The organism is Streptomyces yamdrokensis, from assembly GCF_053890455.1.
The window spans coordinates 1547561-1660914 of record NZ_CM132679.1 but is presented as its reverse complement, the minus strand read 5'-3'; the positions used below and the strand labels follow the sequence as shown (position 1 = coordinate 1660914).

At 71.1% G+C, this 113354-nt stretch carries 104 protein-coding genes, 3 rRNA genes, 4 pseudogenes and 1 riboswitch (2 of these 112 running past the window's edge); of the genes and pseudogenes, 70 read left to right on the top strand and 41 right to left on the bottom strand.

Translation table 11 applies throughout. From position 1 onward, the window contains the following. The 8 genes from ACWZEH_RS06810 to ACWZEH_RS06775 all read right to left on the bottom strand — a co-directional run. Positions 1 to 1397: the 5' portion of a cobyrinic acid a,c-diamide synthase CobB gene (locus tag ACWZEH_RS06810; protein ID WP_456196529.1), read on the bottom strand. The gene continues 91 nt to the left of window position 1, outside the view; only the first 1397 of its 1488 coding nucleotides appear in the window; the start codon lies at positions 1395 to 1397; its stop codon lies beyond the left edge, outside the window. Continuing rightward, on the bottom strand, positions 1397 to 1996 hold the full coding sequence (gene cobO / locus ACWZEH_RS06805; RefSeq protein ID WP_456196528.1) for a cob(I)yrinic acid a,c-diamide adenosyltransferase: 600 nt from the start codon (positions 1994 to 1996) through the stop codon (positions 1397 to 1399). Before cobO ends, ACWZEH_RS06810 begins: the two co-directional genes overlap by 1 nt. Then, the gene (locus ACWZEH_RS06800) at positions 1996 to 4023 is read right to left on the bottom strand and encodes a putative cobaltochelatase (RefSeq protein WP_456196526.1); all 2028 of its coding nucleotides are present in this window, start codon (positions 4021 to 4023) and stop codon (positions 1996 to 1998) included. Before ACWZEH_RS06800 ends, cobO begins: the two co-directional genes overlap by 1 nt. 169 nt (positions 4024 to 4192) lie before the next feature. Continuing rightward, positions 4193 to 7861 carry a cobaltochelatase subunit CobN gene (cobN, locus tag ACWZEH_RS06795; RefSeq protein WP_456196524.1) on the bottom strand — a complete coding sequence of 1223 codons (3669 nt, stop codon included), beginning with the start codon at positions 7859 to 7861 and terminating at the stop codon, positions 4193 to 4195. Then, on the bottom strand, positions 7858 to 9393 hold the full coding sequence (locus ACWZEH_RS06790) for a cobyric acid synthase (protein WP_456196522.1): 1536 nt from the start codon (positions 9391 to 9393) through the stop codon (positions 7858 to 7860). The genes cobN and ACWZEH_RS06790 overlap by 4 nt, the downstream gene beginning before the upstream one ends. Further along, positions 9390 to 10382, bottom strand: a complete 993-nt coding sequence (locus tag ACWZEH_RS06785) for a cobalamin biosynthesis protein (protein ID WP_456196520.1) — start codon at positions 10380 to 10382, stop codon at positions 9390 to 9392. The genes ACWZEH_RS06790 and ACWZEH_RS06785 overlap by 4 nt, the downstream gene beginning before the upstream one ends. Before the next feature lie 122 nt (positions 10383 to 10504). Next, positions 10505 to 10647: riboswitch (cobalamin riboswitch) on the bottom strand. A 143-nt stretch (positions 10648 to 10790) separates the two neighbouring features. Continuing rightward, complete coding sequence (locus ACWZEH_RS06780) at positions 10791 to 11012, bottom strand: hypothetical protein (protein ID WP_456196518.1); 222 nt, start codon at positions 11010 to 11012, stop codon at positions 10791 to 10793. A 32-nt stretch (positions 11013 to 11044) separates the two neighbouring features. After that, entirely contained in the window at positions 11045 to 12286 is a 1242-nt protein-coding gene (locus tag ACWZEH_RS06775; protein ID WP_456196516.1) for an inorganic phosphate transporter, read from the bottom strand. A gap of 219 nt (positions 12287 to 12505) precedes the next feature. Here ACWZEH_RS06775 and ACWZEH_RS06770 point away from each other — a divergent pair, with 219 nt between their 5' ends. The 3 genes from ACWZEH_RS06770 (at position 12506) to ACWZEH_RS06760 (ending at position 16839) form a co-directional block, all read left to right on the top strand. Beyond that, entirely contained in the window at positions 12506 to 13207 is a 702-nt protein-coding gene (locus tag ACWZEH_RS06770; RefSeq protein WP_456196514.1) for a class II aldolase/adducin family protein, read from the top strand. 823 nt (positions 13208 to 14030) lie between these two features. Next, on the top strand, positions 14031 to 15182 hold the full coding sequence (locus ACWZEH_RS06765) for an alpha/beta hydrolase family protein (RefSeq protein ID WP_456196512.1): 1152 nt from the start codon (positions 14031 to 14033) through the stop codon (positions 15180 to 15182). A 283-nt stretch (positions 15183 to 15465) separates the two neighbouring features. After that, positions 15466 to 16839, top strand: coding sequence for a hypothetical protein (locus ACWZEH_RS06760; protein WP_456196510.1), 1374 nt, complete (start codon positions 15466 to 15468; stop codon positions 16837 to 16839). Between the two features lie 320 nt (positions 16840 to 17159). On the opposite strand, the gene ACWZEH_RS06755 is transcribed toward ACWZEH_RS06760, so the two are convergent. Continuing rightward, positions 17160 to 17573 carry a VOC family protein gene (locus tag ACWZEH_RS06755; RefSeq protein WP_456196508.1) on the bottom strand — a complete coding sequence of 138 codons (414 nt, stop codon included), beginning with the start codon at positions 17571 to 17573 and terminating at the stop codon, positions 17160 to 17162. A gap of 251 nt (positions 17574 to 17824) precedes the next feature. Between ACWZEH_RS06755 and ACWZEH_RS06750 the strand changes: the two genes are divergently transcribed. The 3 genes from ACWZEH_RS06750 (at position 17825) to ACWZEH_RS06740 (ending at position 20967) form a co-directional block, all read left to right on the top strand. Further along, positions 17825 to 19423: an ABC-F family ATP-binding cassette domain-containing protein gene (locus tag ACWZEH_RS06750; RefSeq protein ID WP_456196507.1), complete on the top strand. Its 1599-nt coding sequence runs from the start codon at positions 17825 to 17827 to the stop codon at positions 19421 to 19423. A 372-nt stretch (positions 19424 to 19795) separates the two neighbouring features. Next, a complete protein-coding gene (locus ACWZEH_RS06745) occupies positions 19796 to 20017 on the top strand; it encodes a helix-turn-helix domain-containing protein (RefSeq protein WP_018567695.1) in 222 nt (73 codons plus the stop codon). A 146-nt stretch (positions 20018 to 20163) separates the two neighbouring features. Continuing rightward, a complete protein-coding gene (locus tag ACWZEH_RS06740) occupies positions 20164 to 20967 on the top strand; it encodes an enoyl-CoA hydratase/isomerase family protein (protein WP_456196505.1) in 804 nt (267 codons plus the stop codon). Positions 20968 to 20992: 25 nt separating this feature from the next. On the opposite strand, the gene ACWZEH_RS06735 is transcribed toward ACWZEH_RS06740, so the two are convergent. Further along, positions 20993 to 21814 (bottom strand): nucleopolyhedrovirus P10 family protein, encoded by an 822-nt coding sequence (locus tag ACWZEH_RS06735; RefSeq protein WP_456196503.1) that lies wholly within the window; start codon positions 21812 to 21814, stop codon positions 20993 to 20995. Between the two features lie 88 nt (positions 21815 to 21902). Here ACWZEH_RS06735 and ACWZEH_RS06730 point away from each other — a divergent pair, with 88 nt between their 5' ends. From ACWZEH_RS06730 to amaP, 5 genes are all read left to right on the top strand, one after another. Then, a complete protein-coding gene (locus ACWZEH_RS06730; protein ID WP_456199476.1) occupies positions 21903 to 22397 on the top strand; it encodes an Asp23/Gls24 family envelope stress response protein in 495 nt (164 codons plus the stop codon). Positions 22398 to 22476: 79 nt separating this feature from the next. Next, positions 22477 to 22662 (top strand): hypothetical protein, encoded by a 186-nt coding sequence (locus ACWZEH_RS06725; protein WP_456196501.1) that lies wholly within the window; start codon positions 22477 to 22479, stop codon positions 22660 to 22662. Next, complete coding sequence (locus tag ACWZEH_RS06720) at positions 22659 to 23054, top strand: Asp23/Gls24 family envelope stress response protein (RefSeq protein ID WP_456196499.1); 396 nt, start codon at positions 22659 to 22661, stop codon at positions 23052 to 23054. Before ACWZEH_RS06725 ends, ACWZEH_RS06720 begins: the two co-directional genes overlap by 4 nt. Beyond that, positions 23051 to 23680, top strand: coding sequence for a DUF6286 domain-containing protein (locus tag ACWZEH_RS06715; protein ID WP_456196498.1), 630 nt, complete (start codon positions 23051 to 23053; stop codon positions 23678 to 23680). The genes ACWZEH_RS06720 and ACWZEH_RS06715 overlap by 4 nt, the downstream gene beginning before the upstream one ends. Beyond that, the gene (amaP, locus tag ACWZEH_RS06710; protein WP_456196496.1) at positions 23677 to 24264 is read left to right on the top strand and encodes an alkaline shock response membrane anchor protein AmaP; all 588 of its coding nucleotides are present in this window, start codon (positions 23677 to 23679) and stop codon (positions 24262 to 24264) included. Before ACWZEH_RS06715 ends, amaP begins: the two co-directional genes overlap by 4 nt. Before the next feature lie 402 nt (positions 24265 to 24666). On the opposite strand, the gene ACWZEH_RS06705 is transcribed toward amaP, so the two are convergent. The 5 genes from ACWZEH_RS06705 to ACWZEH_RS06685 all read right to left on the bottom strand — a co-directional run bounded on the left by ACWZEH_RS06705 (position 24667) and on the right by ACWZEH_RS06685 (position 28995). Continuing rightward, positions 24667 to 25422, bottom strand: a complete 756-nt coding sequence (locus ACWZEH_RS06705) for an SDR family oxidoreductase (RefSeq protein ID WP_456196495.1) — start codon at positions 25420 to 25422, stop codon at positions 24667 to 24669. A 5-nt stretch (positions 25423 to 25427) separates the two neighbouring features. Next, on the bottom strand, positions 25428 to 27209 hold the full coding sequence (locus tag ACWZEH_RS06700; RefSeq protein WP_456196493.1) for a glycoside hydrolase family 15 protein: 1782 nt from the start codon (positions 27207 to 27209) through the stop codon (positions 25428 to 25430). 61 nt (positions 27210 to 27270) lie between these two features. After that, positions 27271 to 28089, bottom strand: a complete 819-nt coding sequence (locus ACWZEH_RS06695; RefSeq protein WP_456196491.1) for an SURF1 family cytochrome oxidase biogenesis protein — start codon at positions 28087 to 28089, stop codon at positions 27271 to 27273. A gap of 50 nt (positions 28090 to 28139) precedes the next feature. Beyond that, positions 28140 to 28307, bottom strand: coding sequence for a hypothetical protein (locus ACWZEH_RS06690; RefSeq protein WP_456196489.1), 168 nt, complete (start codon positions 28305 to 28307; stop codon positions 28140 to 28142). Positions 28308 to 28431: 124 nt separating this feature from the next. After that, positions 28432 to 28995, bottom strand: coding sequence for a dihydrofolate reductase family protein (locus ACWZEH_RS06685; protein ID WP_456196487.1), 564 nt, complete (start codon positions 28993 to 28995; stop codon positions 28432 to 28434). Between the two features lie 479 nt (positions 28996 to 29474). Here ACWZEH_RS06685 and ACWZEH_RS06680 point away from each other — a divergent pair, with 479 nt between their 5' ends. Further along, positions 29475 to 29723, top strand: coding sequence for a hypothetical protein (locus ACWZEH_RS06680; protein ID WP_456196485.1), 249 nt, complete (start codon positions 29475 to 29477; stop codon positions 29721 to 29723). Between the two features lie 39 nt (positions 29724 to 29762). On the opposite strand, the gene ACWZEH_RS06675 is transcribed toward ACWZEH_RS06680, so the two are convergent. Together ACWZEH_RS06675 and ACWZEH_RS06670 are read right to left on the bottom strand one after the other, a co-directional pair. Next, positions 29763 to 29993 carry a hypothetical protein gene (locus ACWZEH_RS06675; protein WP_456196484.1) on the bottom strand — a complete coding sequence of 77 codons (231 nt, stop codon included), beginning with the start codon at positions 29991 to 29993 and terminating at the stop codon, positions 29763 to 29765. Between the two features lie 82 nt (positions 29994 to 30075). Next, entirely contained in the window at positions 30076 to 31062 is a 987-nt protein-coding gene (locus ACWZEH_RS06670; RefSeq protein WP_456196482.1) for a DEDDh family exonuclease, read from the bottom strand. Positions 31063 to 31300: 238 nt separating this feature from the next. On the opposite strand from ACWZEH_RS06670, the pseudogene ACWZEH_RS06665 reads away from it, so the two are divergent. After that, positions 31301 to 31950 (top strand): annotated as a pseudogene (locus ACWZEH_RS06665) (VIT1/CCC1 transporter family protein). Between the two features lie 221 nt (positions 31951 to 32171). On the opposite strand, the gene ACWZEH_RS06660 reads toward ACWZEH_RS06665, so the two are convergent. The 3 genes from ACWZEH_RS06660 to ACWZEH_RS06650 all read right to left on the bottom strand — a co-directional run bounded on the left by ACWZEH_RS06660 (position 32172) and on the right by ACWZEH_RS06650 (position 36408). Beyond that, complete coding sequence (locus ACWZEH_RS06660; RefSeq protein ID WP_456196480.1) at positions 32172 to 33179, bottom strand: CopD family protein; 1008 nt, start codon at positions 33177 to 33179, stop codon at positions 32172 to 32174. A 102-nt stretch (positions 33180 to 33281) separates the two neighbouring features. Beyond that, on the bottom strand, positions 33282 to 34748 hold the full coding sequence (locus tag ACWZEH_RS06655) for a CoA transferase (protein WP_456196478.1): 1467 nt from the start codon (positions 34746 to 34748) through the stop codon (positions 33282 to 33284). 97 nt (positions 34749 to 34845) lie between these two features. Beyond that, the gene (locus tag ACWZEH_RS06650; protein WP_456196476.1) at positions 34846 to 36408 is read right to left on the bottom strand and encodes a S8 family peptidase; all 1563 of its coding nucleotides are present in this window, start codon (positions 36406 to 36408) and stop codon (positions 34846 to 34848) included. Between the two features lie 266 nt (positions 36409 to 36674). Here ACWZEH_RS06650 and ACWZEH_RS06645 point away from each other — a divergent pair, with 266 nt between their 5' ends. The 3 genes from ACWZEH_RS06645 (at position 36675) to moaA (ending at position 39833) form a co-directional block, all read left to right on the top strand. Next, the gene (locus ACWZEH_RS06645) at positions 36675 to 37031 is read left to right on the top strand and encodes a DUF485 domain-containing protein (RefSeq protein ID WP_456196474.1); all 357 of its coding nucleotides are present in this window, start codon (positions 36675 to 36677) and stop codon (positions 37029 to 37031) included. Continuing rightward, entirely contained in the window at positions 37028 to 38656 is a 1629-nt protein-coding gene (locus ACWZEH_RS06640) for a solute symporter family protein (RefSeq protein ID WP_456196472.1), read from the top strand. Before ACWZEH_RS06645 ends, ACWZEH_RS06640 begins: the two co-directional genes overlap by 4 nt. Positions 38657 to 38843: 187 nt before the next feature. Beyond that, the gene (gene moaA / locus ACWZEH_RS06635) at positions 38844 to 39833 is read left to right on the top strand and encodes a GTP 3',8-cyclase MoaA (protein ID WP_456196470.1); all 990 of its coding nucleotides are present in this window, start codon (positions 38844 to 38846) and stop codon (positions 39831 to 39833) included. A gap of 55 nt (positions 39834 to 39888) precedes the next feature. Here the strand turns inward: moaA and ACWZEH_RS06630 are convergent, their stop codons facing one another. Together ACWZEH_RS06630 and ACWZEH_RS06625 are read right to left on the bottom strand one after the other, a co-directional pair. Further along, entirely contained in the window at positions 39889 to 40113 is a 225-nt protein-coding gene (locus tag ACWZEH_RS06630) for a hypothetical protein (protein WP_257850272.1), read from the bottom strand. 268 nt (positions 40114 to 40381) lie between these two features. Further along, complete coding sequence (locus ACWZEH_RS06625; protein ID WP_456196468.1) at positions 40382 to 40807, bottom strand: DUF3099 domain-containing protein; 426 nt, start codon at positions 40805 to 40807, stop codon at positions 40382 to 40384. Positions 40808 to 41060: 253 nt separating this feature from the next. On the opposite strand from ACWZEH_RS06625, the gene ACWZEH_RS06620 reads away from it, so the two are divergent. Then, positions 41061 to 41339, top strand: a complete 279-nt coding sequence (locus ACWZEH_RS06620; protein WP_456196466.1) for a GlsB/YeaQ/YmgE family stress response membrane protein — start codon at positions 41061 to 41063, stop codon at positions 41337 to 41339. Positions 41340 to 41429: 90 nt separating this feature from the next. Here the strand turns inward: ACWZEH_RS06620 and tyrS are convergent, their stop codons facing one another. The 5 genes from tyrS to ACWZEH_RS06595 form a co-directional block, all read right to left on the bottom strand. Further along, a complete protein-coding gene (tyrS, locus tag ACWZEH_RS06615; protein WP_456196463.1) occupies positions 41430 to 42698 on the bottom strand; it encodes a tyrosine--tRNA ligase in 1269 nt (422 codons plus the stop codon). Between the two features lie 49 nt (positions 42699 to 42747). Further along, positions 42748 to 44151 (bottom strand): metallopeptidase TldD-related protein, encoded by a 1404-nt coding sequence (locus ACWZEH_RS06610; protein WP_456196462.1) that lies wholly within the window; start codon positions 44149 to 44151, stop codon positions 42748 to 42750. Between the two features lie 82 nt (positions 44152 to 44233). Continuing rightward, on the bottom strand, positions 44234 to 45757 hold the full coding sequence (locus tag ACWZEH_RS06605) for a TldD/PmbA family protein (protein ID WP_456196460.1): 1524 nt from the start codon (positions 45755 to 45757) through the stop codon (positions 44234 to 44236). Positions 45758 to 45919: 162 nt separating this feature from the next. Next, positions 45920 to 46120, bottom strand: coding sequence for a DUF397 domain-containing protein (locus tag ACWZEH_RS06600; protein WP_456196458.1), 201 nt, complete (start codon positions 46118 to 46120; stop codon positions 45920 to 45922). After that, the gene (locus ACWZEH_RS06595; protein WP_456196456.1) at positions 46117 to 46971 is read right to left on the bottom strand and encodes a helix-turn-helix domain-containing protein; all 855 of its coding nucleotides are present in this window, start codon (positions 46969 to 46971) and stop codon (positions 46117 to 46119) included. The genes ACWZEH_RS06600 and ACWZEH_RS06595 overlap by 4 nt, the downstream gene beginning before the upstream one ends. Before the next feature lie 166 nt (positions 46972 to 47137). On the opposite strand from ACWZEH_RS06595, the gene ACWZEH_RS06590 reads away from it, so the two are divergent. The 8 genes from ACWZEH_RS06590 (at position 47138) to ACWZEH_RS06555 (ending at position 51766) form a co-directional block, all read left to right on the top strand. Further along, positions 47138 to 47611 carry an ATP-binding protein gene (locus ACWZEH_RS06590; RefSeq protein ID WP_456196454.1) on the top strand — a complete coding sequence of 158 codons (474 nt, stop codon included), beginning with the start codon at positions 47138 to 47140 and terminating at the stop codon, positions 47609 to 47611. A gap of 139 nt (positions 47612 to 47750) precedes the next feature. Then, positions 47751 to 48023, top strand: a complete 273-nt coding sequence (locus ACWZEH_RS06585) for a hypothetical protein (RefSeq protein ID WP_456196453.1) — start codon at positions 47751 to 47753, stop codon at positions 48021 to 48023. 114 nt (positions 48024 to 48137) lie between these two features. Beyond that, positions 48138 to 49052 carry a helix-turn-helix transcriptional regulator gene (locus tag ACWZEH_RS06580; protein WP_456196451.1) on the top strand — a complete coding sequence of 305 codons (915 nt, stop codon included), beginning with the start codon at positions 48138 to 48140 and terminating at the stop codon, positions 49050 to 49052. A 46-nt stretch (positions 49053 to 49098) separates the two neighbouring features. Beyond that, positions 49099 to 49332, top strand: a complete 234-nt coding sequence (locus tag ACWZEH_RS06575; RefSeq protein WP_456196449.1) for a hypothetical protein — start codon at positions 49099 to 49101, stop codon at positions 49330 to 49332. Continuing rightward, on the top strand, positions 49332 to 49589 hold the full coding sequence (locus ACWZEH_RS06570; RefSeq protein ID WP_456196447.1) for a PIN domain-containing protein: 258 nt from the start codon (positions 49332 to 49334) through the stop codon (positions 49587 to 49589). Before ACWZEH_RS06575 ends, ACWZEH_RS06570 begins: the two co-directional genes overlap by 1 nt. Before the next feature lie 115 nt (positions 49590 to 49704). Beyond that, positions 49705 to 50409, top strand: a complete 705-nt coding sequence (gene fabG, locus ACWZEH_RS06565) for a 3-oxoacyl-[acyl-carrier-protein] reductase (protein WP_456196445.1) — start codon at positions 49705 to 49707, stop codon at positions 50407 to 50409. A gap of 5 nt (positions 50410 to 50414) precedes the next feature. After that, positions 50415 to 51182, top strand: a complete 768-nt coding sequence (fabI, locus tag ACWZEH_RS06560; RefSeq protein ID WP_456196443.1) for an enoyl-ACP reductase FabI — start codon at positions 50415 to 50417, stop codon at positions 51180 to 51182. Between the two features lie 203 nt (positions 51183 to 51385). Continuing rightward, positions 51386 to 51766, top strand: coding sequence for a hypothetical protein (locus ACWZEH_RS06555; RefSeq protein WP_456199474.1), 381 nt, complete (start codon positions 51386 to 51388; stop codon positions 51764 to 51766). On the opposite strand, the gene ACWZEH_RS06550 is transcribed toward ACWZEH_RS06555, so the two are convergent. Continuing rightward, positions 51744 to 52436 carry a FadR/GntR family transcriptional regulator gene (locus tag ACWZEH_RS06550; RefSeq protein WP_456196441.1) on the bottom strand — a complete coding sequence of 231 codons (693 nt, stop codon included), beginning with the start codon at positions 52434 to 52436 and terminating at the stop codon, positions 51744 to 51746. The two genes, ACWZEH_RS06555 and ACWZEH_RS06550, sit on opposite strands and share 23 nt — an antisense overlap. Before the next feature lie 69 nt (positions 52437 to 52505). On the opposite strand from ACWZEH_RS06550, the gene ACWZEH_RS06545 reads away from it, so the two are divergent. The 4 genes from ACWZEH_RS06545 to ACWZEH_RS06530 all read left to right on the top strand — a co-directional run bounded on the left by ACWZEH_RS06545 (position 52506) and on the right by ACWZEH_RS06530 (position 55088). Further along, positions 52506 to 53915, top strand: a complete 1410-nt coding sequence (locus ACWZEH_RS06545; protein WP_456196440.1) for a CynX/NimT family MFS transporter — start codon at positions 52506 to 52508, stop codon at positions 53913 to 53915. Between the two features lie 93 nt (positions 53916 to 54008). Further along, positions 54009 to 54125 carry an SGM_5486 family transporter-associated protein gene (locus ACWZEH_RS06540; protein WP_095534108.1) on the top strand — a complete coding sequence of 39 codons (117 nt, stop codon included), beginning with the start codon at positions 54009 to 54011 and terminating at the stop codon, positions 54123 to 54125. A 173-nt stretch (positions 54126 to 54298) separates the two neighbouring features. Beyond that, entirely contained in the window at positions 54299 to 54505 is a 207-nt protein-coding gene (locus ACWZEH_RS06535; RefSeq protein ID WP_456196437.1) for a hypothetical protein, read from the top strand. Positions 54506 to 54569: 64 nt separating this feature from the next. Then, on the top strand, positions 54570 to 55088 hold the full coding sequence (locus ACWZEH_RS06530; protein ID WP_456196436.1) for a SixA phosphatase family protein: 519 nt from the start codon (positions 54570 to 54572) through the stop codon (positions 55086 to 55088). Positions 55089 to 55189: 101 nt separating this feature from the next. Here ACWZEH_RS06530 and serB read toward each other — a convergent pair whose 3' ends face one another. After that, a complete protein-coding gene (gene serB / locus ACWZEH_RS06525; protein WP_456196434.1) occupies positions 55190 to 56398 on the bottom strand; it encodes a phosphoserine phosphatase SerB in 1209 nt (402 codons plus the stop codon). A 140-nt stretch (positions 56399 to 56538) separates the two neighbouring features. Beyond that, the gene (locus ACWZEH_RS06520) at positions 56539 to 58572 is read right to left on the bottom strand and encodes a streptophobe family protein (RefSeq protein WP_456196432.1); all 2034 of its coding nucleotides are present in this window, start codon (positions 58570 to 58572) and stop codon (positions 56539 to 56541) included. A gap of 241 nt (positions 58573 to 58813) precedes the next feature. On the opposite strand from ACWZEH_RS06520, the gene ACWZEH_RS06515 reads away from it, so the two are divergent. Next, complete coding sequence (locus ACWZEH_RS06515) at positions 58814 to 61339, top strand: ABC transporter ATP-binding protein/permease (RefSeq protein ID WP_456196431.1); 2526 nt, start codon at positions 58814 to 58816, stop codon at positions 61337 to 61339. A gap of 108 nt (positions 61340 to 61447) precedes the next feature. Here the strand turns inward: ACWZEH_RS06515 and ACWZEH_RS06510 are convergent, their stop codons facing one another. Next, positions 61448 to 62191, bottom strand: coding sequence for a transglycosylase SLT domain-containing protein (locus tag ACWZEH_RS06510; protein ID WP_456196429.1), 744 nt, complete (start codon positions 62189 to 62191; stop codon positions 61448 to 61450). Between the two features lie 463 nt (positions 62192 to 62654). On the opposite strand from ACWZEH_RS06510, the gene ACWZEH_RS06505 reads away from it, so the two are divergent. The 3 genes from ACWZEH_RS06505 (at position 62655) to ACWZEH_RS06495 (ending at position 64882) form a co-directional block, all read left to right on the top strand. Continuing rightward, a complete protein-coding gene (locus ACWZEH_RS06505) occupies positions 62655 to 63836 on the top strand; it encodes a GAF domain-containing sensor histidine kinase (RefSeq protein ID WP_456196427.1) in 1182 nt (393 codons plus the stop codon). Then, complete coding sequence (locus ACWZEH_RS06500; protein ID WP_456196425.1) at positions 63829 to 64470, top strand: response regulator; 642 nt, start codon at positions 63829 to 63831, stop codon at positions 64468 to 64470. Before ACWZEH_RS06505 ends, ACWZEH_RS06500 begins: the two co-directional genes overlap by 8 nt. Positions 64471 to 64636: 166 nt before the next feature. Continuing rightward, on the top strand, positions 64637 to 64882 hold the full coding sequence (locus ACWZEH_RS06495; RefSeq protein WP_042166525.1) for a chaplin: 246 nt from the start codon (positions 64637 to 64639) through the stop codon (positions 64880 to 64882). A gap of 90 nt (positions 64883 to 64972) precedes the next feature. On the opposite strand, the gene ACWZEH_RS06490 is transcribed toward ACWZEH_RS06495, so the two are convergent. After that, complete coding sequence (locus tag ACWZEH_RS06490; protein WP_456196423.1) at positions 64973 to 65761, bottom strand: hypothetical protein; 789 nt, start codon at positions 65759 to 65761, stop codon at positions 64973 to 64975. Positions 65762 to 65912: 151 nt separating this feature from the next. Between ACWZEH_RS06490 and ACWZEH_RS06485 the strand changes: the two genes are divergently transcribed. The 3 genes from ACWZEH_RS06485 to ACWZEH_RS06475 all read left to right on the top strand — a co-directional run bounded on the left by ACWZEH_RS06485 (position 65913) and on the right by ACWZEH_RS06475 (position 68448). After that, positions 65913 to 66710, top strand: coding sequence for an ABC transporter ATP-binding protein (locus ACWZEH_RS06485; protein ID WP_456196421.1), 798 nt, complete (start codon positions 65913 to 65915; stop codon positions 66708 to 66710). Positions 66711 to 66899: 189 nt separating this feature from the next. Further along, positions 66900 to 67331 (top strand): NfeD family protein, encoded by a 432-nt coding sequence (locus ACWZEH_RS06480; protein ID WP_456196419.1) that lies wholly within the window; start codon positions 66900 to 66902, stop codon positions 67329 to 67331. Between the two features lie 178 nt (positions 67332 to 67509). After that, positions 67510 to 68448 (top strand): SPFH domain-containing protein, encoded by a 939-nt coding sequence (locus ACWZEH_RS06475; protein WP_456196417.1) that lies wholly within the window; start codon positions 67510 to 67512, stop codon positions 68446 to 68448. Positions 68449 to 68563: 115 nt separating this feature from the next. On the opposite strand, the gene ACWZEH_RS06470 is transcribed toward ACWZEH_RS06475, so the two are convergent. The 3 genes from ACWZEH_RS06470 to ACWZEH_RS06460 all read right to left on the bottom strand — a co-directional run bounded on the left by ACWZEH_RS06470 (position 68564) and on the right by ACWZEH_RS06460 (position 70637). Further along, positions 68564 to 69070 (bottom strand): HNH endonuclease, encoded by a 507-nt coding sequence (locus ACWZEH_RS06470; protein WP_456196415.1) that lies wholly within the window; start codon positions 69068 to 69070, stop codon positions 68564 to 68566. A 200-nt stretch (positions 69071 to 69270) separates the two neighbouring features. Continuing rightward, complete coding sequence (locus tag ACWZEH_RS06465) at positions 69271 to 69810, bottom strand: YbhB/YbcL family Raf kinase inhibitor-like protein (RefSeq protein ID WP_456196413.1); 540 nt, start codon at positions 69808 to 69810, stop codon at positions 69271 to 69273. Between the two features lie 44 nt (positions 69811 to 69854). Continuing rightward, a complete protein-coding gene (locus ACWZEH_RS06460) occupies positions 69855 to 70637 on the bottom strand; it encodes a sporulation protein (protein ID WP_456196411.1) in 783 nt (260 codons plus the stop codon). Between the two features lie 162 nt (positions 70638 to 70799). On the opposite strand from ACWZEH_RS06460, the pseudogene ACWZEH_RS06455 reads away from it, so the two are divergent. The 9 genes and pseudogenes from ACWZEH_RS06455 to ACWZEH_RS06415 all read left to right on the top strand — a co-directional run. Continuing rightward, positions 70800 to 71057: pseudogene (locus ACWZEH_RS06455) on the top strand (DNA-3-methyladenine glycosylase); the annotation flags it as partial. Between the two features lie 14 nt (positions 71058 to 71071). Then, positions 71072 to 71683, top strand: a complete 612-nt coding sequence (locus ACWZEH_RS06450; protein WP_456196409.1) for a DNA-3-methyladenine glycosylase — start codon at positions 71072 to 71074, stop codon at positions 71681 to 71683. A 230-nt stretch (positions 71684 to 71913) separates the two neighbouring features. Then, positions 71914 to 72387 (top strand): annotated as a pseudogene (locus ACWZEH_RS06445) (RNA-guided endonuclease InsQ/TnpB family protein); the annotation flags it as partial. Positions 72388 to 72446: 59 nt separating this feature from the next. Next, positions 72447 to 72608, top strand: a pseudogene (locus ACWZEH_RS06440) (DNA-3-methyladenine glycosylase); the annotation flags it as partial. 548 nt (positions 72609 to 73156) lie between these two features. Then, a 16S ribosomal RNA gene (locus ACWZEH_RS06435) occupies positions 73157 to 74686 on the top strand. 308 nt (positions 74687 to 74994) lie between these two features. Continuing rightward, positions 74995 to 78116: ribosomal RNA gene (locus ACWZEH_RS06430) — 23S ribosomal RNA — on the top strand. Positions 78117 to 78219: 103 nt separating this feature from the next. Continuing rightward, a 5S ribosomal RNA gene (gene rrf, locus ACWZEH_RS06425) occupies positions 78220 to 78336 on the top strand. The 16S, 23S and 5S rRNA genes sit together here, the layout of an rRNA operon. Before the next feature lie 183 nt (positions 78337 to 78519). Continuing rightward, positions 78520 to 79959 (top strand): hypothetical protein, encoded by a 1440-nt coding sequence (locus ACWZEH_RS06420; RefSeq protein ID WP_456200043.1) that lies wholly within the window; start codon positions 78520 to 78522, stop codon positions 79957 to 79959. After that, positions 79851 to 80663 (top strand): tetratricopeptide repeat protein, encoded by an 813-nt coding sequence (locus ACWZEH_RS06415; protein ID WP_456199472.1) that lies wholly within the window; start codon positions 79851 to 79853, stop codon positions 80661 to 80663. The genes ACWZEH_RS06420 and ACWZEH_RS06415 overlap by 109 nt, the downstream gene beginning before the upstream one ends. A 102-nt stretch (positions 80664 to 80765) precedes the next feature. Here the strand turns inward: ACWZEH_RS06415 and ACWZEH_RS06410 are convergent, their stop codons facing one another. Beyond that, positions 80766 to 82058, bottom strand: coding sequence for a DUF1015 family protein (locus ACWZEH_RS06410; protein ID WP_456196407.1), 1293 nt, complete (start codon positions 82056 to 82058; stop codon positions 80766 to 80768). A 71-nt stretch (positions 82059 to 82129) separates the two neighbouring features. Here ACWZEH_RS06410 and ACWZEH_RS06405 point away from each other — a divergent pair, with 71 nt between their 5' ends. The 4 genes from ACWZEH_RS06405 (at position 82130) to ACWZEH_RS06390 (ending at position 86267) form a co-directional block, all read left to right on the top strand. Further along, positions 82130 to 83161, top strand: coding sequence for an HAD-IIA family hydrolase (locus ACWZEH_RS06405; RefSeq protein WP_456196405.1), 1032 nt, complete (start codon positions 82130 to 82132; stop codon positions 83159 to 83161). Between the two features lie 84 nt (positions 83162 to 83245). After that, positions 83246 to 84292 (top strand): FecCD family ABC transporter permease, encoded by a 1047-nt coding sequence (locus ACWZEH_RS06400; RefSeq protein ID WP_456196404.1) that lies wholly within the window; start codon positions 83246 to 83248, stop codon positions 84290 to 84292. After that, positions 84289 to 85326, top strand: a complete 1038-nt coding sequence (locus ACWZEH_RS06395; protein ID WP_456196402.1) for a FecCD family ABC transporter permease — start codon at positions 84289 to 84291, stop codon at positions 85324 to 85326. The genes ACWZEH_RS06400 and ACWZEH_RS06395 overlap by 4 nt, the downstream gene beginning before the upstream one ends. Then, on the top strand, positions 85323 to 86267 hold the full coding sequence (locus ACWZEH_RS06390; protein ID WP_456196401.1) for an ABC transporter ATP-binding protein: 945 nt from the start codon (positions 85323 to 85325) through the stop codon (positions 86265 to 86267). The genes ACWZEH_RS06395 and ACWZEH_RS06390 overlap by 4 nt, the downstream gene beginning before the upstream one ends. On the opposite strand, the gene ACWZEH_RS06385 is transcribed toward ACWZEH_RS06390, so the two are convergent. Next, positions 86251 to 86598, bottom strand: coding sequence for a sterol-binding protein (locus ACWZEH_RS06385; protein ID WP_456196399.1), 348 nt, complete (start codon positions 86596 to 86598; stop codon positions 86251 to 86253). The genes ACWZEH_RS06390 and ACWZEH_RS06385 overlap by 17 nt on opposite strands. A 42-nt stretch (positions 86599 to 86640) precedes the next feature. On the opposite strand from ACWZEH_RS06385, the gene ACWZEH_RS06380 reads away from it, so the two are divergent. The 5 genes from ACWZEH_RS06380 to ACWZEH_RS06360 all read left to right on the top strand — a co-directional run bounded on the left by ACWZEH_RS06380 (position 86641) and on the right by ACWZEH_RS06360 (position 91975). Beyond that, complete coding sequence (locus ACWZEH_RS06380; protein ID WP_456196398.1) at positions 86641 to 86976, top strand: hypothetical protein; 336 nt, start codon at positions 86641 to 86643, stop codon at positions 86974 to 86976. Between the two features lie 7 nt (positions 86977 to 86983). Then, on the top strand, positions 86984 to 87799 hold the full coding sequence (locus ACWZEH_RS06375) for a TlyA family RNA methyltransferase (RefSeq protein WP_456196396.1): 816 nt from the start codon (positions 86984 to 86986) through the stop codon (positions 87797 to 87799). After that, positions 87796 to 88701: an NAD kinase gene (locus ACWZEH_RS06370; RefSeq protein WP_456196395.1), complete on the top strand. Its 906-nt coding sequence runs from the start codon at positions 87796 to 87798 to the stop codon at positions 88699 to 88701. Before ACWZEH_RS06375 ends, ACWZEH_RS06370 begins: the two co-directional genes overlap by 4 nt. A 164-nt stretch (positions 88702 to 88865) precedes the next feature. Further along, positions 88866 to 90584: a DNA repair protein RecN gene (gene recN / locus ACWZEH_RS06365; RefSeq protein WP_456196393.1), complete on the top strand. Its 1719-nt coding sequence runs from the start codon at positions 88866 to 88868 to the stop codon at positions 90582 to 90584. 254 nt (positions 90585 to 90838) lie between these two features. Next, positions 90839 to 91975 carry a glycosyltransferase family 4 protein gene (locus ACWZEH_RS06360; RefSeq protein WP_456196391.1) on the top strand — a complete coding sequence of 379 codons (1137 nt, stop codon included), beginning with the start codon at positions 90839 to 90841 and terminating at the stop codon, positions 91973 to 91975. 71 nt (positions 91976 to 92046) lie between these two features. Here ACWZEH_RS06360 and ACWZEH_RS06355 read toward each other — a convergent pair whose 3' ends face one another. Continuing rightward, positions 92047 to 93849 (bottom strand): glycoside hydrolase family 15 protein, encoded by a 1803-nt coding sequence (locus ACWZEH_RS06355; protein ID WP_456199471.1) that lies wholly within the window; start codon positions 93847 to 93849, stop codon positions 92047 to 92049. 537 nt (positions 93850 to 94386) lie between these two features. On the opposite strand from ACWZEH_RS06355, the gene ACWZEH_RS06350 reads away from it, so the two are divergent. From ACWZEH_RS06350 to ACWZEH_RS06300, 11 genes are all read left to right on the top strand, one after another. Further along, the gene (locus ACWZEH_RS06350; RefSeq protein ID WP_456199469.1) at positions 94387 to 96033 is read left to right on the top strand and encodes a CTP synthase; all 1647 of its coding nucleotides are present in this window, start codon (positions 94387 to 94389) and stop codon (positions 96031 to 96033) included. Positions 96034 to 96133: 100 nt separating this feature from the next. Further along, positions 96134 to 96769 (top strand): NUDIX domain-containing protein, encoded by a 636-nt coding sequence (locus tag ACWZEH_RS06345; protein ID WP_456196389.1) that lies wholly within the window; start codon positions 96134 to 96136, stop codon positions 96767 to 96769. A gap of 172 nt (positions 96770 to 96941) precedes the next feature. Beyond that, on the top strand, positions 96942 to 98999 hold the full coding sequence (locus ACWZEH_RS06340; protein WP_456196387.1) for a tetratricopeptide repeat protein: 2058 nt from the start codon (positions 96942 to 96944) through the stop codon (positions 98997 to 98999). Between the two features lie 135 nt (positions 99000 to 99134). Next, positions 99135 to 100259, top strand: coding sequence for an alanine dehydrogenase (gene ald / locus ACWZEH_RS06335; RefSeq protein ID WP_456196385.1), 1125 nt, complete (start codon positions 99135 to 99137; stop codon positions 100257 to 100259). 449 nt (positions 100260 to 100708) lie between these two features. After that, the gene (locus ACWZEH_RS06330) at positions 100709 to 101836 is read left to right on the top strand and encodes a ParA family protein (protein WP_456196383.1); all 1128 of its coding nucleotides are present in this window, start codon (positions 100709 to 100711) and stop codon (positions 101834 to 101836) included. Then, positions 101821 to 102387, top strand: a complete 567-nt coding sequence (locus ACWZEH_RS06325) for a hypothetical protein (protein ID WP_456196381.1) — start codon at positions 101821 to 101823, stop codon at positions 102385 to 102387. Before ACWZEH_RS06330 ends, ACWZEH_RS06325 begins: the two co-directional genes overlap by 16 nt. Positions 102388 to 102405: 18 nt before the next feature. Further along, positions 102406 to 103590 carry a segregation and condensation protein A gene (locus ACWZEH_RS06320; RefSeq protein ID WP_456196379.1) on the top strand — a complete coding sequence of 395 codons (1185 nt, stop codon included), beginning with the start codon at positions 102406 to 102408 and terminating at the stop codon, positions 103588 to 103590. Continuing rightward, complete coding sequence (gene scpB / locus ACWZEH_RS06315; RefSeq protein ID WP_456196377.1) at positions 103587 to 104240, top strand: SMC-Scp complex subunit ScpB; 654 nt, start codon at positions 103587 to 103589, stop codon at positions 104238 to 104240. Before ACWZEH_RS06320 ends, scpB begins: the two co-directional genes overlap by 4 nt. A 21-nt stretch (positions 104241 to 104261) precedes the next feature. Next, entirely contained in the window at positions 104262 to 105338 is a 1077-nt protein-coding gene (locus tag ACWZEH_RS06310) for a pseudouridine synthase (protein WP_456196376.1), read from the top strand. Between the two features lie 83 nt (positions 105339 to 105421). After that, positions 105422 to 106141: an NUDIX hydrolase gene (locus ACWZEH_RS06305; RefSeq protein WP_456196374.1), complete on the top strand. Its 720-nt coding sequence runs from the start codon at positions 105422 to 105424 to the stop codon at positions 106139 to 106141. Beyond that, positions 106138 to 107160 (top strand): ADP-ribosylglycohydrolase family protein, encoded by a 1023-nt coding sequence (locus ACWZEH_RS06300; protein ID WP_456196372.1) that lies wholly within the window; start codon positions 106138 to 106140, stop codon positions 107158 to 107160. Before ACWZEH_RS06305 ends, ACWZEH_RS06300 begins: the two co-directional genes overlap by 4 nt. A gap of 10 nt (positions 107161 to 107170) precedes the next feature. Here ACWZEH_RS06300 and ACWZEH_RS06295 read toward each other — a convergent pair whose 3' ends face one another. Further along, a complete protein-coding gene (locus tag ACWZEH_RS06295) occupies positions 107171 to 107887 on the bottom strand; it encodes a nucleotidyltransferase domain-containing protein (protein ID WP_456196370.1) in 717 nt (238 codons plus the stop codon). Between the two features lie 236 nt (positions 107888 to 108123). Here ACWZEH_RS06295 and aroH point away from each other — a divergent pair, with 236 nt between their 5' ends. The 5 genes from aroH (at position 108124) to der (ending at position 112600) form a co-directional block, all read left to right on the top strand. After that, positions 108124 to 108486, top strand: a complete 363-nt coding sequence (gene aroH / locus ACWZEH_RS06290) for a chorismate mutase (RefSeq protein ID WP_456196368.1) — start codon at positions 108124 to 108126, stop codon at positions 108484 to 108486. After that, complete coding sequence (locus tag ACWZEH_RS06285; protein ID WP_456196367.1) at positions 108483 to 109568, top strand: prephenate dehydrogenase; 1086 nt, start codon at positions 108483 to 108485, stop codon at positions 109566 to 109568. The genes aroH and ACWZEH_RS06285 overlap by 4 nt, the downstream gene beginning before the upstream one ends. A 153-nt stretch (positions 109569 to 109721) precedes the next feature. Beyond that, complete coding sequence (cmk, locus tag ACWZEH_RS06280) at positions 109722 to 110402, top strand: (d)CMP kinase (RefSeq protein ID WP_456196365.1); 681 nt, start codon at positions 109722 to 109724, stop codon at positions 110400 to 110402. Beyond that, on the top strand, positions 110399 to 111046 hold the full coding sequence (locus tag ACWZEH_RS06275; protein WP_456196363.1) for a lysophospholipid acyltransferase family protein: 648 nt from the start codon (positions 110399 to 110401) through the stop codon (positions 111044 to 111046). Before cmk ends, ACWZEH_RS06275 begins: the two co-directional genes overlap by 4 nt. Positions 111047 to 111121: 75 nt before the next feature. Then, positions 111122 to 112600: a ribosome biogenesis GTPase Der gene (der, locus tag ACWZEH_RS06270; RefSeq protein ID WP_456196361.1), complete on the top strand. Its 1479-nt coding sequence runs from the start codon at positions 111122 to 111124 to the stop codon at positions 112598 to 112600. Positions 112601 to 112696: 96 nt separating this feature from the next. On the opposite strand, the gene ACWZEH_RS06265 is transcribed toward der, so the two are convergent. Together ACWZEH_RS06265 and ACWZEH_RS06260 are read right to left on the bottom strand one after the other, a co-directional pair. After that, on the bottom strand, positions 112697 to 113116 hold the full coding sequence (locus tag ACWZEH_RS06265) for a hypothetical protein (protein ID WP_456196359.1): 420 nt from the start codon (positions 113114 to 113116) through the stop codon (positions 112697 to 112699). A gap of 119 nt (positions 113117 to 113235) precedes the next feature. Beyond that, positions 113236 to 113354: the end of a hypothetical protein gene (locus ACWZEH_RS06260; RefSeq protein ID WP_456196357.1), read on the bottom strand. 706 nt of this gene lie beyond the right edge of the window; 119 of the gene's 825 nt are visible here — the last part of the coding sequence; its start codon lies off the right edge, out of view; the stop codon is at positions 113236 to 113238.

Below are 113354 nucleotides of genomic sequence, written 5' to 3'. Positions count from 1 at the left end.
TGTACGAAGCCTTCGACACGCGGTGCCGGTGCCCGCACACCCCACGCGGGATCGCCCCCCGCACCGGGCTCGACGACGGTGCGGTGGAACTCGTGCCCCCGCATCCGCGCCCCGGCCCCGGCCAGCACGCTGTCGGACACCGCCACGGCGTCCCGGTAGCCCAGGGTGAGCCGCTCGGTCATCCGCGCGGAGGCGTCCAGCACCCCGCACATGGGCAGTCCGTCCAACTCCCGGCACAGGTACAGCAGTCCCGCACACTCGGCGGCGACCGGCGCACCACTGCCCGCGAGGGCGCCGACGGCCTTCCTGAGCTGTTCGTTGGCGGACAGCTCGGAGGCGTACACCTCGGGAAACCCGCCGCCGATCACCAGCCCGCGGACTCCGTCGGGCAGTTCCTCGTCCCGCAACGGATCGAAGACGACGACGTCGGCCCCGGCGGCGGCGAGCAGCTCGCCGTGCTCGGGGTACGAGAAGGTGAAGGCCGGCCCCCCGGCAACAGCCACTCCCACTCCCCGGCCTGCGTCCTGCAGCCCGTCCGGGAGCGCCTCCCTGCTCGAAGAGCCTGAGGGAGACTGAGGACGAGACCGTTCGGGCCGAAGCGGGGGTCCGGGGGCGGCAGCCCCCGGGGCAGGGCAGGGGAGGGGCGGCGGGGGCGAGGAAACAAGCGCCGCACCCGCGTCCCACCCCGCACACGACAACGCCCCGGCCCCCCGGGCCAGCGAGACCAACGCCTCCAGGTCACACCCCTCGGACACCTGCGCAGCCATCGCACCGACCGCGTCGACCGCCCCCGCCCGCCGCTCGGCGACCGGGACCAGCCCCAGGTGCCGGGACGGCGTCTCGATCCGGGCGGCCCGCCGCAGAACACCCAGCACGGGCACGCCGACGCAGTCGAGCGCCTCCCGCAGCAACGCCTCGTGCCGGTCCGAGGCGACCTTGTTGAGGATCACGCCCCCGATCCGTACCTCCGGATCCCAGGAGACGAACCCGTGCACCAGCGCCGCCACCGACCGCGACTGCGCCGACGCGTCCACCACCAGCACCACCGGCGCCCGCAGCAGCTTCGCCACCTGGGCCGTGGACGCCAGCTCCCCTTCGCCCGCGGCCCCGTCGTACAGCCCCATCACGCCCTCGACGACCGCGATGTCACACCCGCGCGCCCCGTGCAGGAACAACGGCCCGATCAGCTCGGGCCCGCACAGATACGCGTCCAGGTTGCGCCCCACGCGCCCGGTGGCGAGCGCGTGGTACCCGGGGTCGATGTAGTCCGGCCCGACCTTGTGCGGGGACACGGCGAGCCCCCGCGCGGTGAGCGCGGCCATCAACCCCGTGGCGACGGTGGTCTTGCCACTGCCCGAGGAGGGCGCGGCGACGACCAGCCGAGGCACCGACGACATCACCACTCGATGCCCCTCTGCCCCTTCTGTCCCGCGTCCATCGGGTGCTTGACCTTGGACATGTCGGTGACCAGGTCGGCGAGTTCCACGAGCCGCTCCGGCGCGTTCCGCCCGGTGATCACGACATGCTGGGTCCCGGGCCGCCCGCGCAGCACCTCGACGACCTCGTCGGTGTCGACCCATCCCCAGTGCATCGGGTACGCGAACTCGTCGAGCACGTACAGCTTGTACGTCTCGGCGGCCAGGTCCCGCTTGACCTGCTCCCAGCCCTCCCGGGCCTTCTCCTCGTTGTCCATCTGGGCGTCCCGCTGCACCCAGGACCAGCCCTCGCCCATCTTGTGCCACCCGACGGTGCCACCCTCGCCGGAGGCACCGAGCACCCGCAGCGCGTTCTCCTCGCCGACCTTCCACTTCGCCGACTTGACGAACTGGAACACCCCGATCGGCCAGCCCTGGTTCCAGGCCCGCAGCGCCAGCCCGAAGGCGGCCGTCGACTTGCCCTTCCCGATGCCCGTGTGCACGACGACCAGCGGACGATTGCGCCGCTGCCGGGTCGTCAGCCCGTCGTCCGGTACGACACTCGGCTGTCCCTTCGGCATTACGCTGCCCTCCTCGCGCCGGCGGTCTCCCGCACGTCCCTGACCAGTCCGGCGATCGAGTCCGCCCGCAGCTCGTCCAGTGTCACCGCCGCGCCGCCCAGCTCACCCGCGAGCTGCCCGGCGAGTCCCAGCCGCACCGGCCCCGACTCGCAGTCCACGACCACGCAGGCCGTCCCCCCGGCGGCGAACAGCCGTGCCGCCCGCCCGGCGAGGGCGACCGGCTCGGGGCCGCCGGTGGCCCGCCCGTCCGTCACCACGACCACCAGCGCCCGCCGCGCCGGATCCCGCAGCCGCTCCACCCGCAGCACGTCGTGCGCCTTGAGCAGCCCGGCCGCCAGCGGCGTACGCCCACCGGTCGGCAGCGACTCCAGCCGGACCGCCGCCGCGTCCACGGAGGAGGTCGGTGGCAGCACGACCTCGGCCGCCGACCCGCGGAAGGTCACCAGCCCCACCTTGTCCCGCCGCTGGTAGGCGTCGAGCAGCAGCGACAGCACGGCACCCTTGACGGCACTCATCCGCTGCCGCGCGGCCATCGATCCGGAGGCGTCCACGACGAACAGCACGAGATTGGACTCGTGGCCCTCCCGCACCGCCTGCCTGAGATCGTCCCGCCGGACCACCAGCCCCGGGCCGCTGCGCCCCCGCGCCCGCTGATGCGGCGCGGCGGCCTGCACGGTGGCCGCCAGATGCAGTCTGGTCAGCGCGCCCCGGGGCCGCCGGGCCCCTATGGTCCGCCCGTGCTCGGCCCGCGCCCGCGAGCGCCGCCCGGCGGCGCCCTCGCCGAGCCCGGGCACGCTCAGCACCCTCGTACGGAAGGGCTCGGCGGCACGCGCCGGAGTCCGCTCGCCGGCGCCGCCACCGGAACCCGGCTGCGGCTCGTCGCCCTCCCCGGCCTCGGGCCGTGCGGCGGTGTCACCGTCGCTCCGCGGGCCGTCGTCGGGCTCGGGCTGCCCGCCGGGACCACCGCCGGGCCCGGGATCCGGATCGGGATCGTCGTCGCCCCCGCCCTCACCAGGGCCGCCGAACTCCTCCAGCGTCTCGTCGAGCTTGTCCTCGTCGAGGCCGGGCGCGTCGAAGGGCGAACGGCGCCTGCGGTGCGGCAGTGCCAGCAACGCGGCCTGCCGCACGTCCTCGGCGAGCACGTCGGTCCGCCCGGCCCAGGCCGCCAGCGCGGTCGCCGTGCGCGCCATCACGATGTCGGCCCGCATGCCGTCCACCTCGAACGCGGCACAGGTCGCCGCGATCTGCCGCAGCGCCCCGTCGCCGAGGCGCACCGACGGCAGCAGTTCCCGCGCCGCCACGATCCGTGCCCGTACGGCGGCCTCCTCGTCGGCCCAGCGGGCGGCGAAGCCGGCCGGGTCGTCGTCGTACGCCAGCCGCCGCCGGACGACCTCCACCCGCTGGTCGGGCTCGCGCGATGCGGACACCTCGACGGTGAGCCCGAAACGGTCCAACAACTGGGGGCGCAACTCCCCTTCCTCGGGGTTCATGGTCCCGACGAGCAGGAAACGGGACGCGTGGCGTACGGAGACGCCCTCGCGTTCGACGTACGAGGCGCCCATGGCGGCCGCGTCCAACAGCAGGTCGACCAAGTGGTCGTGCAACAGGTTGACTTCGTCGACGTAGAGGATCCCGCGATGAGCGTCGGCGAGCAGGCCCGGTTCGAAGGCCTTGACGCCCTCGGAGAGCGCCCGCTCGATGTCGAGCGCACCCACCAGCCGGTCCTCGGAGGCGCCGACGGGCAGCTCGACCATCCGCGCCGGCCTCCCGGCCCCCGGCCCCGGCTCGTGCGGCCCGTCCGGGCACGCGGGGTCGGGGGAGTCGGGGGCGCAGGAGAAACGGCATCCGGGGACCACCGTCACCTCGGGCAGTAGCGCCGACAGGGAGCGTACCGAGGTGCTCTTGGCGGTCCCTTTCTCTCCCCGGACAAGTACTCCGCCCACGGCGGGACTCACCGCGTTGAGGAGCAGCGCCAGACGTAGGTCGTCCTGTCCGACGACGGCGCTGAAGGGGTAAGGGGTACTCACGCCTTGATCACTCCTTCGGGTGACTTACGGGAAGTCGGCTCGATTCCGCGCGGTGGGCCCACCCTGATCGAAACCTGCTCCCCGCCGACGCGGGGATGGCCCGTCCTGTTTCTCCGGGTCGAATACGTACTCGGAGTTCTCCCCGCTTGCGCGGGGATGTTCAGGGAGATCACGCGTCTCCCTCCAGATCGCCCTCGAGTTCGAGATAGGTCGCCCGGAGCCGGTCCAGGGTCTCCTGGTCCGGCTCCGCCCACAGCCCCCGGTCGGCTGCCTCCAACAAGCGTTCGGTGATGCCCCTCAAAGCCCAGGGGTTGGACTTCCTCATGAAGTCTTGGTTCTCCGCCGAGAACACGTACTCCACCGCAAGTCGCTCGTACATCCAGTCGTCCACGACCCCGGCCGTGGCGTCGTACCCGAAGAGGTAGTCCACGGTGGCCGCCATCTCGAAGGCGCCCTTGTAGCCATGTCGCCTCATGGCGCTCATCCAGCGGGGGTTGACCACGCGGGCACGGAAAACCCTGTGCGTTTCCTCGCCGAGGGTCCGGGTCTTCACCTGGTCCGGGGTCGCCGAGTCGCCGACGTACGCCTCCGGGCTCGTGCCCGTCAGGTGCCGCACCATGGCGACCATGCCGCCGTGGTACTGGAAGTAGTCGTCCGCGTCGACGAGATCGTGCTCGCGCGTGTCGACGTTCTTCGCCGCCACCGCGATCCGCCGGAACGCCGTCTCCATGTCGCCGCGCGCCGCCCGCCCGTCGAGCCCGCGCCCGTAGGCGTAACCGCCCCAGACCGCGTACACCTCGGCGAGGTCCGCGTCGGAGCGCCAGTTGCGGGCGTCGATCAGCGGCAGCAGGCCGGCACCGTACGCGCCCGGCTTGGAGCCGAAGATGCGGGCGGTGGCCCGCCGCCGGTCGCCGTGCTCGGCGGTGTCCGCGTCGGCGTGGGCGCGGACGTAGTTCTGCTCGGCGGGCTCGTCCAGCTCGGCCACCGCCCGTACCGCGTCGTCGATGAGCCCGACGACGTGCGGGAACGCGTCCCTGAAGAAGCCCGAGATGCGCACCGTGACGTCGATCCGCGGCCGGCCCAGCTCCTCCGGGGGGACCACCTCGAAGCCGGTCACCCGACGCGACGCGTCGTCCCACACCGGACGGCAGCCCAGCAGCGCCAGGATCTCGGCGATGTCGTCGCCCTGGGTGCGCATCGCCGACGTGCCCCACACCGTCAGACCGACCGACTTCGGGTACTCGCCCGTGTCCTGCAGATACCGCTGGACCAGTGAGTCCGCCAGCGACTGCCCGACCTCCCAGCTCAGCCGGGACGGAATCGCCTTGGGGTCGACGGAGTAGAAGTTCCGGCCGGTCGGCAGCACGTTGACCAGCCCGCGCGTCGGTGAACCCGACGGGCCCGCCGGGACGTAACCGCCGTCCAGCGCCCGCAGGATGTGCCCGATCTCGTCCGTCGTCCGGGCCAGCCGGGGCACGACCTCGGTGCAGGCGAACTCCACCACCGCCACCGCGTCCGGGAGTTCGGCACCCAGCACCTCGCGCACCAGCGGCGCGCTCTCACCGGCCGCCCAGCCGCGCTCCTCCATGCCCTCCGCGATCCGCCGGCACAGCTGCTCCAGCAGGTCGACCGCGTCGGCGGCCGAGCGGGCCGGGCCGTCCACCAGTCCCGTCAGCTCCACCGGTACCTTCACCGGGGCGCCGGGCTCGGCCAGCAACTCCTTCTCCACCAGCCCGAAGTGCTCGGCGAGCGAGGCCCGCAGGCCCGGCAGCGCGTTCGCCCGACCGCCCCACACCTGCGAGGCGCGCAGCACCGCGAGCACCAGGTTGACGCGCGGCTCGCCGACCGGACCGCCGCCGAGAACGTGCAGTCCGTCGCGGATCTGCACGTCCTTGATCTCGCACAGGTAGCCGTCGATGTGCATGACGAACGAGTCGAAGTCGTCGTCGTCCGGCTGGTCGTCCACACGCAGGTCGTGGTGGAGCTCGGCGGCCTTGACCAGGGTCCAGATCTGCGCCCGTACCGCCGGAGCCTTCTCCGGGTCCAGGTCGCAGACCAGCGCGTACTCGTCGAGGAGCTGCTCCAGTTTCGCCAGGTCGCCGTAGGTGTCGGCACGCGCCATCGGCGGGACGAGGTGATCGACCACCGTCGCGTGCCCGCGCCGCTTGGCCTGGGTGCCCTCACCGGGGTCGTTGACGATGAACGGGTAGATCAGCGGGAGGTCGCCGAGGACCGCGTCCGGAGCGCAGCCCGCACTCAGCCCGAGGCCCTTGCCGGGCAGCCACTCCATCGTGCCGTGCTTGCCCATGTGCACGATCGCGTCGGCGCCGAACCCCCCCTCCGATGTCGCGGCCTCCAGCCAGCGGTAGGCGGCCAGGTAGTGGTGCGACGGCGGCATGTCGGGGTCGTGGTAGATCGCGATGGGGTTCTCGCCGAAGCCGCGCGGCGGCTGGATCATCACCACGACGTTCCCGAACTGCAGGGAGGCCAGCACGATGTCGTCGCCGTCGACGTACAGCGAGCCGGGCGGCTCTCCCCAGGTCTCGGTCATCGCGTCCCGCAGCGCCGGGTCCAGCGTCCCGAACCACGCCCGGTAGTCCGCCAGCGGCACCCGCGCGGGCGCGGCCGCCAGCTGGTCCTCCGTCAGCCACTCGACGTCGTGGCCGCCCGCCGCGATGAGCCGGTGGATCAGCTCGTCGCCGCCGGAGGGGTAGTCGGTGAGCGTGTATCCGGCGTCCCGCAGCGCGTCCAGCACCCGCACCGCCGAGGCGGGGGTGTCCAGGCCGACGGCGTTGCCGACGCGCGAGTGCTTGGTCGGGTACGCGGTGAAGACCAGCGCGAGCTTCTTCTCGGCGTTCGCCTTGTGCTTCAGTGCCGCGTGCCGCACGGCGATCCCGGCGACGCGTGAGGCCCGCTCGGGGTCGGCGACGTAGACCGGGACGTCCTGGGGGCCCTGCTCCTTGAAGGAGAAGGGGACCGTGACCAGGCGGCCGTCGAACTCCGGGATGGCGACCTGCATCGCCGCGTCCATGGGGGAGAGGGCGGCGTCCGACGCCTCCCAGGCCGCCCGTGACGAGGTCAGGCACAGCCCCTGCAGCACCGGCACGTTCAGGTCGGCGAGGGCACCGACGTCCCAGGCCTCCTCGTCGCCGCCCGCCGACGCCTGCGAGGCGTGCGTGCCGCCGGACGCGAGCACCGTGGCCACCAGTGTGTCCGCGCGCCCGAGGATCTCGTACAGCCCGGGGTCGGCGCCGCGCAGCGAACCGCAGTACACCGGCAGGGCGTTGGCGCCGAGCGCCTCGATCGCGTCGCACAGGGTGTCCACGAAGGCGGTGTTGCCGCTCAGTTCATGGGCCCGGTAGAAGAGCACGCCGACGGTCGGGCGGCCCTCCCGTACGGTGCGGGCGCCGTGGACGCCGTACTCCGGCATCTTCCGCGGCTGTTCGAACCCCTCGCCGGTGAGCAGGACGGTGTCCGACAGGAACCGGGCCAGCTCGGTCAGGTTGTCCGGGCCGCCCTCCACGAGGTACTTCAGCGCCTCCGCCACGACACCGGCGGGCACCGACGACTCTGCCATCAGCTCCGCGTCCGGCACGGCCTCCCCGCCGAGCAGCACCGTCGGGATCCCGGACGCCCTGAGCGCGGCGAGCCCGTCCTCCCAGGCGCGCTTGCCGCCCAGCAGCCGTACGACGGCCAGGTCCGCGCCGTCCAGCAGTGCGGGCAGCTCGGCCGTCACGTCCACGCGGGTCGGGTTGCCGATCCGGTAGGACGCGCCGGTGGCGGCGCGGGCCGCCAGCAGATCGGTGTCGGCGGTCGACAACAGCAACACTGTGCTCATGCGGGCGCTCCCGGTGGAATGAAAGGCAGTCCTTGCGGCGCGCCGGACTCGATGAGCCGCCACAGCGCGTCCGTGTCCGCGTGCTGTTCGATCAGATCGCCGAGCCGGTCGAGCTGCTCCTCGCGCAGCGCGGCGAACGAGGTGTCGGGGGCGGGCACGAAACGGCGCCCCGCGGCGGCGGCCACCTCGCGCAGGAAGGCCCGGCGGAAACCGTCCGACTCCAGCGAGCCGTGCCAGTGCGTGCCCCAGGCCGCTTCGACCCGGCAGCCGTCCAGGCCGTGTCCCCGGTCGTCGGAGATGAACACCTCGCCTCCCCGTACGTCGGCGACCCCGTGATGGATCTCGTAGCCCTCGACGGGCTCTTCGAGGGCCTGCCCGACGGGCCGCGCGAGTGTCTTCTCCCGCGCGAACCGGACCCGTACGGGCAGGATGCCGAGTCCGTCGACCCGGCCGGCGCGGCTCTCCACGTCGTCCTCGATGTGCTCCCCGAGGATCTGGTAGCCGCCGCAGATCCCGAGCACGGGCCGCCCCTCGGCCGCCCGCCGCCTCAGCGCGTGGGCGAGTCCGCGCTCCCGCAGCCACTGGAGCGCCCGTACGGTGCCGCGTGTGCCCGGCACCACCACGAGGTCGGCGTCGGCCAGTTCCTCGGGCCGGTCCACGAAGCGGACCACGACGCCCGGTTCGGCGGCCAGCGCGTCCACGTCCGTGAAGTTGGACATCAGAGGCACCGCGCACACGGCGACCCGCAGCACGTCCTCGCCGACCGGCGCGGCGACCGCGGACTCCCGCACGGCGCCCCGCAGGGACACCGCCAGCCCGTCCTCCTCGTCGATGCCGAGCCCGTGGCGGAAGGGCAGCACGCCGTACGTGTGCCGCCCGGTCAGACCGTGCAGCATGTCCAGGCCCGGCTCGAGGAGCGACACATCCCCCCGGAACTTGTTCACCAGGAACCCGGCGACCAGTTCCTGGTCCTCGGGGGACAGCAGCGCGACGGTGCCGAAGAAGGAGGCGAAGACGCCGCCGCGGTCGATGTCGCCGACGACGAGGACGGGGAGTCCGGCGTTCCTGGCGATCCCCATGTTGACGATGTCGGTGCGCCGCAGATTGATCTCGGCCGGGCTGCCGGCTCCTTCGCAGATCACCGCGTCATACGTGCCCCGCAACTGCGCGAGGCAGTCCAGCACCGTGCCCAGGAGCTGCTGCTGCCGCCCGCCGTGGTAGCCGCGCGCGCTCAGCTCGCCGACCGCCCGGCCCAGCAGGACGACCTGGCTGCTCCGTTCCCCGCCGGGCTTGAGCAGCACCGGGTTCATCAGTGCGTGCGGCTCCACCCGGCAGGCCTGGGCCTGCATGGCCTGCGCCCGGCCGATCTCGGCGCCCTCCCGCGTCACGAACGAGTTCAGCGACATGTTCTGCGCCTTGAACGGCGCGACCTTGACGCCCTGCCGCACCAGCCACCGGCAGATCCCGGCGGTCACCACACTCTTGCCGGCGTCCGACGTCGTACCGGCGACCAGCAGGCCTCCACCGCTCATGACGTACGTCCCTTCCCGCGGCGCGCCGACCGCGTGACCGACCGCGTCACCGCTCGCACCACGGGCCGCGCGACGACGCCGGCACCGAGGGCCAGCCAGCCGACGCGGCGCGAGAGCCGTACCGCGCGGTCGATGTCCGCCACGGTCACGGCACGGCCGCCGCCGTTGAGGACGGGCCGGTGCTCGACCCGCCCGGCGTAGGACAGCGTCCCCCCGAGCCGCACGCCGAGCGCGCCCGCGAAGGACGCCTCCACGGGCCCGGCGTTGGGACTCGGATGTTCGGCGGCATCCGCGCGCCAGGCCCGCACGGCACCCCGCGGGTCCGGCCCGGCGGCCGAGGCGAGGACGGCGGTCAGCCGCGCCCCGGGCCACCCGGCGACGTCGTCGAGGCGCGCGGAGGCCCAGCCGTACCGCAGGTGGCGGGGGGACCTGTGGCCGACCATGGCGTCCAGGGTGTTGACGGCCCGGAACCCGAGCAGTCCCGGCACACCGGCGACGGCCCCCCACACCAGGGCGCCCACCACGGCGTCGGAGGTGTTCTCGGCGACGGACTCCACGACCGCGCGGGCGATCCCGTCGGCGTCCAGCGCCTGCGGGTCCCGCCCGCACAGGTGCGGCAGCCGCGCCCGGGCCGCCGCGACGCCCTCGGCGGTCCCGGACTCCAGGGCGCGCCCGATGGCGCGGGCCTCCCGGGCCAGCGACGTCCCTCCGACGACGGCCCAGGTGGCCGCGCCGGTGAGGGCGACGGAGGCGGCGGGGGAGGACCGTGCACAGCGGGCGGCCAGGCTCCCCAGAGCGACGGCCCCGCCGACGCAGACGGCGGTGTGCAGCGCGCCCCGGCCCCGGTCGTCCCGCCACAGCATGTGTTCCACGGCAGCCGCGGCCCGCCCGAAAGCGGCGACCGGGTGCCCTCGGCGGGGATCGCCGAGGAGCAGGTCGCCGAGGAGGCCGGCAGCGGCGCCGTACGCGAACGCGCGATCGGCACCCATGGGTTCAGCCGGTGAGGGATCCGGTGGGGATGGCCGCCCCGGGCGGGGGCGGGGCGTCGCTGGTCGACCTCGACAGGCAGCCGGGCATGGCGATATGTCCTCACTCAGGGTGTCCACGCCCTGGTTCGACGAGACCGGCGGCGAGAGTTCCTGGCTCCCGGGGTGGTTCACCCCGGTGACAGTGGCGGGACCGCGCCGGAATCGCACCGGCTTCCTCTCCTGCCGCCCGTATTGGCTTCGGCAGTCCACCATGGTCCGGAAGAACCGTCAACTTGCCGTTGACCTGCGAGGCTGAAGTGTGCTGAGGCCCACAGAGGGGTTCCGGAGGATGGACCCCGAAGGCGGCACGGGCACGGCGAACGGGCGGTACGGAGGCAACGTGCCCCGCACCGCCCGTCGGACGGACCGTCAGGCCATGATCAGGTGGATCCCGTATGCCACCGCCGCCGCGCACGCCGCGAAGCAGGCGTAGGCGCCGGTGACCGCGAGGGTCGCGGACCCGCCCCGGGCCGCAGCCCGTTCACGGTGGGACAGGCCGGTGATGCCCAGGGTGAACAGGGCCACCAGAGCCACGGTGACCACGAGGCTGACGCCGAAGACGGAACCGAGGGAGGCCCAGTCGATCTTCATGGTGCTCTTCTTCCTTCGCGTCCTGCTGGGGGTCAGACCGTGGTTTTGGCCGGAGGGGCCGTCGGGTCGGTGGGGGCCGGGACGGTGGCCGAGAGTTCGTCGCTCACGTGGCCCGCCGGCGGGGTGGCCACCGCGGCCATGGCCGCGGTCACGACGCCGCTCTGCTCCTCGTCGGTCTCGTTCACGTTGGTGTGGTCGATGACCTCGCGCCGGGAGATCTTCCAGATCGCCGCGCTGGAGCCGACCAGGAAGACGGCGACGAGGGCGGTGCCCCAGCTGCCGAAGCCGCAGATCCACTCGGCGATCGCCGCGACCAGGGCCGCCGCCGGCAGCGTCAGGCCCCAGGCGACGAACATCCGGGTGGCCGTCGACCAGCGGACCACGCCGCCCTTGCGGCCCAGGCCCGCACCCATCACCGAACCCGAGACCGAGTGCGTGGTGGACAGGGAGAAACCGAGGTGGGAGGAGGCCAGGATGACCGTCGCGGCGCTGGTCTGGGCGGCGAAGCCCTGCTGCGGCTGGAGGTCGGTCAGGCCCTTGCCCATGGTGCGGATGATGCGCCAGCCGCCGAGGTAGGTGCCGAGCGCGATGGCGATGCCCGCGGAGAGGATGACCCACATCGGCGGGTCGGAGTCCGGGGCGAGGGTGCCGCCGGCGACCAGGGCCAGGGTGATGATGCCCATCGTCTTCTGGGCGTCGTTGGTGCCGTGGGCCAGGGAGACCAGACCGGCGGAGGCGATCTGGCCGGCCCGGTACCCCTTCTCGGACGCCTTGCTGTCGGCCGACCTGCGGCCCATGCGGTAGGTCAGCCGGGTCGCGAACATCGCGGCCAGGCCGGCGACCAGCGGCGCGGCGATCGCGGGGATCAGTACCTTGGTGACCAGGACGTCGCCGTGCACCGCGCCGAAGCCCGCCGAGGCGACGGTGGCGCCGATCAGGCCGCCCATCAGGGCGTGCGAGGAGCTGGACGGCAGACCGACCAGCCAGGTCAGGAGGTTCCAGAGGATCGCGCCGACCAGTGCGGCGAAGATGACCTCGGGACGGATGCCGGCCTCGTCGACGAGGCCCTTGGAGATCGTGTTGGCGACCTCCACGGAGAGGAAGGCGCCCACCAGGTTGAGCACGGCGGACATGGCCACCGCGACCTTGGGCTTGAGAGCACCGGTCGAAATGGTCGTCGCCATCGCGTTCGCGGTGTCGTGGAAACCGTTCGTGAAATCGAACGCGAGTGCGGTTACCACCACAATCGCGAGGATCAGCGAGAAGCTTTCCATTTACCCAAGCAATCGTTCGAAGTCATTGGCGTGTTGAACGTAGGTAACCTGAATGAACGGAAGATGAACTGGGATGGGCATTGGGGTGACCGTGATGAAGCCGATTGCTCCAGGGCCGGCCGGAGGCGGTTGCGGACGGGCAGTCGGGGGGCGGGCGGGCACGACCGGGAGCCGGAGCACGCCGTTGAAGAGATTTCGGTCACCCGGCAGGATCACGGCATGGCTGAGCGACAGGTCGACCGGCGGGGCGCGAGGAAACGGCGGGAGCGGCCGGCGAGCGACGAGGAGGCCCGCGCCTGGACCGCCCTCGTCGGGGCGGCCCGCCGAACCGTCGTGGACGGGTTCGTCGTCGGAACCTCCGGCAACGTCTCGCTGCGGGTGGGGGACACCGTGCTGGTCACCCCCTCGGGGGTGCCCTACGACCGGCTGACGCCGGACGACGTCACCGGCGTCGACCTCACCGGCCGGCAGGTCCTCGGGACCCTGGCCCCGACCAGCGAGCTGCCCATGCATCTCGCGGTGTACCGCACGACCGGCGCCCGCGCGGTGGTGCACACCCACGCCGTGCACGCGACGGCCGTCTCCACGCTCGTCGACGAACTCCCGCTGATCCACTACATGGCCGCCGCGCTCGGCGGACCCGTACGGGTGGCCCCGTACGCGACCTACGGCACCGACGAGCTGGCCGGGAACATGCTGCGTGCCCTCGAGGACCGCACCGGCTGCCTCCTCCAGAACCACGGCACCGTCACCTACGGCGCGACCCTCGACCAGGCCTACGACCGCACCGCCCAGCTGGAGTGGATGTGCAGGCTCTGGCTGACCGCCTCGTCCGTCCCCGGCCGCTCCCCGAACCTCCTGTCGGCCGACCGGCTCGCAGAGGTCACGGACCGCCTGCAGAGCTACGGCCGGCACGGCTGACCGGCTGACCGGCTGTGGCGGGTGACGGGGCGGGACCGGAACGGCCGGCCGCCACCGGCGTCGTCTCCCACGGCGGGGCGTCCACCGACCGGGGGCCGGTCGGCCGGGGGGGGGCCGGTTCCCGGGCCCGCCGGCCGACGGAAGCCTCCGGACCGCCCACGCGCTCACGGGCAGCGCGGCTGAGCGACCGGCGGCCGGTGGGGGGCGGCACGCTCCGGAGCGGCCGGCCGTCGCCGCCGGTGGAGTCTCCCCGGCGGGCGTGTCCACCGCGTGGCCGGGTGGCCGGCCGGCCCGGTCGGCTTCCGGGGCTGCCGGCGGGGAGCAGGCGCCGGCTGGATCATCCACGTGCTCACGTACTCACGTGCTCACGGGCAGCGGGGCCGGGCCGGCCGATGCCGGAGGGTGGCGGTGGCGTCGCCCGGAGCGGCCGGCCGACGCCGGTGACGGCCCCCCGGCGTAGCCTCCATCGACCGCGTGACCGGGCCCTCAGGGGTCCTTGCACCATGAACGCCCGATGAGGTCGCGTGGTCCGGTGCCGGGGGTACCGCCCACGCCTTTCAGGCAATGGGGGAGCATCGCGAGGCGCCACAGAGCCCTCGTGGCGGAGCTGCCAGGGCTTTCCGGCAACGCGGCGAGGTCCGGTGCCGGGCCGCGCGGCCCGGGCGGGCACAGTGCAAGGACCCCTTGGCAGCCCGGCGACCTGGCGACTCGGCAGCCCGGCCCCCCGGCTGCCGCCCGGCCCGGCGACCGGGCGTACCCGGCAGCCCGGTCCCGTGCGACCGCCGGGGTGGCCGGGCGGCAGGTCCACCGGGACACTGGGTGGGTGCGTACTGTCAGAACGACGGCCGCTGCCGTCACCGCCGTGATAGGGGCCTCCGTCGCCGCGGTGGCGGTCGGCAGACTTGCCAGCGACGCCGCCCTCAAGGCGCCGCCGGGCAGACCCCTGCCCACCGAGCCCCGGCTCACCGTGCACGGCGTCGCCGCCGGACAGGTCACCCTCACCCGGCACCTCGCCGCGCTGCGGCCCGGCCGCTACGGCCTCGCCGGTGACGGCGCACACGCGGTCGTCGGCCCCGTCCTGGCCGGCGTTCCGTCCTCCGCCGACACCGTCGTACGCCGGGTCGAACGCGTCGTACGGGGCACCCTCGAGCCCGGTGACCGGGTCTGGTTCACCCCGAACCTCTACGTCGGCGATCCGGGGACCGCCCTGGGCCTGGACCACACAGACGTCGACGTCCCCGGCGAACTCGGCCCTCTACCCGCCTGGTTCGTGCCGGGAGTCCGGGACACCTGGGTGCTGGCGGTGCACGGCCTCGGCACCACCCGGGAACACACCATGAACCTCATGGAGTTCCTGCACCGGCACCACTTTCCGGTGCTCGCCCCCGCCTATCGGGGCGACCGGGGCGCGCCGCGCTCGCCCGACGGCCTCAACCACCTCGGCGAGACCGAGTGGCGCGACCTCGACGCGGCGATCAGGTACGCGGTGGACGCCGGCGCCCGGCAGGTCGTCCTGCTCGGCTGGTCCACCGGCGCGACCATGGCGCTGCGCGCCGCCGCCCGCTCCGGGCTGCGCGACCACGTCGCCGGGCTGGTCCTCGACTCCCCGGTACTCAGCTGGGAATCGACACTCCGGGCCCTCGCCGCCGCCCGGCGTACGCCCGGCGCGCTGCTGCCCCTGGCGGTCCGCGCCGCCCAGGGCCGCACCGGCCGCCACGGCGACCATTTCGGTCATCACCAGGGTGGTCGTCACCCGGGCACCCCGGGGCCGGAGCGCGTCGGCATCCCCGCCCTGATCGTCCACGGCCCCGGCGACGCGGTGGCCCCCTGGCTGCCCTCCCGCCGCCTGGCCGCCGCCCAGCCCAACACGGTCACCCTGCACACGGTCGACAACGCTCCGCACGGCGCGATGTGGAACGCCGACCCGCACACCTACGAAGAGGTGCTGCGCCGCTTCCTCACCCCTTTCATGTGACCGCCGCGCACCGCGGCGGCCCGCGGGACGGCCGTGACCGCCGGTCCCGCGGGCCACCGCCGGGATTCCGCTCCGCGGCGTGTCCGCGGCCTGTCCCGGCCTGTTTCCTTCCTCCGACCGTCCGTGCTCCCCGGTGCGTTGGCCTTCCCCTTCGCCGCGTGTGACATTCCGTTTGGGTTTTCGGACCGTCAACCGCGAGACTGCACCCGTGACGTCCCGTATCCCGCGCGACTCCAGGCTTCGACTTGTCCGCCCGCGACCCCTGGCCGCCGCACCCAGGGCAATGAACCAGCAGCGCTCGCGCCGCCCCGCGCCGCGCCCGCCGGAAGGCACCCCGGCCCCTGCGGAGCTGGCCCGAATGGCACGCTCCGGTCTGGCCGGTGCGGCCCGCGTCGCCCGCTGGGCCGACGCGGCCCTGGGCCCCGGCCGGGGCAGCGCCACGGCCGCCGGCCAGGCCATCCTCTCCGACGCGACCGCCGAATGGGCGGCCGACGATCTGGGTCTGACCCCGGATCAGGTCCGCGCCGACTGGGACACGGCCCGGCTCGCCGGCCTGGTCGAGGTGCACGGCGACACCGCCCGCCCCGGCTGGCGGCTGCGCGCCTGGAACCGCGACGACAGCGCCGTGCTGCGCGGCTGGGTCGCTCTGTTCGACGCCTGGTCGCTCGCCCACCCGGAGCCCGAGGGCCATGAGCCCGCCGCCGTGGGCGAGGTCGTCTCGGCCATGCCACAGGTGCTCTCCTTCCTCCAGCTGTCGGCCGGCCCGGTCCCCGTCCCGCAGCTTCTCGACCTCCTGCAGCAGCGGGTCACCGAACTGCGCACGGAACGCTGCGAGGTCGACTACGGGCCCCGCCCCTCCGACCCCGCCCACCCCGAGCCCCAGCTCAGACCGGCGGAGGCGCCCGCCTTTGCCCCCACCGGGCCGGGTGCCGACGACGCCACGCTCGCCCCGCTCCTCGACTGGGCCCTGAGCGCCCTCGCCGCCGTGGGCGCTCTCACCTGCGGCGAGGGACAGGCCACCCTCACCCCGCTCGGCAGCTGGGCGGTCTGGGTCAAACTGGAGCAGATCTGCGTCGCCGCCCAGAGCCCCGCCGGGAACATCGAGCAGGGTGCCGAGGACATGCTCCGCGGCTGCGCCCAACTGCGCCCCAACGCCGCCCGCGCCGAGTACCGCGCCTGGCTCGCCGCCCGCCCGGTGGGCAGCGCCGTCACCGAACTGCTCGACGCCGCCCGCGGTGAGGACGCCCTGCTGCGCGGCCTCGCCTTCGAGGCGCTGCGGGTCGTCGGCGCCCCCGCCGAACCCGAGGTCCGCGCAGTCCACGACGAGCCGACCCTGCGGCCCTACGCCCTGCTGTGGCTCGCCGAGCACGAGGGCGCCGACCCCGAGGACGCCCACGAGGTCCTCACCCGGTCGGAGGCCACCTGGCTGTGGGTGGACACCGCCGCCGCGGTCGCCGACCACGGGGAGGCTCCGCTGCTGGTACGGCATCTGGAGTCCGCGGTCCAGCCCACGGTCCCCGCGCTGCTGAACGAGGTGCGTGCCGTCGGGCACCCGCGCACCGTCCAGGTCCTGGTCGCCCTGGCCGCCGCGCACCCCGATCCGGCCCTGGCCAAAGCCGTCCGCCGGGCCGCCTTCCAGGTGCACAACGGAAGCTGACACCGGCACCCCGCACGGTCCGCAGGACCGCCCGCCCGCGCGGCCCTGCGGACCGTCGGCCGCTCCGAGGCTCCCCATCCCTCAGGGGTCCTTGCACTGTGAGCGCCCGATGAGGTCGCGTGGTCCGGTGCCGGGGGTACCGCCCACGCCTTTCAGGCAGTGGGGGAGCATCGCGAGGCGCCGCAGAGCCCTCGTGGCGGAGCCACCAGGGCTCTGTGGCAACGCGGCGAGGTGCGGTGCCGGGCCGCGCGACCCGGGCGGGCACAGTGCAAGGACCCCTCAGCGCGGCACCTCCCCACGCGGCCCTTTCCGCTTCCCGTTCACGTCCCCGTCTCGGGTGCGTACGTGCCGAAGCTCCAGATGTTGCCCTCGACGTCGCGGGCCGTGTAGTCCCGCGAGCCGTAGTCCTGGTCCGTCGGGGGCATCAGGATCTCCGCGCCCTGCTCCACCGCCCGCCGGTGATGCGCGTCCACATCGTCCACGACGACGTAGACCCCGGCCGGGCCCGAGCCCTCCATCGCCTTGTCGAACGCGCTGCCGGTGCCCTTGGAACCCAGCATCACCGCGCCGTTGCCCTGCACCAGCTCGGCGTGGGCCACCCCGCCGCCCTCGTCCTCGTACACCGACAGTTCGGTGAACCCGAAGGCCTCGGTGAGCTGCCGGATCGCCGCCTTGGCGTCCGCGTACAGCAGGGCCGGAAAGACGCTCGGACGCCCGCCGTCCGTGCCTGCCATGGTCATCACCCCTTGTGTCCCACAACCGGACAATCGCCGGAAGACCGCCGGAAAATCGACCTGTCGCCCAGTCTGGCACCCCTCGCTGACAACGCCCCCGGCTCCGCGGTCCGTCCGCACCGCACATCCGCGCGCCGGAAAAGAGGTTGCGCGGCCCCGTTAGAATGGATCCCATGGCCATTCTCCTCGCGCATTAGACGGCGGGAACGCCCTCAGCCGCCCACCGCCACCCAACGCCCTGGAGCCTGTCCGTGATCTCCGCCTCCGGCATCGAGCTGCGCGCCGGTGCCCGTGTCCTCATCGAGAGCGCCACCTTCCGTATCGCCAAGGGCGACCGCATCGGCCTGGTCGGCCGCAACGGCGCCGGCAAGACCACCCTCACCAAGGTCCTCGCCGGCCAGGGCGTCCCCGCCGCCGGCAACGTCACCCGCTCCGGCGAGGTCGGCTACCTCCCCCAGGACCCCCGCACCGGCGACCTCGACGTGCTCGCCCGCGACCGCGTCCTGTCCGCCCGCGGCCTGGACACCCTGATCCGCAAGATGCGCGAGAACGAGCAGCGCATCGCCAACGGCCAGGGCTCCACCCGCGACAAGGCGCTGCGGCAGTACGAGCGCCAGGAGACCGAGTTCCTCACCAAGGGCGGGTACGCCGCCGAGGCCGAGGCCGCCACCATCGCCGCCGCGCTGAACCTGCCCGACCGGGTGCTCGGCCAGCCGCTGCACACGCTCTCCGGCGGTCAGCGCCGCCGTATCGAGCTGGCCCGCATCCTGTTCTCCGACGCGGACACGCTGCTGCTCGACGAGCCGACCAACCACCTCGACGCCGACTCGATCGTCTGGCTGCGCGACTACCTCAAGACCTACCGCGGCGGCTTCATCGTCATCTCCCACGACGTCGACCTGGTCGAGACGGTCGTCAACAAGGTGTTCTACCTGGACGCCAACCGCTCCACGATCGACATCTACAACATGGGCTGGAAGCTCTACCAGCAACAGCGCGAGGCCGACGAGAAGCGCCGCAAGCGCGAGCGGCAGAACGCCGAGAAGAAGGCCGCCGCCCTCAACGCCCAGGCCGACAAGATGCGCGCCAAGGCCACCAAGACCGTCGCCGCGCAGAACATGGCCCGCCGCGCGGAGCGCCTGCTGTCCGGCCTCGAAGGCGTCCGCCAGGCCGACAAGGTCGCCAAGCTGCGCTTCCCCGAGCCGGCCCCCTGCGGCAGGACCCCGCTGACCGCCGAGGGCCTGTCGAAGTCGTACGGCTCGCTCGAGATCTTCACCGATGTCGACCTGGCCATCGACAAGGGGTCCCGCGTCGTCATCCTCGGTCTCAACGGCGCCGGCAAGACCACCCTGCTGCGCCTCCTCGGCGGAGTGGAACAGCCCGACACCGGCACGGTCGTACCCGGCCACGGGCTCAAGCTCGGCTACTACGCCCAGGAGCACGAGACCCTCGACCGGGACCGCACGGTACTGGAGAACATGCGCTCCGCCGCGCCCGACATGGACCTCGTCGAGGTCCGCAAGGTGCTCGGCTCGTTCCTGTTCTCCGGCGACGACGTGGACAAGCCCGCCGGTGTCCTCTCCGGCGGGGAGAAGACCCGCCTGGCGCTCGCGACCCTCGTGGTCTCCTCGGCGAACGTGCTCCTCCTCGACGAGCCCACCAACAACCTCGACCCGGCCAGCCGCGAGGAGATCCTCGGCGCGCTGCGCACCTACAAGGGCGCCGTCGTCCTGGTCACGCACGACGAGGGCGCCGTCGAGGCGCTCCAGCCGGAGCGGATCATCCTGCTGCCGGACGGCATCGAGGACCTGTGGGGCGCCGACTACGCGGATCTCGTCGCCCTCGCCTGAGCGACCCCCGTGCCGCGTGGCCTCCGGAACGGACCGGTCGCCGGCGTGATCCACCGCGTATGGATCATTCGGCCCATCGGTGATCCATCATTCGTGTGAGATCTCCTCGTACCCAGGTGTGTCCTGCACCGATGTCGCGGCCGAGCCCCTGAGTGTCCGGGGCTCGGCCGCGACACCGTTCTGACCTGGCACTTCACGGAGGAACCCGTCCGATGGTGTGGCCGGCGCACTGTGGAATGAGTTATTCCGCATGTGGGGATGCGCTCCTGTCGTCACAACCTTGTCGCACGGACCTTGCCGAATGGGTGGCCATCGGGCCCCGGAGGGGTGATCATGAGGGGACCAGAGCGCACTTCCCATGAGGAGGCACGGGTGGCCGAGACTCTGAAGAAGGGCAGCCGGGTGACCGGCGCCGCGCGCGACAAGCTCGCGGCAGACCTGAAGAAGAAGTACGACGCCGGTGCGAGCATCCGGGCGTTGGCCGAGGAGACCGGCCGCTCGTATGGCTTTGTGCACCGCATGCTCAGTGAGTCGGGCGTCACGCTCCGAGGGCGTGGCGGGGCGACCCGGGGCAAGAAGGCCGCTTCGGCCTGACCCCGGGCGCCCCCGATCCGAGGTGGCCACCCGGTCGGCCGACCGGCCGGGCGGGTGGTTACTGTGCAGTCACTTAGCTGTGCCGCAGGGCGGGCCCGGTCCCGCCGTACGGTACGGAGGACGACCGCACCCATCGGAGGCGCTCCATGGCTTCGCCCGCCCAGGATCTTGGTCCCGTACTCGACGAGGACGGCGTACGGCTCACCGTCGACGACGCCATCGCCACGGTGACGCTGGCCAACCCGGCCAAGCGCAACGCGCAGAGCCCCGCTCTGTGGCGCGCGCTGGCCGAGGCGGGCCGGCTGCTGCCGGGCTCCGTGCGTGTCGTGGTGCTCCGTGGTGAGGGCAAGTCCTTCTCCGCCGGGCTCGACCGGCAGATGCTCACTCCCGAGGGCATCGAGGGCGATCCGTCGTTCGTCGAGATGGCGCGCGGCAGCGAGGCCGACCTCGACGCGACCATCGCCGTGTACCAGGAGGCGTTCACCTGGTGGCGGCGCAGCGACATCGTGTCCATCGCGGCCGTGCAGGGGCATGCCATCGGAGCCGGTTTCCAGCTGGCCCTCGCCTGCGACCTGCGGGTCGTCGCCGACGACGTCCAGTTCGCCATGCGCGAGACCGGCCTGGGACTCGTCCCGGACCTGACCGGCACGCATCCGCTGGTCGGGCTCGTCGGGTACGCCCGCGCGCTGGAGATCTGCGCGACCGGGCGGTTCGTCGCGGCCGAGGAGGCCGTGCGCACCGGACTCGCCAACATCGCCGTGCCCGGCGGTGAACTGGACGCAGCGGTACGGGACCTCGCGGCGGCGCTGCTCGCCGCGCCCCGGGACGCCGTGATCGAGACGAAGGCGCTGCTGAGCGGGGCCGTGGAGCGTACGTACGAGGAGCAGCGGGTCGCCGAGCGGGCGGCCCAGGGACGCCGGCTGCGGGATCTGGCCGGTCTCGGCGAATGAGCGGCCCGTGACGCTCCGACGGGCGTCAGTCGACCGCCGTGACCAGGACCGCCACCGTCGGACGGTCCGGCAGGGCGGCCGACACCGCCGAGCGGACCGCGCGGGCCACGTCCAGTGCCCGGTGGCCCGCCCCGACGGCGAGGTCCACGCGCGCGTGCCGGCCGGTCAGGGAGACGGTGCCGGGCGCCTGCGGTGACGACGCCAGGTGCACCGCGCGGCCGAGCACATCCGTCAGCCGGGAGACCCCCGGTACGGCGAGCGCGGCAGCGGCGACCCGGCCCTCGTCGGACCCACCGGACCCACCGGACCCACCGGACCCCGGGAGACCGGAAGAGGTACCGGCCCCGCCCCCGGACGGAGCACCGGTCGGTCCGGCCGCCCGTCCGTCGGCCTCCGCCCCGCCCTCCGTCGCAGGGGCCGCCGCCGGGCCCGCCGCCGTCCCGGCCTCCGCGTCCAGCAGCTCGGTCACCCGCAGGTCGACCTCCGTCACCACCAGCCCGATCCGCTCCGCCGCGGCCCGCGACAGCGCCGTCCGCAGCCGGTCCGCGGTCGCCGGCAGCGGCTCCACCGCGGTGGCCGCGAACCGGGCCGTCACGCGCAGCGGGCCCGGTGGGAGGGCGCTGGGCGGAGGCGGGACCACCGGCTCACCGGCGCCCTCGGGGGTGGCGAGCGCGATCCGCAGACCGTCCAGGCGCACGTTCGGCTCGGCCCGCGCCACCGCGCGCCGCAGAACCTCCCCGGCGGCCCTCTCGGAGATCCACGCTCCGTCCCGCGATCCGCCCAGCGGCAGAAGCCTGCCCAGCCCCAGCTGCTGCCGCACTGCCCGAGTCCATCCGTCCGCCGTCATTCCCCCAGCCTGCCGTATCCATGGCGCGCCACGCCGCATTGGCGCATACGGTGGTTCCGTGGACGACGATCGGAAGGGACGTACGGCGATGAGCGAGACCACGGACGGCGGCTCCACGCGGGCCGCCGACCTCGAGAAGACCGGGCCGGACACCTCCGTGCGCAAGGGGCCGGGTGCCCGGCGCGGCGGAGGCGACGCCGCCACCCGCGGCCGTACCACGATCGCCGACGGTGTCGTCGAGAAGATCGCGGGCCTCGCCGCACGGGACGTGCTCGGCGTGCACGCCATGGGCAGTGGCCTGTCCCGGACCTTCGGAGCCGTGCGCGACCGGGTGCCGGGCGGATCGAAATCGGTCACCCGCGGAGTGAAGGCCGAGGTCGGCGAGGTGCAGACCGCGCTCGACCTGGAGATCGTCGTCGACTACGGCGTCTCCATCACCGACGTCGCCAGAGCCGTACGGGAGAACGTCATCGCGGCGGTCGAGCGGATGACGGGCCTCGAGGTGGTCGAGGTCAACATCGCGGTGAGCGATGTGAAGCTGCCGGACGAGGAGGACGAGGAGTCGGAGAGCCGTCTCCAGTGAGGAACCGCGCGGCGAACGGATGTCTTTGGCCGCGAGGACGGCGAACCGCTGAGAAGTTCGAGGAGCTGAGGAGCGCACCATGAGCATGGCCGTGGTCGGCATGATCGCCGGCATGGCACTGGGCTTCGCCGGATACTTCGGCGGATTCGGTGCCTTCCTGCTGGTGGCGGCCCTGGGCGCCATCGGTTTCGTCGTCGGGCGGTTCCTCGAGGGGGACCTGGACCTCGGCGACTTCTTCCGTACCCGTGACAATCGGCGGCGGTGACACCCGTGGGACCGGTGCGCACGGGGGAGGACACGGCCGGGGGCGCCCCGGCCGTCGTGGAGCCGCGCGAGCGCGGTGCGACCAGGATCGCCGACCGGGTGGTCGCGAAGATCGCCTCCCAGGCGGCCCGCGAGGCGGTCGGACCGCTGCCCCCGGACGCCGAGCCGCCGTACGCCACGGTCGTCGTCCACCACGACGACACCGCACGGGTCCGCGTCCATGTCGAACTCGGCTATCCCGGTGACATCGGCGGCCGGTGCGGAGAGGTGCGCCGACAGGTGGTCACACGGGTGTCCACACTGGCGGACATGCAGGTGCCGGAGGTCGTCGTCCAGGTGGAACGGCTGCATCTGGCGACGCCCCTCGACACGGCCCCGGGGAGGACCCGATGAGCGGACCCGGGCCTGCCGGGGAGGCCGCAGGAACCGTCCTGGAGAAGCCACCGCCGCCCGAGCCGGACGACGCCGCGGGCGCCGGCCCCCGGCGCTTCTGGTCGGCCCGCAGGATTCCCGCCGGCCTGCTCGCGCTGCTGCTCCTGGTGATCGTTGCCGCGTTCCTGTACGACATCGCCGCGGTGCGCGCCGACCGGCCCGCGATGAGCTGGCGCCGGGAACTGGCCGACCAACTGGCCAGGCGGCCCCTGGACGACTTCTGGGTACTGCTGGGCGCCGGAGTCGCCGCCCTCCTCGGGCTCTGGCTGCTCCTGCTGGCCCTCACCCCCGGGCTGCGGTCCCTGCTCCCGATGCACCGCACCCGCCCCGACGTCCGCGCCGGCCTCGACCGGGACGCGGCGGCGACGGTACTGCGGGACCGGGCCGTGGGAGTCGCCGGGGTGCGGTCGGTACGGGTACGGGTGACCCGCAAGCGGGCCGACGTCCGCGCGGTGTCGCATTTCCGTGAACTGGACGACGTACGGGCCGATCTTCGCGCGGTGCTCGACGACGCGGTCAGGGGCATGGCGCTGTCCCGGCCGCCCGTGCCGGCGGTACGGGTACGGCGTCCCGGCCGGAAGGGGTGAGGGCGGTGATCAGGGTCGTCAACCGTGTCCTGCTCGGGATCGTGGGGCTGCTCCTGGTGGCCCTCGGCGGGTCCGTACTGGCCGTCGGGCTGGGAGTACCGGCGCCGTCCTGGTGGCTGCACGACGGACGGAACGACGTGCTGCTGGACGAGGCCGAGCGGACCCGGTGGCGGGACGCGGGCTGGTGGTGGCCGGTCGTGATCGCCGCGCTCGCGGTCCTCCTTCTGCTCCTCCTGTGGTGGCTGGTCGCGGTGCTGCGCCGGAGGCGGCTCGCCGAGGTGTTCGTCGCCACCGGCGACGGCGACGAAGCGGTGCTGCGCGGCCGTGCGCTGGAGACCGCGCTGACCCAGGAGGCGGGCCGGCTGGACGGCGTCGGACAGGCCCACGTACGGCTGACCCGCCGTCGCGGCATCCCGCGGACCCGCGTCCGTCTGCTCCTGGAGCCCCACGTCGACCCCGGCACGGTGCTGGACGAGTTCACCACCGGAGCCCTGGCCCACGCCCGCGAGTCGACGGGCCTCACCACCCTCCCGGCCGAGGTCCGCCTCCAGTCCGTCAAGCACCGGCCGGAACGGGTCGGCTGAGCCCGTCGAGCCCGTCTTCAGCCGGCACGTCGGGGGTAGCGGTAGGCCGGGCAGCCGGGCAGCCGAGCCCGGTGTGCGGAGCGCTCCCGGCTCCAGGCTGCGCCGCGAGCCGGGCTCTGCCCTTGGTCCCTCACACAAGGGGGACAGGTGGAGCGTCAGGGTGGGTCGGCCCGGATCCCGGGCTCCGGATGGGCGGTCGAGCCCGGTGGTTCGGCCCCCGCGCCGGCCTTTGAGCCGTGCGGCCGGCCAGGGACCGGCCTCAGCCCCGCCCCAGCCCCGGTCCCGGCTTCCGGCTGGGCTGCCGGCCCCGGGGTGCGGCCGGATCCCGGAGCCCGCCGCACCGCCGGGGCCCGGCCCGGTGGCCGGGGCATGATCCGCCGGAGTGGCCCCGGGGCCAGTGGGCTAGAACCCGTGCCGTACTCCGCCGTCCACCGGGACCATGACGCCCGTGACGTAGGAGGCGGCCGGGGAGAGGAGGAAGGCCGCGGTGCGGCCGAATTCCGCCGGGGTGCCGTAGCGGCGCAGCGGGATGCGGGACTGGGCCGCCTGGCGGGTGGCCTCCGGGTCGGCGGAGAGGGAGTCGAGCTCACGGACGCGGTCCGTGTCGATGCGTCCCGGAAGCACGCCCACGACACGGATGCCGCGCGGGCCCAGCTCGTCCGCGAGGGACTTGGCGAAGCCGGCCAGCCCCGGGCGCAGCCCGTTGGAGATGGTCAGACCGGCCAGCGGCTCGTGCACCGAACCGGACAGCACGAAGCCGATGACACCGCCCTCGCCCAGCTCCGCCGCGGCGGCCCGGGCCAGCCGCACCGCACCCAGGAACACCGACTCGAACGCCGACCGCCACTGCTCGTCGGTGGTGTCGGCGACGAACCCGGGCGGAGGGCCGCCCACGCTGACGAGGATGCCGTCGAAACGGTGGAAGCGTTCCCGCGCGGTGTTGACCAGCCGTGCCGCCGCCTCGGGGTCGGCGTTGTCGACCGCCACGCCGACCGCGTCCAGTCCCAGACCGGCGGCCGCCTCGGCGACGCTCTTCTCCTCCCGTCCCGTGACGACCACCTTCGCGCCGTCGGCGACCAGCTCGCGCGCGGTGGCGTTGCCCAGCCCGCGGGTCGCTCCGGTGACGACGTACACCCGGTCCTTCAGCCCAAGATCCATGGCGCCTATTCTGCCTTCCGGCCGCCGAACAGCGTGAGAGCGGTGTTCACCAGGCCGATGTGACTGAACGCCTGCGGGAAGTTGCCCAGCAGCCTTCCGCCCGCCGGGTCGTACTCCTCCGCCAGCAGCCCCACGTCGTTGGCCAGCCCCATCAGCCGTTCGAACAGCTCGCGCGCCTCCTCGGTCCGGCCCGTCATGTGCAGGGCGTCCGCGAGCCAGAACGAGCACACCAGGAAGGTGCCCTCCACGCCGGGCAGACCGTCGACCCCGGCGCCGTCCGCGGTGTAGCGGCGGACGAATCCGTCCGGTCCCAGCTCCGCGCGGATCGCGTCGACGGTGCCGACCACCCGCGGATCGTCGGGCGGCAGAAAGCCCGTACGCGGCATCAGCAGCAGCGAGGCGTCGAGTTCCCGCGAGCCGTAGTACTGCGTGAAGGTGTTCCGCGCCGGGTCGTACCCCTTCTCACACACCTCACGGTGCACCTCGTCGCGCAGCGCGCGCCAGCTGTCGATGTCGCCCTCGAGGCCGGGATCCTCCTCCATGGCGCGCACGGAACGGTCGGCGGCCACCCACACCATCATCTTGGAGTGCACGAAGTGCCGCCGGCCGCCGCGCACCTCCCACAGCCCCTCGTCGGGCAGCCGCCACGCCGAGCAGAGGAAGTCCAGCAGTACCGCCTGCAGCGCCCACACGTCCGGCTTCGGGGACAGGCCCGAACGCCGGGCCAGTGCCAACGTGTCCACGACCTCCCCGTACACGTCCAGTTGGAGCTGGCCGACGGCGTCGTTACCGATCCGGACCGGGGTGGAGCCGCAGAAGCCGGACAGCCACGGCAGTTCGTACTCGGGCAGCCGTCGCTCGCCCGCCACCCCGTACATGATCTGAAGGTCCCCCGGATCGCCGGCCACCGCGCGCAGCAGCCAGTTGCGCCAGGCCTCCGCCTCCTCCTGGTACCCGGCCGCCAGCAGCGCGCTCAGGGTCATCGTGGAGTCGCGCAGCCAGCAGTAGCGGTAGTCCCAGTTGCGTACTCCGCCCAGCTCCTCCGGCAGGGAGGTGGTGGGCGCGGCGACGATCCCGCCGGTGGGCGAGTAGGTGAGGGCCTTGAGCGTGATCAGGGACCGTACGACCTCGTCCCGGTGCGGGCCGTCGTACCGGCAGTGGGACGCCCACGCGCGCCAGTCCTCGATGCTGTGCCGCAGCGAGGCGTACGGGTCGACCAGCGGCGGGCGCGGCTCGTGGGAGGGGTGCCAGGTGAGGACGAACGCGACCCGCTCGCCCGGCGCGACCGTGAACTCGGCGTACGTGGTGCGGTCCTCGCCCCAGCTGCGCACCTCGGGCTCCATGCGCAGCCACACCGAGTCCGGCCCGGCGACCGCCACCCGGTGGCCGTCCGTCCTGCGTATCCAGGGAACCACCGAGCCGTAGTCGAAGCGCAGCCGGAGTGTGCTGCGGACGGTCACCTCACCGCGTACGCCCTCCACGATGCGCACCAGGTCCGGGGAGCGGTCGCGCTGCGGCATCAGGTCCGTGACGCGCACCAGGCCCTCGTCGGTCTCCCACTCGGTGTCCAGGACGAGGGTGTCCCGGCGGTAGGCGCGGCGGGTGCAGCGCTCGGCGCCGACGGGAGCGATGCGCCAGTGACCGTTGTTCTCGTCGCCGAGCAGCCGGGCGAAGCAGGCGCCGGAGTCGAAGCGGGGCAGGCAGAGCCAGTCGACGGAGCCGTCCGCGCCCACCAGGGCAGCGGTCTGTTCGTCGCCGATGAGCGCGTAGTCCTCGATAGCGTGCACGAGGTGCGGATGCCCGGCCGCCGGGTGTGGCAATCAGGGGAGGAGCCGGGTGAGTGACGGGCTACACCGCCGCGGGTTCCGTGTCCTGCGTGTCCTCGGCGTCGCCCGCGGCGGCCGCCTCCTGCTCCGCCTTCTCCGCCCGCTCGCGGGCCTCGCGGCGGACCAGGACCACCCAGCCGACGGGGACGCCCGCGGCGAACAGCCACCACTGCCAGGCGTACGCCAGGTGCGGGCCGATCGCGTCGTGCTCGGGGGAGGGGACCGGCTGAGGGGTGTCGCCGCTCGGCCCGGGGTCGGTCAGGTCCACGTAGCCCCCGAGGACCTCCTTGCCGAGCCGGCCGGCCTCCAGCTCACTGTTGATCAGCATGATCTGCCGGTCCGGCAGGCCCTCGAGGTTCTTGATGCCGCTGTCCTCGGTCGTCTGGTCCTGCATCAGCCGCCCGGTGATGGTGAGCTCGCCCCCGGGCGGTGCGGGAACCTCCGGGAACGCGGTCTGGCTCGGACCGTCCGCGGGGATCCAGCCCCGGTTGACCAGCAGGACCTTGCCGTCCTCGAGGACGAAGGGGGTCAGGACGTGGTAGCCGACCTCCTCGTCCGCGTTGGTGCGGCGGCGCACGACGACCTCGTCGGCGGTGTCGAAGCTGCCCCTCGCCGTCACGCCGCGGTACAGGTCGGCGTCGCCGACCTTCGCTCCGGGCGCGGTCAGGGACTCGGCGGGTACCGGCTTCGCGGCCAGGGAGTCGGCGATCACCTGGTTCAGGGCCACCCGGCGCTCGTGACGGTGCAACTGCCAGAAGCCCAGCTCGACCATCGTCGGGATCAGCACGAGTGCCAGGAGAGTGAGGATCACCCACTGGCGGGACAACAGGAAGCGATACACCCCACGACCGTACAGCCAGGGCCGCGGGGTGCATTCAGGCGGGTACGTCCTCACACCCGGTCGACGATCCCCGCCCTTCCCTCCGCGCGGGCGCAGTGGGCACCGCAGTACCGGTGGCCCTCGGCCTCCACCCCCTGGCCGACGATCCGCACCCGGCAGTGCTCGCGGACCGGGGCCATGCGGTGGATCGCGCGGGAGAAGCAGTCGAAGACACGCATTCTCCTCTTCCATGGATGGAAAACTCCTGCGATTCCAGCACGTGATATGCGCCACCGCAGGTGAGTGACCTGACGAGTGGAATCCGAAGGGTTTCCCGTCGATAGGACTCGGCGGACGAGCCGGCTAACGCGCCACGCGGTAGCGGAGATAGACGAATCTCGAGCCGAAGGTGCGGGTCTCGACGAGTTCGAGATCCACCCGGCGCTCGCGTTCGGGAAAGAACGGAATGCCACCGCCGACCAGCACCGGGTAGACCATGGCCCGGTACTCGTCGATCAGACCCGACGCGGCCGCCTCGGCGGCGAGAGTCGCGCCGCCGATCGCGATGTCGCCCTCCGCCGGCTCGGCCCGCAACCGCTCGATCTCCTCCGCCAGGCCGCCGGAGGCCAGGCGTGCATGGCCCTGCACCGCCGACAAGGTGGTGGAGAACACCACCTTCGGGAGCGGCTTCCAGAGCGCGGTCCACTCGCGCATGGAGTCGTCGAGCGATGGATCCTGGTCGGCGGTCTCCCAGTACAGCATCGTCTCGTACAGCCGTCGCCCCAACAGGTGAACGCCGACCTCTCGAATCTCGTCGGTCCAGAAGCGAAAGACCTCCTCGTCGGGGGCCGTCCAGTCGAAGCCGCCGTCCGGCCCGACGATGTAGCCGTCCAGGGAGACGCTCATCGAATAGGTCACGCTGCGCATCAGAGGTCCTCCTCGGTAACGGGTTCGACAGTACGACCGCCGGACGCCGCAGGACTCATCGCGGCTCGCGGGATCCCCTGGGCCGAGTCACCCCACGGGATCATTTCGTTGAGAAAACCTCACCCGGTGACCCTCAGGCGGGTGCCTCTGCTCCGGCCGAGGACTTCGGAGTGACACCGGCCGCGATGTACGACGAGGTGACTGGAAGAGCATGGCAACACGTCGAGTAGGTCGGTCGCGGTAATCGAGGTCCCGTCTCGAATGATTCATGGACAGTAGGCCGCTGTGGGGAGGGAGTGGCAAAAGAAGAGTGACTTGAGAGACGGTTGTCCGAAGCTCCGGTCCGCACCGAGGCCCGGACGGACGAGATCCTTGAACCGATGGACTTGAAATGACGGCTGCGCCGACCAGGTGTCGTACCTGGCCGACGTGGCGCTGTCAGCTTGCGAGCGCCTTTCCGGCGGCTGACCATACTGCTTATGACACGTTGCGAAGTGTGCGGGAACGACTACGCGCTGGCGTTCACCGTGGAGACCCAGGACGGTGCTCGTCACGTCTTCGATTCGTTCGCCTGTGCGATCCACCGCATGGCCCCGATCTGCGAGCACTGCCGGGTGCAGATCATCGGTCAGGGTGTTGACGTCGACGGTCACTGGTACTGCGGCGCCCACTGCGCCCGCGCCGAGGGCAAGGCGGGCATTGTCGACAAGGTTGGATCACCGGCGTAGAAAGCGGCTCCTTCCCCGCGGAAGAGGCCGCTTCTCGTTTCAGGCGGTGTGGAACACCGGCTCGACCCGTGCGGGATCGAACCTGCCTCCCCGGCTCCCGGCCGGGCGAATGAGAGCCGCTCGGAGCACCTTCCGAACGACGATCCACTGACGTTCGATCGACAGGTTCTCCCGACCGTTCGCCAACAGCTCTTCCGTGATGGAACGAGTGCCGGCCTTCACTTTCTTGGCCTTCCGGAGGGCTTGGAGATCCGCAATCTCCTCTTCCACGCCCTTCAGTTCATCCTCATGCGCCCAGGCCCCGCGGGGTCGGTCCGCCCGTGGTCCCGCCGGCCGCTTCGCGCGTACGGAATCAGCCCTCCGAAGCGGGTTCGACGTCGCCCAGCAGCTGCCCGAAAGCCGCCTCGTCCACGACCGGGGTGCCGTACTGCCGGGCCTTGACCACCTTGGACGTGCCCGAGTCCGGATCGTTGGTGACCAGGAGGCTGGTCAGCCGGGAGATGCTGGTGGCGACGTGCAGCCCGGCCTCGGTCGCCCGGTCCTCCAGCAGGTCCCGCTCCACGGAGGTGTCGCCGGAGAAGGCGACCCGCATGCCCTGCTTGAGCGGCCTGCCCGGTGCGTACCGGCCCGGGTTGGGGTACGGGCACGCGGGCCGCTTGCGGGACGGGCGCCAGCCGGCGGGCCGGTAACCGCCGCCGTGGCCCGCCTGCTGCCCGAGGCGGGGCCGGTCCGTCCACTCCGTCAGCGGCAGGCACTCGAGCAGGGGCAGCCGCACACCGCGCGCCGCCGCGGTCCGCAGGCTGGGCCGGAACACCTCCGCCAGCACCCTCGCGTCGTCCAGCGCGTGGTGCGCGCGCCGCTGAACCACACCGAAGTGCGCGGCGAGCGACTCCAGTTTGTGGTTGGGCAGTGGCAGCGCGAGCTCCTTGGAGAGGGCGATCGTGCACAGCCGCTGCTTCACCGGCGCCTGCACGCGGGCGCGCGCGTACTCGCGGGCGATCATCTGCCAGTCGAAGACGGCGTTGTGCGCGACGAGCACCCGGCCCTCCAGCCGGGTGGCGAACTCCCCGGCGATGTCGGCGAACAGGGGCGCCCCTTCGAGTGACTCGCTCGTCAGACCGTGGATCCACACCGGCCCGGGGTCCCGCTCCGGATCGACCACCGTGTACCAGTGGTCCTCGACCTCGCCGCGCGCGTCCAGCTGGTAGACACCCGCCGAGATGATGCGGTCGTCCCGGGCGAGCCCCGTGGTCTCCACGTCGACGACCGCGTACCCCTGCGGATACGCGGCCGGCCACGTGCCGGGGGAGGACGCTTCGGTCGTGAGGTCTTCGAGCATGGTTCACGAGGATACGGGCCGCCGCCGACAGCTTTGTCCGCCAGGTGTCTGGCGGACGGAGCGGCCCACGCGCGGGCGCGCACGGGAGTTTCGGGTGGCGTCGGGGGCGCGACTCGGATGCGATGCTTCCGATGTGACAGAACCGGCGGAACCGACGCGCGGCGAGGGGCCCGAGGAGACACCCCGCGAGGCGCAAGGGGAAGCACACGGCGTCTCCACGGCCGTACGGCGCAACTGGCTGCGAGCGGCGGTCCTCGGAGCCAACGACGGCATCGTCTCCACCGCGGGCCTCGTCGTCGGCGTGGCCGGGGCGACCGATGACCGCGCGGCTCTGCTGACCGCCGGACTGGCCGGCCCGATCTCCGGTTCCACGTCGATGGCGGCGGGCGAGTACGTCGCCGTCTCCTCCCAGCGTGCCTCGGAGAAGGCCGCCCTCGCGAACGAACGACAGGAACTGAAGGAACGGCCCGAGGCCGGACTGGAGGAACTGACCCGACTGCTCCAGGAACGCGGCCTGTCACGGGAAGTGGCACAGGAGGCCGCCGTCCAGCTGACGGAACGCGACGCCCTGCGGGCGCACGCGGACATGGAGCACGGCATCGATCCCGACACGCTCGTCAACGCCAGGCACGCGGCCGGCGCGAGCTTCCTGGCGTTCACCTGGGAGTGCTGCTGCCGCTGCTTGCCATGGTGCTGCCGCCGGCCGGCCTTCGGCTCCCGGTCACGGTCGTCTCCACACTGGCCGCCCTCGTCCGCACGGGCTGGAGCAGCGCCCGCCTGGGCGGAGCGCCGCCGGGACGCATGACCCTGCGCAACACGGCGGGCGGCGCCCTTGCCATGGGCCTGACCTACCTGGCAGGGAGCCTGCTGGGGGCCACAGGGTTGTAGGGCCTGCCCGGCGGATCATGCCGGAGACGCGGGGCCGGCGCGCCCTCCCCCAAGCTCTTCGAGCAGGGGCCGCCCCCAGCGGTGTTGCCGTCGGTCACCTCCGACTCGATCCGCCGGACAGGCCCTGGCCGTGTCCCGCGGCGCGGCACGGGTGCCGGCGCCCGGACGGGCCTGCTCGGTGTCCGCGCCCGGAGCCGGTGGGGCGTCCCGGCGTCCGCCCCTCACCAGCGGATCGGCACCGGCAGCGCCGTAAGGAGGCCCGACACCGCCACCACCAGGGCCAGGACGTACGCCTCCGCCCGCGCGGGAGTACGGGCGCTCAACGGATCGGCCGCGCGGCCCAGCCGGATCCGGGCCCACAGGGCGAGGGCCGCGACCCCGGCCATCAGAATCACCTTGGCGAGCAGCACACGCCCGTACGCCGTGTCCGTCAGCTGCTCCAGGACCGTCCCCGGCGGCATCCGGCGCAGCGAGCTGCACACCCCGGTCGCCGTGATGGCGACGAGCAGAACGGCCGCCACGCGCGCGTACAGCCCCAGCAGTACGGCGCCCGCCGGCGAGCCCCGCCACGCGTGCATCGTGCGCAGCGCGTACAGCAGGCCGCCCACCCAGAGCGAGGCGCAGACCAGATGGATCAGCGTCAGCCCGGAGCCGATCAACGGGGTGTACTCGGTCTCGGGGTGCGCGCGCAGAGCCTCGGCGACGACGACCGCTGCCAGCGGCCAGACCTGCGTCCCCGGACGGCCGGATCCGGCGCACAGGGCCGCGGCGAGGAACGCGTTGACCTCCAGGAGGGCGAGCTTGCCCTCCCGCGAGCCGTACAGGCCGCCCACGTCGATGGCGGCGGGGCTGTCGGGCACCAGGTTCCCGGTGGCCACGACGGAGGCGAGCCCGAGGGCGGCCACGAACCCGACGGAGTTCGCGACGGTGGACCAGCCGTGCGGCACGGCCGGGGGAGCGCCGGGCACGGACCGCAGCAGCCGTTTCACGAACAGCTCGCCGACGGGTACGGCCAGCGCCGCGAAGAGCACCGTCCGCAGCAGGGCTATGCCGCCGGTGCCGGGCGCGGCGGCCTCACCGGTGCCGTGCAGGGCCGGGGACGGGCCGAGGAGCGGTATCAGCGCGGCCAGGGCCACCAGCACGACGACGGCGGCGGCCGGGCCGGTACCGGAACGCCGCGCACCCCTGTGCGCACCGGTCGCCCCGGGCCTGGGATTGGTCAGAGTCACCCCAGGATCTTCACAAGGGCTCACAGAACGGGCAAGCGTGGGGCGGAGGATGCGGGGCGCATTTCACGCAAAGGTCCTGTTCGGCGTCCAGTCGACTGCCCGTCACGCCCATCGAGCCGCGTCGGCACCCCACGGCCGGGGCGGACGGGTCCAGTCGCGGGGGCCGTCGGCGAACGACACCGGGGAGCGGGCGTACCGCAGCCTTCCCAGGGCACTGTCCGTCTCCGCGAGCCGGCCGTCGGCGGGCCCGTCCGCGGTCGGATCGGGGACGGAGGAACCTTCCGCGGCCGGTTCGCCGTCCGGCGCACGGGCGGGCGCGGCCCCCTCCAGCAGCCAGGCCGCCGTCCGCGCCAGCGCCAGTCGTACGAACCGGCTGCCGCCCTCGTCCTCCTGCTCGGTCAGTGCCCGCAGCACCGCCGCCGCCAGCAGATACCCGGTGCCGTGGTCGAGGGCCTGTGCCGGGAGCGCCCCCGGCCGTCCGGCCGAACCCTCGCTCACCGCGATCCCCGTAGCCGCCTGCACCAGACTGTCGAAGCCGCGCCGGCCGCCCCACGGCCCGTACGCACCCCACGCCGACAGTTCGGCCACGACCACGCCGGGCCGGCGCCCGGCCAGTGCCTCGGGGCTCAGTCCCAGGCGTTCCAGGGACCCCGGCCGGTACCCGGTGACCACCACGTCCGCCGCCGCGAGCAGTTCCTCGAACGTGTCCCGGCCGGCCGCCAGATCCAGCAGGGCCGAGCGTTTCCCGAACCCCGTGTCGGTGTGCTGGTCGGGGAGTTCGGGCAACCCCGGCGGGTCCAGGCGCAGCACGTCCGCGCCGAGCAGGGCGAGCGTGCGGGTGGCGACAGGGCCCGCGACGACCCGGGTCAGATCCAGTACCCGCAGCCCCGCCGCGGGCAGCAGCGGATCGCGGTCCACGGGGGTGAGCACCCGCGCGGGCGCGCAATCCAGCCGCCCGCGCTCCACCAGCGGCCGCCGCCCCACGGCCGCCGCCTGCTCGTGTGCCGCCCACTCGGCGGGCGTGCGCAGGGCGACGGCGAGACCCCCGGCGGCGTACACGGTCTCCTCGACCTCCGCGGCCGACCGCGCGGCGAGCGCCGCGGCCACCGCCTCCGGCTCGTCGGACGTACCCAGCGCGGCGAGCAGCCGGGCCCGGTGGTGCGGGTAGTTGGCGTGCGTGCGCACCCATCCGTCGGCCGTCCGCCAGAACCGCGACAGCGGAGCGAAGCCCACCAAAGCCCGCCCGCCGACCAGCAGATGCCGCTCACTGACGAACGCCGCCGCCACCGCCCCGTCGTCCACCCGCACAGCGGGCGTCCCGGGGAGTGCAAAACCACCGGGACGACGGGATCCCGCCCGCCGCGCACCCAGTTCGGCCGCGGCCAGCGCGCACGCTCCCACGCAGGCGTGCGCCAACCCCCGTACCGGCAGCCGAGCGGGGAGCACCTCGGGCCGTTCGACGGTCGTCACGCGCGTGAGCAGGGCCGGGTCTCCGCCCACCGAGGACCAGGCGGCCGCGAGGCCGGGGCCGGAGAGGGAACCGGGGGAGGGGCGGTCGGTGTCGGTCATGGGTGCACTATGCGGTATCGACAGCGTGGGGGCCGGGCACATGACGGCCCGGCCCCCACACTCACAGGTACGACAGGGTGACTAAAGCGTCACCGCGTCACCGCGTCACCGCGCGCAGCGCGTCGACGATGCCGGCGCCGTAGAAGCCGTTGACCCGGCTGCCGCCCTCGCACGTCGCGTCCTGCTCGCCGTCGCCGTCCTGGTCGTACGACTCCGGGCAGCCCGGATTGTTCGCCTGCGCCTTCAGCAGCGCCTGGAGCATGGCCGGGGTCGCCCACGGGTGCTTGGACTTCAGCAGCGCGGCGACACCGGCGACGTGCGGCGCGGCCATCGACGTGCCCTGCAGGAAGGCGTACCCGCCGTTCGGCATGGTGGACAGGATGCGGCCGTTCTTCGAGGGGGTGTCAGGCGTCTGGTAGCGCCCGTCGCCGCCCGGCGCGGCCACGTCGACGACACCCTTGCCGTACGTGGAGTAGTACGACTTGAGGTTCTGCACGCCCGTCGCGCTGACCGTGACCACGCCGGGGAGCTGGGTCGGCAGGTCGAGGCACTCGGACGGGTCGATGGTGCGCTCGACCGGGGTGGTGTCGTTGGGGCTGGAGGCGTCGTCGATCGCGTCCGAGGCCAGGTCGTGGTTGGAGTTGCCGGCCGACGCGACGTGCAGGGTGCCCTTGCGCTGGGCGTACTTCTGGGCCCGGTCGACCGCGTCGACGATCGCCCGCTGGTCCGGGTCGTCCACGCAGTTGTAGAGCCACGGGTCGACGTAGTAGCTGTTGTTCGTGATCTCCACGCCGTGGTCGGCGGCGAACACGAAGGCGCAGACGACGTTCTCCGGGTAGAACAGCCCGTTGTCCGGGTCGCTCACCTTGATGGACGCGACCTTGACGCCGGGCGCGACACCGGCGACGCCGACGCCGTTGCGGGCCGCGGCGATCTCACCGGCGACGTGGGTGCCGTGGTAGTCCCCGTCCGTGTACGGGCGCCAGGCGCCCTCGCTGGTGTCCGCCTTGCCGCCGACGCAGTTGGCCGACTGGGCGGCGGAGAAGTTCGGCTCGAGGTCGGGGTGGGAGTCGTCCACGCCGGTGTCGATCACGGCGACGGTCACCTTGCGGCTGCCCGGGTTGATCTGTGCGGCCTTGTCGGCGCCGATCGCGCGCAGGTCCCACTGGTCGGCCTCGAGCGGCTCGCTGCCGGGGGTCCGCTCGGAGACGGCCCGCGTCCTGGCGGCCTCCTCGGCCGTCACGTGGTCCGCCGCGCCCTCGTCCGTCGTCCCCGCGGGGACCAGCGGCGCGGTGCGGGTCGCACCGGCCGACTGCACCCCGCGCACGGTGCGCATCTCCTGGGCGAAGCCCGGGTTCGCCGAGTGGACGACGATCACACCGATCCGGTCGTACGTGACCACGACGGTTCCACCGGCCGCGGCGACCGCCCTCTCCACCGACGCGATCGTGCGGTGGTCCGTCCTGGTGTTGACGACGTACGCCAGACCGGGGGCGTCCGTCGCCCGCTCCGCCGCCTGCTCGTTCGCCCGTTGGGTTGCGGCCGATGCCGCCTGCGGAACCGCCGAGGCCGCCGCCGGCAGGAAGCCGAGCGAGACGGTCAGGGACAGCGCGACGGGCACGGCGAGGGCGAGCCGGCGTCTGGAACGCAGATGAGCCATGGGGTCTCCACATCATCCGGAAATAAAACCGGCCCGAGGCACAGGTGGTGCTCGGGCAGGTACATGACGGGTGGTGCAGTGCGAAGCTATCCCGGGCCGTAGTCGGCCAGCAACGTTCTGTCGGCCATGTCTTCGGAAAACGTACGCGCAAAAGAAGCACGGAGGGTTGAACCGGCCCTCGCGTGGCGCCGTGACGTTGTGCAGGGAGCGCGAGGACACTCGCCCCCGTTCCCGTCCGACCCGCACCCGCACCGCGAGGAGACTCCGTGGCCGCCGAAGCACCGCCCCCCTCAGCAGAGGAACACAAACTCCCCACGCCCGAGGAGTTCACCGAGGTGCAGGAGAGCGCTGAGTTCGGTGAACTGCGCCGCTCCTACCGCTCCTTCGCCTTCCCCGTGACCGTCGGCTTCATCGTCTGGTACCTGCTGTACGTGCTGCTGTCGAACTACGCGGGCGGTTTCATGGGCGCCAAGCTGTTCGGCAACATCAACGTCGCCTTCGTCTTCGGCGTCCTGCAGTTCGTCACCACGTTCCTCATCGCGTGGTGGTACTCCCGGCATGCCGCCACCCATCTCGACCCCAAGGCCGAGGCCATCAAGACGCGTATGGAGGGCGGCGCATGAGCCCCTCGATCACCACCGTCCAGCTCGCCGCGAACGAGGCGAGCGAGCACCGCCCGCTCATCATCACCCTGTTCGCGCTGTTCGTCCTCGCGACCCTCGGCATCACCGTGTGGGCGGGCCGCCAGACCAAGAGCGCCGCCGACTTCTATGCGGGCGGACGCCAGTTCAGCGCCTTCCAGAACGGGCTCGCGGTCTCCGGCGACTACATGTCGGCCGCGTCCTTCCTCGGCATCGCGGGCGCCATCGCCCTCTTCGGCTACGACGGCTTCCTCTACTCCATCGGGTTCCTGGTCGCCTGGCTGGTCGCCCTGCTCCTGGTCGCCGAGCCCCTGCGGAACTCCGGCCGCTACACCATGGGCGACGTCCTCGCCTACCGCATGCGCCAGCGCCCCGTGCGCACCGCCGCGGGCACCTCCACCATCGTCGTCTCGATCTTCTACCTGCTGGCCCAGATGGCGGGCGCCGGCGTGCTCGTCTCGCTGCTGCTCGGCATCACCTCCGACGCGGGCAAGATCCTCATCGTCGCCCTCGTCGGTCTCCTGATGATCGTGTACGTCTCCATCGGCGGCATGAAGGGCACCACCTGGGTGCAGATGGTCAAGGCCGTGCTGCTCATCGGCGGCACCATCCTGATCACCTTCCTGGTGCTGCTGAAGTTCAACTTCAACATCTCCGACCTGCTGGGCAGCGCCGCCGAGAACAGCGGCAAGGGCGACGCCTTCCTCGAGCCCGGCCTCCAGTACGGCGCTGACGGCACCACCAAGCTGGACTTCCTCTCGCTCGGCATCGCCCTGGTGCTCGGCACCGCCGGCCTGCCGCACATCCTGATCCGCTTCTACACGGTGCCCAACGCCAAGGCCGCCCGTAAGTCCGTGAACTGGGCCATCGGCATCATCGGCGGCTTCTACCTGATGACCATCGCCCTCGGCTTCGGCGCCGCCGCGCTGATCTCCCAGGACGAGATCATCGCCTCCAACCCGTCCGGCAACACGGCAGCCCCGCTGCTCGCCCTGCACCTGGGCGGTGTCGACTCGGCCTGGGGCGCGATCCTGCTCGCCACCATCTCGGCGGTCGCCTTCGCCACGATCCTCGCCGTGGTGGCGGGCCTCACCCTCGCCTCGTCGTCCTCCTTCGCGCACGACATCTACGCCAACGTCATCCGCAGGGGGGAGGCCACCGGCGCGGAGGAGGTCCGTGCGGCCCGCTGGGCGACCGTCCTCATCGGCGTCGTCTCCATCGGCCTGGGCGCCCTCGCCCGCGACCTGAACGTGGCCGGCCTGGTCGCGCTGGCCTTCGCGGTCGCCGCCTCCGCCAACCTACCGACGATCCTCTACAGCCTGTTCTGGAAGCGGTTCACCACCCAGGGCGCCCTGTGGTCGATCTACGGCGGTCTCATCGTCGCCGTCGGCCTGGTGCTGTTCTCGCCCGTCGTGTCGGGCGCCCCGACCGCGATGTTCCCCGATGTCGACTTCGCGTGGTTCCCGCTGAAGAACCCGGGCATCATCTCCATCCCGTTCGGTTTCCTGATGGGCTGGCTCGGCACCGTCCTGTCGAAGGAGGAGCCCGACGTCAAGAAGTTCGCGGAGCTGGAGGTCCGGTCACTGACCGGCACCGGCGCCCACTGACCGGCCCGACCGGGCCGATCGGCACCCCTTCCGGCCGCGTCGCAGGGACCCTTGGAGGTTCCTGCGACGCGGCCGTCGCGCATCTCGCCGCGTTTTGCCGTACGGGGGATACTGCGGCTTGTCGGTGGCGTCACGTAGGCTCGCGGATACGGAGCATGAGTGATCCGAGTAGAGGGAGGGGGCCCACGTGCTCATCGACACGTACGGCCGGGTGGCCACCGACCTGAGGGTGTCACTGACCGACCGGTGCAATCTGCGGTGCACCTACTGCATGCCCGAGGAGGGCCTGCAGTGGCTTGCCAAGCCCGACCTGCTGACGGACGACGAGATCGTCCGCCTCGTCGACGTCGCCGTCACCTCCCTCGGCGTCGAGGAGGTCCGCTTCACCGGCGGTGAGCCCCTGCTCCGCCCCGGCCTGGTCGGCATCGTCGAGCGTGTCGCCGCCCTGGAGTCCCGCCCCCAGATGTCCCTCACCACCAACGGCATCGGCCTCGGCCGCACGGCGGCGGCCCTGAAGCAGGCCGGTCTGGACCGGGTCAACGTCTCGCTGGACACGCTCCGCCCGGACGTCTTCAAGACCCTCACCCGCCGCAGCCGCCACCAGGACGTCCTCGACGGCCTGTACGCCGCCCGCGAGGCCGGCCTGACCCCGGTGAAGGTCAACTCGGTCCTGATGCCGGGGCTCAACGACGACGAGGCCCCCGACCTGCTCGCCTGGGCCGTGGAGCACGACTACGAGCTGCGCTTCATCGAGCAGATGCCCCTGGACGCCCAGCACGGCTGGAAGCGCGACGGCATGATCACCGCCGGCGACATCCTCACCTCCCTGCGCACCCGCTTCGAGCTGACCCCCGAGGGCGACGAGGCCCGGGGTTCGGCTCCGGCCGAGCGCTGGCTGGTCGACGGCGGCCCGCACCGCGTCGGCGTCATCGCCTCCGTCACCCGGCCCTTCTGCGCGGCCTGCGACCGCACCCGTCTCACCGCCGACGGACAGATACGCACGTGCCTGTTCGCCTCCGAGGAGACGGACCTGCGTGCCGCCCTGCGCTCCGACGCCCCCGACGAGGAGATCGCCCGGATCTGGAAGCTGGCCATGTGGGGCAAGAAGGCGGGCGCCGGCCTCGACGACCCGGCCTTCGTCCAGCCGGACCGCCCGATGTCGGCGATCGGCGGCTGAGGGAGCCGCGCGGGAAGCTCCGCGGAGCAGTCCTTGTCGGATTCCGGAGCCGCTTTTACACCCCTTCGGGCGTCTCCCACTCCTCGAAGCGCACGACGTCCTTCAGGAATCCGCGCACGCCGAGGAACTGCGACAGCTGCTCCCGGTGCTCCTCGCACGCGAGCCAGGTCTTGCGACGCTCCGGCGTGTGCAGCTTCGGGTTGTTCCAGGCGAGCACCCACACGGCGGCGGCGCGGCAGCCCTTCGCGGAACAGATCGGCGTCTCGGGATCAGGGTCCATCACACCGCCGACCCTAACCCGATCAGCGCGGTGCGACGTCTCACGGGAAAAGCCGCAAGCGGGGGAGAGGGCGCGAAAAAGGGGTGGGGAAGAGAGGGGAAAAGGCGACGCCGAGCAGCCACGGGGGGAGCTGCCCGGCGTCGGTCTGTCGCTCCGACGGGGGATGCGGAGCGCGTACGAAGTATGTCACGGGTCACCCTGCACCCGGCACCGGAACAACGTGATTGATCTGAGCTTTTCCTGAGCTTGGCGGGTTAACGTCTTCCGCTTACGGCCGGCCATGGTCATGTTCCGAAGGCCGTGACGGCTCAGGCCGCTCCGTTCGTACGCCGGGGGCGGGCTCGGGCGCCACATCTTCCGTCCCGGCTTCCGCCGCGCCGCCATTCGTCCGTGACGATGTGATCATCGGCCGCGCCTGCGGCGTCAGGTAGGCAGACGGCAACGACGGCGAGTTCTCGCGCCCGGCGTTGGCGATCACCACCGCGACGTACGGCAGCAGCATGCCGAGAACCAGCGCCACGATCGCGACGTGCCGTTCCACGTTCCAGAGCGTGGCCGCGAGAATGACCGAGATCGTACGAACGATCATCGAGATCACGTACCGGCGCTGCCGCCCACGCACATCCTCCTGGAGCCCCGTCCTGGCTCCGGTGATCCGGAACACCTGGACGCTGCCGCCATGCTGCTTCCGCATCGCATTCCACCATCCGCCCGAATCGGACCATCCCCGCCTCCGGCCGTCCTGCGGCCGGCCGGAATCCCGGGCCCGTACGCCACCACGGTACGCCGCGTCCCCGCCGCCCACGAAACCGGGGCGCCCCGGTCCGCACTCCGGTATGTCCGTCCGGCCTGCGCCGCCGCGCGTACGGCCCGGCCGACATGCGGCGTAACGGATCCGGGTCGACACTGGCCGTAATGTCCGTGTCAATGCCTATCAGGAGGAAGTCATGGGCTGGTTGTGGGCGATCATCGTGGGGTTCGTGCTCGGTCTGATCGCGAAGGCGATCATCCCGGGGAAGCAGCACAGCCCGCTGTGGCTGACCACCATCTGCGGCATCCTCGGCGCCATCGCGGGCAACGCCATCGCGCGGGGCTTCGGTATCGGGGAGACACCGGGCATCGACTGGGGCCGGCACATCTTCCAACTGGCGGCGGCGGTCGTCATCGTGTTCGTCGTCGACATGCTGTACATGCAGATGCGGGGCAAGCGCGCGCGGCGGACCTGACCGACGCGCGCCGGTCGCGCGGGCACGCCGCGCGCGTCCGGTGCGGCACACCGGACGTTCACGCGACGCGCCCGTGCGGCGGGTACGGGCTCAGGTGGTTGTGACCTCCACCGCCGCCAGGTTCTTCTTGCCCCGGCGCAGCACCAGCCAGCGGCCGTGCAGCAGGTCCTCCTTCGCGGGGACGGCGTCCTCGGCGGTGACCTTCACGTTGTTCACGTAGGCACCGCCCTCCTTCACCGTGCGCCGCGCGGCCGACTTGCTGGGCGCCAGACCGACCTCCGCGAACAGGTCCACGACCGGACCGAGCTCGGCGGCCCGCACGTGCGGCACCTCCGAGAGGGCCGCCGCCAGCGTCCGCTCGTCCAGCTCCGCCAGCTCGCCCTGGCCGAACAGTGCCTTCGACGCGGCGATCACGGCGGCCGTCTGGCCGGCGCCGTGCACCAGTGTCGTCAGCTCCTCCGCCAGGGCGCGCTGCGCGGCGCGCGCCTGCGGACGCTCCGCCGTCTGCGCCTCCAGCGCCTCCAGCTCCTCGCGGGACCTGAAGGACAGAATGCGCATGTAGGTCGAGATGTCCCGGTCGTCGACGTTCAGCCAGAACTGGTAGAACGCGTACGGCGTGGTCATCTCCGGGTCGAGCCAGACGGCCCCGCCCTCGGTCTTGCCGAACTTGGTGCCGTCCGCCTTCGTCATCAGCGGCGTCGCCAGCGCGTGCACCGCGGCATGCGGCTCCAGTCGGTGGATCAGGTCGAGTCCGGCCGTGAGGTTGCCCCACTGGTCGCTGCCGCCCTGCTGGAGCGTGCAGCCGTGGCGCCGGTACAGCTGGAGGAAGTCCATGCCCTGCAGGAGCTGGTAGCTGAACTCCGTGTAACTGATGCCCTCGGAGGACTCCAGCCGCCGCGCGACGGAGTCCTTCGTCAGCATCTTGTTGACGCGGAAGTGCTTGCCGATGTCCCGCAGGAACTCGATCGCGGACAGGTTCTGCGTCCAGTCGAGGTTGTTGACCATCACCGCCGCGTTCTCGCCCTCGAAGGACAGGAACGGCTCGATCTGGCCACGCAGCCGGTCCACCCAGCCGGAGACCGTCTCCGGGTCGTTCAGCGTGCGCTCCGCCGTCGGGCGGGGGTCGCCGATCAGGCCCGTGGCGCCGCCGACCAGCGCCAGCGGGCGGTGCCCGGCCTGCTGGAGCCGGCGCACCGTGAGCACCTGCACCAGATGTCCGACGTGCAGTGACGGCGCGGTCGGGTCGAAGCCGCAATAGAACGTGACAGGACCGTCCGCGAGCGCCTTGCGCAAGGCGTCCTCGTCGGTGGACAGGGCGAACAGCCCGCGCCACTTCAGCTCGTCGACGATGTCCGTCACGGTTCTCGCGTCTCCTCGGTGCTGCTTCGGTTTCCGAACGCCTACGAGGTTATACGCCCCGGCTGACGGAACTCATGTTGAATTCGGGGACCCGCAGCGCGGGCATCGCGGCCCTGGTGAACCAGTCGCCCCACTCCCTGGGCAGCGTCTTCTCCGTACGCCCCGCCTCCGTGGCCCGGCCCAGCAGGTCCACCGGCGACTCGTTGAACCGGAAGTTGTTGACCTCGCCGACGACCTCGCCGTTCTCGACGAGGTAGACACCGTCCCGGGTCAGCCCGGTGAGCAGCAGGGTCGCAGGGTCCACCTCGCGGATGTACCACAGACAGGTCAGCAGCAGACAGGGTCCACGATGATCCGTGGCCGCGACCATCTCCTCCAGGGAGCGCTCGCCGCCGCCGTCCAGGATCAGGTTGTCGATCGCCGGCGCCACCGGCAGCCCGCTGAGACCCGCGCTGTGCCTGCTGGTGGTCAGCCGGTGCAGCACGCCGTCGCGCACCCAGTCGGTGGCGCTCAGCGGCAGCCCGTTGTCGAACACGGACCGGTCGCCCCCGGAGGAGTGCGCGATCACGAACGGGGCCGACTCCAGACCCGGCTCGCCGGGGTCGCTGCGCAGGCTCAGCGGCAGCCCGGCCAGCCGTTCGCCGGCCCGGGTGCCCCCGCCCGGCTTGGAGAACACCGTGCGGCCCTCGGCCGCGTCCCGGCCGGAGGACGACCACAGCTGGTAGATCAGCAGGTCCGCGACGGCGGTCGGCGGCAGCAGCGTCTCGTACCGGCCGGCGGGCAGCTCGAGCCGCCGCTCGGCCCAGCCCAGCCGCACCGCCAGCTCGGCGTCGAGCGCCGCCGGGTCCACGTCCTTGAAGTCCCGCGTGGAGCGGCCCGCCCACGCCGAGCGGGTGCGGTCCGGAGACTTGGCGTTGAGCTCCAGCGTCCCGCCCGGCTGGTCGTGCCGCAGCCGCAGTCCCGTGGACGTGCCGAGATAGCTGGACACCACCTCGTGGTTGGCGAAGCCGTACAACTCCCGCCCGCCCGCCCGCGCGCGTGCGAACGCCTCCCCGAGCGCCGGCGCGAAGTCGGTGAACACGGCGGACGACGTCTGTGCGGGCGCCTCGGTGAACTCGGGGGACTCGGCCACGCCCGTGACCAGCGGCTGGGCGTCCTCGGCGGGACCGGCACCCCGCGCGGCGGCCTCGGCGGCCCGCACCAGGGGCTCCAGTTCGTCGACCGTCACCGCGGACCGGGACACCACGCCGGACGCGGTGCCCTCCCGGCCGTCCACGGTGGCGATGACGGTGAGCGTGCGCCCGCGCGTGACACCGTTCGTGGTGAGCGAGTTGCCCGCCCAGCGCAGATTGGAGCTCGACTGCTCGTCGGCGATCACGACACAGCCGTCGGCCCGGGACAGGGCGAGAGCACGCTCGACGATCTCATGCGGCTTGCTGGTACGCGCGCTCATCGACCCGCCTCCTGCGTGGTGTTCAGGCTGTGCTGTCCCGGGGGACGACCCCTGGACCCCCGGCCGAGTGCGGCACTGCCCCTCATCGACCCGCCTCCTGCGTGGTGTTCAGAATGTTGACGCCCTTGAAGAGCGCGGACGGGCAGCCGTGCGAGACCGCCGCGATCTGTCCCGGCTGGGCCTTGCCGCAGTTGAAGGCGCCCCCGAGGACATAGGTCTGCGGGCCGCCGACCGCCGCCATGGAGCCCCAGAAGTCGGTGGTCGTGGCCTGGTAGGCGACGTCCCGCAGCTGCCCCGCCAGCCGCCCGTTCTCGATCCGGTGGAAACGCTGCCCGGTGAACTGGAAGTTGTACCGCTGCATGTCGATGCTCCACGACCGGTCGCCGACGACGTAGATGCCCCGGTCCACACCCCCGATCAGATCCTCGGTCGACATCCCGGCCGGATCCGGCCGCAGCGACACATTGGCCATGCGCTGCACCGGCACATGCCCGGGGGAGTCAGCGAACGCGCACCCGTTGGACCGCTCGAACCCGGTCAGCCTCGCGATCCGCCGGTCCAGCTGGTAGCCGACCAGCGTGCCGTCCTTCACCAGGTCCCAGGACTGCGCCTCGACGCCCTCGTCGTCGTACCCGACGGTCGCCAGACCGTGCTCGGCGGTGCGGTCGCCGGTGACGTTCATCAGCTCGGAGCCGTAGCGCAGCGTGCCGAGCCGGTCGAAGGTGGCGAAGGAGGTGCCGGCGTAGGCGGCCTCGTAGCCGAGGGCCCGGTCCAGCTCGGTGGCGTGCCCGACGGACTCGTGGATGGTCAGCCACAGGTTGGACGGGTCCACGACCAGGTCGTACAGGCCCGGCTCGACGCTCGGCGCGCGCATCTTCTCGGCCAGCAGCCCGGGAAGACGCTCCAGCTCGTCGTCCCAGTCCCAGCCGGTGCCCGTCAGGTACTCCCAACCGCGCCCGGCGGGCGGCGCGAGGGTGCGCATGGAGTCGAACTCACCGCTCGACTCGTCGACGGACACGGCCGTGAGCACGGGGTGGAGCCGTACCCGCTGCTGCGTGGTGACGGTCCCCGCGGTGTCGGCGTAGAACTTGTTCTCGTGCACGGTGAGCAGTGAGGCGTCCACGTGGTCCACCCCGCGCGCCGCCAGCAGCCGCGCGCTCCACTCGGCCAGCAGCCCGGCCTTCTCCGCGTCGGGTACCTCGAAGGGGTCGATGCCGTACGACGACACCCAGGTCCGCTCGGCATGCACCGGCTCGTCCGCGAGCTCGACCCGCTCCTTCGACCCCGCCGCCCTGATCACCTGGGCGGACAGTTTCGCCATCGCCACGGCCTGCGAGGCGACCTTGGCGGCTGCGTCCGGGGTGAGATCCACGCCGGACGCGAAACCCCACGTCCCGCCGTGCACCACGCGCACCGCGTACCCCAGGTCGGTGGTGTCCGACGACCCGGCCGGCTTGGCGTCCCGCAGCCGCCAGGACGCGTCACGCACCCGCTCCAGGCGGAAGTCCGCGTGCTCGGCCCCCAGCGACCGCGCCCGCGCGAGAGCGGCGTCGGCGAGGGGGCGTAGGGGGAGCGCCAGAAACGACTGATCGACTTCATGGGGCACGGTTGGAGAGATCCCTTCGGGCGCTTGCCTGTGGTGACCGTCGGAGGCAGTGAACCATGTCTCGCTCCCCGGGCTCCTCCGGAAAGGCCGGTGGCGCAGATCAGCGGGCGGGTACGGGGACAACTCCCGTACCCGCCCGCTGATGCCACGTACGACGAGAACTCAGCCGTCCGAAGACGCGTCGGCCGCGAGTGCCGCGAACGCCGCCCAGGCGGTCGGCGTGACGACGAGGGGGCGGATGCGCTTGTCCTTGGAGTCGCGGATGCGGACGGCCTCGGGGCGCACGGCGACCTCGACGCAGTTGTCGCCCTCGCTGCCGCTGTAGCTGCTCTTGAACCAGTGCGGCTCATCGATAGTGCTCATAGCGCTCCTCGCATCTGTTCCAGCAGCTTCACGGTAGCCCGGCAATCCAAGGCCTGTGAACGCAGCTTGCCATAGCGCTGGAGCAGGACGCTGACGTCTTTGGGCGCAGAGATCAACGTGCTTGACCGCTGTCCCTCGGTGTACCCGACCCACTGATGAGAAGGAGTCTCGGCCAGGTACATCTGACCGTCGATGCCGCAATGATCCTCTTGGAGGCCGGGCATGACCTGGATCTCGACATTGCGCCGGGTGCCCACCTCAAGAAGGTGGTCGATGACCTGCCTGGTGACATCGCATCCTCCCATGCGCCGTACCAGGACGCTCTGCTCAATGACGAAGCTGAAGGCGGTGTTCTGCCTGGTGGAGATGAGCTGCTGGCGGTCGAGCCGAGCCGCGACCTCGCGTTCGATCTGCTCCTCGGATACAGGCGGCAACCGCCGATCGAACACCGCCCGGATGTAACCTTCGGGCTGCAACAACCCTGGAACCGCCCGGCACTCGTACGCGTAGAGCGAGATCGCCTCCTCCTCGATCCCTGCCCACTGCCGGAACCACGACGCCAGCCCCGCCCTCCTCGTCAGGCTCATCGCCGCCGCCGTGAGGACCTTGAGCGCGACCGGCCCCAGTACCTCCTCCGCCCGCGTGGGCAGGTCCGCCGGCGGGAACCGCTTCCCCTGCTCGATCTTGGCGACGTACGCCGCCGAGTACCGCACCTGCCGCGCGAACTCCTCCTGGGTCAGGCCGGATTCCTCGCGCAGCGCCTTGAGGACCGCGCCGAAAGTCTTGAGACTGTCGGAGAGTTCCGCTTCCGTACCGTTCGTGCCGCCGCCTCCGCCGTGGTCCGTCCTCATCGCCGCGTGCCTCCCGTGTCCGTGCTTTCACGCCTCGCTCAACCCCGCCCGACCCACCCGGAGTCACGGGGAGTGACCCACCCAGTCCAGAGTGTGCACCGATACAGCCACGCCTGTATGGGTGTCGTCCCTGTTGGGGGCCGGGAGGGGTCGGAACGCTGGGCGCATGCCAGCACCACGGGCCCAAGAGGCCGTAACCGTAAGTGTGTTCGCCCAGCGGTTCTCCGCCACGCGCCGCGGCGCGCGTCTCGCCCGCAGACTTGCCACGCACCGGCTCGACCTGTGGGACCTGCCCTACGGCAGCCCGGCCTCCGACACCGTCGCCCTCGTCGTGGCCGAACTCGCCGCCAACGCGGTCCTCCACGGCCGCGTCCCCGGGCGCAACTTCGAGCTGCGGCTCGCGTACGACCGGACCGCGGGACTCGTCCGCGTCGAGGTGTCCGACACCCATCCGGGGCATCCGGAACTCACCGAGCCGACGGGCCGGCCCGCCGCGGACGCCGACGGCGGAAGAGGCCTGTTCCTCGTGGAAGCCGTCGCCGACCGCTGGGGCGTGGCCGGGCGGACGGGGCCGGGCAAGACCGTGTGGGCGGAGTGTGCGGTCCGCGTCCCGGACGGCCCGCGTCCCGTTCGGCCGTAGTTGACGATCATCTTCCGCAACGACCCGCTGTGTCCGCTGAGTTGTGATTTCGGCCAGTGTCAGTAGGGGCGGGTACGCTTATCGACCTGCTCGAGTTGACGGTCAGCTCTGCGACGGGCGAAGGCTTGTGGAGGCGTACGTGGTCGGACGCGAGATCGCTGCGGCGGACCATCCGAGCAAGGAGGTCAGGGCGGTCCTCAAGCGGCTCGTCGCCGACGGGTGGACGCTCGCGTCGGAGGCTCACTGGGGCACGCTGTACTGCCCGTGCCCGGACCACTGCACGGTGATCCGTGTGGGGGGCACGCCGAAGAATCCCGGCCAGGAGGCCCGTCGAATAGCCCGCAAGGCGAAGTGGTGCCCGCTGCCCCCGGACGACCCGCGTGCGGCCCTCCGGGGTGGCGTTGTCAATTGACAACACCGCCGGGCTCGGCGAAGCTTGCGCCAGGGGGGCGTTCCCTGGAGCGAGAGGCGCGGACACCGGAACCAGGAAGAGCGAACAGGCACACGCGTGGGGGGCTGGGGCGTCATGGAGTATGAATTCCACTTCGTCGTGGACGGGATCGAGGTGGACGACGACAAGGCCGTCGCGATCGTCCACGACACCTTCGACGGGGTGCTGACCCGCCATCGCGGCCGGCACTTCCTGGACGTCTCCGAGAGCGGGGTCAACGCGATCGACGCGGCCCACCGCATCGTCGTACGGCTGCGCAAGTCCCTGCCCGCCCTGAGACTGCTGCGTACCGACCCCGACCTCGTGGGCGTCTCGGACATCGCGGAGCGTGTCGAGCGCTCGCGCCAGAACGTCCAGCAGTGGGTGAGCGGTGAGCGGCGGCAGGACAAGCTGCCCTTCCCGGACCCCGAGGGGATCACCGGACGCTCGCCGGTGTGGCGCTGGGGAGACGTCAACGCCTGGCTCGCCCAGTTCGGCGAGGGCGACGAGGTGCACCCACCCACCCGCGAAGAGGCCCTTACCATCGACTTCCTGCTGCCCAAGTGGCAGCGCACCCTGGACGACGGCCTTCCCCTGGTGCACTTCGCCGCCGCCGAGACCGGGGACGGCCGTGACGAGGAGCGGGAGACCGTCCAGCGGCTGCTGGAGGGCACGCTGGCGCTGCCCGGTGTGCTGGAGCGGATCGCCGCGTTCCCTGTGCCCAGGACGGAGCGGCAACGGCTCACCGTCGTGTGCGCGGTCCTCACCGACCGGCTGAGCAGCGTGGTGTCCCGCATCGGCCACGACGAGGTTTTGGCGGTTCTCGCCTACCAGGGCGCGGAGAGCGAGCTGCATCTTCAGCCCGTCGGCACGCCGCAGGCCCCGGGCGCCGTTCCGGTCTCCCGCCTCGGCCTCAGTCGTGACGCCACGGTCGGTGACCTCCTGCTCGTCCAGACGAACGGCCCCGACGACATCCCGGTCACGCCGATCACCCCGGTCGGCCTGGACTGAGTCCGGGCGCGGCCCTCACCCTCGTACGCTGGGAAGAACGGACGCCGTGCCCGGCATCACGACCGTCGTCGCCCAGGCCCTGTACACCGCCGTCGTCGTCCTGTGGGAGGAAGCACCCCAGGACGGCTTGGTCTTCCGGGAGCTGTGGGAGCGGGTCCTCTTTGGGAAGCCGGGGCTGGAGGCGGGTTGGTCGCAGGCGATCGGAGAGTCCGGACAGGAGAACAGCACTCCCTTCAAGGACTACGTGAACCGGAACGCGACCAACCTCGTCAAGGCCTGATGGAGGACCTGGACGCCCGGATCACCGGGATCCTCCTCACCCGCGAGGTGCGCGACGGAGCCGCCCTGCTGGTCGGACGCCTGAGGACGCCGGACGCGATCCATGTGGCCGGCGCGCTCTCGCTGCGGGACGACCTGACCGCCCTGGTGACCTACGACCGCAGGATGCTCGAGACCGCTCGCGCCGGAGGACTGTCCGCTCACGCACCCGGTACGGCGGACTGGGAACCGGGCGTTTCTGTAGGGATCCGACAGTGAGTCCCATCGGCCACTGTCGGTGCCCCAATGTCCTTCGAAGCGCTTTGACCGATAGGTTTTCGGGGAAGGCGCCTGTGTCGCAGGGGCTCCAGACCGCTATCGAAAGGGTGATCCGTTGAGCCGCTCGGTTCTCGTCACCGGAGGCAACCGGGGCATCGGCCTCGCCATCGCCCGCGCGTTCGCCGACGCCGGTGACAAGGTCGCGATCACGTATCGCTCGGGTGAGCCGCCCAAGGGCTTCCTCGCCGTCAAGTGCGACATCACCGACTCCGAGCAGGTGGAGCAGGCCTACAAGGAGATCGAGGCCCAGCACGGCCCGGTCGAGGTGCTCGTCGCCAATGCCGGCATCACCAAGGACCAGCTCCTGATGCGCATGTCCGAGGAGGACTTCACCTCGGTCGTCGACACCAACCTCACCGGCACCTTCCGGATCGTCAAGCGCGCCAACCGCGCCATGCTGCGTGCCCGCAAGGGCCGGGTCGTCCTGATCTCCTCGGTGGTGGGCCTGGCCGGCCAGGCGGGGCAGGCGAACTACGCCGCGTCCAAGGCCGGTCTGGTCGGCTTCGCGCGCTCCCTCGCCCGTGAGCTGGGTTCGCGCAACATCACGTTCAACGTCGTCGCGCCCGGCTTCGTCGACACCGACATGACCAAGGTGCTCACCGACGAGCAGCGGGCGGGCATCGTGTCGCAGGTGCCGCTCGGCCGGTACGCGCAGCCCGAGGAGATCGCCGCCGCGGTGCGGTTCCTCGCCTCGGACGACGCCTCGTACATCACTGGAGCCGTCATTCCCGTTGACGGCGGACTGGGAATGGGTCACTGAACGACATGAGCGGAATTCTCGAGGGCAAGCGCGTCCTGATCACCGGCGTGCTGATGGAGTCCTCCATCGCCTTCCACACGGCCCGGCTGGCCCAGGAACAGGGCGCCGAGATCATCCTGACCGCGTTCCCGCGGCCCACGCTGACCGAGCGCATCGCCAGGAAGCTCCCCAAGCCCACCAAGGTCATCGAGCTCGACGTGACCAACGAGGAGCACCTGGGCCGTCTCGCCGACGTCGTGGGCGAGGAGCTCGGCGGCCTCGACGGCGTCGTGCACTCCATCGGCTTCGCGCCGCAGGACGCGCTGGGCGGCAACTTCCTCAACACGCCGTTCGAGTCGGTCGCCACGGCCATGCACGTCTCGGCGTTCTCCCTGAAGTCCCTGACCATGGCCTGCCTGCCGCTGATGCAGAGCGGCGGTTCCGTCGTCGGCCTCACCTTCGACGCGCAGTACGCCTGGCCGCAGTACGACTGGATGGGCCCGGCCAAGGCCGCGCTGGAGGCGACCAGCCGCTACATGGCGCGTGACCTGGGCAAGCAGAACATCCGCTGCAACCTGATCTCGGCGGGCCCGATCGGCTCCATGGCAGCCAAGTCCATCCCGGGCTTCGGCGAGCTGGCCTCCGTGTGGGACCACCGGGCCCCGCTGGAGTGGGACCTGAAGGACCCGGAGCCGGCCGGCCGCGGGGTCGTCGCCCTGCTGAGCGACTGGTTCCCGAAGACCACGGGCGAGATCGTCCACGTGGACGGCGGGCTGCACGCCGTCGGCGCGTAGCACCCGGGAGCGGCCCCTTCGGAGGCCGCCGGGGGCCCGCACCCGTGACGGGTGCGGGCCCCCGGCCGTGTCACCCGGCCGGCTCAGCACAGCGGGCGGGATCCGGCGGCGACAGGGCACTGTGGAGTACGCGTCCGCCGCGTGATCCCCCTCCCCAGCACGGCCGAGGAGGCCCCCTTGTGCGCTTCTACCGCCTGGCCTCGATGACCGTCGCCGTCGCCGCGGGTGTCGGACTCGTGCCGATCCTGTCGTACGACGCGATGCCGTACGACGCGATGCCGCACGCGCGCGTGCACCCTGCCGACGTGGGGCCGGGCGACGCCGGGCCGAAGGACGCGGCGGCCGACGATCCGTTCGGTGCCGCCTGCCGGATCGGGGTCGACGGCTCCTGGGTGACCGCGTACTGCCACAACCCCTATCCGGACACCGACCACGTGCGCCTGCACGTCGAGTGCCTCCGTTGGTGGGACCTCGACAGCGACAGCCCTCCGGTGGCCGCCGGACCCGCACAGACCGTACGGCTCGACGGGCGCTGCTGGGACGAGGTCGGGACGGCGTGGATCAGCCACCGGAAGGCGGACTGACGCGCCCCGGACGGCACGCGAACGGGTAGGCGGCGGCCTCTTCGGCCGCCGTCGTCGCGTCACCCGCGCGGATCGCGTCCAGCAGCCGCGCGTGGTCCATGTGCGTCTCGGGGGTCAGCTCCTGGCCCACGTCGTCGCGCAGCCAGTCCCGCAGCACCTCGCTGAGGTCCGCGTACAGGGCGATCAGTACGTCGTTGTGGGACGCGGCGACGACGGCGAGGTGGAAGGTGGCGTCCGCCGCCACGAACGGTTCCGCCGCCCCCGAGGCCCAGGCCTCCTCGCGGCGCAGCAGCAGCGTGTCGAGCTGCTTGAGGTCCTTCTCGGTGCGCCGCCGGGCGGCCAGCCGCGCCGCGGACGCCTCCAGGGTGGAGCGCAGTTCCGCGATGTGCCCGGGGTCGGCGTCGGCGAAGCGGCGGTGCATCACTCCCGCCAGCTCGCTCGTGGCGACGACATACGTGCCCGAGCCCTGGCGGATGGCCAGCAGTCCGTTGTGCGCCAGCGCGCGGACGGCCTCGCGGACCGTGTTACGGGCCACCCCCAGCTGCTCGACCAGCTCCGGTTCGGTCGGAATGCGGGAGCCGACCGGCCACTCGCCCGAGATGATCTGGGCGCGCAGAGCGGCGATGACCTGCTCGGACAGTGCGGAACGACGGGGGTGGCTCAGGGGCATGACACACCTTCGCACGTCAGGGGCATCGGGTGGCGTCCGGACATGGACAACCAATCATCCCATGATTCTATGATGGGTCTCATGGTTGGTGAGGAATCCCGGACGGTCACGTCCACGACGGCGCGCACGAAGGCTCCGGCGTCCGACGGCACGGAGCCCGGTGCCAGGGGAGCGGGTGAGGCCGGACGGTCCGGCACGCGCGCGTGGACGACGCGGCTGCTCGTCGTCGGCATAGTGGTGGCGGCGCTGAACCTCCGCCCCGCCATCACCAGCCTCGGCGCACTGCTCGAGGAGGTCCGTAGCGGGCTCGGCATGAGTGGCACCATGGCCGGGCTGCTCACTTCCGTGCCCCCGCTGTGCTTCGCCGTCTTCGGTGTCACCGCCCCGCGGCTGGCCCGCCGCTTCGGGCCGGGTGCGGTGGTGTGCGCCGGCATGGCCGCCATCGGCACCGGTCTGCTCATCCGTCCGTTCACGGGGAGCACGGCGGGCTTCCTGGCGGCCAGCGCCCTCGCGCTCATGGGCATCGCCGTCAGCAACGTCCTGATGCCGGTCATCGTCAAGCAGTGGTTCCCGGACCGGGTCGGCTCCATGACCGGCCTGTACTCCATGGCCCTCGCCCTCGGCACGGCCCTGGCCGCCGCGGTGACCGTGCCGGCGACCGAGGCGCTGGGCGGGAACTGGGAGTCGGGACTCGCCCTGTGGGCCGCGCTCGCCGCGGCCGCCGTACTGCCCTGGCTCCCGTTCGTGGGGGAGCGGGGCCGGGCGCCTGCGGAGCGGACGCCCGCGCGGGAGCGGCGCGGGCCGGAACGGCACCCGCGGGGAGGGGGTGCACCGGGGCAGCAGGTGTCCGGACAGCACCCGTCACGGGAGCGGGAGCCCGCGGCCGAGCTGCGGATCACCCGCAGCCGGACCGCCTGGGCGCTCGCCGTCTTCTTCGGACTCCAGGCGACCGCCGCCTACATCACCATGGGCTGGATGGCGCAGATCTTCCGGGACGCGGGCGTCACCGCGAGCACCGCCGGGCTGCTCCTCGCGCTCACCATGGTGATGGGAGTGCCGCTCGCCTTCGTCATCCCGCGCGTCGCCACGCGGCTGCCCCGGCAGGGTCCGATCGTGATCGTGCTCGGCATGAGCGGCCTGATCGGATACGCCGGGCTGTACTTCGCGCCCGCCGCCGGCGCCCTGGCCTGGGCGCTGCTGCTGGGCATCGCCAACTGCGCCTTCCCGCTCGCGCTCACCATGGTCGGGATGCGGGCCAGGTCCGGCGCGGGCGTGGCCGAGCTGTCGGCCTTCGCGCAGAGCACCGGCTATCTGATCTCCATCCCGGGCCCTCTCCTGGTGGGCGTCCTCTACCAGCACAGCGGCGGCTGGGGACTGCCGTTGGTGCTCATGGCCGCCCTGCTGATCCCGCAGATGATCGCCGGCGTGCTGGCGGGCCGTGCCCGCACGGTGGAGGACGACGCGGCGGCCACCCGCTGAACCCGCGGCCCTCCGGGTTTCCGCGCCCTCACCCCGCCCACCCCGCCTCACCCCGGCACACACCGAACCGTCGCCGGGTGCGAGACTTGCCCCATGCCAGTCCTCGACCCGAACCCCCAGAACGGCCAGAAGAAGATGCTGCTCGTCTTCGGCGCGTTCTTCGCCATCTTCATCGTCATCGGTGTGATCGCGAGCATCCTGGCGCCGTGACACCCCGCTGTCCCGGTCGGGCGGCCATGGTGGTGCTGGCACCCCCATCCCCTAGGGGGCCAGGCTCAGGGTCAAGTGGGTGGGTCACCGGATGGGTCGACGGCCCGGGAGCGCATACCTTCGAGATGTGGCCGTGAGACGCGGACACGGACCCCTCGGAGAGCGGAGGCCCCATGCCGGCGCGCACGCACACCCGGCCCCGCCCGGCCTCCCGGGGCGGCGTCGACATCCGGCTGCCGTGGTGGGCCCTCGCCCTGCCCACGCTCGCCTTCGTCGCGCTGCTCACCCTGATCCTGAACCCCGCCGACGCGCACGCGGCGGCCGCCGAGCCCGGGATCACCCACCTCATCGAGCGGGCACAGCGGCTCATAACCCACTGAGCACCCCGGAAGTGGCCTCCAACTACCTGCGCCCCATGGCCTGTTTCATGCGAAGCTGGGTCACATGAGCGTCGCAGAACCTCGCAGGATTGTCCTTTTCCGGCACGCGAAGGCCGACTGGCCACCGGTGAACGACCACGAGCGCCCGCTCGCCGAGCGCGGCAGGATGGACGCCGCAGTCGCCGGACGCAAGCTCACCGACTCCGCCATCGCCTTCGATCTGGCACTGTGCTCCACCGCGACCCGGACCCGGGAGACGTGGAAACTCGCGGTTCACGAGTTCCCACAGCGACCGAAGACCGTGTACGAGGAGCGGATCTACGAGGCCTCACCCGGTGAGCTGATCGCCCTGCTGAACGAAACCCCGGACGATGCGCAGAACGTGCTCCTCGTCGGCCACAACCCCGGCATCCAGGGAGTGGCCGAGATCCTCGCCGGATCGGCCCAGGGGGACGCGGGCGAGCGGATGAGCCGTCGCGGCTATCCGGCCGCCGCGTTCGCCGTGCTGTCCTTCAGCGGTCCCTGGAAGTCCCTGGAGCCGGGCGTCGCCACCCTGCTCGACTACTGGGCTCCCAGCGAGTGACCCTCGCGGCATGACAGCGGGGCCCGGCACCGAGGGCGGGGCCCGGATGCCGGGCCCCGCTCCCGCAAGGACACCGGACAGGCCCCGGCCCTTCGCGCGGCTCAGTCCAGGTCGAGGACGTCCGCCGCCTCGACCTCTTCGCGCGTGATGCCCAGCAGATACAGGACGGTGTCCAGGAAAGGGAAGTTCACCGCGGTGTGGGCGGCCTGACGTACCACCGGCTTGGCGTTGAAGGCGACCCCGAGCCCCGCCGCGTTGAGCATGTCCAAATCGTTCGCGCCGTCGCCGATCGCCACGGTCTGCGACAGCGGAACCCCCGCCGCGGCGGCGAACCGGCGCAGCAGCCGCGCCTTGCCCGCCCGGTCCACGATCTCGCCCGTGACCCTGCCGGTCAGCTTCCCGTCGACGATCTCCAGGGTGTTGGCGTGGGCGAAGTCCAGCGCCAGCCGCTCCTTCAGATCGTCCGTGACCTGGGTGAACCCCCCGGAGACCACACCCACCTGGTAGCCGAGCCGCTTCAGCGTGCGGACCAGGGTGCGGGCGCCCGGCGTCAGCCGTACCTCGCTGCGCACCTTGTCCACCACGGAGGCGTCCAGCCCCGCCAGCAACTGCACGCGCGCGTGCAGCGACTGCTCGAAGTCCAGTTCCCCGCGCATCGCCGCCTCGGTCACCTCGGCGACCTTGTCCTGGCAGCCGGCGTGGGCGGCGAAGAGTTCGATCACCTCGTCCTGGATGAGCGTGGAGTCCACATCCATGACGACCAGACGCTGAGCCCGCCGGTGCAGTCCGGCCGCGACGACGGCGACATCCACCCCGAGCTTCGCCGCGTCGGTCACCAGGGCGGTGCGCAGCGGCTCCGTCTCCACTCCGGACACCGCGAACTCCACCGCGGTCACCGGGTACTTGGCGAGCCGGAAGACACGGTCGATATTGGCGCCGGACCGGGTGATCCGCGCTGCGATCGCCGCCGTCGTCCCGGCGGTGAGCGGGTGGCCCAGCACGGTGACCAGGGAACGGCCGAGCCCGCGCGGGCGGTTGTCCCCGATGCCGGAGATGATCTCCGCCTGGAGCTTCATGGACTCCGCCCAGCCGTGGACGGTCGCCCGCAGGTTGCCCTCCAGGCCCTGCGCCGGCTCGGTCACGAGCGCGCACAGCACGATTCGGCCACGCGTGACGACCTGCTCGATGTCGACCACATCGACGGAGTAGGCGGCGAGAGTGTCGAAGAGACCGGCTGTGATGCCCGGCCTGTCCTTGCCGAAGATCTTGACAAGAAGTGTGGGAACGTCCGAGGTCTGCGATGCGCTCATGGTGTTCCCACCGTATCCGGCACGCAGTGCCCCGCGCGCCCGAGGTCCGTCTGGCGGACAGCGAACTCTCGGCGTCGCCCAGGTGTCCCGGACCTTACGCTCCCGGGCGGTCGCCTCTCTCGCGGTCCTTCCCGCCTCCCTCACCGCCCGCCGCCGGGCCTTCGCGGCGGCGGGGGAGGCGGCGGGGGAGGCGGCCCCTCGTCCGGCCACAACGGCGGCCGCCTCCCGGCCGACGGCCCGGAGCCGTGCCCGGAACCCCGCCCGGTCCCGCCGCTCCCGGTCCCGCCGCTCCCGGTCCCGCCGCTCCCGGGCTGGCCGCCTCGGGGCCGGCCACGCGGAGGCGGCTCGACGGGACGGATCACGGTGGGAGCGCCGGAGACATCGTCGTTCGGCCCGCCCGTGTCCGGTGCGCCCGGCATGCTGCCGTCCCGGGGAGGCTCGTCCGCCGTCCTGCCGGGCGGCCGTATGTCACCGAGTGCCGTGGGGAGGCCGGGCCGCTGCCGGCCTTCCCCTGCCGGGCGCGCGTCCTGCGGCTCCCGCAGCTCCTTTGGCACGACCAGATACGGATTGGTGCCCGGGTTCGGTGGCCGATACGGCACCCCCGGCGCGTACGGCCCGGCTCCCGCCCCGGACCACGGCCCGCTCCCCGCACGGCCGACAGCCCCGGCGCCCCGTACGGCCTCCGTGCTTCCCGCACCCGCCGAGACTCCCGTGCCCCCCGTGCCTTCCCCGGCGCGGGCACCCTCCCGAGCCGAGGCCGCCGCCCGCGCCAGTGGCGCCGCCCACCGTCCCACCGCTCCGCCCACCCATGCCAGCAGTGCCCCCGCGGCACCCGCGCCCGCACCCCAGGCGGCCCCCAGGAGCAGTGCCATGCCGAGGTTCCCGTGCAGCTCGATGTCCGCGCCGAACGCGTCGAAGCCGAGCACGGACAGCGAGGCGTTCGCCGACACCTCCGTCAGCCGGACGAGCAGCATCAGAGCCAACGCCGTCGCGCCCCCCAGCCGCAGGGCACACCGCCCGGCGAAGACCGCCGCGCCCCCTCCCCGTACGGCACCCGCACCGGCCGCCACCCCCGGCGGCGTCCGCACCGCGGCCAGTACGCCGGCCAGCAGCATCATCACCGCGGCCGCCACCCCCAGCAGCCACACCCGCCCGTCGAGCTCGGCCAGCCGGGCCAGTGTGAGCGGCCGATCAGAACCCGTGCGCAGCAGGTCGTCCACGGGGTACGGCAGAACACCGAGCAGCGCACCCGTCGCCCGCCCGTCCCAAGGCACGAACAGCCCGATCGGGACGCCGAGCCACACCCCGTTCGGCGCACCCAGCAGCGCGGCTCCCGCGATCCGCCGGGGGTGGTCGTCGCCGATCGCCGCGTACCCCGCCGCGGCGAACCCCGCGGTCACCGCCACCAGCCCCACCACGACCAGGGCGGACACGGCGGGCCGTACGACACGGTGCACGGCGTCCCAGCCGTGCGGCAGCGGAGTTCGCCGGGACGCCAGCAGCGCGACGGCCAGGACGCCGACCGCCCAGCCCGGACCGCCGAGCAGCGTCGGCACCGTGTCGACGGTGAACCCGACCGACACCTGCGCCTCGATAAGGCCGCCGATCCGGTCCGGCAGCAGACCCCCGACGTCCCCGAGGTCGCCCGGCCCCGGAATCTCCAGCCCGCCACCACCGGCCGGCAGGTCGTCCGGCCCCAGCGCGCCCCCGTCGAGCGTCACGACGTCGCGCCCCGCCCACACCAGTCCGCCCGACATCGCCACGCAGAACGCCACGATTGTGCCCGCGCGGGCGACGAGTTCGGCTGGTGACACCACGGCGCCCGCAGCCCGCAGGGACCGTAGGAAGAAGTACGACAACAGCAGCGCACCGGCCAGACTCACCCCCAGCGGTGTGACCTCGACGGCCGTGCCCACCTCCGCGCCCGACAGCCCGGACACCGACACGTCGCCGGACGGGGTGACCGAGCCGCCGGCCGCCAGCGCCACCACCGCTGCCGTCATCGGCCCCAGCGAACCCGCCGAGTCCGCGTCCAGCAGCCGCAGTCCCAGCGCCGCCGTCCCCGCCATCCCGATCAGCGCCCAGCTCACCGCGGCGACCGCGGACATCACGACGTCCACCCACGGCACGCGCGGGTCACGCCCTGTGGTATCGACGCCTGTGGCAGCGCTCATGGCAGACCCCCCCGATCCGCTCCGCGGCGAGGTGGCCGCGCACGTCCCTCTCGCGTGGATTACCACTTTCCGGCCCGGTTTCAACCCCGTCAACGGCGGCGCCGACAGCATCCGGGCGCCCGCTTCGCAAGGCCCGGCTTTCGGTCAGGGGGCCGGGCCTGAAATAGTTCCCCCCGATGTTCGACATCCCTAGACTCCCTGCGATGGGGGAAATTCGGGGGACAACTCAGTGGGGCATGGAGTGCCGGAACTCGTACTGGAATCAAACGGACGGACCTGGACGCTCGATCCGTCCAGGTCGTACACCCTGGGACGTGATCCGCAGGGGGATGTCGTGGTGGACGATGCCAGGGTGTCCTGGCGTCACGCCACGATCAGCTTCAACGGCCGCAACTGGGTCGTCGAGGACCATGGCAGCACCAACGGCACGTTCGCGCAGGGCCAGCGCATCCACCATCTGGAGATCAGCTCCGACACGGCGCTGAACCTGGGCAACGCGACCGACGGGCCGCGCGTGACCCTGACCGGTGCCGCGGCCCCGGCCGCCTCGCCGCAGGCACAGCCGCAGCAGCAGCCGTACGCCGCGCAGGGGGTACAGGGGGCGACCCCGGGCTGGGTCCAGCAGGGGCAGCGGCAGGCGCAGGCCCAGGGCGGCTGGCAGCAGCCGCAGGCGCCGCAGCAGTCCGCCCCGCACGTCCCGCAGCAGCAGGGTCCCGGTGGCGCGGCGGGGGCGCCGCCGATGTACGGCGACCGCAGTCCGACCACGTTCCACCAGTTCTCGCTCGGCCGCGTGATGCGGATCGGCCGTGCGCTGGAGAACGACCTGGTCGTCTCCGACCTGCAGGTCTCCCGCAACCACGCCGAGTTCCACTCGACGCCCGACGGCCGCATGGAGATCCGCGACCTGGGCTCGCACAACGGGACCTACGTCAACGGTATGCCGATCGCCAAGGGCGGCACGCAGCTGCTCGGGCCGACCGACATCGTGGGCGTCGGCCACTCGACGTTCCGGATCGTCGGCGACCGGCTCGAGGAGTTCGTCGACACCGGTGAGGTCTCCTTCTCCGCCCGGCACCTGACCGTCACGGTCGACGGCGGCAAGCAGATCCTCAAGGACGTCTCCTTCGGCGTCCCCGAGAAGTCGCTGGTCGCGGTCATCGGCCCGTCCGGCTCCGGCAAGTCGACCCTGCTCAAGGCGCTCACCGGCTACCGGCCCGCCGACCAGGGCGAGGTCCTCTACGACAACCGGAACCTCTACAAGCAGTTCGCCGAGCTGCGCCAGCGCATCGGTCTGGTCCCGCAGGACGACATCCTGCACAAGGAACTGACCGTCAAGAAGGCCCTCAAGTACGCGGCCAAGCTCCGCTTCCCGGCCGACACCACGGCCGCCGAGCGCGACGCCCGCATCGACGAGGTGCTGCGCGAGCTGAAGCTGGACATCCACAAGGACAAGAAGGTCACGTCTCTCTCCGGCGGCCAGCGCAAGCGGGTCTCGGTGGCCCTGGAGCTGCTCACCAAGCCGTCGCTGATCTTCCTGGACGAGCCGACCTCGGGCCTCGACCCGGGCATGGACCGCGATGTCATGCAGCTGCTGCGCGGACTCGCCGACGACGGGCGCACGGTCCTCGTCGTCACCCACTCCGTGGCGGAGCTGGCGATCTGCGACAAGCTCCTGGTGATGGCACCCGGCGGTTCCGTCGCCTACTTCGGCCCGCCGGACGAGGCGCTGAACTTTTTCGGCTACGACACCTGGGCCGACGTCTTCTCCGCCTTCGAGAACTACCGCGACTACGACTGGGCGGGCCGCTGGAAGGGCTCGCAGCACTACCAGATGTACGCCGCGGACATCGACGCGGTCGCGCCGCAGTCCGTACAGGTCCCGGCGATGCAGGCCATGCGGCCGCCGAAGCCGCAGGGCTGGATGTCGCAGTTCGTCACGCTGGTACGCCGCTACGTCTCGGTGATCGTCTCCGACAAGGGCTTCCTCGCCCTGACGGTGATCCTTCCGGCCGTGCTCGGTGCGGTCAGCCTCCTCATCGAAGCCGACAAGGGGCTGCTGCCGAACGAGCCCAACGCGGCCGGCCGGATCATCCCGAACGGCACGGCGACCACGGTCCTGCTGATCCTCGCGGTCGGCGCCTGTTTCGCCGGCGCCGCGAACTCCGTACGTGAGTTGATCAAGGAACGGGTCATCTACGAGCGGGAACGCGCGACCGGTCTGTCCCGCTCGGCGTATCTGATGTCCAAGGTGTTCGTGCTCGGCATGATCACCGTCCTGCAGGGCCTGATGGTCGGCGTCATCGGTTTCTCCAGCCGGGAGATCCCCGAAGAGGGGCTGGTCCTCGGAGGCTTCACCCTGCTCGAGCTGTCCATCCCGATCATGGCGCTCGGCTTCACCTCGATGATGTTCGGCCTGATCATCTCCGCGCTGGTGAAGACCGCCGAGAAGACCATGCCGCTGCTGGTGATGTTCGCGATCATCCAGGTCGTGTTCACCGGTTGTCTGTTCGCGCTGCACGGCGCGGTCGGCGTCAACCAGTTCTCGTTCCTGATGCCGTCGCGCTGGGCGGTCGCCGCCGCCGGCGCCACGCTGGACTTCAACAGGATCAGCCCGCCGGAGACGCCGGGCGACACCGACCCGCTGTGGGAGCACACGGCCGGGGCCTGGTTCATGGACATGGGCGCGCTCATCGCCCTCGGTGTGATCTGCGGCTTCTTCGTGGCCCGCTTCCTGCGCCGCCACGAGCCCGAGGTCATGCGCAAGTGAGGCCCGGGGCCGTACGCGTGTGAGGTACGTACGCCGAAGGGCGGCACCCCCGCCACGGGAGTGCCGCCCTTCGGCGTACGTGTTCGCGAGAAGAGGTCCGCGCCGACCTCAGTACGCGCTGTTGACGTTGTCCATGGAGCCGTACCGGTCCGCCGCGTAGTTGCAGGCGGCGGTGATGTTCGCGACCGGGTCGTAGATGTTCTTCGACGTGCCCGGGACGTGGTACGCCGAGAACGTCGGCGGGATCACCTGCAGCAGCCCCTTGGACGGGATGCCGTTCTGGGCGTTGATGTCCCAGAGATTGATGGCCTTCGGGTTGCCCGAGGACTCCCGGATGATGTTGCGGTGGATGCCCTCGTACGACCCCGGGATACCACGCTTCTTCATGATGTCCAGGGACTCGCGGATCCATCCGTCGAGGTTGTCGGCGTAGCGCTTCTGGGCGGGCTTGCCGCTGTCGCTCCGCGGGCCGTCCCACCGGCGGTCGCCGGAGCGGCCCGCCCGGTCGCTCTCGCGCTCCCGCTCGGCCTTCTTCTTCGCGTCGGCCGCGTCGGCCTTCTTCTCGGCCGCCGCGTCGGCGGCGGCCTGCTTCTTCGCGGCGATCAGCTCGGTCTTCACACCGGTGCCGGCCAGCTGGTCGGTGACGGTGCCCTTGACGTCCTTGATCGGCTCGGTGCTGTAGGCGATCCGTGCGGTGGAGGCCGCCTCGCTCGTGGTCGTCGTCGACGCGTCGCTCGGCGTGGCCGAGAACCCGATGGCCGCGGCGCCGACGGCGGCGACACCGGCGACGGCGACCTTGTGATGGCGGTTCAGAGCACGGGCGTGCCCACGGATGAGGAAGTTCTTCGACATGGGTGGGGGACCTCTTCGAATAGCGCGGAGGTCGCTCAACGTCCGGTGGGGACAGTGGTTGTTCCGGCACGAACGCCGAGGGGGAGAACCCACGGCGCTGAGCGACGGGAGCCATTCTTAGCGGCCGCAAAATGGCGAGGCAAAGGTGTGACGTACGAAGCCGGGTAGTGGATCAGGGGTACGTATGTCGGGCGAATCGGACTATACGCCCGGCATGGGTGTCCGCTATGTATCTCCTATGCGTGTTCGTACGTGATGTGCGTCCTATGCCCGGCCTCACATCCGACACCCCTTTCCCTTACTGAATGTTGCTGGAGCAAGTCACTCTGTGAGGGGTTTCGGCCGGCACCCCGACCGGCCGACGACGGCTCCCGGTACGCCCGGGGTCCTACGACCTCCGGCCCAGGTCGTCGCCGTCGCCGGACGGATCCGCGGCGCCGGAGCCCGCCGGTACCGTGAGGACATGAGCCACGGTCCCCCGTCAGGTCTCGCCGCGGTGAGCACCGCGCTGCTGGCCATGAGCAGGCACCTCGAGGTGCGCGACGTCCTCAAGACGATCGTCGCCTCGGCCCGCGAGCTGCTCGACGCGCAGTACGCCGCGCTCGGCGTCCCCGACGACCACGGCGGCTTCGCCCAGTTCGTGGTCGACGGCGTCAGCGACGCGCAGTGGAAGGCCATCGGCCCCCTCCCGCGCCAGCACGGCATTCTCGCCGCGATGCTGCGCGAGGAGACGCCCCAACGCCTCGCCGACGTGCGCAGGGACCCCCGCTTCGAGGGCTGGCCGAGCGCCCACCCCGATCTGGTCGACTTCCTGGGCCTGCCCATCCGCGACGGCGACGAGGCCATCGGGGCCCTCTTCCTCGCCAACAAGCTGAGGCCCGTCGGGAAGGACCCCGCACAGGCCTCGGGCCGTCCCGCGCCGACGGGCACCTGCGGATTCACCCAGGACGACGAGGAGGTACTCGGCATCCTGGCCCAGCACGCCGCGATCGCCCTCACCAACGCCCGGCTCTACGAGCGCAGCCGCGAACTGACCATCGCCGAGGAACGCTCCCGCCTCGCCCACGAGCTCCACGACGCCGTCAGCCAGAAACTGTTCTCCCTGCGGCTCACCGCCCAGGCGGCCGCCCGCCTCGTGGACCGCGACCCGTCCCGGGCCAAGGGCGAACTCCAGCAGGTCGCCACCCTGGCGGCCGAGGCCGCCGAAGAGCTGCGCGCCGCGGTCGTCGAGCTGCGCCCGGCCGCCCTCGACGAGGACGGTCTCGTCGCCACCCTCCGCACCCAGGTCCAGGTCCTCGACCGCGCCCAGAGCGCGCGCGTGACCTTCACCGGCCACGGCGCGCGCGCCCTGCCGGCCGCCCAGGAGGAAGCGGTGCTGCGCGTGGCCCAGGAGGCACTGCACAACGCGCTGCGGCACGCGGAGGCCGGCCGCGTGGACGTCGTCCTGGAGCGCCGGGGCAGCGGCGCGGTCCTGCGGGTCGCCGACGACGGCAAGGGCTTCGACCCGGGGATCATCCGCCGCGCTGGACGCCATCTCGGCCTGGTCTCGATGCGTGACCGGGCGAGCGGGGCCGGCGGCAGCCTGACCGTGGAATCGGCGCCCGGCAAGGGCACCACGATCGAGATGGAGGTTCCCGGTGGCTGACGCGATCAGGGTGCTGCTGGTCGACGACCACCAGGTGGTCCGCCGGGGCCTGCGCACCTTTCTGGAGGTGCAGGACGACATCGAGGTCGTCGGAGAGGCCGCGGACGGCGCCGAAGGAGTCGCCCGCGCCGACGAGCTGCGGCCCGACGTGATCCTGATGGACGTCAAGATGCCGGGCATGGACGGGGTGGACGCCCTGCGCCGGCTCCGCGAACTGGACCATCCCGCGCGCGTGCTGATCGTCACCAGCTTCACCGAGCAGCGCACCGTGGTCCCGGCCCTGCGTGCGGGCGCCGCCGGATACGTGTACAAGGACATCGACCCCGACGCGCTCGCCGGCGCCATCCGCTCCGTCCACGCCGGGCACGTCCTCCTCCAGGCCGAGGTCGCCGGTGCCCTGCTGGCCCAGGAGGAGACCCACTCGGGCCAGGGCCGCGCAGGGTCGCTCACGGAGCGGGAGCGCGAGGTGCTCGGCCTCATAGCGGACGGCCGCTCCAACCGGGAGATCGCCCGCGCCCTGGTGCTGTCCGAGAAGACTGTGAAGACGCACGTCTCGAACATCCTGATGAAACTCGACCTGTCGGACCGCACCCAGGCCGCCCTGTGGGCCGTACGCCACGGGCTGAGCACGTGATGTGCGACGCGCCGTGACGTTCGGGGCCGGGCGGATGGTTCCCCTCCGGTCTGAGATTCATACTGTCGTGGGAATGGTCCCGGATGGCGCATCCTTCTCCGGCCCCCGCCGTTGTTCCGTACGTACCGCGGCGCCTGCCGCGGTGACCGCGAGGAGGGCTCGGAAAGTGAAGAACCTGAAGAAGGCGGCGGCCGTGACGATGATGGCCGGCGGACTGCTCGCCGCCGGTACGGGCATGGCCTCCGCCACCGACGGCGCGCACGCCGACGGCAAGGCCGTGGGCTCCCCGGGCGTGGTCTCGGGCAATGTCGTCCAGGTCCCGGTCGACGTCCCGGTCAACGTCTCCGGCAACAGCGTCAACGTGATCGGTCTGCTGAACCCCGCCTTCGGCAACGTGGCGGTCAACGGCTGACGCCTGTCACCGACCCGGTGGCGACCCCGGCCTCCCGGCCCCACCCGGGAGGCCTGTCGGTGCGGCCGGGGCCACCGGGTCCACCCGCACTCACCTCACGCCCCGCTCCCGTTCCTCCACCACGGAGTTGTACGCCGCGACCTGCGCCCGCCGGGCCGTCCGCTCCACCGGCCGCAGCGCCTCCCCCCGCGCCGCCATCTCCGATGCGCTCACCGCGCCCCCGTGTCCGTTCGTACGGGCCAGCGTGACCAGCGCCCCGACCCGCTGCGCCAGCTCCAGCACCCGCACCGCCCGCGGTGGATACCCCGGCGCCAGCACCTGACGCCCCGCCTCCGCCCGCGCCCGGTAGGCGTCGATCGCCGCCTCGGCCACCGGCCCCGACCCGGCCAGGTCCAGCCGCGTCAGGACCTCGGTCGCCTCCCGCAGCGCCTCCGCCAGCTCCCGCTCCGCCTCGCCGAGCGAGGGCACATCGGCGGGCGGTGCCTCCCGCACCGGCAGACAGTGCCAGACGACCTCCACATGCACGTCACCCCCGGGCCCGGCCTCCCGCACCCGGGGCACCAGCCCGAAGGCGGCCCCGTGACCCACCACCGCCTCCCCCGCCTCCAGCGCCCGCGCGTTGAACTCCGGCGGCCCGCTCAGCCCCAGCGGATGTCCCGGCGTGGGCAGCGCGATCCGCAGCCCGGTCGCCCCGAGCGCCCGCAGCCGCCCCAGCGCCAGCGTGAGGCCCACCGGCACGGACTCGCCCGGCACCCCCTCCACCCGGTGCACCGCGTCGTCACCGACGACGGCGAGCACGGCCTCGTCCGGCGAGACAAGACCGGCAACAAGGGCATTTCCCCATGCGGTGAGACGTCCTGAACGTGGTTCCGAGAGCATGCCCCCACCCTAAGGACCGGACCGAGGGGATGTCCGGGCCGACCGGTGGCGTAGATTTCATGAAGGGCCGCGCCCATGGGCGCGGCGGACCGACCACAGGTGTACGACACAGCCGGGACCCGGCCACACTGCAAGGGGAGACAACGCGCTCATGAGCGATGTTCTGGAGCTTCAGGACGTATCCGTGGTCCGCGAGGGCCGGGCTCTGGTGGACCAGGTCTCCTGGTCGGTCAAGGAGGGCGAGCGCTGGGTCATCCTCGGCCCCAACGGCGCCGGCAAGACCACCCTCCTCAACATCGCCTCCAGTTACCTGTTCCCCACCGCGGGCACCGCCACCGTCCTCGGCGAGACCCTCGGCGCCCCCGGCACCGACGTCTTCGAACTGCGCCCGCGCATCGGTATCGCCGGAAACGGCATGGCGGACAAGCTTCCCAAGCGCCAGACGGTCCTGCAGACCGTACTGACCGCCGCCTACGGCATGACCGCCGGCTGGCAGGAGGAGTACGAGGAGATCGACGAACAGCGCGCCCGTGCCTTCCTCGACCGTCTCGGCATGTCCGAGTTCGTGGACCGCAGGTTCGGCACCCTCTCCGAGGGCGAGCGCAAGCGCACCCTCATCGCCCGCGCGCTGATGACCGACCCCGAGCTGCTGCTCCTCGACGAGCCCGCCGCCGGCCTCGACCTCGGCGGCCGCGAGGACCTCGTACGCCGCCTCGGCCGCCTCGCCCGTGATCCGATCGCCCCCTCCATGATCATGGTCACGCACCACGTCGAGGAGATCGCCCCCGGCTTCACCCACGTGCTGATGACCCGTCAGGGCAAGGTCCTCGCCGCCGGCCCACTGGAACTCGAGCTCACCTCCCGCAACCTCTCCCTCTGCTTCGGTCTCCCGCTGGTCGTGGAACAGGTCGGCGACCGCTGGACCGCACAGGGCCTCCCGATGGCCTGACGCCCGAGGCTCGAGGCCGGCGGCCCGAACCCGCCCCGCCCCGGGGGGAATCGGCGAAGAACCAGGGAACAGGTCCCGGGGGCCCCGGGACGCGTCGAGATACGTCCGATTCAAGAACCGGGCCGAGAAAGCCCGTTCACACCCCGGGCGCTCTGTCGGTGACCGGGTACGCGGTCCTACCATGACCATGTGGACATCGACGCATGGCTCTGGTGGCTGATCGGCGCGGCAGTACTCGGCATCGCGCTGGTGATCACCGCGATGCCCGAACTCGGCATGCTCGCGGTGGGCGCCATCGCCGCCGCGGTGGTCTCCGGAATCTTCGGTGGCGGCGCCGTGGCCCAGGTAGTGGTCTTCGCCGTCGTCTCGACCGCCCTCATCGCCGTCGTGCGGCCCATCGCGAAGCGACAACGCGCGGACCGCTCCCAACACGCCACCGGGGTGGACGCCCTGAAGGGCAAACAGGCCGTCGTGCTGGAGCGGGTCGACGGCTCCGGCGGCCGGATCAAACTGGCCGGCGAGGTGTGGTCGGCACGCGCCCTCGACTCCGGCCACGCCTATGAGGTCGGCCAGGAAGTGGACGTCGTGGAGATCGAGGGAGCCACGGCGATCGTCATGTGACCGCGCGAACCGCGCGAACCGCGCGAACGACCTCGTACGACGTGTTCCCACAGGGCCACAACTGGACCGAACGGCCAGCGAGTTGTACTACGGTCTGGCAGACTCGACCAGCAAGATCTTCAACAGCCGTAAGATCTTCCGAAGGCGCCGAGGCGAAGAAGGGTACGGGGAACCGACGATGGAACCGGTCATCATCGTTCTGATCATCCTGGTGGTGTTGGTCTTCATCGCCCTGATCAAGACGATCCAAGTCATTCCACAGGCGAGCGCCGCCATCGTCGAGCGCTTCGGCCGCTACACACGCACACTCAACGCGGGCCTCAACATCGTCGTCCCGTTCATCGACACCATCCGCAACCGGATCGACCTGCGCGAACAGGTCGTCCCGTTCCCGCCCCAGCCGGTGATCACCCAGGACAACCTGGTCGTCAACATCGACACCGTCATCTACTACCAGGTGACCGACGCGCGGGCCGCGACCTACGAGGTCGCCAGCTACATCCAGGCGATCGAACAGCTCACCGTCACCACCCTGCGCAACATCATCGGCGGCATGGACCTCGAGCGCACCCTGACCTCCCGCGAGGAGATCAACGCGGCCCTGCGCGGCGTCCTCGACGAAGCCACCGGCAAGTGGGGCATCCGCGTCAACCGCGTCGAGCTCAAGGCGATCGAGCCGCCCACCTCCATCCAGGACTCGATGGAGAAGCAGATGCGCGCCGACCGCGACAAGCGCGCCGCGATCCTCCAGGCCGAAGGTGTCCGGCAGTCCGAGATCCTGCGTGCCGAGGGCGAGAAGCAGTCCCAGATCCTGCGCGCCGAGGGCGAGGCCAAGGCAGCGGCCCTCAGGGCCGAGGGCGAGGCCCAGGCCGTCCGTACGGTCTTCGAGGCGATCCACGCGGGCGACCCCGACCAGAAGCTGCTCTCCTACCAGTACCTCCAGATGCTCCCGAAGATCGCCGAGGGCGACGCCAACAAGCTGTGGATCGTCCCCAGCGAGATCGGGGACGCGCTCAAGGGCCTGTCCGGCGCCATGGGCAACTTCGGTGGCCTCGGCGGCGGCAACGGCAACTCGGGCGCCGCCACGGAGCGCCGGGAGAAGCCCTCCATCGACTGACCGGGGGCCGGCAGAACGTGAAGGGCCGTACGGCGGGGCCCGCTTCCCTCGGGAAGCGGGCCCCGCCGTACACGTACGAGAGGAGGGTTCCAGGCCGCGGGCCCGGGATGCCGGCTCAGGCCGCGGGCTGAACCAGCCACTCCGGCAGCGCGTCGAGGTCCTCCCGCCCCAGCGCCAGCAGCATCGCGTCCGTCGGCGTCGGCTCGAAGGGCTGCCGCAGCAGCGGCATCCCCGCCTGCTCCGGAGTCCGGTTCGCCTTGCGGTGGTTGTCCTCCGCGCACGAGGCCACCGTGTTCAGCCAGGTGTCCTGACCGCCGTGCGACCGCGGCACCACATGGTCCACGGTGGTGGCCCGCCGACCGCAGTACGCGCACCGGTGCCGGTCGCGCACCAGGACACCCCGCCTCGACCACGGCGCCCGTCTTCGGAACGGCACCCTGACGTATTGGCAGAGCCTGATCACCCGTGGCACCGGTATGTCGACCGCGGCTCCACGCATCCGCAGTTCGGGGTGGGCCTGCTCGACGACCGCCTTGTCCTGAAGCACCAGAACGACAGCCCGGTTCAGCGTCACCGTCGACAACGGTTCGAAGCTCGCGTTCAGTACCAGCGTGTCCCGCATAACAGCCCACCTCCCGTGCGCACCGGCCCACCCTTCGGCGGACTGGGACCAACTCTGGCCGGGCACGCCGAGATGGACAACGCAATATCTGCTGCTTCAACGGGAGGTGTCCCCCCCCCGCCCCCGGCAACAAAAATGCCCGCCCCTGATCAATTCCAAGACCGGGGGCGGGCAAACGTTTTGTGAACGCCGGGATCGGGTCAGGAGCCGGCGGGCACCTCGTACTCACCGATCAGCTGGGCCCGCGCGAGCGTGTGGAATCGCAGGTTGAATCCCACGACCGCGGGAGACGCGTCCGAGTCAGGACCGAGCTTCTCCCGATCCACCGCGTACACCGTGAACACATACCGGTGCGGTCCGTCCCCGGGCGGCGGCGCCGCACCGCCGAAGTCCTTGGTGCCGTAGTCGTTGCGCGCCTGAATCGCGCCCTCGGGCAGCCCCTCGAACCCGCCGCTGCCCGCACCGGTCGGCAGTTCGGTCACCGAGACCGGGATGTCGAAAACCACCCAGTGCCAGAACCCGCTCCCCGTCGGGGCGTCCGGGTCGTAGCAGGTCACCGCGAAGCTCCTGGTCTCCGACGGGAAGCCGGCCCAGTGCAACTGCGGCGAGGTGTTGCCGCCTGCCTGCACCTGGGCGTCCTGGAGCGTCGCGCCCTCCTCGACCTCCTTGCTCGTCACCGTGAACGACGGTACGGGCGGGTGGAAGTCATGGGGGAGCGGACGCCGCTCGAGGTCGGTCACCTCGGTACCTCCTGCCGATCGCTTGCGTTCAGTGGGAACCGAGCCTAGAACCAGTTGCGCTTGCTGCCGACCTCGGACAGCCACTGGTTGAGGTAGGCAATCCAGTCGGTGCCCTGGTAGTCGTTCAGCCCCACCATGAAGGACCGGAAGGTGTCGCTGCCCTCACTGAACAGGCCGGGCTTCTTGTCCATCTCCAGCACGACGTCCATCGCCTGCTCGTCGGCCACGAAGGTCAGCTCGACCTGGTGCAGCCCGCGATACTGCTGCGGCGGGAAGAACTCGATCTCCTGGTAGAACGGCAGCCGCTGACGCGTCCCCCGGACCTGACCGCGCTCCATGTCCGCGCTCTTGAACCGGAAGCCCAGCTGGATGAACGCGTCCAGGATCGCCTTCTGCGCCGGCAGCGGGTGCACATTGATCGGGTCCAGGTCACCGGAGTCCACGGCCCGGGCGATCGCCAGCTCCGTCGTCACACCGATGTTCATCCCGCGCAGCGACTGCCCGTCGATCATCGTGATCGGCGTCTCCCAGGGAATCTCCAGCCCGAACGGCACCGCGTGCACCGCGCCCGCCTCGAGCTCGAAGGCGCCACCGAGCGATGACTTGGTGAACTCGATGTTCTGCTTGTACTCCTCGTCGCCGCTCTCGACCTCGACCTTGGCCTGCAGCCCGACCGACAGCCCCTCGATCTGCTGGTTCACGGACCCGCCCTGGATCCGTACCTCACCCTGGACGACCCCACCCGGAACGACGTTGTCCTCGTGCAGCACCGTCTCGACCGAAGCCCCGCCGGCTCCCAGGCTCGCGAGCAGCTTCTTGAACGCCATGTCTCTCCCCTTGTCGTTCTCTATCGCGTCGTTGCCACATGTGGACCTTCGATCCCTAACAACGCGATCCGGCCTTGGCCGGTTCCGTGTCCGTCACCCTCGCAAGCGCGGAGCCCTGTGACCACCCCGTGACGGCTGCAGCCTGGAGTACTCTCGGACGCCATGATCGCGACCCCCGACCGTACGCCCCTGCACAGACGGTTCTTCGACCGGCCCGTCCTCGAGGCCGCCCCCGACCTCCTCGGCCGGCTCGTCGTGCGTACCACCCCGGACGGTCCGATCACCCTCCGGCTGACGGAGGTCGAGGCCTACGACGGCCCCAACGATCCGGGCTCCCGCGCCTATAGGGACCGCACCGCCCGCAACGGCGTGATGTCCGGTCCGCCCGGCCATGTGTACGCCTACTTCACCTATGGCATGTCAAGGCGGTCAGCGTGAACGTTGGGAATCTCGCGCACTCCGCTGAAGAAGTCGCCCCCAAGCTGCTCGGTGCCATCCTCACCCACGAGACCCCCGAGGGAACCGTGAGCATCACCATCACGGAGACCGAGGCGTACTCCGGTACGGCCGACCCGGCCTCCCACGCCTACCGGGGCAGGACACCCCGCAACGCCGTCATGTTCGGGCCCGCAGGACATCTGTACGTCTACCGGTCTCACGGTCTCCACTGGTGCGCCAACATCGTCACCGGAACAGACGGCATCGCCTCGGCCGTCCTCATCCGGGCAGGCAGGGTCATCGAAGGGGAAGACCTGGCGCGCAAGCGGCGAGGGGCGAAGGTCGAGAGTCCACGCCTCGCGCGAGGTCCGGGGAACTTCTGCCAAGCGCTCGGCATCACGGCGGAGCACAACGGCACAGACCTACTGACAGGTGCCTCGGTCGCGCTGTCCGAGGGCGAGCCAGTATCCGCCGCACTCATCCGGGTCGGTCCCCGGGTGGGTGTGAGCAAGGCTCACGACTGGCAACACCGGTTCTACCTCGCCGGTGATCCAACCGTCTCGGCCTACCGACTGAGCCCGAGAGCCAAGCCGTCCGCCGGTGCCTGAGTCGCTGTGCGCCTTACTCACGGCCCACCGGGGAGCCGGTGCGGAGTTGTTCTGGGCCAGAAGATGCGTGATCGCTCGCGAGCGCGGCGCGTGACGCATTCCTGTGTTCCAGAAGGGCAAGGGCGGCACCGGTCCCCTGCCGACTTCACCAGGACCGGTGAGCACACGCGGGATGTGTAGTCAGAGCACGTCTGGCGTGTACCGGCATGGCATCCGGCCTGCGGAAACGTTCGCATGCTCCCTGGGGAAGCAAGAACCGTGCCAGGGCCCGTGGGAAGGTCGCCCGTGCCCATGCCAAGGTCACCGACGCCCGCCGCGAGTTCCACCACCAGCTGTCCGCGAAGCTGATCTCCGAGAACCAAGGGATCGGCGTGGAGGACCTGTCGGTGGCAGGACTGGCCCGCACGAAGCCGGCCAAGTCCGTGTACGACGCCGGGTGGTCATCTTTCATCAGCATGCTGGAGTACAAAGCAGCACGGTACGGCCGCACCCTTGTCAAGATCGGCCGGTTCGAGCCGACCTCCCAGACCTGCTCCGCCTGCGGCACCGTCCACGACCGGGACACCAACGCCGCGATCAACGTGAAGACGGCCGCCGGACTGGCGGCATCGACCTGCGGAGTGCCGGTGAGACCAGGAGCAGTCCCGGCACAGCGTGAGGAAACAGGAAGCCACGGATTCCCGACCGAACCCCGTGTCGCGTAGCGGCACAGCAACGATCGGGAAGGCCGGAATCCTCGGGCTTCAGCCCGAGGTGCAGGTCAAGGATCCTCACCGGCGCTCCGGTGCCGCCCGGCCAGGTACGCGACGGCCCGCGCACCGGAGTCTCCGGAGACGGAGCCGCGCACTCCTGGCGCTTCTGGATCGTCGACGACCCGACGGTGAGCCCGTACCGGGCTCATGTCCCGAAGCGTCGGCGCAGTTGACTCGAGCTTGGAAGGTGCGTAATGTGGCCCGAGCCGCTGAACCGGGTACGGCGTTCGCCTGCAGCCGGAAGTGGCCAACCCACTACTCACGATCACCCTCAACGGGGTCGAGTTCGTCATGTTCGCATGCCCGAATTTCGAACCGGTGAAGCCCGATTATGAATCGAGCGAGGGAATCGGTTAACGTAGTGAATGTCGAAAGGCCGACGGGCGAAAGCCCAAAGCCCGATGACATTCCCGCCGACCGGGAAGCAGACACGAAAGAGTCTGGTAGAGTCGGGGACACGAAATACCGAAGGGAAGCGCCCGGAGGAAAGCCCGAGAGGGTGAGTACAAAGGAAGCGTCCGTTCCTTGAGAACTCAACAGCGTGCCAAAAATCAACGCCAGATATGTTGATACCCCGTCTCCGGCCGTTCGGCCGGGACGAGGTTCCTTTGAAGAAAAACACAGCGAGGACGCTGTGAACGGCCGGGCCTATTCCGCCCGACCGTTCCGCTCTCGTGATGTGTCGACCCGCAGTCCTTAATCGGACGCAGCCGGGAAAGCATTCACGGAGAGTTTGATCCTGGCTCAGGACGAACGCTGGCGGCGTGCTTAACACATGCAAGTCGAACGATGAACCACTTCGGTGGGGATTAGTGGCGAACGGGTGAGTAACACGTGGGCAATCTGCCCTTCACTCTGGGACAAGCCCTGGAAACGGGGTCTAATACCGGATAACACTTCCACTCGCATGGGTGGGGGTTAAAAGCTCCGGCGGTGAGGGATGAGCCCGCGGCCTATCAGCTTGTTGGTGAGGTAATGGCTCACCAAGGCGACGACGGGTAGCCGGCCTGAGAGGGCGACCGGCCACACTGGGACTGAGACACGGCCCAGACTCCTACGGGAGGCAGCAGTGGGGAATATTGCACAATGGGCGAAAGCCTGATGCAGCGACGCCGCGTGAGGGATGACGGCCTTCGGGTTGTAAACCTCTTTCAGCAGGGAAGAAGCGAAAGTGACGGTACCTGCAGAAGAAGCGCCGGCTAACTACGTGCCAGCAGCCGCGGTAATACGTAGGGCGCGAGCGTTGTCCGGAATTATTGGGCGTAAAGAGCTCGTAGGCGGCTTGTCGCGTCGATTGTGAAAGCCCGGGGCTTAACCCCGGGTCTGCAGTCGATACGGGCAGGCTAGAGTGTGGTAGGGGAGATCGGAATTCCTGGTGTAGCGGTGAAATGCGCAGATATCAGGAGGAACACCGGTGGCGAAGGCGGATCTCTGGGCCATTACTGACGCTGAGGAGCGAAAGCGTGGGGAGCGAACAGGATTAGATACCCTGGTAGTCCACGCCGTAAACGGTGGGAACTAGGTGTTGGCGACATTCCACGTCGTCGGTGCCGCAGCTAACGCATTAAGTTCCCCGCCTGGGGAGTACGGCCGCAAGGCTAAAACTCAAAGGAATTGACGGGGGCCCGCACAAGCAGCGGAGCATGTGGCTTAATTCGACGCAACGCGAAGAACCTTACCAAGGCTTGACATACACCGGAAAGCATTAGAGATAGTGCCCCCCTTGTGGTCGGTGTACAGGTGGTGCATGGCTGTCGTCAGCTCGTGTCGTGAGATGTTGGGTTAAGTCCCGCAACGAGCGCAACCCTTGTCCCGTGTTGCCAGCAAGCCCCTTCGGGGGTGTTGGGGACTCACGGGAGACCGCCGGGGTCAACTCGGAGGAAGGTGGGGACGACGTCAAGTCATCATGCCCCTTATGTCTTGGGCTGCACACGTGCTACAATGGCCGGTACAATGAGCTGCGATACCGTGAGGTGGAGCGAATCTCAAAAAGCCGGTCTCAGTTCGGATTGGGGTCTGCAACTCGACCCCATGAAGTCGGAGTTGCTAGTAATCGCAGATCAGCATTGCTGCGGTGAATACGTTCCCGGGCCTTGTACACACCGCCCGTCACGTCACGAAAGTCGGTAACACCCGAAGCCGGTGGCCCAACCCCCTTGTGGGGAGGGAGCTGTCGAAGGTGGGACTGGCGATTGGGACGAAGTCGTAACAAGGTAGCCGTACCGGAAGGTGCGGCTGGATCACCTCCTTTCTAAGGAGCACTTCTAGGCTGCCAGGCTTGCCTGGTGGTCCAGGGGCCAGTACATCGGCGCATGTCCGATGCTGGTTGCTCATGGGTGGAACGTTGATTATTCGGCACTCTTGATCGTCTTCTTCTTCCAGTACTGCCCGCACGGGTGTGGAACGTCGAGGAAGGCGGCGGGGAGTGCCGGGCACGCTGTTGGGTGTCTGAGGGAATGAACCCCCTCCGATGCCGACCCCGGTACAGCACTGCGTAAGTGGTGTGTGACGGGTGGTTGGTCGTTGTTTGAGAACTGCACAGTGGACGCGAGCATCTGTGGCCAAGTTTTTAAGGGCGCACGGTGGATGCCTTGGCACCAGGAACCGATGAAGGACGTGGGAGGCCACGATAGGCCCCGGGGAGTCGTCAACCAGGCTTTGATCCGGGGGTGTCCGAATGGGGAAACCCGGCAGTCGTCATGGGCTGTCACCCATACCTGAACACATAGGGTATGTGGAGGGAACGCGGGGAAGTGAAACATCTCAGTACCCGCAGGAAGAGAAAACAACCGTGATTCCGGGAGTAGTGGCGAGCGAAACCGGATGAGGCCAAACCGTATGTGTGTGAGACCCGGCAGGGGTTGCGCATGCGGGGTTGTGGGATCTCTCTTTCACGGTCTGCCGGCCGTGGGACGAGTCAGAAACCGTTGATGTAGGCGAAGGACATGCGAAAGGTCCGGCGTAGAGGGTAAGACCCCCGTAGTCGAAACATCAGCGGCTCGTTTGAGAGACACCCAAGTAGCACGGGGCCCGAGAAATCCCGTGTGAATCTGGCGGGACCACCCGCTAAGCCTAAATATTCCCTGGTGACCGATAGCGGATAGTACCGTGAGGGAATGGTGAAAAGTACCGCGGGAGCGGAGTGAAATAGTACCTGAAACCGTGTGCCTACAAGCCGTGGGAGCGTCGCGTTGAGTGCTTGCACTCAACGTCGTGACTGCGTGCCTTTTGAAGAATGAGCCTGCGAGTTTGCGGTGTGTTGCGAGGTTAACCCGAGTGGGGAAGCCGTAGCGAAAGCGAGTCCGAACAGGGCGTTTCAGTAGCATGCTCAAGACCCGAAGCGGAGTGATCTAGCCATGGGCAGGTTGAAGCGGAGGTAAGACTTCGTGGAGGACCGAACCCACCAGGGTTGAAAACCTGGGGGATGACCTGTGGTTAGGGGTGAAAGGCCAATCAAACTCCGTGATAGCTGGTTCTCCCCGAAATGCATTTAGGTGCAGCGTCGTGTGTTTCTTGCCGGAGGTAGAGCACTGGATAGGCGATGGGCCCTACCGGGTTACTGACCTTAGCCAAACTCCGAATGCCGGTAAGTGAGAGCGCGGCAGTGAGACTGTGGGGGATAAGCTCCATGGTCGAGAGGGAAACAGCCCAGAGCATCGACTAAGGCCCCCAAGCGTACGCTAAGTGGGAAAGGATGTGGAGTCGCACAGACAACCAGGAGGTTGGCTTAGAAGCAGCCACCCTTGAAAGAGTGCGTAATAGCTCACTGGTCTAGTGATTCCGCGCCGACAATGTAGCGGGGCTCAAGCGTACCGCCGAAGTCGTGTCATTCATACAACAGGGCCAACGCCCGTATGGATGGGTAGGGGAGCGTCGTGTGCCGGGTGAAGCAGCCGCGGAAGCGAGTTGTGGACGGTTCACGAGTGAGAATGCAGGCATGAGTAGCGATACACACGTGAGAAACGTGTGCGCCGATTGACTAAGGGTTCCTGGGTCAAGCTGATCTGCCCAGGGTAAGTCGGGACCTAAGGCGAGGCCGACAGGCGTAGTCGATGGATAACCGGTTGATATTCCGGTACCCGCTGTGAAGCGTCAAACATCGAGCATCGTGATGCTAAGGCCGTGAAGCCGTTCCGGACCCTTCGGGGAATGGAAAGTGGTGGAGCCGCCGGCCCAAGCGGTTAGTAGGTGAGTGATGGGGTGACGCAGGAAGGTAGTCCAGCCCGGGCGGTGGTTGTCCCGGGGTAAGGGTGTAGCCCGTCATCCAGGTAAATCCGGATGGCATGTGGGTGAGACCTGATGCCGAGCCGATTGTGGTGAAGTGGATGATCCTATGCTGTCGAGAAAAGCCTCTAGCGAGTTTCATGGCGGCCCGTACCCTAAACCGACTCAGGTGGTCAGGTAGAGAATACCGAGGCGTTCGGGTGAACTATGGTTAAGGAACTCGGCAAAATGCCCCCGTAACTTCGGGAGAAGGGGGGCCATGTCCGGTGATGGGGTTTTCCCTCTGAGCTGGGTGTGGCCGCAGAGACCAGCGAGAAGCGACTGTTTACTAAAAACACAGGTCCGTGCGAAGCCGTAAGGCGATGTATACGGACTGACGCCTGCCCGGTGCTGGAACGTTAAGGGGACCGGTTAGTCACTCTTCGGGGTGGCGAAGCTGAGAACTTAAGCGCCAGTAAACGGCGGTGGTAACTATAACCATCCTAAGGTAGCGAAATTCCTTGTCGGGTAAGTTCCGACCTGCACGAATGGCGTAACGACTTCTCGACTGTCTCAACCATAGGCCCGGTGAAATTGCACTACGAGTAAAGATGCTCGTTTCGCGCAGCAGGACGGAAAGACCCCGGGACCTTTACTACAGTTTGATATTGGTGTTCGGTTCGGCTTGTGTAGGATAGCTGGGAGACTTTGAAGCTGCCACGCCAGTGGTGGTGGAGTCGTCGTTGAAATACCAGTCTGGTCGTGCTGGATGTCTAACCTGGGTCCGTGATCCGGATCAGGGACAGTGTCTGATGGGTAGTTTAACTGGGGCGGTTGCCTCCTAAAGAGTAACGGAGGCGCCCAAAGGTTCCCTCAGCCTGGTTGGTAATCAGGTGTTGAGTGTAAGTGCACAAGGGAGCTTGACTGTGAGACCGACGGGTCGAGCAGGGACGAAAGTCGGGACTAGTGATCCGGCGGTGGCTTGTGGAAGCGCCGTCGCTCAACGGATAAAAGGTACCCCGGGGATAACAGGCTGATCTTCCCCAAGAGTCCATATCGACGGGATGGTTTGGCACCTCGATGTCGGCTCGTCGCATCCTGGGGCTGGAGTCGGTCCCAAGGGTTGGGCTGTTCGCCCATTAAAGCGGTACGCGAGCTGGGTTTAGAACGTCGTGAGACAGTTCGGTCCCTATCCGCTGTGCGCGTAGGAGTCTTGAGAAGGGCTGTCCCTAGTACGAGAGGACCGGGACGGACGAACCTCTGGTGTGCCAGTTGTCCTGCCAAGGGCATGGCTGGTTGGCTACGTTCGGGAGGGATAACCGCTGAAAGCATCTAAGCGGGAAGCCTGCTTCGAGATGAGGACTCCCACCTCTATAAGAGGGTAAGGCTCCCAGTAGACGACTGGGTTGATAGGCCGGATATGGAAGCACGGCAACGTGTGGAGTTGACCGGTACTAATAGGCCGAGGGCTTGTCCTCAGTTGCTCGCGTCCACTGTGTTAGTTCTGAGACAACGAACAGTTGTCGGCTTTGAGCAGAACATAAAAGAAAAGTGTGCTTGTTCGCTCGAAACCATTAGGGTTTCGGTGGTCATAGCGTAGGGGAAACGCCCGGTTACATTCCGAACCCGGAAGCTAAGCCTTACCGCGCCGATGGTACTGCAGGGGGGACCCTGTGGGAGAGTAGGACGCCGCCGAACAATCTTTGGAAGGACCTCTGGTCACCAGCGTTCAGCTGGGACCAGGGGTCCTTTTGTATTTTCTGGAGCGCGCCGGATATCCGGCTGCGCGAGAATGCTTGCAGTACCGAAGACAGGAGTCACCGATGTCCCCCAACTCTCCCGACGACCGACCGGAGCGCGACCAGCGGCGACGGGACAGTGGTGACCGTTCGGACCGAGGCAGCCAGCGAGGCGCCGGCCCACGACGACCCAGCGACCGCGACCGTGGGTTCCGGCGGGACGACCGTCGCGACGACCGAGGGGCCGGCCGACCGGAGCGTGGCGGGTTCCGTGGTCGGGACGACACCCGTGGTGACACCCGCGGAGACAACCGGAGCGGCGAGCGCGGCGGCTACCGGGGTCGGGACGATCGCCGCGACGATGGACGTGAGCGTTCCGGCTTCCGCCGTGATGACGACCGAGGAAACGGACGTCGTGACGATCGTCGGGATGACCGGCGTGGTGACGATCGTGGGGATCGGGGCGGTTTCCGCGGTCGGGACGACAGCCGTGGTGGCGAGCGCGGTGGTTTCCGCCGGGACGACAGTCGTGGCGGTGAGCGCGGTGGTTTCCGCCGGGACGACAGTCGTGGCGGTGAGCGCGGTGGTTTCCGCGGTCGGGACGACAGCCGTGGCGGGGATCGGGGCGGCTTCCGGCGTGACGACGACCGTGGAAACGATCGTCGGGATGACCGGCGCGGTGACGATCGTGGGGATCGGGGCGGTTTCCGCGGTCGGGATGACAGTCGTGGTGGGGATCGGGGCGGCTTCCGCCGGGACGACAGCCGTGGTGGCGAGCGCGGTGGTTACCGCGGTCGGGACGACAACCGTGGCGGGGATCGGGGCGGTTTCCGCCGGGACGACAGCCGTGGTGGCGAGCGCGGTGGTTACCGCGGTCGGGATGACAACCGTGGTGGTGAGCGCGGTGGTTACCGCGGTCGGGACGACAACCGTGGCGGGGATCGGGGCGGCTTCCGGCGTGACGACGACCGTGGAAACGATCGTCGGGATGACCGGCGCGGTGACGATCGTGGGGATCGTGGTGGTTTCCGCGGTCGGGATGACAGTCGTGGTGGGGATCGGGGCGGTTTCCGCCGGGATGACAGCCGTGGTGGTGAGCGCGGTGGTTTCCGCGGTCGGGATGACAGCCGTGGTGGGGATCGGGGCGGTTTCCGCGGTCGGGATGACAGCCGTGGTGGGGATCGGGGCGGTTTCCGCGGTCGGGATGACAGTCGTGGTGGGGATCGGGGCGGTTTCCGCGGTCGGGATGACAGTCGTGGTGGGGATCGGGGCGGCTTCCGCCGGGACGACAGCCGTGGTGGTGAGCGCGGTGGTTACCGCGGTCGGGACGACAACCGTGGCGGGGATCGGGGCGGCTTCCGCCGGGACGACAACCGTGGCGGTGAGCGGGGCGGTTTCCGCGGTCGCGACGACCGGCAGGGCGGCGGCCGGTTCCGTGAGGAGCGGGAGCGGGACCGGGAGCCGATCAAGCGGCTGCCGATCCCCGAGGACGTCACGGGCGAGGAGATCGACAAGGACGTACGGCAGGAACTGCAGAGCCTGCCCAAGACGCTCGCGGAGGATGTCGCCAAGAACCTCGTGATGGTCGCCCGGCTGATCGACGAGGACCCCGAGGGCGCGTATGGCTATTCCAGGGTGGCGCTGCGGCTGGCGTCGCGCGTCGCGGCCGTACGGGAGGCCGCCGGGTTCGCCGCGTACGCCAACCAGAAGTATTCCGAGGCGCTGGCCGAGTTCCGGGCGGCGCGGCGGATGACCGGGACCACGGAGCTGTGGCCGCTCATGGCCGACTGCGAGCGCGGGCTCGGGCGGCCGGAAAAGGCGCTGGACATGGCCGGTGCGCCCGAGGTGCAGAAGCTGGACAAGGCCGGGCAGGTCGAGATGCGGCTCGTCGCGGCCGGCGCGCGGCGCGACATGGGGCAGCTGGACGCCGCCATCGTGACGCTTCAGAGTTCCGAGCTGGCGTCCCACTCCGTGCAGCCGTGGACGGCACGGCTGCGGTACGCGTACGCCGACGCGCTTCTCGCCGCCGGACGGGCGGGTGAGGCACGGGAGTGGTTCGCGAAGGCCGTGGAGGCCGACCGGGACGGCAGCACCGACGCGTCGGACCGGCTGGCCGAGATGGACGGCGTGGAGTTCATGGACGCGCTCGACGAGCATGACGAAGCCGATGCCGGCTCCGACACCTCGGCCGACGAGGCAGGGGCCGGGGGCGTGCACGCGGACCTGGACGACGAAGCGGACGAGGGCGACGCCGAAAAGGCCGAGACCGATGTCGACAAGGACTGACGCCTGAACGACGGGACGTCTGGACGTCCGATGCGATGAAGGGGTGGGATTCCCGGTTCACCGACCGGGAATCCCACCCCTTCGTGCGTCTTTGGCGACGCGTCACCCGTCGAACGCGCGTAGTACCAGGCCCGATGCCGGCTTGGGGCCGAAGGATGTCGACTTGCGGGGCATCGTGACGCCCCGGCGGGCGAGGTCGCGGACGATCTCCTCGCGGACCGGATGCATCAGCACCGCCGTACCGCCGTCGTGTTCCGCCTTCTCGACGGTCGCGGCCGTGTCGTGGATGTAGGCGATGTGGGCCGGGGAGTCCTCGGGGATGTGCCATACCTGGTCCAGGAGCGTGGAGTGCAGAACCGTCGCGTCCAGGGTGCGCCAGGCTTCCGGGCGGTCGGTGGGGACCGTACGGGCCAGCAGATCCGGGTCCGGGCGGTCGACGAGGTGGAAGGCACCGTCGCCGGCAAGGAGGAACGCGTTGCCCGTGCCCGCGGCCTCGGCCAGTGCCTCCATGGCCTCCGGCAGCGCGGCGTCCACGCGGCGGACCCGGAACAGGCCGTGGAGGGCGGCCAGCGCGTCCGCGACCGGGAGACCGGGCAGCAGACGGTGGATGGCGCGGACGCGCAGCGGGTAGCGGGCGGTGTCGACGAGGAGCACCAGGCCGTGGTCCCAGGGGCTGGGGGAGGGGTGCTGCGCGCGCAGGCGGCGGTAGGTCGCCCAGCGGTGGTGGCCGTCGGCGATGAGCGCCTGCTGGCCGGCCAGGTCGGTCCGGACGGTCGCCAGGTCCTCGGGGTCGGTGAGGGACCACAGGCGGTGGTGGAAGCCGTCCTCCGTGGTGGTCGCGAGGACGGGAGGCATCTTGGCCGTGCGCTCGATCAGATCGGCGGTGGCGGCTGCCGAGCCGTCGCCGGGGTAGGTCAGCAGCAAGGGCTCGAGGTTCGCCGAGGTGGCCAGCATCAGGGCCGCCCGGTCGGCGACGATGTGCGGCATGACGTCCTCGTGCGGCAGGACCAGTTGCTCGTCGGGATCCGACACACGCAGGGTGCCGATGATCCCGCGCTGCAGCAGACCGTCGCCGTCGCGCTGTTCGTAGACGTAGAAGCCGGGTACGGGGTCCGTGGTCAGGACGCCCTCGGTCCGCCAGCGGTCCAGCGTGTCGGCGGCCTGGGCGTTGCGGGCCTCCGGGGTGTCGGCCTCGGGCAGGATCAGCCGGACGATGTTGTACGGGTCGGCGGACTGCAGGTGATGCAGACCGTCGGGGCGGACGACGACGTCGTACGGCGGGGATGTCACGGCGGCCAGGCTGCCGACCCGGTCGGGGTCGTAACGAAGGCCTTGGAACGGGATGAGTTCCAGGCCTCGGCGCGCCTTCGCTTCCGAGGGACCTGCAGTCTTCATCCAGGCATCGTACGGGTGTCAGTGGCATGGGGGATGATCGGGGAAAGCCGTCGAACGAGGAGCGATGCACAATGAGCCGGAGCGTCAGGACGAGGCCCGAGGGCAGTGGGCAGGCCCTGAGCGAGGCGTACGACACGGCGCTGCTCGATCTCGACGGTGTGGTGTACGCGGGCGGGAAGGCGATCGTCCACGCGGTTGCGTCGCTGGCCACGGCCCGCGCCGGGGGCATGAACCTGGCGTACGTGACGAACAACGCCCTGCGCACGCCGGACACCGTCGCCGCGCATCTGACGGAGCTGGGGATACCGGCGGAGGCCGGCGATGTGATCACGTCGGCGCAGGCGGTCGCGCGGCTGGTGAGTGAGCAGACGCCGCCGGGGGCCAGGGTGCTGGTGATCGGGGGAGAGGGCCTGCGGGTGGCGTTGAGCGAGCGCGGGCTGACGCTCGTGGAGTCGGCGGACGACGACCCGGCGGCGGTGGTGCAGGGGTACGGCGGACCCGACTTCCCGTGGGGGCGCTTCGGGGAGGCGAGTTACGCGATCGCGCGCGGAGTGCCGTGGTTCGCGTCCAACACGGATCTGACGATCCCCAGCGGCCGTGGCATCGCGCCGGGCAACGGGGCGGCGGTGGAGGTCGTACGGATCGCGACCGGCGCCGAGCCGCAGGTGGCGGGCAAGCCGCTGCCGCCGATGCACCGGGAGACGATCCTGCGGACGGGCGCCGAGCGCCCGCTGGTGGTGGGCGACCGGCTGGACACCGACATCGAGGGCGCGTTCAACGGCGGTGTCGACTCACTGCTGGTGCTCACGGGCGTGACCGACGGGGCGCGGCTGCTGGCCGCGCCGCCGCAGCACCGGCCGACCTTCGTCGACGCCGATCTGCGCGGCATGCTCACCGGGCAGCCTGAGGTCGTCGTGGTGGACGGTGGCGGGTTCCGGTGCGGTGGCTGGACGGCGACGGCGGCCGGCGAGCACCTGGAGCTGGACGGGGAGGGGCCGGCTGCGGACGGTCTGCGGGCGTTGTGCGCGGCGGCGTGGACAGCGGCGGGTGACGGCGTGTGCGAGCTGGACGGCGGGAAGGCGCTGGCGCGGCTGGATCTGTGAGGGGCGCCGGGTACCCGGAGGCGCCCGGAGGTCTGGGAAATCCGGGAATCGTGATCGAATAGGAGGGTAGGCTAACCTAACTGCGTGTTGGTCGAGAGTCCCCCTGAACAGCGCGCGGAGACTGCCCCCGCGCATCGGAACCGCCGGGCGTTGCTCCGTGTCATGGGGCTGCTCCTCTCCGCCGTGATCCTGGTGGCCGTCGCCCTGGCGAGTATCGCGATCGGGGCGAAGGACCTGTCCTTGCAACAGGTCTGGCACGGCCTGTTCGAGGATTCGGGCAGCTACGGCGACGCGGTCGTCGCCGACCGGTTGTCACGGACCGTCCTCGGCGCGCTCGCCGGTGCCGCGCTGGGCCTGGCGGGAGCGGTGCTCCAGGCGCTGACCCGTAATCCGCTGGCCGATCCGGGGCTGCTCGGCATCAACGCGGGCGCGTCCGCGGCGGTCGTCACGGCCATCACCTTCTTCGGCGTCACCTCGCTCTCCGGCTATGTGTGGTTCGCGTTCCTCGGAGCCGCGGCGGTCGGGGCACTGGTGTGGTTCCTCGGCGGCAGCCGGGGCGCGACCCCCGTGCGCCTGGTGCTCGCCGGCACCGCTATCACCGCCGCGCTGTTCGGCTATCTCCAAGCGGTCATGATCCTCGACGAGGCGGCCCTGGGCAGGATGCGCTTCTGGACGGTCGGATCGCTGTCCTCGGCGAACAGCGCGGTCATCCAGCAGGTGCTGCCGTTCCTGCTGGCCGGCTTCGTGCTGGCGCTGCTGCTCGCCCGGCCGCTGAACACCATGGCCATGGGTGACGACACCGCCAAGGCCCTCGGCGCCAACCTGAACCGCACGCGGGGGACGGCCATGCTCGCCGCGACCCTGTTGTGCGGGGCCGCGACGGCCGCCTGTGGGCCGATCGCCTTCGTCGGCCTGATGGTGCCGCACGTCGTGCGCTCGTTCACCGGACCCGACCTGCGCTGGATCCTGCCGTACGCGGCGGTCCTGTCGCCCGTGCTGCTGCTCGGCGCCGATGTCATCGGCCGCCTCCTGGCCCGGCCCGCGGAGCTCCAGGTCGGCATCGTCACCGCGATCATCGGCGGCCCGGTGTTCATCTATCTCGTACGACGGCGGAGGACGGCCCAGCTGTGAAGACCAACCGTGCTGTGCGCACCCCGGGCGGCCTCTCGCTCCGGGTGGACACGCGTGCCCTCGTCGTCGGTGTTCTGCTGCTGCTCGTGGCGCTCACCGCGAGCGTGGTGCTGATCGGCACCGGCGACTTCCCGATATCCGCCGCCGACGTGGTCCGGACCCTGCTGAGCGAGGGTGACCCCGGCCAGGAGTTCATCGTCACCGAACTGCGGCTGCCCCGGGTCCTGGTGGGGCTCCTCGTCGGCGCCTCGCTCGGTCTCGCCGGCGCGCTGTTCCAGTCCATCTCCCGCAATCCGCTGGGCAGCCCGGACGTCCTCGGCCTGGGCCAGGGTGCGACGGCCGGTGCGCTCGTGATGATCGTGCTGTTCTCCGGAACGGCCGACCAGGTCGCCCTCGGCGCCCTGGTCGGCGGACTGGTGACCGGGTTCGCCATCTATGTGCTCGCCTGGAAGCAGGGGGTGCACGGATACCGGCTGGTCCTGGTCGGTATCGGTGTCTCCGCGATCGTCACCGCGGTCAACGGCTATCTGCTCACCAAGTCCGACATCGTGGACGCGGCCCGGGCGGTCGTCTGGATGACCGGTTCACTCGACGGCCGCGACTGGGACCAGGTCTGGCCCCTGCTCGCGCTGTGCGTCCTTCTCGTACCGTTGGTTCTCGCCAACTCCCGCGGGCTCAGGATGACGGAGATGGGCGACGACGTGTCGTACGCCCTCGGGGTCCGGGTGGAGCGCGTACGGCTGGTGCTGATGCTGTCCGCGGTCCTGCTCACCGCGTCGGCGACGGCGGCCTCCGGGCCGGTCGGCTTCGTCGCGCTCACCGCGCCGCAGCTCGCCCGGCGTCTGACCCGCTCGCCCGGACCGAACCTCATGCCGTCGATGTGCATGGGCGCAGCCCTGCTGGTGAGTGCCGACTGGATCTCGCAGCGGGCCTTCGGTGCCGAACAGTTGCCCGTGGGCGTGGTCACCGGTGTGCTCGGCGGTGTCTACCTGCTCTGGCTGCTGGTCACCGAACGCAAGGCGGGCCGGATATGACGCGAACCGTCCACGGACCGACCGAGGGACCGGCCGACCCGCAGACCGGCGGGCTGAACAACCGAAGGAGCACCGTGAACCGACTGTCCGCCGAGGATGTCACCCTCGCCTACGACCAGCGGGTCATCGCCGAGCAGTTGTCGGTGGAGATACCGGACAACTCCTTCACCGTGATCGTCGGCCCGAACGCCTGCGGCAAGTCGACACTTCTGCGGGCGTTGTCGCGGATGCTGAAGCCCAGTCGGGGGCGGGTGCTGCTGGACGGTCAGGTCATCCAGTCGATGCCCGCGAAGAAGGTGGCCCGCACCCTCGGACTGCTGCCCCAGTCCTCGATCGCGCCCGACGGGATCACGGTCGCCGACCTGGTGGGGCGCGGCCGGTATCCGCATCAGGGCATCCTGCGCCAGTGGTCCACCGAGGACGAGCGGGTCGTCCAGGAGTCGATGGCCCGGACCGGCATCGCCGACCTGGGGGAACGCCATGTGGACGAACTCTCCGGCGGGCAGCGGCAGCGCGTGTGGATCGCCATGGCGCTCGCCCAGGAGACCCCGCTGCTGCTGCTCGACGAGCCGACGACCTACCTGGACATCCAGCACCAGATCGACGTACTGGACCTGTGCGCTGAACTGCACGAGGAGCAGGGCCGCACCCTCGTCGCCGTCCTGCACGACCTCAACCACGCCGCCCGGTACGCCACCCATCTCATCGCCCTGCGCGACGGGAAGATCATCGCGCAGGGCGCGCCGAAGGAGATCGTCACAGCCGGGCTGGTCGAGCAGGTCTTCGGCCTGAGCTGCCAGGTCATCGACGACCCCGAGACGGGTACGCCCCTGATCGTGCCGGCCGCCCGCAGGGCGCGGACCGCGGCGAAGCGGGACACGGGCAGGCAGGACCCGGGCAAGCAGGCCGCGGCCACGGTGGGAGCTAGAGAAGCTTCCTGAGATGGAACAGGTCGCGCAGACCGGCCTCCAGCCTCACCCGGCCCGACCCCCAGGCCCTGGCGAAGTGCAGTTCGCCGTCGACCAGGGCCAGCAGGTCGTCCCCCCGCATGGCGAGCCGGATCTGCGCCCGCTCGCGCGAAGGGCCCTCCAGCGTGTCGTGCACCTCGATCCGCCCGCCGGTGAGCCGGCCGGCGAAGGTCACGTCCAGGTCGGTGATGTGACAGCTGACCGAGCGGTCCATCGCCGCCGCCGTGCGGACGTCGCCCTCGGCACGCTGCATGGAGTCGGACAATTTGTCGAGTGCGGCACGGCACTCCTCGATCGTGGCCATCGCGGACGACGGTACCCCAACGGTTCGCGGTAGCGTCGGGGCATGAACGACGCAGTACCCCCGCCGGGGAGCGCGCCGCAGCCGCCCCCGCAGGCGGAGCACGCCGCACCGACGGCCCACGACGACGCCCTCCGGGCCGCCCCCGAGTACGCCCCCGCCGCCCCCGCGCCCCTGAACGTGCCCCGCACCCCCACCGGCAACGCCGAGGTGGACGCGCGGCTGGAGCGGCTGGCCGACGCCGACCACCTCACCACGGACGGCCATGCCGAGGTGTACGAAGATGTGCACCGGGGGCTGCGCGACGCGCTCGCCGCGCTCGACGCCCGCCCGGGGCCTCCGGGGCCCCCTCCTACTCCTACATACCGACAGGGGAGCTGAACCGAACGTGGCAGGAGTCGCACGCCGCCGTCTCGACGCGGAGCTGGTCCGCCGGAAGCTCGCCCGGTCGCGCGAGCACGCCGGCCAGCTGATCGCCGCCGGGCGGGTCAGTGTCGGCAGGACCGTCGCGACCAAGCCCGCCACCCAGGTGGAGACCGCCGCCGCGATCCTCGTCGCCGAGGACGCCGGCGATCCGGACTACGTGTCGCGCGGCGGCCACAAGCTCGCCGGCGCGTTCGAGGCGTTCGTGCCGCGAGGGCTGGTCGTCCAGGGGAGGCGGGCGCTGGACGCCGGTGCCTCGACCGGGGGTTTCACCGATGTCCTGCTCCGGGCCGGGGCCGCCCACGTGGTCGCCGTGGACGTCGGATACGGACAACTCGCCTGGTCTCTCCGCAACGATGAACGCGTCACCGTCAAAGACCGTACGAACGTAAGGGAGTTGACGCTTGAAGCAATCGATGGGGAACCTGTGGATCTTGTCGTGGGAGATCTGTCCTTCATCCCGCTCGGGCTGGTCCTGCCCGCCCTGAAGCGGTGCGTGCGGCCGGACGCCGATCTGGTGATGATGGTCAAGCCACAGTTCGAGGTGGGCAGGGAGCGGCTGGGCAGCGGCGGCGTCGTACGCAGCGCGCAGCTGCGCGCCGAGGCCGTGCGGGGAGTGGCAGCCAAGGCCTGGGAGCTGGGGCTGGGGGCGAAGGGAGTGACCGCGAGTCCGCTGCCCGGACCCTCGGGGAATGTCGAATACTTTCTGTGGCTGCGGGCGGGGGCTTTGGAACTGGACCCGGCCGACGTCGACCGTGCAGTGGCGGAGGGGCCGCGTTGACACCGAACCGAGCTCGTACTGTTTTCCTGCTCGCCCACACCGGCCGCCCCGCGGCCATCCGCAGCGCGGAGCTCGTGGTCAAAGGACTGCTGGCCTCCGGACTGGGGGTGCGGGTGCTGGAGGCCGAGGCGCGGGACCTGCCGCTGCCGGACGAGGTGGGGACCGTCAAGGAGGCCACCCCCGAGTGCCTCGACGACTGCGAACTGCTGATCGTGCTCGGCGGTGACGGCACGCTGCTGCGGGGCGCGGAGTTCGCCCGTGCCTCCGGTGTGCCGATGCTGGGCGTGAACCTCGGCAGCGTCGGCTTCCTCGCCGAGGCAGAGCGGGACGACCTCGACAAGGTCGTCGACCGGGTGGTGAGCAAGGCGTACGAGGTCGAGGAACGGATGACCGTCGACGTCGTCGTGCACAAGAACGGCACCATCGTGCACACGGACTGGGCGCTGAACGAGGCGGCCGTGCAGAAGGTGTCCGCCGAGCGGATGCTGGAGGTCGTGCTGGAGATCGACGGGCGGCCGGTGACCGGGTTCGGCTGCGACGGCATCGTGTGCGCCACCCCGACCGGATCGACCGCGTACGCGTTCTCCGCCGGCGGACCTGTCGTGTGGCCCGAGGTCGAGGCGCTGCTGATGGTGCCGATCAGCGCGCACGCCCTGTTCGCCAAGCCGCTGGTGACCTCGCCGGACTCGGTGCTCGCGGTGGAGATACTGCCGCACGTCCCGCCCGGCGTGCTGTGGTGCGACGGACGGCGGACCGTGGAACTGCCGGCCGGCGCGCGGGTGGAGGTCCGGCGCGGTGCCGTCCCGGTCCGGCTGGCCCGGCTGCATCACGCCTCGTTCACGGACCGGCTGGTGGCGAAGTTCGCGCTGCCGGTCTCGGGGTGGCGGGGAGCCCCGCACTAGCGCGCGTCCTCCTGCGGCCCGCCCGTGCCCGTCCCGGGGCACCGGGACGGGCCGCTGGACGTGGTCCCGCCCACGGGTGCACACCTGTCGCATTCCCGGACGGGCGGGGGTGGCGTCGGACAGCGCGAGGAAAACCTCGTAAGGTCTGGGACGTGTTGGAGGAGATGCGGATACGGTCGCTCGGAGTCATCGACGACGCCGTGGTCGAGCTGTCACCCGGCTTCACCGCCGTCACCGGTGAGACGGGCGCGGGCAAGACCATGGTGGTCACCAGCCTCGGGCTGTTGCTGGGTGGAAGGGCGGACGCGGCCCTGGTGCGGATCGGCGCCAGAAGCGCGGTCGTCGAGGGGCGGATCGCAGTGCCCGAGGGCGCCGCGGCCGCCGCACGCGCGGGGGAGGCCGGGGCCGAGCTCGACGACGGGGCGCTGCTGATCAGCCGTACCGTTTCCGCCGAGGGACGCTCCCGGGCCCACCTCGGCGGGCGGAGCGTGCCCGTCGGGCTGCTCGCCGAACTCGCCGACGAGCTGGTGGCCGTGCACGGGCAGACCGACCAGCAGGGGCTGCTGAAGCAGTCCCGGCAGCGGCAGGCGCTCGACCGGTACGCGGGGGACGCGGTCGCCGGACCGCTCGCCAGGTACACGGAGGCCTACAAGCGGCTGAGGGCCGTCGCCACGGAACTCGAGGAGATCACCACCCGCGCGCGTGAACGGGCCCAGGAGGCCGATCTGCTGCGCTTCGGGCTCGACGAGATCGCCGCCGTGGAGCCCCGCGCCGGGGAGGACGTGGAACTGGCCGAGGAGGCCGAGAGGCTCGGGCACGCCGAGGCCCTGGCGTCCGCCGCGTCCGTCGCGCACGCCGCTCTCGCCGGCAACCCGGAGGACCTCGAGGGCGTCGACGCGGGAACGCTCGTCGCGGGCGCCCAGCGGGCTCTGGAGGCCGTCCGGGCGCACGATCCGGAGCTGGCCGCGCTCACCGACCGGATCGGCGAGGTCGGCATCCTGCTGCGCGACGTCGCCGGGGACCTCGCCGGGTACGCGGACGACCTGGACGCCGATCCGCTGCGGCTGGCGGCGGTGGAGGAACGCCGGGCCGCGCTCACCGGGCTCATCCGCAAGTACGGCCCGGACATCGCCGCCGTGCTGGCCTGGGCCGAGGAGAGCGCCGCGCGCCTCACGGACCTGGAGGGCGACGACGAGCGGGTCGGGGAACTCACCGCCGAACGCGATCACCTGCGCTCCGAACTGGGCGGGCTGGCGCGGACGCTCTCCCAGGCGCGTACCGAGGCCGCGGAGCGCTTCGCGGCCGCCGTCACCGCGGAGCTGGCGTCCCTCGCCATGCCCCACGCGCGCGTGTCGTTCGACATCCGGCAGACCGAGGACCCGGACGGTGTCGAGGTCGGCGGGCGCACGGTCGCCCACGGGCCGTCGGGCGCCGACGAGGTCGAACTGCTGCTCGCCCCGCACCCCGGGGCACCGCCCCGGCCCATCGCCAAGGGCGCGTCCGGCGGTGAACTGTCGCGCGTGATGCTGGCCGTGGAGGTCGTGTTCGCCGGGACGGACCCGGTGCCGACGTACCTGTTCGACGAGGTCGACGCCGGTGTCGGCGGCAAGGCGGCCGTCGAGATCGGGCGGCGGCTCGCCAAACTGGCGAAGAGCGCCCAGGTCGTGGTCGTCACCCATCTGCCGCAGGTGGCCGCCTTCGCGGACCGGCAGTTGCTGGTGGCGAAGACGAGCGACGGGACGGTCACCCGGTCCGGTGTGAAGGTGCTCGAAGGAGAGGACCGGATCCGGGAACTGTCGCGGATGCTGGCCGGCCAGGAGGACTCGGAAACGGCCCGCGCCCACGCGGAGGAGCTCCTGGAGACAGCTCGCGCGGACGGCTGAAAGGCGGCTCAAGGGTGTCGGCGGCCGCCCGGTCGTCCACAGGGCTGTCGGCCGACAGGACGTACTGTGTCACTCGTGCGGGTGGCGTTTTTGTCCACTCCGCCGCGGGCGGCCGATCCGGTCGTTGCCGGGATTCCCTTGCTTCCTGGCATGCTTGACCGAGCACGCGTAGGAGACCGTGCGGTCCACCCTCTCCGCACGGTCCTTCTGTACGTTCTTCGGGACCACTCCACCCGAACCAGGAGCTCGGCCACGTGACCCCCGTGAGCAGCCACTCACCGCACGGCCGGTCGCCGCTGCGCACCGTGCAGGTGCTGGGCGGCGGGAACGCCGCGGCCGGCGCCCACGTGCGCTCGCTGGCCGCGGGGCTCGTCGCACGGGGCGTGCGGGTCACGGTGTGCGCCCCCATCGAGGCCGAGCACACCTACGACTTCACCGGCACCGGCGCCGACCATGTGCACGTGCCGCGCAGCAGCGACCCCGGCTCGGTGTCCGCGCTGCGGGCGGCGTGCGCGGACGCCGACCTGGTGCACGCGCACGGCCTGCACGCCTCCTTCCGGACCGTGCTCGCCCTCGGAGGGCGGCGCACCCCGCTGACCGTCACCTGGCACGACCGGCCACACGCCGACGGAGCCCGCGCGCACGTCCTGCGGCTGATGGAGCGGCGGGTCGTCAGGGCGGCCACCGTGGTGCTCGGAACCACCTCCGCCCTGGTCGACCGGGCACGCCGGAGAGGAGCGCGGGACGCACGGCTGGCGGCCGTCGCCTTCCCGGGGCCGCGGACCGCCCCGAAGAGGCGGGAACCGGACGGGTCGCGGCCCAAACTCCTGGCCGAACTCGGAGCCATCGGCCGCCCGTTGCTGATCGCCGTCGGTGCCCTCGAACGCGACCGCGGCCACCACACGCTGCTCGACGCCGCGCACGGATGGCGCCGCCTCGACCCCCAGCCGCTGGTCGCCGTCGCGGGGGAGGGGCCGCTGCGCGGTGAACTCCAGCGCCGGATCACGGACGAGGACCTGCCGGTCCGGCTCGTCGGACGGCGCGACGACGTCACCGAGCTGCTGGAGGCCGCCGACATCGCTCTGCTGCCGAGCCGGTGGGAGGGGCGCTCCGTCCTGGCCCAGCAGGCCCTCCACGCGCGCGTGCCACTCGTCGCGGCCGACACCGGCGGCATCCCCGAACTCGTCGGCGACGCCGCCGAACTCGTCCCGTACCGCAACGCGCGTGCCCTCGCCGACGCCGTCGTACGGCTGCTCGGCGACCCCGGACGTCAGGACGAACTCCGGTCCAAGGGCGCCCGGCAGGCGGCCGGATGGCCGACGGAGGACGAGGCGGTGGCCCAGATCCTGAGCGTCTACGACGAGTTGACGCAGCCACGACCGCTGACCTGACCCGACCTGATCGGATCTGACGAGCCGAAACCGCCGGCGCGGGCCCGAACACGGACCCGCGCCCGACAGGCTCAGCCCCCGTACGCCCCCGAGGCCGTCAGACGCAGGGCGGTGTCGATGAGGGGGACGTGGCTGAAGGCCTGCGGGAAGTTACCGACCTGGCGCTGCCCGACCGCGTCCCACTCCTCGGCGAGCAGGCCCAGGTCGTTGCGCAGCGAGAGCAGCTTCTCGAACAGCCTGCGGGCCTCGTCCACCCGGCCGATCATCGCCAGGTCGTCGGCCATCCAGAACGAGCAGGCGAGGAACGCGCCCTCGTCGCCCGGCAGCCCGTCGACGCCTTCGTCCGCGCCCTCCGTCGGATAGCGCAGGATGAAGCCGTCCGACGTGGACAGCTCGCGCTGGATCGCCTCGATGGTGCCGATCACCCGCTTGTCGTCCGGCGGCAGGAAACCCATCTGCGGGATCAGCAGCAGCGAGGCGTCCAGCTCCTTCGAGCCGTACGACTGCGTGAACGTGTTGCGTTCCTTGTCGTAGCCCTTCTCGCACACGTCCCGGTGGATGTCGTCGCGCAGCCCCTTCCACTGCTCCAGGGGGCCGTCCGCGTCACCGGACTCGATGAGCTTGATGGTGCGGTCGACGGCGACCCACGCCATCACCTTGGAGTGCACGAAGTGGCGGCGCGGGCCGCGGACCTCCCAGATGCCCTCGTCCGGCTCCTGCCAGTGCTTCTCCAGGTAGCGGATCAGTTTCAGCTGGAGCAGGGACGCGTAGTCGTTGCGGGCCAGGCCCGTCATGTGGGCCAGGTGCAGGGCCTCGGTGACCTCGCCGTACACATCCAGCTGGAGCTGGTGCGCCGCGCCGTTGCCCACCCGGACGGGGGCCGAGTTCTCGTAGCCGGGAAGCCAGTCCAGCTCCGCCTCGCCGAGCTCGCGCTCACCGGCGATGCCGTACATGATCTGCAGGTTCTCCGGGTCGCCCGCCACCGCGCGCAGCAGCCACTCGCGCCAGGCGCGGGCCTCCTCGCGATAGCCGGTGCGCAGCAGCGAGGACAGGGTGATCGCCGCGTCCCGCAGCCATGTGTAGCGGTAGTCCCAGTTGCGGACGCCGCCGATGTCCTCCGGCAGGGAGGTGGTGGGCGCGGCGACGATGCCGCCGGTCGGGGCGTAGGTGAGGGCCTTCAGCGTGATCAGGGAGCGGACCACGGCCTCGCGGTAGGGGCCGTGGTACGTACAGTGCTCCACCCACTCCCGCCAGAAGTCCTCCGTCGCCTCCAGCGACTGCTCCGGCTCCGGCAGCGCCGGCGGTTCCTTGTGCGAGGGCTGCCACGACACCGTGAACGCGATCCGGTCGCCCGGTGCCACCGTGAAGTCGGAGTAGGTCGTCAGCGACTTGCCGTACGTGTCGACGGATGTGTCGAACCACACGGAGTCCGGGCCCGCGACGGCGACCGTGCGCCCCTCGTGCTTGTGCACCCACGGCACCACCCGGCCGTAGGAGAAACGCATCCGGAGGGCGGAGCGCATCGGCACGCGGCCCGAGACGCCCTCCACGATGCGGATGAGCTGCGGCGCGCCGTCGCGCGGGGGCATGAAGTCGGTCACCCGGACCGTGCCGCGTCCGGTGTCCCACTCGGACTCCAGGACCAGCGAGTCACCGCGGTAGCCGCGCCGGGTCGCGGCCGGCGGCGGGTCGTCGGAGGCGTGCGCCGGACCGATCCGCCAGAAGCCGTGATCTTCGGTGCCCAACAGGCCGGCGAAGATGGCGTGCGAGTCGAAGCGGGGCAGGCACAGCCAGTCGACTGTGCCGTCCCGGCAGACCAGGGCAGCGGTCTGCATGTCTCCGATGAGTGCGTAGTCTTCGATGCGCCCGGCCACGTGCAACTCCAGTCGAACGGCCACGTCACCCCACAAGGGGGTTGTCGCTGGTGCGGTTAAGGGGTTGGTCAGATACGTAATGCGTCGTTGAGCGATGAAGCAAAGCAGTCACTCAGCCACGAATGCAAAGCGCCCATTGTTGTTCAACGAACTGACGAGCTTGCGTTGTTCCGGTGTGACGGGCTGGGGTGGTGCCGTTCGGCCGGCCGGGCTCGGCAGCGGGTGTCCGAGCAGGATACGACGCACGTAGACGGTCTGTGTGCCGCTCCGGGCAACGCGCACCCGCCGAACGGGTGAGCAAGGGGTGAGAGACATGTAACAGGTCACGGACGTGTGCCCGCGCATGTGCGGAGCGTGCCCGGACGGCATTGTCCCGCGGCGCTGATACGCTGGTAGCCCGTGGACCGGTGGGCTCCTTCTTTGGAGGGGAAATCCGAAAAGGGCACCCCCGAACCGCAGCGACGGCGTCGTCGGAGTTTTCCGGCAGGCAGCCGCCCCGCACCCCCAGACCGCGACCACGGGAGCCCCCTCTTGGCCATGCCAAAATCCACGACGACCAAGCACATCTTCGTCACCGGGGGTGTCGCCTCCTCACTCGGCAAGGGGTTGACGGCCTCCAGCCTCGGCATGCTGCTCAAGGCCCGCGGTCTGCGCGTCGTCATGCAGAAGCTCGACCCGTACCTCAACGTCGACCCCGGCACGATGAACCCCTTCCAGCACGGTGAGGTCTTCGTCACAAACGACGGCGCCGAAACCGACCTGGACATCGGGCACTACGAGCGCTTCCTCGACCGCGACCTGGACGGCTCCGCCAACGTCACCACGGGCCAGGTCTACTCCACCGTGATCGCCAAGGAGCGGCGCGGCGAGTACCTGGGCGACACCGTGCAGGTCATCCCGCACATCACCAACGAGATCAAGCACCGCATCCGCCGCATGGCGACGGACGAGGTCGACGTCGTGATCACCGAGGTCGGCGGCACGGTCGGCGACATCGAGTCGCTGCCGTTCCTGGAGACCGTCCGCCAGGTGCGGCACGAGGTCGGCCGCGACAACGTGTTCGTCGTCCACATCTCGCTCCTGCCCTACATCGGCCCCTCGGGTGAACTGAAGACGAAGCCCACCCAGCACTCGGTTGCGGCGCTGCGCAACATCGGTATCCAGCCGGACGCGATCGTGCTGCGCTGCGACCGCGAGGTGCCGACCGCGATCAAGCGGAAGATCTCGCTGATGTGCGACGTCGACGAGGCCGCCGTGGTCGCCTGTCCCGACGCCCGCTCGATCTACGACATCCCGAAGGTCGTGCACACCGAGGGCCTGGACGCCTACGTCGTGCGCAAGCTGGACCTGCCCTTCCGGGACGTGGACTGGACGACCTGGGACGACCTGCTGGACCGGGTCCACAACCCCGACCACGAGATCAGCCTCGCCCTGGTCGGCAAGTACATCGACCTGCCCGACGCCTACCTCTCGGTCATCGAGGCGCTGCGCGCGGGCGGCTTCGCCAACCGGGCCCGGGTGAAGATCAAGTGGGTCACCTCCGACGACTGCAAGACCGCGGCCGGTGCCCAGGCGCAGCTCGGTGACGTCGATGCCATCTGCATCCCCGGCGGCTTCGGGGACCGCGGGGTGCTCGGCAAGGTCGGCGCGATCCGCTACGCGCGCGAGAACCGGATTCCTCTGCTCGGTCTCTGTCTCGGCCTGCAGTGCATCGTGATCGACGCGGCCCGCAACCTGGCGGACATCTCCGACGCCAACTCCACCGAGTTCGACCCGGCCACCTCCCACCCGGTCATCTCCACCATGGCCGAACAGCTCGACATCGTCGCCGGTGACGGCGACATGGGCGGCACGATGCGGCTCGGCATGTACCCGGCCAAGCTGGCCGAGGGCTCGATCGTGCGCGAGGTGTACGACGGCAAGGAGTACGTCGAGGAGCGTCACCGGCACCGCTACGAGGTGAACAACGCCTACCGCGCGGAGCTGGAGAAGAAGGCCGGCATCGTCTTCTCCGGCACCTCCCCGGACGGCAAGCTCGTCGAGTACGTCGAGTACCCGCGCGAGGTCCACCCGTACCTGGTCGCGACCCAGGCGCACCCGGAGCTGCGCTCGCGTCCGACGCGTCCGCACCCGCTGTTCGCGGGCCTCGTCAAGGCCGCGGTCGAGCGGAAGATCTCGAAGTAGCACACCGGTTGTACGGTGGCCGGGGCGCGAAACCCCCAATCGGGGCGCGCCCCGGCCACCGCCGCACGCCGGTACACCTGCACGTCTGGGAAGGACCGCAATGACCGGAACGACCATCAAGGACATCCCGGAGGAGTGGGAGGTCCGGGCGACCAGGACGCCCTTCGTCGGCAACAAGACCTCCGTGCGCACCGACGACGTGGTCATGCCCGACGGGACCGTGGTCCACCGCGACTACCAGGTCCACCCCGGGTCCGTCGCCGTCCTCGCCCTCGACGACGCCGACCGCGTCCTGGTGCTGCGCCAGTACCGCCACCCCGTGCGCCACAAGCTGTGGGAGATCCCGGCCGGCCTGCTCGACGTCCCCGGCGAGAACCCGCTGCACGCCGCCCAGCGGGAGCTGTACGAGGAGGCGCACGTCAAGGCCGAGGACTGGCGGGTGCTGACCGACGTCTACACCACCGCCGGCGGCTGCGACGAGGCCGTACGGATCTTCCTGGCCCGGGGTCTGTCCGAGGCAGCGGGAGACCGCTTCGAGGTCGAGGACGAAGAGGCGGACATGGAACTGGCCCGGGTGCCCGTCGCGGACCTGGTCCGCGGGGTGCTGGCCGGTGAACTGCACAACAACTGCCTGGTGGTGGGCGTACTTTCGCTCGTCGCCGCGCGGGACCGGGACGGGCTCGACACGCTGCGTCCGGCCGAGGCGCCGTGGCCTGCCCGCCCCTTCGACGCCTGAACCACCCCGGCCCCCAGGACACCTCTGGCGATGTGACCATCGGCTGATCCGATCGAGGGACGCATCCGCCGTGCTCCACACGGAACGTAGCAGAGCGTGAACTAGGCTCTGAAAAACGCCCGATCCGGAGTCCCGGCGGGCTTGCGCGTGCGGTGGGACGGGAGCGTGGCCCGTGACGGATCAGGCGGTGGACACGGACGGTGTGCGGCTCTCCCCGGACGTTGCCACGGAGGCCCTGTTCCTGGGCCGCACGCGGGAGTTGAAGGAACTCCGGGCCGACATCGAGCGCGCCGGACTCGACACCCTCTCCGGCCGCAAGGCCCCCCGCGCCCGTGTGCTGCTCATCGCCGGCCGGCCCGGATCCGGCCGGACGACACTCGGTGAGGAACTCGTCCGCCAGGTCGCCGACCGCTACCCCGACGGGGTGCTGCGCGCCCGGCTCAGCGAGACCGACGGCACGCGCGTGCCCGTCGAGCGCTCCGCACGGGAGCTGCTCGACGCGCTCGAGGCGCCCGCCCCGGCCGGCGCCGCCGAGGACGATCTCGCCGAGGCGCTGCGGACCGCCCTGGCCGGCCGCCGGACGCTGCTCCTGCTGGACGACGCGGCCGACGCCGAGCAGGTCGACGCCCTGCTGCCGGACAACCCCGAGTGCCTGGTGGTCGCCATCTCACAAGGCCCGCTGACCGGCATCCGTGACGTCCGCCCCTGCACCCTCGGCGGACTCGACACCAAGTCCGCCGTGGAACTGCTGTCCCGCATCGCCGGCTCGGTCCGCATCACCGTCGACCCGCGGGCCGCGGAGGACCTGGCCGAGCAGTGCCAGGGGGAGCCCGCCGCCCTGGTCCTGGCCGGCGGCTGGCTCGCCGCCCGGCCCAAGGCCGCCGTCGCCGACCTCGCCCGGCACCTGCACGCCGGGGCGGACCAGGGCACCGCGACCGCCCGCACCCTCCGGCTGGTCCACGACGCGCTGCCCGCCGGCGCCGCCCGGATACTGCGTCTGCTGAGCCTCGCCCCGGCCGGCCTGGCCGACCCGCACACCGCCTCCGCGCTCGCCGGCTGCACGGTGAGCAGCGCGCGCACCACCCTGGACGACTTCGTCTCCGTGGGCCTGCTGCACCCCGTGGGAACCTCGCTGCCGCAGTACGAGGTGCCCGGCTGCCTGTACCCCCTGCTCAAGCGCCTCGCCGGGACCCACGAACGGCCCGGGGAGCTCCAGCTGGCCCGCGCCCGCATGCTGGAGCGGACCGTGCGGCTGCTCCAGTCGTGCAGGGCCATCACCGAGACCGACAGTCCCCAGGCACGCGAGAAGCTCCTCGAAACACCGCGTTCCCTGCGCTTTTCCAGCCCCCGCGACGCCGCCGACTGGCTGCGCGTCCGCCGGCCCGCCCTGCTGGCCTCGGCCCGCCTCGCGGTCGCCGACGGGACGCTGGACACCCTGGCCCGCCGCCTGATGTCCCAGCTGGTGCGGGCCATGGTGGCCCACTTCGGCACCCAGGCCTCCGCCGGCGATCTCTACGGCATCCACCACCTGGTCCTCGATGTGGCCGAGCGCCGGAGACTGCCCCGTGAACAGGCCGCGGCCCTGTTGAACCTCGGCGACCTCGACGCCCGTACCGGCCGCACGGCCGACGCGCTGGCGCGGTACCGGGCCGCGCTGGACGCCGGCCGAGCGGCGAACGATCCCTACGCGACCGGCCGCGCGACGGAATCCGTGGGAGGCGCCCATCTGGAGCTCGGTGACTTCGACCGGGCCGCCGACTGGTTCGGCCGGGCCCTGGCCGAGCGGCTCGCCCGGGGCGAGCGCGCGGACGCCGCCCGCCTGTACGGCCGGATCGCCGCCGCCCACACCTATGCCGGCCGCTACGGCGAGGCGCTGCGCAACTGGCGGGCGGCGGTCGCCGGGTACCGGAAGAACGGCGATCTGGCCGCCCAGGCGCGGGCGTTGAGCGAACTGGCCCGGGTCCAGGAGTACGCCGGCCGCCCCGAGGATTCGCTGCGTACCTGCCGGGAGGCGGTGGAGTGGGCCCGGCGGGCCGAGGACACCCGGCTGCAGGCCGCGCTGCACCTGCGGCTCGCCGACACCTTCGGCCATCTCGGCGACCCCGAGTCGGCCGCGCTGCACCGGAGCTCGGCGGAGCGGATGCTGGAAGAAGAGGCCCAGGAGCCCGGAACCAACTCGAAACACTCGGGCGACACCTACGAAATCCGCAGCTCCTCTGTAGAAGATTGATGCTTTGTAAGGCTGTACAGCGGGAACACCTTCATTAAGATGGCCTTGCCGCACCATCTTCTGCGGTCTCTCCCGGTGTGCACGCGTGTGCCCGGGTATGCGTAGGAATACCTCATACCCTCCGAACCAAGGACCGTGATCGACGTGAAGGTCGGCATCCCCCGCGAAGTCAAGAACAACGAGTTCCGAGTGGCCATCACCCCGGCCGGCGTGCACGAGCTGGTGCGCCACGGCCATCAGGTCGTCGTCGAGCGCGGCGCCGGCCTGGGCTCCTCGATCCCGGACGGCGAGTACATCGCCGCGGGCGGGCAGATACTGGACACCGCCGACGAGGTGTGGGCCGCCGCCGACCTGCTGCTGAAGGTCAAGGAGCCCGTCGCCGAGGAGTACCACCGGCTGCGCAAGGACCAGACGCTCTTCACCTATCTGCACCTGGCCGCCTCCAGGGAGTGCACGGACGCCCTCCTGGCCTCCGGCACCACCGCCATCGCCTACGAGACCGTCGAGCTGCCCGGCCGCGCGCTGCCGCTGCTCGCTCCCATGTCCGAGGTCGCGGGCCGGCTGTCCGCCCAGGTCGGCGCCTACCACCTGATGCGGGCCGGCGGCGGCCGCGGTGTGCTGCCCGGTGGTGTCCCCGGCGTGCCGGCCGGCCGTGCCGTCGTCATCGGCGGCGGCGTCTCCGGCTGGAGCGCCGCGCAGATCGCCGTCGGTATGGGTTTCCACGTGACCCTGCTCGACAAGGACATCAACAAGCTCCGGGAGGCGGACCGGGTCTTCGGCACGAAGATCCAGACCGTCGTCTCCAACGCCTTCGAGCTGGAGAAGGCCTGCCTCGAGGCCGACCTCGTCATCGGCGCGGTGCTGATCCCCGGCGCCAAGGCGCCGAAGCTGGTCACCAACGACCTCGTCTCGCGGATGAAGAGCGGGAGTGTCCTTGTCGACATCGCGATCGACCAGGGCGGCTGCTTCGAGGACTCCCACCCGACCACGCACGCCGAGCCGATCTTCACGGTCCACGAATCGGTCTTCTACTGCGTCGCCAACATGCCCGGCGCCGTGCCCAACACCTCCACCTACGCGCTCACCAACGCCACGCTGCCGTACGTGGTCGAACTCGCGAACCGCGGCTGGACGGAGGCGCTGCGCCGCGACCCCGCCCTCGCCAAGGGCCTCAACACGCATGACGGCAAGGTCGTCTACCAGGAGGTCGCCGAAGCGCACGGCCTGGACCACGCCGAACTCGCCGGGCTGCTCGGCTGAACCGGCCGCGCCACCCGGCCGACCTGACGCCCGGAAGTGCCTTCCGGGCGTCAAGTCGACCAAGTCACCGCTCATCAAAGGCGATACGTCAACTTCGTTCGTCAACGTCGCGCATCCGGACCCGTCTTGCCCGTCGGGCACGACGAGATGTGTGTATGGTCACTTCACGAATCCGGGGCAACTCGCCTCGAACGTCGCCCTTCCGCCGATTCGCACACCGGTGAAACCTGCCGTACGACGGTCGTACGCCCTTGACAGAGGGATGTTTCATTGTCGACACATCGAGCCGGGTCCGGCGGATTGTGTTGCTGCGGACCGCCGACACGCCATAGAGTCGCCAACCGTCGGCATGATGCCACGCTGACCTGTCTAGAAGTTTCCTGGTCGCCAAGGAGGTAAGACGACTTGTGAATGAGTCGACATTTACTCCCGGGGGTGGTCACCCAGGAATGACTGCACGGGACCGGGGTTCCGCGGGGCTCGCTCCTGTCGGCTCCGTCGCCGTGCGCACCTTCGCATCCCATCAGATCCAGCAGGCGACTCCCACTGCACACCAGAGCATGGATGGCCATCACGTGAACGCCATGGCCGGCGACGGAAGTGGCGCGCCCCACAGCCAACTCGCCGACTACGACGAACTGCCCGAGGGGCACTTCTACGATCCCGACGCCGAGTACGAGCCGGATCCCGAGTACGCGGCCACCCTCGCGCCCGACGCGGCCCGCCAGCGCCGTGAGCGCGTCGGCCCGACCGGACGCCCGCTGCCGTACTTCCCCATCCCGGGCCCGCTGACCGACCACGGCCCCGCGAAGATCATCGCGATGTGCAACCAGAAGGGCGGCGTCGGCAAGACCACGTCGACCATCAACCTGGGTGCCGCGCTCGCGGAGTACGGACGCCGGGTGCTGCTCGTCGACTTCGATCCGCAGGGCGCGCTGTCGGTCGGACTCGGCGTCAACCCGATGGAACTCGATCTCACCGTCTACAACCTGCTCATGGAGCGGGGCATGGCGGCCGACGAGGTGCTGCTGAAGACGGCGGTCCCCAACATGGACCTGCTGCCCAGCAACATCGACCTGTCGGCGGCCGAGGTCCAGCTGGTCTCCGAGGTCGCCCGCGAGTCGACCCTGCAGCGCGCGCTGAAGCCGCTCATGGACGACTACGACTACATCGTGATCGACTGCCAGCCCTCGCTCGGCCTGCTCACGGTCAACGCGCTGACGGCCGCGCACAAGGTGATCGTGCCGTTGGAGTGCGAGTTCTTCGCGCTGCGCGGTGTGGCCCTGCTGACCGAGACCATCGAAAAGGTCCAGGAGCGGCTCAACCCCGAGCTGGAGCTCGACGGGATCCTCGCCACGATGTACGACTCGCGCACGGTGCACAGCCGTGAGGTGCTCGCGCGGGTCGTCGAGGCCTTCGACGATCACGTCTACCACACGGTCATCGGGCGTACGGTCCGCTTCCCGGAGACCACCGTCGCCGGTGAGCCGATCACCACGTACGCGTCCAACTCCGTCGGTGCCGCCGCCTATCGCCAGCTTGCCAGGGAGGTGCTCGCCCGGTGTCACGCCGAGTGAGTCTGCCGGGGGCCGACGAACTCTTCCGTACGACAGGGGGGATGGCGCTCCAGGCGTCCACGCCCAGGCGCCAGGCGGGCGGTGAGGCGCGGGTCCCCGCTCCCGCGGGGGAGGGCGACGCGGCCGCGGCCCAGGAGGACACTCCGCAGTCGGTGCCCGCACAGGGCGGTGACGGAGAGGGCGCCGAGCACGTCGCCACGGACGCGGAGCCGGCCGAAACGGGCGAGTCCCGCAGCCGCGCCGCGCCGGAACGCTCCGGGCGACGCCAGGGGGCGCCGGAGGGGCCGGCCGCGGAGGCGGCCCCACGCAAGCGCGGAAGGGCGGCGGCCCGACGGCCCAGCGGCCGCGAGCGGCACGACGAGAAGATCACGGTGTACGTGTCCGCCGAGGAGCTCATGGACCTCGAGCACGCCCGTCTGGTACTCCGGGGCGAGCACGGACTGGCCGTCGACCGGGGCAGGATCGTCCGCGAGGCGGTCGCCGTGGTCCTCGCCGACCTGGAGGCCCGCGGGGACGCCAGCATCCTCGTGCGACGCCTGCGTGGACGGTAGCGGTAGCCTGCGGAGGCCATGACCTCGAACGACACCCCCGCCACCGGCCGCGGCCCGCAGTCCGGCCGCCGTCGCGCGCTGGGGCGGGGACCGGGCGCGGCGCCGCCTGTCCCGCAGCCCGCGGACGTGGGGGCGGAGACGGACACCGAGGAGACCGCCTCCGCCGAGGGGGAAGCGGCGGCCGGTACCGAGCGTGCGGCCCCGCCCCCCGCTGCGGTCCGGGCTCCGGCCGCCGCACGGACTTCGGCTCCCGCACCGGCAGACCGGGACGACCTACCGGGTCCCGACGCCGGCCCGGTACCCGGGACGGCACCTGTGGTGGACCCCGCCGGGGCGGCCGACAAGGTCGCAGAGCCCGGGGCGGTTGAGGAGGCCGAAGAAGAGGACGACGGCCGGTTCAAGGTCCGGTTGTCGAACTTCGAAGGGCCTTTCGACCTGCTGCTCCAGCTGATCTCGAAGCACAAACTGGACGTCACCGAGGTAGCGCTGTCCAAGGTGACCGACGAGTTCATGGCGTACATCCGGGCACTGGGACCGGACTGGGACCTGGACGAGACGACCGAGTTCCTGGTCGTCGCGGCCACGCTGCTCGATCTCAAGGCGGCCCGCCTGCTGCCCGCCGCCGAGGTGGAGGACGAGGCCGACCTCGCCCTGCTGGAGGCCCGGGACCTGCTGTTCGCCCGCCTGCTCCAGTACCGCGCGTACAAGCGGATCGCGGAGATCCTCAGCCGGCGGCTGGACGAGGAGGCCCGGCGCTACCCCCGTACCGTGGGACTCGAGCCGCAGCACGCCGAGCTGCTGCCCGAGGTCGTCATCAGCATCGGCGCGGAGGGGTTCGCGAAGCTCGCCGTCAAGGCGATGCGGCCCAGGCCCGAGCCGCAGGTGTACGTCGACCACATCCACGCACCGCTGGTCAGCGTCCAGGAGCAGGCCGGGATCGTGGTCGCGCGGCTGAGGGAGCTCGGCGCGGCCAGTTTCCGCACCCTGACCGAGGACACGGACGACACGCTGACCGTCGTCGCCCGGTTCCTCGCGCTCCTGGAGCTGTACCGGGAGAGGGCCGTCGCCCTAGACCAGGAGACCGCGCTCGGCGAGCTGACCGTGCGCTGGACCGGCGGTGAGGAGGACGCCGCACCCATGGTCACCGACGAGTTCGACCGCCCGCCCGAGCCTCAGAAGGAGAAAGGGACGAGCAGGACGTGAGTGAGGACACAGCCGATGTTCCCGCGGGGCCGCGCACCGTCGCGGACCTCGACCTCGGGCCCGCGCTGGAGGCGGTTCTCATGGTCGTGGACGAACCCGCGACCGAGGAGCACCTGGCGAGGATCCTGGAGCGACCCAAGCGGCAGGTCACGGACGCGCTCCGCGCGCTGGCCGACGAGTACACCGTCCAGGGCCGCGGTTTCGAGCTGCGGCTCGTCGCCGGCGGCTGGCGCTTCTACAGCCGTCCCGAGTACGCCGCGGCCGTCGAGGGCTTCGTCCTGGACGGCCAGCAGGCCCGGCTCACCCAGGCCGCCCTGGAGACCCTCGCCGTGGTCGCCTACCGTCAGCCGGTCAGCCGCGGCAGGGTCTCCGCAGTGCGCGGAGTGAACTGCGACGGGGTCATGCGCACCCTGCTGCAGCGCGGTCTCGTCGAGGAGGCGGGCACGGAACCCGAAACAGGTGCGATCCTGTACACGACGACGAACCACTTCCTGGAGCGGATGGGCCTGCGCGGTCTGGACGAGCTCCCGGAGCTCGCGCCCTTCCTCCCCGAGGCGGAGGCGATCGAGGCCGAGACCCAGGAAGCCGTACCGTCGTTCGATCCGGACGCCCCGGACCCGGACGACGGTCCATCCGACGAACATGCCTGAAACGACAACGACGGAAATGTGATGCGAAGCAGCGGCAGCGGCAGCGGCAAGAGCGGTGGACGCGGTAACCCCCGCGGTTCCGGCGGCAACAGGGACCAGAAGCAGGGGCAGGGCCGCCCCCGCAAGCCCCGCCCGGAGGAGCGCCGCTACGACGTGGGGCCCGGGGCGACCAAGGAGGGCCCGAAGTCCGGCCGTACCGGCGCCAAGCCGTCCGGCGGCTCCTCCCAGGGCGCCCGGTCCGGGCAGAAGGGCGGCGGGGGCCGTACCGCTCCCGGCCGCTCGCGCGAGTACGAGACGCGGATCGAGGAGCGCAACCGCGACCGGTACGCGGAGAAGAAGGACGTCGGGCCCCCGAAGACCTTCCCGGGCGCCGAGCAGGAGGGCGAGCGGCTGCAGAAGGTCCTCGCCCGCGCGGGGTACGGTTCCCGGCGAGCCTGCGAGGAGCTGATCGAGCAGGCGCGGGTCGAGATCAACGGCGAGATCGTGCTGGAGCAGGGCCGCCGGGTCGACCCCGAGAAGGACGAGGTCAAGGTGGACGGGCTGACCGTCGCCACCCAGTCCTACCAGTTCTTCTCGCTGAACAAGCCCGCCGGTGTCGTCTCCACGATGGAGGACCCCGAGGGGCGGCAGTGCCTCGGCGACTACGTCACCAACCGTGAGACCCGGCTGTTCCACGTCGGCCGGCTCGACACCGAGACCGAGGGCGTCATCCTGCTCACCAACCACGGTGAGCTGGCGCACCGGCTGACCCACCCGCGGTACGGGGTGAAGAAGACCTACCTCGCACACATCGTCGGTCCGGTCCCGCGCGACCTGGGCAAGCGGCTGAAGGACGGCATCCAGCTGGAGGACGGTTACGCGCGCGCGGACCACTTCCGCATCGTGGAGCAGACCGGCAAGAACTACCTCGTCGAGGTGACCCTGCACGAGGGCCGCAAGCACATCGTGCGCCGCATGCTCGCCGAGGCGGGCTTCCCGGTCGACAAGCTGGTGCGCACCGGCTTCGGGCCGATCACCCTGGGCGACCAGAAGTCGGGCTGGCTGCGGCGGCTTTCGAACACCGAGGTCGGCATGCTGATGCAGGAAGTCGAGCTCTGAGGCGCAGGGGCTGAGGCCCGGGGCTTGTGAGGAAACCGCACCCCCTTTTATAGTCGTGCTGACTATAAAAGGGGGTGCGGTTCATGGACGCCTACGACAAGTACGCCTACGAGCCCTTCGCCGTCACCGTCGACCTCGCCGTTCTCACGCTCCGCGAGGGCGTGCTGCACGTCCTGCTCGTCGAGCGCGGCGAGGAGCCGTACGCGGGCCGTTGGGCGCTGCCGGGCGGGTTCGTGCAGCCGGACGAGTCGGCGGAGACCGCCGCCCGGCGCGAACTCGCCGAGGAGACCGGGCTGGCGGACGTGTCCGGACTGCATCCGGAGCAGTTGCGGACCTACAGCGAACCCGGCCGCGATCCGCGGATGCGGGTCGTCTCGGTAGCCTTCACCGCACTGCTGCCCGACGCGCCCGAGGCACGCGGTGGCGGCGACGCGGCACAGGCCCGCTGGGTGGCGTACGGTTCCGCGCGGGCGCTCGCCTTCGACCACGACCGGATTCTGGCCGACGCCCGCGACCGCGTCGGCGCCAAGCTCGAGTACACCTGCCTCGCCACCGCCTTCTGCCCGCCCGAGTTCACCCTCGGCGAGTTGCAGCAGGTCTACGAGGCCGTGTGGGGCACCACGCTCGACCGGCCCAACTTCCGCCGCAAGGTGCTCGCCACCCCGGGCTTCGTCGAGCCCGTTCCGGGCGCCGCCCGCCTGACCGGCGGCCGCGGCAAACCGGCCGCCCTGTACCGCGCGGGCCCGGCCACCGCCCTGCACCCGCCCCTGCTCCGCGCCCCTCGGGAAGGACGCCCCGCATGACCACGACCACCGTCACCAAACGCGCCGCCACCGGGGCGCTCACCGGCCTCGCCCTCGGCGACGCGCTGGGTTTCCCGACCGAGTTCAACGACGTCCCCTCGATCCTCGCCAAGTGCGGTCCGTGGCGGGAGATGGAGCTGCCGAAGCCGGCGATCGTCACCGACGACACGCAGATGACGCTGGCCCTGGGCAAGGGGCTGCGGACGGCCATGGACGGGGGAGCGCTGACGCCCGAGGGGCTGGCCGGGCCGGTACGGCAGGAGTTCATCGCCTGGAACCGGTCGCCGGAGAACAACCGGGCCCCGGGCAACACCTGCCTCAGGGCCTGCGAACTCCTGGAGCGAGCGGACCGCCCCTGGCAGGACGCCAGCCGGATCGGCTCCAAGGGCTGCGGCGCCAACATGCGTGTCGCCCCCATCGGACTCGTCCCCGGCCTCAGTGACGAACAACGCGCCGGAGCGGCCCAGTTGCAGTCCGCGCTCACCCACGGGCACCCGACCGCGCTCGCCGCCTCCGACCTCACCGCCCACGCGGTGCGGTTGCTCGCCGAGGGTGCCGAACCGACCGGGCTGATCGGTCTGCTGCGCTCCTACGCCTACGAGAACCGCACCCGCTACCACGCGGTGTGGCTCGGTGACCTGTGGACCCGCGCCCAGGACGCCACCCCCGAGGACTTCATCGCGCGCGGCTGGGACGAATGCCTGGAGGTCCTGGAACGCCTCCGGCGCGCCGTGCGCACCGTCTCGCCGGAGACCGATCCGTGCCTGGCGACAGGAGAGGGCTGGATCGCGGAGGAGGCCCTCGCGACCGGACTGCTGTGTTTCCTGCTCTTCGTCGACGAACCGCTCACGGCCCTGCGCCGCGCCGCCTGCACCTCCGGGGACTCCGACTCCATCGCCTGCCTCGCGGGTGCCTTCGCGGGCGCCCACCTCGGCGCGGAGGCCTGGCCGGACGCCTGGGCCGGCCGCATCGAGTACCGGGACCAGCTGCTGTCCCTGGGGACGCTCTGGGACGTCTGAGGGGGAGGGCTCATGACGAGGGGCCCCCGCCGCCCTGCCCCGCCCGCAGGGCGGAAGCGCGGCGGACGCGGACCAGGAAGTCCTCGATCCGGCGTCGGTCCGGTTGTTCCGGCAGCGGCGTACGGCGCAGCGCCTCACCGGCCTCCCGCTCCAGCCGGGCCATCCGGGCCTCGACCTCGGACCAGGGCACCTCGCCCCGCTTCACCGCGAGCAGCTGCTCGCGCTGCCCGCCCACGTCGATGGTGAGGACGCCCGTGCGCAGCACGTCGCGGGCACAGGCCAGCAGACGGAGCAGATGCATCGCGTGCTTCCAGCGGGGTGCCCCGTGCGCGCGGACATCGGCCTCCAGTTTGCGGCGCTGGCCGTACGCGTACCGGGTGAACGTCTCGTGGACCCGGCGGGAGAGGAACGCGTCGCGCAGGGCGAGCAGTTCGCGGCCGGTGTCGTCGGCGTACTCCACGAGCGGCGAGTGCAGGCACTCCAGGACGTTGGGGTTGGCGCGCAGGGCCAGCTCGCAGAAGCGTTCCAGCTCCCAGCTGAACTGCTCCTCGGCCGGACCCTCGACATGCGTGGGCGGCTTCTCCAAGCGCCAGAACAGGGGAGTGGGGGCGAGGAAGACGCCCCGGCGGTCGGTGTCGCTGTCCTCCGTGGCCAGGCCGAAGGCGCGCGAGCCCATGACACAGGCGTAGACCGTGTGGTCGCGGACCAGGAACTCGGCGGAGCACATGCCCGGGAGCATACGGGCCGGCCCGCGCCGGACGAACCGGATCTCCCTCCACCGTGATCCGCTCGCCGGGCGGCGCTGTCGCGCCGGCCGTCTCGGCGGGCGGGCACCGGACACCGGCCGCGCCCGTTCTGACTAGGCTGGACGACCGGACAGTCGGCATGCGCGCCGGTACGTCCGGCTGTCCAGGCATGTCCGTAACAATCGACGCATTCGGTACGTCAGCAAGGAGCATCACCGTGGCGGTACGAGCGGTCCGGGGCGCCGTCCAGCTCGAGCGGGACGAGGCCGGCCACATGGAGGAACAGGTCGGCGCGCTGCTCACCGCCGTGCTGGAGCGCAACGAGCTGGCCACGGACGACCTGATCAGCATCTGGTTCACGGCCACGCCCGACCTGCACAGCGACTTCCCGGCCGCCGCCGCCCGCAAGCTCGGCATCGTCGACGTCCCCCTGATCTGCGCCCAGGAACTGGACATCGAGGGCGCCCTGCCCCGCGTCGTCCGCGTCCTCGCGCACACGGAGTCCGACCGGCCGCGCGCCGCCATCACCCATGTGTACCTCGGCGCCGCGGCGGCCCTGCGCAAGGACATCGCCCAGTGAGAACCGCACTCGTCATCGGTACCGGACTGATCGGCACGTCCGCCGCCCTCGCCCTGTCCCGGCGGGGCGTCACCGTCCACCTCGTCGACCACGACCCGGAGCAGGCCCGTACGGCCGCCGCGCTCGGCGCCGGTACCGAGGGGGCCCCCGAGGGGCCGGTGGACCTGGCGATCGTCGCCGCCCCGCCCGCCCACGTGGCCGGGGTGCTCGCCGACGCCATGGAGCGCGGAGTGGCGCGCGGCTACATCGACGTCGCCAGCGTCAAGGGCGGGCCGCGCCGTGAACTGGAGCAGCGGGGCCTCGACCTCTCGGCGTACATCGGTACGCACCCCATGTCCGGCCGTGAGAAGTCCGGCCCGCTGGCCGCCGGCGCGGACCTCTTCGAGGGCCGCCCCTGGGTCCTCACGCCCACCCGGGACACCGACACCGAGGTGCTGAACCTCGCCCTCGAACTGGTCTCGCACTGCAGGGCGGTCCCGGTCGTCATGGACGCCGACGCCCACGACCGTGCCGTGGCCCTCGTCTCCCACATGCCGCACCTGGTGGCCGGCATGGTCGCCGCGCGGCTGGAACACGCCGAGGAGGCCGCCGTACGGCTGTGCGGCCAGGGCATCCGGGACGTGACCAGGATCGCCGCCTCCGACCCCCGGATGTGGATCGACATCCTCTCCGCGAACCCGGGTCCGGTCGCCGACCTGCTCACCGACATCGGCGCCGACCTGGAGGAGACCGTACGGTCCCTGCGCGCGCTGCAGTCCTGCGACGAGGACGAGCGGCGCGAGGGCAGCACCGGCATCGAGGGCATGCTGCGCCGCGGCAACGCGGGTCAGGTGCGGGTTCCGGGCAAGCACGGCTCGGCCCCGCGTGCGTACGAGATCGTGGCGGTGCTCATCGACGACCAGCCGGGCCAGCTGGCACGGATCTTCGCGGACGCGGACCGGGCGGGCGTCAACATCGAGGACGTCCGGATCGAGCACGCGACCGGGCAGCAGGCCGGCCTGGTGCAGCTCATGGTGGAGCCCAAGGCGGCCGCGGTGCTCACCGCGGGGCTGCGGGAGCGGGGCTGGTCGATCCGGCAGTAGCACCCGCCGGACGGCGGCGGCGAGCAGTGAGCGCGGTGGGTGACGGGCGACCGGGCCCGGGTACGGCCGATCGGGGGACGCACACCCAGTAACCTTGTGCGGGGCGGTCTCGCGCCCCGTTCCCCGACAGCCAGGTCCAGGAAGGTCCCCACTGTGGAAAGCTCCACGCCAGTGATTGTCGCCATCGACGGCCCGTCCGGCACGGGCAAGTCGAGCACGTCGAAGGCCGTGGCGGCACAGCTCGGCCTGAGCTACCTGGACACCGGCGCCCAGTACCGGGCGATCACCTGGTGGATGGTCACCAACGGGATGGACACCGCCGACCCCTCCGCGATCGCCGCCGCGGCCGGCAAGCCCGAGATCGTCTCCGGCACCGACCCGGAGTGCCCCGCCATCACGGTCGACGGCGTCGACGTGGCCGGCCCGATCCGCGAGCAGGACGTCACCTCCAAGGTCAGCGCGGTCAGCGCGGTCCCCGAGGTGCGCGCCCGGATCACCGAGCTGCAGCGCACGATCGCCGCCTCCGCCGTCACCGGCATCGTCGTCGAGGGCCGGGACATCGGGACCACCGTGCTGCCGGACGCCGACCTGAAGATCTTCCTCACCGCCTCCCCCGAGGCGCGGGCCGCCCGGCGCAGCGGTGAGCTCAAGGGCGCCGACCTGCACGCCACGCGTGAGGCCCTGGTCAAGCGGGACGCGGCCGACTCCAGCCGCAAGACCTCCCCGCTGGCCAAGGCGGACGACGCGGTCGAGGTGGACACCACCGACCTGTCCCTGCACCAGGTCATCGAGTGCGTCGTCACCCTCGTCGAGGAGAAGCGAGCCGGCCGGTGACCCGTCTTCCGTCGGCGCGGGGCGCCGAGGTGGGGCGGCGTATCGGCGTCGGCCTGATGTACGGCTTCTGGAAGCCGCGCGTGCTGGGTGCCTGGCGGATGCCCGCGACCGGCCCGGTGCTCCTCGCCGTGAACCACTCCCACAACATCGACGGCCCGATGGTCATGGGCGTCTCGCCCCGGCCGACGCACTTCCTGATCAAGCGGGAGGCGTTCGTCGGGCCGCTCGACCCGTTCCTGACCGGCATCGGCCAGGTGAAGGTGGACCGGACCACCACCGACCGCACGGCCATCTCCCGGGCGCTGGGCGTCCTGGAGCAGGGCGGCGTCCTCGGTATCTTCCCCGAGGGCACCCGCGGGGAGGGGGACTTCGTCTCGCTGCGCGCGGGGCTCGCCTACTTCGCCCTGCGCGGCGGCGCGCCGATCGTGCCCGTCGCGGTCCTGGGAAGTTCCGGGCGGGGCGGACGGTTGACAAAGGCGCTGCCCCCGCTGCGCTCCCGCGTCGACGTCGTCTTCGGAGACCCCTTCGACGCGGGTGACGGCAGCGGCAGGCGTACCCGCAAGGCACTGGACGGGGCGACCGAACGCATCCAGAAGCAGCTCACCGCGCACCTGGAAAACGCCAGGCGCCTCACCGGGCGCTAGCGGACACTGAGTAGTGGAACGCCCGGAATCGGGTGCTCCACCGACCACCACGATGAACAACGAGGTACGGACTTCATGAACGACCACATCCAGCCCGACGGCTCGGCCGAGCACGAGCACGAGCACGGGGCGCTCGGCGACGCCGAGTTCGCGGAGTTCATGGAGCTCGCCGCGGAGGAGGGCTTCGACCTCGAGGACGTCGAGGGTGCCCTCGAGGCGGCCGGACACGGCCCGCTGCCCGTGCTCGCCGTCGTCGGCCGGCCCAATGTCGGCAAGTCGACCCTGGTGAACCGCATCATCGGCCGCCGTGAGGCGGTCGTCGAGGACAAGCCGGGCGTCACCCGCGACCGCGTCACCTACGAGGCCGAGTGGTCGGGCCGCCGCTTCAAGGTCGTCGACACCGGCGGCTGGGAGCAGGACGTCCTCGGCATCGACGCCTCCGTGGCCGCGCAGGCCGAGTACGCGATCGAGGCGGCCGACGCCGTGGTCTTCGTGGTGGACGCCAAGGTGGGCGCGACGGACACGGACGAGGCGGTCGTCCGGCTGCTGCGCAAGGCCGGCAAGCCGGTCGTCCTGTGCGCCAACAAGGTGGACGGCCCGAGCGGTGAGGCCGACGCCTCCTACCTGTGGGCCCTGGGCCTGGGTGAGCCGCACCCGGTCTCCGCCCTGCACGGCCGCGGCACCGGCGACATGCTGGACCAGGTCCTGGAGGCGCTGCCGCAGGCGCCCGCGCAGACCTTCAACGCCGCGGTCGGCGGCCCGCGCCGGATCGCCCTGATCGGCCGCCCGAACGTCGGCAAGTCCTCGCTGCTGAACAAGGTCGCCGGTGAGGAGCGCGTCGTCGTCAACGAGGTCGCCGGTACCACCCGCGACCCCGTCGACGAGCTGATCGAGCTGGGCGGGAAGACCTGGAAGTTCGTCGACACCGCGGGCATCCGCAAGCGGGTCCACCTCCAGCAGGGCGCCGACTACTACGCCTCGCTGCGCACCGCCGCCGCCGTCGAGAAGGCCGAGGTCGCCGTCGTCCTCCTCGATGCCGCCGACTCCATCTCGGTGCAGGACCAGCGCATCGTCACCATGGCCGTCGAGGCGGGGCGCGCGCTCGTCCTCGCGTTCAACAAGTGGGACACCCTCGACGAGGAGCGCCGCTACTACCTGGAGCGGGAGATCGAGACCGAGCTCGGCCAGGTCGTCTGGGCGCCGCGGGTGAACGTGTCGGCCCGTACGGGACGCCACATGGAGAAGCTGGTCCCGGCGATCGAGACGGCCCTGGCGGGCTGGGAGACCCGCGTCCCGACAGGGAGGCTGAACGCCTTCCTCGGCGAGCTGGTCGCCGCCCACCCGCACCCCGTGCGGGGCGGCAAGCAGCCGCGCATCCTGTTCGGCACGCAGGCGGGCACCAGGCCGCCGCGGTTCGTGCTGTTCGCCTCCGGCTTCATCGAGGCGGGCTACCGGCGGTTCATCGAGCGCCGGCTGCGCGAGGAGTTCAGCTTCGAGGGCACGCCCATCCACATCTCGGTGCGGGTGCGCGAGAAGCGTGGCAAGAAGAAGTGACGTAACGACGGCAGGCATGGTGGAGGGGGCGGTCCCGGCCGGGACCGCCCCCTCCACCATGCCTGGTCGACAGGGCCCGGGTCCGGTGGCCCCGGATCAGGTCTCCCGGCGCGGGGCCGGGGGCAGTGCCGCCGGCGCGTGGGGCCGCCCGATGGCGTGCCGGCCGACCGCCGGGACGCGCTGCCACTGCGGCTGCCGGCCCTCGCTCTGGCGGGCGTCGTCGGCCCCCGCGCCGTAGGCGCCGTACGATCCGCCGCCGACGGAACCGCCGAACGTCCCCGAGCCGTGGCCGACGGACGAGCCCGTACCGTGCGGGCCACTTCCGAAGGCGGTGAAGCCCAGCTTCTCCTCACCGCTGCGGTCACCCGGCAGTGAGCGGAAGGACTTCACGTACTCGGCGTAGAGCGCGTCGTAGATCGGCGTGGCCGAAGGGCCGCCCGCGGAGTCCTGAGCCGACCGCACGGGAGCGGGGACCAACGGGAAGGGCCGGCGGCGGGGAGCGTCGTATGCGTGCACATATCTCCAAACGACCCCGCCCGGCAAGGGATGCGGCCGTGGTACGGGTTTTCGCCGGTCACCGGCCTGCCGGCCGGGGCCGGGTGCCGCTCGGGTGTCAGCCGTCGGTCATCGGCCGGTCAGAGACCGGCGAGCGGCAGTGCCGCCGCGACCAGCCTTCCGTTCGCCGCGGCCCTGTCCAGCGCGTCGCGCAGCAGGTCCTCGCGCGGCTGACGGCCGATCGAGCCGACCGGAGCCG

Excerpts from the sequence above, each read along its gene's own strand:
- ACWZEH_RS06650 (WP_456196476.1), bottom strand. The coding sequence starts at position 36,408 with ATGGCTCATCTGCGTTCCAGACGCCGGCTCGCCCTCGCCGTGCCCGTC.
- ACWZEH_RS06570 (WP_456196447.1), top strand. The coding sequence starts at position 49,332 with ATGGAGGACCTGGACGCCCGGATCACCGGGATCCTCCTCACCCGCGAG.
- ACWZEH_RS06685 (WP_456196487.1), bottom strand. The coding sequence starts at position 28,995 with ATGCGCAGCGTGACCTATTCGATGAGCGTCTCCCTGGACGGCTACATC.
- ACWZEH_RS06715 (WP_456196498.1), top strand. The coding sequence starts at position 23,051 with ATGAGCGGACCCGGGCCTGCCGGGGAGGCCGCAGGAACCGTCCTGGAG.
- ACWZEH_RS06730 (WP_456199476.1), top strand. The coding sequence starts at position 21,903 with ATGAGCGAGACCACGGACGGCGGCTCCACGCGGGCCGCCGACCTCGAG.
- ACWZEH_RS06630 (WP_257850272.1), bottom strand. The coding sequence starts at position 40,113 with ATGGACCCTGATCCCGAGACGCCGATCTGTTCCGCGAAGGGCTGCCGC.
- ACWZEH_RS06330 (WP_456196383.1), top strand. The coding sequence starts at position 100,709 with ATGACTGCACGGGACCGGGGTTCCGCGGGGCTCGCTCCTGTCGGCTCC.
- ACWZEH_RS06310 (WP_456196376.1), top strand. The coding sequence starts at position 104,262 with ATGCGAAGCAGCGGCAGCGGCAGCGGCAAGAGCGGTGGACGCGGTAAC.
- ACWZEH_RS06505 (WP_456196427.1), top strand. The coding sequence starts at position 62,655 with ATGAGCCACGGTCCCCCGTCAGGTCTCGCCGCGGTGAGCACCGCGCTG.
- ACWZEH_RS06410 (WP_456196407.1), bottom strand. The coding sequence starts at position 82,058 with ATGAAGACTGCAGGTCCCTCGGAAGCGAAGGCGCGCCGAGGCCTGGAA.
- ACWZEH_RS06780 (WP_456196518.1), bottom strand. The coding sequence starts at position 11,012 with ATGAAGATCGACTGGGCCTCCCTCGGTTCCGTCTTCGGCGTCAGCCTC.
- ACWZEH_RS06470 (WP_456196415.1), bottom strand. The coding sequence starts at position 69,070 with ATGCGGGACACGCTGGTACTGAACGCGAGCTTCGAACCGTTGTCGACG.
- ACWZEH_RS06540 (WP_095534108.1), top strand. The coding sequence starts at position 54,009 with ATGCCAGTCCTCGACCCGAACCCCCAGAACGGCCAGAAGAAGATGCTG.
- ACWZEH_RS06460 (WP_456196411.1), bottom strand. The coding sequence starts at position 70,637 with ATGGCGTTCAAGAAGCTGCTCGCGAGCCTGGGAGCCGGCGGGGCTTCG.
- ACWZEH_RS06625 (WP_456196468.1), bottom strand. The coding sequence starts at position 40,807 with ATGCGGAAGCAGCATGGCGGCAGCGTCCAGGTGTTCCGGATCACCGGA.
- cobN (WP_456196524.1), bottom strand. The coding sequence starts at position 7,861 with ATGAGCACAGTGTTGCTGTTGTCGACCGCCGACACCGATCTGCTGGCG.
- ACWZEH_RS06705 (WP_456196495.1), bottom strand. The coding sequence starts at position 25,422 with ATGGATCTTGGGCTGAAGGACCGGGTGTACGTCGTCACCGGAGCGACC.
- ACWZEH_RS06510 (WP_456196429.1), bottom strand. The coding sequence starts at position 62,191 with ATGTCGAAGAACTTCCTCATCCGTGGGCACGCCCGTGCTCTGAACCGC.
- ACWZEH_RS06690 (WP_456196489.1), bottom strand. The coding sequence starts at position 28,307 with ATGCGTGTCTTCGACTGCTTCTCCCGCGCGATCCACCGCATGGCCCCG.
- ACWZEH_RS06300 (WP_456196372.1), top strand. The coding sequence starts at position 106,138 with ATGACCACGACCACCGTCACCAAACGCGCCGCCACCGGGGCGCTCACC.
- ACWZEH_RS06530 (WP_456196436.1), top strand. The coding sequence starts at position 54,570 with ATGAGCGTCGCAGAACCTCGCAGGATTGTCCTTTTCCGGCACGCGAAG.
- ACWZEH_RS06790 (WP_456196522.1), bottom strand. The coding sequence starts at position 9,393 with ATGAGCGGTGGAGGCCTGCTGGTCGCCGGTACGACGTCGGACGCCGGC.
- ACWZEH_RS06580 (WP_456196451.1), top strand. The coding sequence starts at position 48,138 with ATGGAGTATGAATTCCACTTCGTCGTGGACGGGATCGAGGTGGACGAC.
- der (WP_456196361.1), top strand. The coding sequence starts at position 111,122 with ATGAACGACCACATCCAGCCCGACGGCTCGGCCGAGCACGAGCACGAG.
- ACWZEH_RS06655 (WP_456196478.1), bottom strand. The coding sequence starts at position 34,748 with ATGACCGACACCGACCGCCCCTCCCCCGGTTCCCTCTCCGGCCCCGGC.
- ACWZEH_RS06390 (WP_456196401.1), top strand. The coding sequence starts at position 85,323 with ATGACGCGAACCGTCCACGGACCGACCGAGGGACCGGCCGACCCGCAG.
- ACWZEH_RS06545 (WP_456196440.1), top strand. The coding sequence starts at position 52,506 with ATGATGGGTCTCATGGTTGGTGAGGAATCCCGGACGGTCACGTCCACG.
- ACWZEH_RS06770 (WP_456196514.1), top strand. The coding sequence starts at position 12,506 with ATGGCTGAGCGACAGGTCGACCGGCGGGGCGCGAGGAAACGGCGGGAG.
- ACWZEH_RS06760 (WP_456196510.1), top strand. The coding sequence starts at position 15,466 with ATGAACCAGCAGCGCTCGCGCCGCCCCGCGCCGCGCCCGCCGGAAGGC.
- ACWZEH_RS06600 (WP_456196458.1), bottom strand. The coding sequence starts at position 46,120 with ATGAGCACTATCGATGAGCCGCACTGGTTCAAGAGCAGCTACAGCGGC.
- ACWZEH_RS06775 (WP_456196516.1), bottom strand. The coding sequence starts at position 12,286 with ATGGAAAGCTTCTCGCTGATCCTCGCGATTGTGGTGGTAACCGCACTC.
- ACWZEH_RS06725 (WP_456196501.1), top strand. The coding sequence starts at position 22,477 with ATGAGCATGGCCGTGGTCGGCATGATCGCCGGCATGGCACTGGGCTTC.
- ACWZEH_RS06735 (WP_456196503.1), bottom strand. The coding sequence starts at position 21,814 with ATGACGGCGGACGGATGGACTCGGGCAGTGCGGCAGCAGCTGGGGCTG.
- ACWZEH_RS06590 (WP_456196454.1), top strand. The coding sequence starts at position 47,138 with ATGCCAGCACCACGGGCCCAAGAGGCCGTAACCGTAAGTGTGTTCGCC.
- ACWZEH_RS06640 (WP_456196472.1), top strand. The coding sequence starts at position 37,028 with ATGAGCCCCTCGATCACCACCGTCCAGCTCGCCGCGAACGAGGCGAGC.
- ACWZEH_RS06385 (WP_456196399.1), bottom strand. The coding sequence starts at position 86,598 with ATGGCCACGATCGAGGAGTGCCGTGCCGCACTCGACAAATTGTCCGAC.
- ACWZEH_RS06320 (WP_456196379.1), top strand. The coding sequence starts at position 102,406 with ATGACCTCGAACGACACCCCCGCCACCGGCCGCGGCCCGCAGTCCGGC.
- ACWZEH_RS06785 (WP_456196520.1), bottom strand. The coding sequence starts at position 10,382 with ATGGGTGCCGATCGCGCGTTCGCGTACGGCGCCGCTGCCGGCCTCCTC.
- ACWZEH_RS06380 (WP_456196398.1), top strand. The coding sequence starts at position 86,641 with ATGAACGACGCAGTACCCCCGCCGGGGAGCGCGCCGCAGCCGCCCCCG.
- ACWZEH_RS06680 (WP_456196485.1), top strand. The coding sequence starts at position 29,475 with ATGACACGTTGCGAAGTGTGCGGGAACGACTACGCGCTGGCGTTCACC.
- ACWZEH_RS06555 (WP_456199474.1), top strand. The coding sequence starts at position 51,386 with ATGACCGTCGCCGTCGCCGCGGGTGTCGGACTCGTGCCGATCCTGTCG.
- ACWZEH_RS06490 (WP_456196423.1), bottom strand. The coding sequence starts at position 65,761 with ATGCTCTCGGAACCACGTTCAGGACGTCTCACCGCATGGGGAAATGCC.
- ACWZEH_RS06595 (WP_456196456.1), bottom strand. The coding sequence starts at position 46,971 with ATGAGGACGGACCACGGCGGAGGCGGCGGCACGAACGGTACGGAAGCG.
- ACWZEH_RS06620 (WP_456196466.1), top strand. The coding sequence starts at position 41,061 with ATGGGCTGGTTGTGGGCGATCATCGTGGGGTTCGTGCTCGGTCTGATC.
- ACWZEH_RS06535 (WP_456196437.1), top strand. The coding sequence starts at position 54,299 with ATGCCGGCGCGCACGCACACCCGGCCCCGCCCGGCCTCCCGGGGCGGC.
- fabI (WP_456196443.1), top strand. The coding sequence starts at position 50,415 with ATGAGCGGAATTCTCGAGGGCAAGCGCGTCCTGATCACCGGCGTGCTG.
- ACWZEH_RS06345 (WP_456196389.1), top strand. The coding sequence starts at position 96,134 with ATGACCGGAACGACCATCAAGGACATCCCGGAGGAGTGGGAGGTCCGG.
- ACWZEH_RS06405 (WP_456196405.1), top strand. The coding sequence starts at position 82,130 with ATGAGCCGGAGCGTCAGGACGAGGCCCGAGGGCAGTGGGCAGGCCCTG.
- ACWZEH_RS06520 (WP_456196432.1), bottom strand. The coding sequence starts at position 58,572 with ATGAGCGCTGCCACAGGCGTCGATACCACAGGGCGTGACCCGCGCGTG.
- ACWZEH_RS06295 (WP_456196370.1), bottom strand. The coding sequence starts at position 107,887 with ATGTGCTCCGCCGAGTTCCTGGTCCGCGACCACACGGTCTACGCCTGT.
- ACWZEH_RS06550 (WP_456196441.1), bottom strand. The coding sequence starts at position 52,436 with ATGCCCCTGAGCCACCCCCGTCGTTCCGCACTGTCCGAGCAGGTCATC.
- serB (WP_456196434.1), bottom strand. The coding sequence starts at position 56,398 with ATGAGCGCATCGCAGACCTCGGACGTTCCCACACTTCTTGTCAAGATC.
- ACWZEH_RS06350 (WP_456199469.1), top strand. The coding sequence starts at position 94,387 with ATGCCAAAATCCACGACGACCAAGCACATCTTCGTCACCGGGGGTGTC.
- ACWZEH_RS06485 (WP_456196421.1), top strand. The coding sequence starts at position 65,913 with ATGAGCGATGTTCTGGAGCTTCAGGACGTATCCGTGGTCCGCGAGGGC.
- ACWZEH_RS06475 (WP_456196417.1), top strand. The coding sequence starts at position 67,510 with ATGGAACCGGTCATCATCGTTCTGATCATCCTGGTGGTGTTGGTCTTC.
- recN (WP_456196393.1), top strand. The coding sequence starts at position 88,866 with ATGCGGATACGGTCGCTCGGAGTCATCGACGACGCCGTGGTCGAGCTG.
- ACWZEH_RS06670 (WP_456196482.1), bottom strand. The coding sequence starts at position 31,062 with ATGCTCGAAGACCTCACGACCGAAGCGTCCTCCCCCGGCACGTGGCCG.
- ACWZEH_RS06610 (WP_456196462.1), bottom strand. The coding sequence starts at position 44,151 with ATGAGCGCGCGTACCAGCAAGCCGCATGAGATCGTCGAGCGTGCTCTC.
- ACWZEH_RS06740 (WP_456196505.1), top strand. The coding sequence starts at position 20,164 with ATGGCTTCGCCCGCCCAGGATCTTGGTCCCGTACTCGACGAGGACGGC.
- ACWZEH_RS06755 (WP_456196508.1), bottom strand. The coding sequence starts at position 17,573 with ATGGCAGGCACGGACGGCGGGCGTCCGAGCGTCTTTCCGGCCCTGCTG.
- ACWZEH_RS06305 (WP_456196374.1), top strand. The coding sequence starts at position 105,422 with ATGGACGCCTACGACAAGTACGCCTACGAGCCCTTCGCCGTCACCGTC.
- cobO (WP_456196528.1), bottom strand. The coding sequence starts at position 1,996 with ATGCCGAAGGGACAGCCGAGTGTCGTACCGGACGACGGGCTGACGACC.